Origin of the sequence: Lautropia mirabilis, from assembly GCF_900637555.1 — a bacterium.
In the GTDB taxonomy this organism is placed as follows: Bacteria; Pseudomonadota; Gammaproteobacteria; order Burkholderiales; family Burkholderiaceae_E; genus Lautropia; species Lautropia mirabilis.
This window is the reverse complement of record NZ_LR134378.1, coordinates 2,771,383-2,886,725: the sequence shown is the minus strand read 5'-3', so window position 1 is coordinate 2,886,725 and position 115,343 is coordinate 2,771,383. Positions and strand designations below refer to the sequence as shown.

92 protein-coding genes and 1 pseudogene (2 of these 93 only partly in view) are annotated in these 115,343 nt (G+C 65.9%); 43 read left to right on the top strand and 50 right to left on the bottom strand.

Translation table 11 applies throughout. From position 1 onward, the window contains the following. Positions 1-608: the 5' portion of an inorganic phosphate transporter gene (locus EL249_RS11855; protein WP_232002020.1), read on the bottom strand. 1,093 nt of this gene lie to the left of the window's left edge; only the first 608 of its 1,701 coding nucleotides appear in the window; it begins with the start codon at positions 606-608; the stop codon falls past the left edge of the window. Between the two features lie 326 nt (positions 609-934). Between EL249_RS11855 and EL249_RS11850 the strand changes: the two genes are divergently transcribed. Beyond that, positions 935-1,336, top strand: coding sequence for a YbaN family protein (locus tag EL249_RS11850; protein ID WP_005672052.1), 402 nt, complete (start codon positions 935-937; stop codon positions 1,334-1,336). A 9-nt stretch (positions 1,337-1,345) separates the two neighbouring features. Here EL249_RS11850 and EL249_RS11845 read toward each other — a convergent pair whose 3' ends face one another. Further along, on the bottom strand, positions 1,346-1,981 hold the full coding sequence (locus EL249_RS11845; RefSeq protein ID WP_083799597.1) for a DUF421 domain-containing protein: 636 nt from the start codon (positions 1,979-1,981) through the stop codon (positions 1,346-1,348). A gap of 302 nt (positions 1,982-2,283) precedes the next feature. On the opposite strand from EL249_RS11845, the gene EL249_RS11840 reads away from it, so the two are divergent. Next, on the top strand, positions 2,284-2,958 hold the full coding sequence (locus EL249_RS11840) for an MOSC domain-containing protein (protein ID WP_040530443.1): 675 nt from the start codon (positions 2,284-2,286) through the stop codon (positions 2,956-2,958). A gap of 185 nt (positions 2,959-3,143) precedes the next feature. On the opposite strand, the gene EL249_RS11835 is transcribed toward EL249_RS11840, so the two are convergent. Further along, entirely contained in the window at positions 3,144-4,775 is a 1,632-nt protein-coding gene (locus EL249_RS11835) for an ATP-binding domain-containing protein (RefSeq protein WP_005672058.1), read from the bottom strand. 257 nt (positions 4,776-5,032) lie between these two features. Beyond that, a complete protein-coding gene (locus EL249_RS11830; protein ID WP_005672061.1) occupies positions 5,033-5,803 on the bottom strand; it encodes a DUF481 domain-containing protein in 771 nt (256 codons plus the stop codon). A gap of 199 nt (positions 5,804-6,002) precedes the next feature. Here EL249_RS11830 and EL249_RS11825 point away from each other — a divergent pair, with 199 nt between their 5' ends. The 5 genes from EL249_RS11825 (at position 6,003) to EL249_RS11805 (ending at position 11,555) form a co-directional block, all read left to right on the top strand. After that, positions 6,003-6,893, top strand: coding sequence for a phosphoribosylaminoimidazolesuccinocarboxamide synthase (locus EL249_RS11825; protein WP_040530445.1), 891 nt, complete (start codon positions 6,003-6,005; stop codon positions 6,891-6,893). Between the two features lie 57 nt (positions 6,894-6,950). Further along, positions 6,951-7,436, top strand: a complete 486-nt coding sequence (gene purE, locus EL249_RS11820; protein ID WP_040530447.1) for a 5-(carboxyamino)imidazole ribonucleotide mutase — start codon at positions 6,951-6,953, stop codon at positions 7,434-7,436. Further along, complete coding sequence (locus EL249_RS11815; protein ID WP_005672068.1) at positions 7,433-8,704, top strand: 5-(carboxyamino)imidazole ribonucleotide synthase; 1,272 nt, start codon at positions 7,433-7,435, stop codon at positions 8,702-8,704. The genes purE and EL249_RS11815 overlap by 4 nt, the downstream gene beginning before the upstream one ends. A gap of 20 nt (positions 8,705-8,724) precedes the next feature. After that, positions 8,725-9,747, top strand: coding sequence for an L-threonylcarbamoyladenylate synthase (locus tag EL249_RS11810; RefSeq protein ID WP_040530450.1), 1,023 nt, complete (start codon positions 8,725-8,727; stop codon positions 9,745-9,747). Positions 9,748-9,812: 65 nt separating this feature from the next. Continuing rightward, positions 9,813-11,555 (top strand): benzoate-CoA ligase family protein, encoded by a 1,743-nt coding sequence (locus EL249_RS11805; RefSeq protein ID WP_005672072.1) that lies wholly within the window; start codon positions 9,813-9,815, stop codon positions 11,553-11,555. Between the two features lie 137 nt (positions 11,556-11,692). On the opposite strand, the gene EL249_RS11800 is transcribed toward EL249_RS11805, so the two are convergent. After that, complete coding sequence (locus EL249_RS11800) at positions 11,693-13,858, bottom strand: malate synthase G (RefSeq protein WP_005672074.1); 2,166 nt, start codon at positions 13,856-13,858, stop codon at positions 11,693-11,695. Positions 13,859-14,339: 481 nt separating this feature from the next. Between EL249_RS11800 and EL249_RS11795 the strand changes: the two genes are divergently transcribed. Both EL249_RS11795 and EL249_RS11790 read left to right on the top strand, forming a co-directional pair. Next, on the top strand, positions 14,340-14,864 hold the full coding sequence (locus EL249_RS11795; protein WP_005672078.1) for a DUF4298 domain-containing protein: 525 nt from the start codon (positions 14,340-14,342) through the stop codon (positions 14,862-14,864). 174 nt (positions 14,865-15,038) lie between these two features. Continuing rightward, a complete protein-coding gene (locus EL249_RS11790) occupies positions 15,039-17,003 on the top strand; it encodes a hypothetical protein (RefSeq protein ID WP_005672080.1) in 1,965 nt (654 codons plus the stop codon). Between the two features lie 96 nt (positions 17,004-17,099). Here the strand turns inward: EL249_RS11790 and EL249_RS11785 are convergent, their stop codons facing one another. The 9 genes from EL249_RS11785 to EL249_RS11745 form a co-directional block, all read right to left on the bottom strand. Then, complete coding sequence (locus EL249_RS11785; protein WP_005672082.1) at positions 17,100-17,888, bottom strand: type II toxin-antitoxin system death-on-curing family toxin; 789 nt, start codon at positions 17,886-17,888, stop codon at positions 17,100-17,102. A 58-nt stretch (positions 17,889-17,946) separates the two neighbouring features. Next, entirely contained in the window at positions 17,947-18,252 is a 306-nt protein-coding gene (gene nqrM / locus EL249_RS11780; RefSeq protein WP_197721588.1) for a (Na+)-NQR maturation NqrM, read from the bottom strand. 98 nt (positions 18,253-18,350) lie between these two features. Continuing rightward, positions 18,351-19,541: an FAD:protein FMN transferase gene (locus tag EL249_RS11775; RefSeq protein WP_170169608.1), complete on the bottom strand. Its 1,191-nt coding sequence runs from the start codon at positions 19,539-19,541 to the stop codon at positions 18,351-18,353. 33 nt (positions 19,542-19,574) lie between these two features. Next, a complete protein-coding gene (gene nqrF / locus EL249_RS11770) occupies positions 19,575-20,801 on the bottom strand; it encodes an NADH:ubiquinone reductase (Na(+)-transporting) subunit F (protein WP_005672090.1) in 1,227 nt (408 codons plus the stop codon). 43 nt (positions 20,802-20,844) lie between these two features. Next, on the bottom strand, positions 20,845-21,456 hold the full coding sequence (nqrE, locus tag EL249_RS11765) for an NADH:ubiquinone reductase (Na(+)-transporting) subunit E (RefSeq protein ID WP_005672092.1): 612 nt from the start codon (positions 21,454-21,456) through the stop codon (positions 20,845-20,847). 58 nt (positions 21,457-21,514) lie between these two features. Then, on the bottom strand, positions 21,515-22,183 hold the full coding sequence (locus EL249_RS11760) for an NADH:ubiquinone reductase (Na(+)-transporting) subunit D (protein ID WP_005672094.1): 669 nt from the start codon (positions 22,181-22,183) through the stop codon (positions 21,515-21,517). Positions 22,184-22,185: 2 nt separating this feature from the next. Continuing rightward, positions 22,186-23,010, bottom strand: coding sequence for a Na(+)-translocating NADH-quinone reductase subunit C (locus tag EL249_RS11755; RefSeq protein ID WP_005672096.1), 825 nt, complete (start codon positions 23,008-23,010; stop codon positions 22,186-22,188). Continuing rightward, complete coding sequence (locus EL249_RS11750) at positions 23,003-24,217, bottom strand: NADH:ubiquinone reductase (Na(+)-transporting) subunit B (RefSeq protein WP_005672097.1); 1,215 nt, start codon at positions 24,215-24,217, stop codon at positions 23,003-23,005. Before EL249_RS11750 ends, EL249_RS11755 begins: the two co-directional genes overlap by 8 nt. 3 nt (positions 24,218-24,220) lie before the next feature. Continuing rightward, a complete protein-coding gene (locus tag EL249_RS11745; RefSeq protein WP_005672099.1) occupies positions 24,221-25,570 on the bottom strand; it encodes a Na(+)-translocating NADH-quinone reductase subunit A in 1,350 nt (449 codons plus the stop codon). 269 nt (positions 25,571-25,839) lie between these two features. On the opposite strand from EL249_RS11745, the gene EL249_RS11740 reads away from it, so the two are divergent. Then, positions 25,840-28,767: a galactose oxidase-like domain-containing protein gene (locus EL249_RS11740; protein WP_005672102.1), complete on the top strand. Its 2,928-nt coding sequence runs from the start codon at positions 25,840-25,842 to the stop codon at positions 28,765-28,767. A 124-nt stretch (positions 28,768-28,891) separates the two neighbouring features. Here the strand turns inward: EL249_RS11740 and nhaC are convergent, their stop codons facing one another. Next, positions 28,892-30,358, bottom strand: a complete 1,467-nt coding sequence (nhaC, locus tag EL249_RS11735) for a Na+/H+ antiporter NhaC (protein WP_005672104.1) — start codon at positions 30,356-30,358, stop codon at positions 28,892-28,894. Between the two features lie 416 nt (positions 30,359-30,774). Between nhaC and EL249_RS11730 the strand changes: the two genes are divergently transcribed. After that, entirely contained in the window at positions 30,775-32,043 is a 1,269-nt protein-coding gene (locus EL249_RS11730) for an MFS transporter (protein WP_005672106.1), read from the top strand. Positions 32,044-32,131: 88 nt separating this feature from the next. Here EL249_RS11730 and EL249_RS11725 read toward each other — a convergent pair whose 3' ends face one another. From EL249_RS11725 to EL249_RS11715, 3 genes are all read right to left on the bottom strand, one after another. Next, positions 32,132-32,797, bottom strand: coding sequence for a glutathione S-transferase family protein (locus EL249_RS11725; protein ID WP_005672107.1), 666 nt, complete (start codon positions 32,795-32,797; stop codon positions 32,132-32,134). A 207-nt stretch (positions 32,798-33,004) separates the two neighbouring features. Then, on the bottom strand, positions 33,005-33,712 hold the full coding sequence (locus EL249_RS11720) for a helix-turn-helix transcriptional regulator (protein WP_005672108.1): 708 nt from the start codon (positions 33,710-33,712) through the stop codon (positions 33,005-33,007). 12 nt (positions 33,713-33,724) lie between these two features. After that, entirely contained in the window at positions 33,725-35,560 is a 1,836-nt protein-coding gene (locus EL249_RS11715; protein WP_005672110.1) for a monovalent cation:proton antiporter-2 (CPA2) family protein, read from the bottom strand. A 214-nt stretch (positions 35,561-35,774) separates the two neighbouring features. Between EL249_RS11715 and EL249_RS11710 the strand changes: the two genes are divergently transcribed. Next, a complete protein-coding gene (locus EL249_RS11710) occupies positions 35,775-36,383 on the top strand; it encodes an RBBP9/YdeN family alpha/beta hydrolase (protein ID WP_005672111.1) in 609 nt (202 codons plus the stop codon). Between the two features lie 31 nt (positions 36,384-36,414). Here EL249_RS11710 and EL249_RS11705 read toward each other — a convergent pair whose 3' ends face one another. Both EL249_RS11705 and EL249_RS11700 read right to left on the bottom strand, forming a co-directional pair. Beyond that, positions 36,415-36,795, bottom strand: a complete 381-nt coding sequence (locus EL249_RS11705; protein WP_005672112.1) for a type II toxin-antitoxin system VapC family toxin — start codon at positions 36,793-36,795, stop codon at positions 36,415-36,417. 65 nt (positions 36,796-36,860) lie between these two features. Next, positions 36,861-37,055 (bottom strand): annotated as a pseudogene (locus EL249_RS11700) (type II toxin-antitoxin system VapB family antitoxin); the annotation flags it as partial. Positions 37,056-37,290: 235 nt separating this feature from the next. Here EL249_RS11700 and EL249_RS11690 point away from each other — a divergent pair. Both EL249_RS11690 and EL249_RS11680 read left to right on the top strand, forming a co-directional pair. Continuing rightward, the gene (locus tag EL249_RS11690; RefSeq protein WP_005672116.1) at positions 37,291-37,581 is read left to right on the top strand and encodes a type II toxin-antitoxin system Phd/YefM family antitoxin; all 291 of its coding nucleotides are present in this window, start codon (positions 37,291-37,293) and stop codon (positions 37,579-37,581) included. Positions 37,582-37,720: 139 nt separating this feature from the next. After that, positions 37,721-38,299 (top strand): NUDIX hydrolase, encoded by a 579-nt coding sequence (locus tag EL249_RS11680; protein WP_005672118.1) that lies wholly within the window; start codon positions 37,721-37,723, stop codon positions 38,297-38,299. Between the two features lie 225 nt (positions 38,300-38,524). Here EL249_RS11680 and putA read toward each other — a convergent pair whose 3' ends face one another. Beyond that, positions 38,525-42,487, bottom strand: a complete 3,963-nt coding sequence (gene putA / locus EL249_RS11675) for a trifunctional transcriptional regulator/proline dehydrogenase/L-glutamate gamma-semialdehyde dehydrogenase (protein ID WP_005672120.1) — start codon at positions 42,485-42,487, stop codon at positions 38,525-38,527. 287 nt (positions 42,488-42,774) lie between these two features. Here putA and EL249_RS11670 point away from each other — a divergent pair, with 287 nt between their 5' ends. From EL249_RS11670 to EL249_RS11650, 5 genes are all read left to right on the top strand, one after another. After that, positions 42,775-44,196 carry a phospholipase A gene (locus tag EL249_RS11670; protein ID WP_005672122.1) on the top strand — a complete coding sequence of 474 codons (1,422 nt, stop codon included), beginning with the start codon at positions 42,775-42,777 and terminating at the stop codon, positions 44,194-44,196. A gap of 314 nt (positions 44,197-44,510) precedes the next feature. After that, complete coding sequence (locus tag EL249_RS11665; RefSeq protein WP_005672124.1) at positions 44,511-45,185, top strand: LemA family protein; 675 nt, start codon at positions 44,511-44,513, stop codon at positions 45,183-45,185. An 81-nt stretch (positions 45,186-45,266) separates the two neighbouring features. Beyond that, positions 45,267-46,295 carry a TPM domain-containing protein gene (locus EL249_RS11660; protein ID WP_005672126.1) on the top strand — a complete coding sequence of 343 codons (1,029 nt, stop codon included), beginning with the start codon at positions 45,267-45,269 and terminating at the stop codon, positions 46,293-46,295. Next, positions 46,285-46,851 (top strand): TPM domain-containing protein, encoded by a 567-nt coding sequence (locus EL249_RS11655; RefSeq protein ID WP_197721587.1) that lies wholly within the window; start codon positions 46,285-46,287, stop codon positions 46,849-46,851. The genes EL249_RS11660 and EL249_RS11655 overlap by 11 nt, the downstream gene beginning before the upstream one ends. A 30-nt stretch (positions 46,852-46,881) precedes the next feature. After that, the gene (locus EL249_RS11650; protein WP_005672129.1) at positions 46,882-47,748 is read left to right on the top strand and encodes a DUF3108 domain-containing protein; all 867 of its coding nucleotides are present in this window, start codon (positions 46,882-46,884) and stop codon (positions 47,746-47,748) included. 147 nt (positions 47,749-47,895) lie between these two features. Here EL249_RS11650 and EL249_RS11645 read toward each other — a convergent pair whose 3' ends face one another. The 4 genes from EL249_RS11645 to EL249_RS11630 form a co-directional block, all read right to left on the bottom strand. Next, positions 47,896-49,242 (bottom strand): DUF2325 domain-containing protein, encoded by a 1,347-nt coding sequence (locus EL249_RS11645; RefSeq protein ID WP_050781757.1) that lies wholly within the window; start codon positions 49,240-49,242, stop codon positions 47,896-47,898. Between the two features lie 439 nt (positions 49,243-49,681). Continuing rightward, entirely contained in the window at positions 49,682-51,523 is a 1,842-nt protein-coding gene (locus EL249_RS11640) for a glutamine--tRNA ligase/YqeY domain fusion protein (RefSeq protein WP_005672132.1), read from the bottom strand. Positions 51,524-51,545: 22 nt separating this feature from the next. Beyond that, positions 51,546-51,920, bottom strand: a complete 375-nt coding sequence (locus EL249_RS11635; protein ID WP_005672133.1) for an FKBP-type peptidyl-prolyl cis-trans isomerase — start codon at positions 51,918-51,920, stop codon at positions 51,546-51,548. 152 nt (positions 51,921-52,072) lie between these two features. Then, positions 52,073-52,492, bottom strand: a complete 420-nt coding sequence (locus EL249_RS11630) for a hypothetical protein (RefSeq protein WP_005672134.1) — start codon at positions 52,490-52,492, stop codon at positions 52,073-52,075. Between the two features lie 139 nt (positions 52,493-52,631). Between EL249_RS11630 and aroA the strand changes: the two genes are divergently transcribed. The 9 genes from aroA (at position 52,632) to ubiA (ending at position 62,870) form a co-directional block, all read left to right on the top strand. Then, complete coding sequence (gene aroA, locus EL249_RS11625) at positions 52,632-53,957, top strand: 3-phosphoshikimate 1-carboxyvinyltransferase (RefSeq protein WP_005672136.1); 1,326 nt, start codon at positions 52,632-52,634, stop codon at positions 53,955-53,957. 224 nt (positions 53,958-54,181) lie between these two features. Beyond that, the gene (gene cmk / locus EL249_RS11620; RefSeq protein WP_005672138.1) at positions 54,182-54,895 is read left to right on the top strand and encodes a (d)CMP kinase; all 714 of its coding nucleotides are present in this window, start codon (positions 54,182-54,184) and stop codon (positions 54,893-54,895) included. A 173-nt stretch (positions 54,896-55,068) separates the two neighbouring features. Then, the gene (gene rpsA / locus EL249_RS11615) at positions 55,069-56,781 is read left to right on the top strand and encodes a 30S ribosomal protein S1 (RefSeq protein ID WP_040529598.1); all 1,713 of its coding nucleotides are present in this window, start codon (positions 55,069-55,071) and stop codon (positions 56,779-56,781) included. Positions 56,782-57,172: 391 nt separating this feature from the next. Continuing rightward, entirely contained in the window at positions 57,173-57,472 is a 300-nt protein-coding gene (locus tag EL249_RS11610) for an integration host factor subunit beta (RefSeq protein WP_040530476.1), read from the top strand. Positions 57,473-57,490: 18 nt separating this feature from the next. Next, positions 57,491-57,811: a LapA family protein gene (locus EL249_RS11605; RefSeq protein ID WP_005672143.1), complete on the top strand. Its 321-nt coding sequence runs from the start codon at positions 57,491-57,493 to the stop codon at positions 57,809-57,811. A 3-nt stretch (positions 57,812-57,814) separates the two neighbouring features. Beyond that, entirely contained in the window at positions 57,815-58,999 is a 1,185-nt protein-coding gene (locus tag EL249_RS11600; RefSeq protein WP_005672145.1) for a lipopolysaccharide assembly protein LapB, read from the top strand. 79 nt (positions 59,000-59,078) lie between these two features. After that, positions 59,079-60,353, top strand: coding sequence for a DUF655 domain-containing protein (locus EL249_RS13870; RefSeq protein WP_083799433.1), 1,275 nt, complete (start codon positions 59,079-59,081; stop codon positions 60,351-60,353). A gap of 376 nt (positions 60,354-60,729) precedes the next feature. Then, positions 60,730-61,980, top strand: coding sequence for an acetate/propionate family kinase (locus EL249_RS11590; protein WP_005672147.1), 1,251 nt, complete (start codon positions 60,730-60,732; stop codon positions 61,978-61,980). Continuing rightward, positions 61,980-62,870, top strand: coding sequence for a 4-hydroxybenzoate octaprenyltransferase (ubiA, locus tag EL249_RS11585; RefSeq protein ID WP_005672149.1), 891 nt, complete (start codon positions 61,980-61,982; stop codon positions 62,868-62,870). The genes EL249_RS11590 and ubiA overlap by 1 nt, the downstream gene beginning before the upstream one ends. A 129-nt stretch (positions 62,871-62,999) precedes the next feature. On the opposite strand, the gene EL249_RS11580 is transcribed toward ubiA, so the two are convergent. Both EL249_RS11580 and murJ read right to left on the bottom strand, forming a co-directional pair. After that, the gene (locus tag EL249_RS11580) at positions 63,000-63,806 is read right to left on the bottom strand and encodes a TFIIB-type zinc ribbon-containing protein (RefSeq protein ID WP_040529603.1); all 807 of its coding nucleotides are present in this window, start codon (positions 63,804-63,806) and stop codon (positions 63,000-63,002) included. A 197-nt stretch (positions 63,807-64,003) separates the two neighbouring features. Next, positions 64,004-65,560 (bottom strand): murein biosynthesis integral membrane protein MurJ, encoded by a 1,557-nt coding sequence (gene murJ, locus EL249_RS11575; protein WP_005672153.1) that lies wholly within the window; start codon positions 65,558-65,560, stop codon positions 64,004-64,006. A gap of 225 nt (positions 65,561-65,785) precedes the next feature. On the opposite strand from murJ, the gene rpsT reads away from it, so the two are divergent. Further along, the gene (gene rpsT / locus EL249_RS11570) at positions 65,786-66,049 is read left to right on the top strand and encodes a 30S ribosomal protein S20 (protein WP_005672154.1); all 264 of its coding nucleotides are present in this window, start codon (positions 65,786-65,788) and stop codon (positions 66,047-66,049) included. Between the two features lie 149 nt (positions 66,050-66,198). Here the strand turns inward: rpsT and EL249_RS11565 are convergent, their stop codons facing one another. The 8 genes from EL249_RS11565 to EL249_RS11530 form a co-directional block, all read right to left on the bottom strand. Continuing rightward, a complete protein-coding gene (locus tag EL249_RS11565) occupies positions 66,199-66,867 on the bottom strand; it encodes an HAD family hydrolase (protein WP_005672156.1) in 669 nt (222 codons plus the stop codon). A gap of 29 nt (positions 66,868-66,896) precedes the next feature. Further along, positions 66,897-67,715 (bottom strand): alpha/beta fold hydrolase, encoded by an 819-nt coding sequence (locus EL249_RS11560; RefSeq protein ID WP_005672158.1) that lies wholly within the window; start codon positions 67,713-67,715, stop codon positions 66,897-66,899. A gap of 88 nt (positions 67,716-67,803) precedes the next feature. Next, positions 67,804-68,676 carry a metal ABC transporter permease gene (locus tag EL249_RS11555; RefSeq protein WP_005672160.1) on the bottom strand — a complete coding sequence of 291 codons (873 nt, stop codon included), beginning with the start codon at positions 68,674-68,676 and terminating at the stop codon, positions 67,804-67,806. Between the two features lie 92 nt (positions 68,677-68,768). Then, positions 68,769-69,626 carry a metal ABC transporter permease gene (locus tag EL249_RS11550; RefSeq protein ID WP_005672163.1) on the bottom strand — a complete coding sequence of 286 codons (858 nt, stop codon included), beginning with the start codon at positions 69,624-69,626 and terminating at the stop codon, positions 68,769-68,771. Next, positions 69,623-70,576: a manganese/iron ABC transporter ATP-binding protein gene (locus tag EL249_RS11545; protein ID WP_005672165.1), complete on the bottom strand. Its 954-nt coding sequence runs from the start codon at positions 70,574-70,576 to the stop codon at positions 69,623-69,625. The genes EL249_RS11550 and EL249_RS11545 overlap by 4 nt, the downstream gene beginning before the upstream one ends. After that, the gene (locus EL249_RS11540) at positions 70,573-71,586 is read right to left on the bottom strand and encodes a metal ABC transporter substrate-binding protein (protein WP_005672167.1); all 1,014 of its coding nucleotides are present in this window, start codon (positions 71,584-71,586) and stop codon (positions 70,573-70,575) included. Before EL249_RS11540 ends, EL249_RS11545 begins: the two co-directional genes overlap by 4 nt. Before the next feature lie 380 nt (positions 71,587-71,966). Further along, the gene (locus tag EL249_RS11535) at positions 71,967-72,680 is read right to left on the bottom strand and encodes an autoinducer binding domain-containing protein (RefSeq protein WP_005672168.1); all 714 of its coding nucleotides are present in this window, start codon (positions 72,678-72,680) and stop codon (positions 71,967-71,969) included. A gap of 276 nt (positions 72,681-72,956) precedes the next feature. Beyond that, entirely contained in the window at positions 72,957-73,667 is a 711-nt protein-coding gene (locus EL249_RS11530; protein ID WP_005672170.1) for an autoinducer binding domain-containing protein, read from the bottom strand. 600 nt (positions 73,668-74,267) lie between these two features. Here EL249_RS11530 and EL249_RS11525 point away from each other — a divergent pair. From EL249_RS11525 to pflA, 7 genes are all read left to right on the top strand, one after another. Then, positions 74,268-75,311, top strand: coding sequence for a type IV pilus twitching motility protein PilT (locus EL249_RS11525; protein ID WP_040529606.1), 1,044 nt, complete (start codon positions 74,268-74,270; stop codon positions 75,309-75,311). Positions 75,312-75,431: 120 nt separating this feature from the next. Beyond that, positions 75,432-76,565 carry a PilT/PilU family type 4a pilus ATPase gene (locus EL249_RS11520; protein WP_040530489.1) on the top strand — a complete coding sequence of 378 codons (1,134 nt, stop codon included), beginning with the start codon at positions 75,432-75,434 and terminating at the stop codon, positions 76,563-76,565. Between the two features lie 118 nt (positions 76,566-76,683). Beyond that, positions 76,684-77,499, top strand: a complete 816-nt coding sequence (locus EL249_RS11515; RefSeq protein ID WP_005672178.1) for a carbonic anhydrase — start codon at positions 76,684-76,686, stop codon at positions 77,497-77,499. Positions 77,500-77,795: 296 nt separating this feature from the next. Beyond that, a complete protein-coding gene (locus EL249_RS11510; protein ID WP_040530491.1) occupies positions 77,796-78,638 on the top strand; it encodes a carbonic anhydrase in 843 nt (280 codons plus the stop codon). Between the two features lie 123 nt (positions 78,639-78,761). Then, positions 78,762-80,126 carry a glycerophosphodiester phosphodiesterase gene (locus tag EL249_RS11505; protein WP_232002019.1) on the top strand — a complete coding sequence of 455 codons (1,365 nt, stop codon included), beginning with the start codon at positions 78,762-78,764 and terminating at the stop codon, positions 80,124-80,126. Between the two features lie 300 nt (positions 80,127-80,426). Further along, positions 80,427-82,709, top strand: coding sequence for a formate C-acetyltransferase (gene pflB / locus EL249_RS11500; RefSeq protein ID WP_005672185.1), 2,283 nt, complete (start codon positions 80,427-80,429; stop codon positions 82,707-82,709). 7 nt (positions 82,710-82,716) lie between these two features. Next, on the top strand, positions 82,717-83,604 hold the full coding sequence (gene pflA, locus EL249_RS11495) for a pyruvate formate lyase 1-activating protein (RefSeq protein ID WP_211208432.1): 888 nt from the start codon (positions 82,717-82,719) through the stop codon (positions 83,602-83,604). 183 nt (positions 83,605-83,787) lie between these two features. On the opposite strand, the gene EL249_RS11490 is transcribed toward pflA, so the two are convergent. From EL249_RS11490 to leuS, 6 genes are all read right to left on the bottom strand, one after another. Further along, complete coding sequence (locus EL249_RS11490; RefSeq protein WP_005672191.1) at positions 83,788-85,062, bottom strand: THUMP domain-containing class I SAM-dependent RNA methyltransferase; 1,275 nt, start codon at positions 85,060-85,062, stop codon at positions 83,788-83,790. Between the two features lie 57 nt (positions 85,063-85,119). Further along, positions 85,120-85,560: a CopD family protein gene (locus EL249_RS11485; protein WP_005672193.1), complete on the bottom strand. Its 441-nt coding sequence runs from the start codon at positions 85,558-85,560 to the stop codon at positions 85,120-85,122. 2 nt (positions 85,561-85,562) lie between these two features. Further along, positions 85,563-86,840: a glutamate-5-semialdehyde dehydrogenase gene (locus tag EL249_RS11480; RefSeq protein WP_005672195.1), complete on the bottom strand. Its 1,278-nt coding sequence runs from the start codon at positions 86,838-86,840 to the stop codon at positions 85,563-85,565. 135 nt (positions 86,841-86,975) lie between these two features. Then, entirely contained in the window at positions 86,976-88,046 is a 1,071-nt protein-coding gene (gene holA, locus EL249_RS11475) for a DNA polymerase III subunit delta (protein WP_005672197.1), read from the bottom strand. 11 nt (positions 88,047-88,057) lie between these two features. Beyond that, positions 88,058-88,609: an LPS-assembly lipoprotein LptE gene (locus EL249_RS11470; RefSeq protein WP_005672199.1), complete on the bottom strand. Its 552-nt coding sequence runs from the start codon at positions 88,607-88,609 to the stop codon at positions 88,058-88,060. 21 nt (positions 88,610-88,630) lie between these two features. Next, positions 88,631-91,294, bottom strand: a complete 2,664-nt coding sequence (gene leuS / locus EL249_RS11465) for a leucine--tRNA ligase (RefSeq protein ID WP_005672201.1) — start codon at positions 91,292-91,294, stop codon at positions 88,631-88,633. 192 nt (positions 91,295-91,486) lie between these two features. On the opposite strand from leuS, the gene EL249_RS11460 reads away from it, so the two are divergent. After that, the gene (locus EL249_RS11460) at positions 91,487-92,518 is read left to right on the top strand and encodes a cytochrome b561 domain-containing protein (RefSeq protein ID WP_005672203.1); all 1,032 of its coding nucleotides are present in this window, start codon (positions 91,487-91,489) and stop codon (positions 92,516-92,518) included. Positions 92,519-92,527: 9 nt separating this feature from the next. Then, complete coding sequence (locus tag EL249_RS11455; RefSeq protein ID WP_005672205.1) at positions 92,528-94,954, top strand: UvrD-helicase domain-containing protein; 2,427 nt, start codon at positions 92,528-92,530, stop codon at positions 94,952-94,954. A gap of 22 nt (positions 94,955-94,976) precedes the next feature. On the opposite strand, the gene EL249_RS11450 is transcribed toward EL249_RS11455, so the two are convergent. From EL249_RS11450 to EL249_RS11420, 7 genes are all read right to left on the bottom strand, one after another. Further along, positions 94,977-97,952 (bottom strand): hypothetical protein, encoded by a 2,976-nt coding sequence (locus EL249_RS11450; protein ID WP_040529609.1) that lies wholly within the window; start codon positions 97,950-97,952, stop codon positions 94,977-94,979. A 256-nt stretch (positions 97,953-98,208) separates the two neighbouring features. Next, positions 98,209-100,665, bottom strand: coding sequence for a hypothetical protein (locus EL249_RS11445; protein ID WP_005672209.1), 2,457 nt, complete (start codon positions 100,663-100,665; stop codon positions 98,209-98,211). Further along, on the bottom strand, positions 100,620-101,009 hold the full coding sequence (locus EL249_RS11440) for a hypothetical protein (RefSeq protein WP_126348229.1): 390 nt from the start codon (positions 101,007-101,009) through the stop codon (positions 100,620-100,622). Before EL249_RS11440 ends, EL249_RS11445 begins: the two co-directional genes overlap by 46 nt. 159 nt (positions 101,010-101,168) lie before the next feature. After that, positions 101,169-101,351, bottom strand: coding sequence for a hypothetical protein (locus EL249_RS11435; RefSeq protein WP_126348227.1), 183 nt, complete (start codon positions 101,349-101,351; stop codon positions 101,169-101,171). A gap of 621 nt (positions 101,352-101,972) precedes the next feature. Continuing rightward, on the bottom strand, positions 101,973-102,893 hold the full coding sequence (locus tag EL249_RS11430; RefSeq protein ID WP_005672214.1) for a hypothetical protein: 921 nt from the start codon (positions 102,891-102,893) through the stop codon (positions 101,973-101,975). 1 nt (position 102,894) lies between these two features. Then, positions 102,895-103,848, bottom strand: coding sequence for a homoserine kinase (locus EL249_RS11425; protein ID WP_005672216.1), 954 nt, complete (start codon positions 103,846-103,848; stop codon positions 102,895-102,897). A 97-nt stretch (positions 103,849-103,945) separates the two neighbouring features. Further along, a complete protein-coding gene (locus tag EL249_RS11420; RefSeq protein ID WP_005672217.1) occupies positions 103,946-104,695 on the bottom strand; it encodes an LOG family protein in 750 nt (249 codons plus the stop codon). Between the two features lie 157 nt (positions 104,696-104,852). Here EL249_RS11420 and polA point away from each other — a divergent pair, with 157 nt between their 5' ends. Genes polA through EL249_RS11405 form a run of 3 tightly spaced genes read left to right on the top strand, consistent with a single transcriptional unit; the run spans position 104,853 to position 110,218 of the window. Next, positions 104,853-107,786 carry a DNA polymerase I gene (gene polA / locus EL249_RS11415; protein ID WP_005672219.1) on the top strand — a complete coding sequence of 978 codons (2,934 nt, stop codon included), beginning with the start codon at positions 104,853-104,855 and terminating at the stop codon, positions 107,784-107,786. A 38-nt stretch (positions 107,787-107,824) separates the two neighbouring features. After that, the gene (locus EL249_RS11410; protein WP_126348225.1) at positions 107,825-108,682 is read left to right on the top strand and encodes a hypothetical protein; all 858 of its coding nucleotides are present in this window, start codon (positions 107,825-107,827) and stop codon (positions 108,680-108,682) included. Between the two features lie 6 nt (positions 108,683-108,688). Then, a complete protein-coding gene (locus EL249_RS11405) occupies positions 108,689-110,218 on the top strand; it encodes an ATP-binding protein (RefSeq protein WP_005672222.1) in 1,530 nt (509 codons plus the stop codon). Positions 110,219-110,345: 127 nt separating this feature from the next. Here the strand turns inward: EL249_RS11405 and EL249_RS11395 are convergent, their stop codons facing one another. Together EL249_RS11395 and EL249_RS11390 are read right to left on the bottom strand one after the other, a co-directional pair. Next, the gene (locus tag EL249_RS11395; RefSeq protein ID WP_040530506.1) at positions 110,346-111,947 is read right to left on the bottom strand and encodes a protein adenylyltransferase SelO; all 1,602 of its coding nucleotides are present in this window, start codon (positions 111,945-111,947) and stop codon (positions 110,346-110,348) included. Between the two features lie 62 nt (positions 111,948-112,009). Beyond that, positions 112,010-112,903 carry a LysR family transcriptional regulator gene (locus EL249_RS11390; protein ID WP_005672224.1) on the bottom strand — a complete coding sequence of 298 codons (894 nt, stop codon included), beginning with the start codon at positions 112,901-112,903 and terminating at the stop codon, positions 112,010-112,012. 138 nt (positions 112,904-113,041) lie between these two features. Here EL249_RS11390 and EL249_RS11385 point away from each other — a divergent pair, with 138 nt between their 5' ends. Together EL249_RS11385 and EL249_RS11380 are read left to right on the top strand one after the other, a co-directional pair. Next, positions 113,042-114,229 (top strand): acyl-CoA dehydrogenase, encoded by a 1,188-nt coding sequence (locus tag EL249_RS11385; protein WP_005672226.1) that lies wholly within the window; start codon positions 113,042-113,044, stop codon positions 114,227-114,229. A 104-nt stretch (positions 114,230-114,333) separates the two neighbouring features. After that, a protein-coding gene (locus tag EL249_RS11380) for a CaiB/BaiF CoA transferase family protein (protein ID WP_005672228.1) crosses the window boundary here: on the top strand, positions 114,334-115,343 show its 5' portion. 226 nt of this gene lie beyond the right edge of the window; the window shows 1,010 of its 1,236 coding nt (coding positions 1-1,010); it begins with the start codon at positions 114,334-114,336; its stop codon lies beyond the right edge, outside the window.

Sequence of the window (115,343 nt, the reverse complement as noted above, 5' to 3'; positions counted from 1 at the left end):
ATGCCGGAGGCGATGGTGTTGACCACTTCGCCGCCCGCCAGCATGGCGCCGGCGGTTTCGAAGATGGCCGCGATGAGCAGTGCGCTGCCCAGGGTGAGTGCATTGGAGCCCACCGCCGGGCCCATGTTGTTGGCCACGTCGTTGGCGCCGATATTGAGCGCCATGTAGGCCCCCACCACGGTGGCCACCACCACCATGAAGGTGCCGGGCTGGATGCCGGTGAGCCCCAGCGCGGCCGCGCCCACCAACACCACGAAGGCCAGCGCGATGCCCGGCGCCACCAGCGGCCGGGCCACGAAGGCGGTGGCCTGCTCCAGCAGCCCGATGCGCTTCAGGTCATTGTCGAGCGCTTTCCAGCGCCGGGGGCGCTTGGGGGGCGGGGGAGACGCGGTGGGCGTGACACCGGATGGCGGCATGGGCACGTCGGCATGGGCCGACGCGGCGACCGTGACGCGAGGTTTGCCTGCAACCGGTGAGGGGGCAGGGGTTGGAGTGGCCGGGGCCGCGCCTGCCTTGCCGCCAGCCGTTGCAGGAGCAGAGGAAACACCGCCGGTGGATGCCGGGCCGCTGGAAGGCCCTTGGGCCGTAGGCTCGTTGGACGAGGACATGCAGGAGGGTTCTCGTTGTGACTTGTATAACTATAGAACAACGGGCGAACGACGTGGGGCGATGGGGCACTTTCTTGATCGGCCCGGCCGGGTCGGCGCGGTGGCCAGCCTTGCGCGACCCGGATTCTGCCTGAATTCGGCAACTTTGGGCGCAGGATGGTGCGGCGGGACGCAGAATGACTGTATGGGAGCGTCAGAGGGGGCGACAGCCCGGGGGGAAGTGGCGTGGAAGCCATCGGTTGGCCTGTCGTTCAGCCCGTGTGTCAGGAGGCGGGCGCATGCAGTAGCATCTTCGGACCATTCCCGATCCATCCGGAGAGGCTTTCATGCGCTGGCTCTGGTTCGCGGCCGGCTGGCTGATGGTGGCGCTGGGCTTCATCGGCGCCATGCTGCCGGTCATGCCTACCACCATCTTCCTCATCATGGCTGTGGGGTGCTTTGCACGCAGCTCGCCGCGCTTCGAGCGCTGGCTGCTGGAGCATCCACGGTTCGGCCGGCCGCTGCGCCAGTGGCGCGAAGAGGGGGCCATCAGCCGCAAGGGGCGGCGCATGGCCTTTGCCGGCATGGCGGCAGGCTACGTCATCTTCTGGATCGGGGCGCGGCCGTCCTGGCTGCTGGCGCTGGGCGTGGCCCTTTTCTTTGTGCTGGGTGCGGCCTACGTGGGCACGCGGCCGCTGCCGAGGCAGGAGCGGGAGCCCGGCGACGCGGGCCCACGGATCGGGCGGTAGGCGATTTCCTTATTTCTCTTCATATTTCGTGATGGAAATCTTGCCGCTGTCGTATTCCGCAAGGAAGACGTCGCTGGCATCCTCGATTCCCAGCTTCTTGAGTTCGGCCTTCAGCCACTCTTCGTCCTTGTCGATCATTTCAAGCGTGCTTTTCTGAACGCTGCCGTCGGTGATCAGCGGATATTTCGGGTTCTCTTCTCCGAAGGACGTGATGATGAGCTGTCCATCCTGTTCGAGGATGGCCTGCTTGATGTCCTTGACGGAATAGATGCCCTGCATGCGCAGCTTGAAGGACAGGTCGTTTGCGGAAAGGCCTGCCTTGCGCGCCACTTTCACATCGATCTTGCCGCGCGAGATGAGCGTGACGGGCTTCCCGTCCACGAGCTGCTTGACCAGGTTGTTGTGCTTCTTGAGCCAGCGAAGCGACAGGACTGCTGCAAACCAGATGGTCAGAATGGCGATGAAGACGGGGATGGAAATGTCGCTGTTGTAGATGACTCCGCCGACGATTCCGCCAAGGACATAGTTCTGCACCTGGTCGCTGGCCGAGGCGGGCGCGAGATTGCCCTTGCCGGTCAGATTGATGACCAGTACAAGGGCCAGAAGGCCCAGGATAAGCTTGACGGCCACGATTGCATAAAACATCAGCATGTTCCTTCAGAAAGCGGACTGAGCTGGGGATCCTCTGAGCAAGTCCACGCGGCCGTCGCATCCCCGTAACGGGCGCATGACTGCGTTGCCATTTGCTGTCAATAGCGCCGCTATTGACAGCAAATGTCGCCTTGTCCTGCATCCCGTTCCGTGGCGCGCCGGTTCGCGGAACTTGTTCAGAGGATCCCTGGTTTCAGTCGGGAAAAGTTCGGCTTGAGCCGAGATTCAAGGTAGTCGGAAGTACCGGCGAGGCCTGTGATGATAGGACGGCCATGGAGAATATTGTGAGGAGATTGGTGAAATCGCAGAGATCAGGTGCTGCTTCGGCCGATGCGCTGTTCATCGGGGAAGGAAAGCCTCTAGGGGAGGACGGAGATCTTTCGGGCATCTTCAAGGCGCGCGTTCGCGCCATCGATGTGGGCGTGCAGGGCGTGGCCGGGGATGAGCAGGTGGACAGGCGCTATCACGGGGGGCCGGATCGGGCCTTGCATCAGTATCCGGCCGAACATTACGCTCGGCTGGCCGATGCCTTTCCTGCCTTGCGGGAGGACTTCGTGCCGGGCTGTCTGGGCGAGAACGTGTCCTCGTCCGGCTTGTGCGAGCAGGATGTCTTCGTGGGGGATGTGGTGCGGCTGGGGACCTGTCTTTTGCAGATCACGCAGCCGCGCACGGTCTGCTGGCGGATCGATCACCGTTTCGAGGTGAGCGGGCTGGCCAAGTTCATCCACGAGCACGGGCTGACCGGATGGCTCTATCGTGTCCTGGAGCCGGGGTGCGTGCGGGAAGGGGATGAGGTCGTGCTGGTCGAGCGGCCGAATGCCGCCATGTCATTGGCGGATCTGCTGGCGTTGCAGCGGGAGCATTGCCCCGATCCGGCGCGACTGCAGGCCGCTTCCGAGCTGCCCGGGCTGGCGCAGGTGATCAGGCAGCGCTTCGCGTCGCGGGCGGCCTGGTTGCGGGACAATCGCTGAAAGCGATCGTCTCTGGCCCCGGATCGGGCAGACTGCACAAGGCCCGGCTACCGGACGATGAGGGCCTCCAGCAAGCGCTGGAAGAGTCGGTCAGGAGGGGGCTGACGAGGGTGTCGGGACGGCATCCGTCAGGCGGAAATGCGCCCCCGGAGATGCTTCCTCAGCACGACCCCTTGGGACACCCCTCAGGACGCAGCCAGCTGCATGGCCAGGCAGCTTTCGGCGGCTGGTGACAGCACCAGCTCCACGGCCAGGTTCGAGCGGGTCATGCCCACGAAGAGGGCGCGGCGCTCGCGTTCGGTCAGCGTCTCGAAGTCCAGCTCGGTGATCACCACGCCGGCGGCGCTGCGGCCCTTGAAGCGGTGGATGGTCTCGACCAGCACGTCGCCGTGGGTCCAGATCGGGTCGCCGTCGGGGGTGTAGTCGCCACTGAAGCGGCGCGTCTCGAAGGGGCCCAGCCAGCGGGTGTTCAGGATGGTGGACGCAAAGCGGTCGCGGCCGCTCAGCACCACGATGTCCTTCATGGCGATGCCGCGATGCAGCAGGTTGCGCACGGCCTCGGCGGTCTCGCGCACCAGGCCCTTCTCGTTCTCGTAGACGCGGAATGACGGCAGCTCGCCGGCGTAGGGGCTGCGCGGGGTGATGGCCTGGTCGGAGAGGTGCAGGGCGTTGATCACCTCGCAGACCATGCGCGGGCTGCGGAAGTTGTCGTTGCAGGTCAGCGTCACGGCATCGGCCAGGTCGAAGCGGGCGCGGTCATACAGGCGCTGCGCGTCGTCTTCCAGCAGGTAGAGCCGTCCGGAGGCCTTCAGCTGCGGCAGCAGGCTCTCGACCCAGGCGGGCTGGAAGTCCTGACCCTCGTCGATGACGATCAGGTCGTAGGTGGGCTTCCATTCCTCGGCCGATTCGCAGTAGACGCGCGCCAGCAGGTCGAAGTTGTCGGGGGCGGCGAAGTCGGGCTCGCCGTAGTTGCGCCGGTAGTAGGTCACGCACAGCTCGGAATAGCTGGTCACGTCCGCCACGGGCGGGGCCAGCCGGCTGATGTGGTCGGCCAGCGAGCGGTTGAAGCACACGTACAGCGCGCGGCCGCCCTGGGTGACGGAATCGTTGAGCAGGCGCAGCGCCAGCTGGGTCTTGCCCGAGCCGGCCGTGGCCTGGATGCGGATCAGGCCATTGGGGGCCTGGATGCGCGGCACCCAGGTGGCCAGCCCCTCGGCCAGGCGCTGGGTGGTGCGTTGCAGCTGCTGGTCCAGGGCGGACAGATCCACCGAGACCTGGAATTCATTGGACAGGAAGCGGCGCAGCGCCTCGATGTCGCTTTGCGAGTCGCCATGGCGCATCAGTTCCTGCACGCGGGTGCCCAGGAAGGGGAAGTCGGCGGCGTCGATGATCCGGTCGCGCGACAGGGCCACGATGTCGCCGGTTTCCAGCCGGTAGTCGGGCAGCACCAGGCAGTGGCTCACGAAGGCATGCAGGCCGGCTTCCTTGAGGCGGTGCAGGAGCGCGGCGCGCTGCACGGCCAGCTGGCGGCGCACGTCGTGCTCGCGGCTGCTGTAGAGCTTGAAGAGTTCGCCGTCGCGCAGCTGCACGCCGCCGGACTTGATCTCCATCAGCAGCAGGTGGCCGGTGGGGCCCAGCACCACGATATCGATCTCGCCGTGGCGGTCCTGGCCGTTCTCCACCGAATGCCAAGCCACGCTGTGAAAGATGTCGTAGCCTGCCGGCAGCGATTCCTGCAGGCGTTCGAGCACGTCCAGTTCCCGGTAGAGACCCGTGTCCTGGCGGATGGCGTTGAGGCTGGGCGAGAGTGTGGCCATGAGCGGATGCGACCCTGGTGGCAGATGCCCCGGATTGTGCGCATCGCCCGCGCGACCCTTGAGGGTATGGCCCCGAATGGCCGGTGTCAGCTGCCGGGTGGGGAAGGGTGTGGGGCCCAAGCCACGGGTGGCCGGCTGGCGAACAGCGGGCCTTGGATGCCAGGGGGCCTTGGATGCAGGGGGGGGCTGATGCCAGCCAGAGGGGCCATGCGGCCATCGGCTTCGTGGGGGGCGCTCGTGCGCCCCTTCAGCGTGCCTCAGTCAAGCAGCTTCCAGCTCACGCCCGTGATGAAGCGCCGATCCATCTTGTAGATGTTGGTGCCGGGGTCGCTGTTGTAGCGCAGCTCGGCCGCGGCGGTCAGCGCCAGCTGGCGGGTGATGGACACGCTCAGGTCGGCCTGCAGCTCGGCGCGCCGGTCGCGATTGCGGTTGAGCGCGGGGTAGAACACCAGGCGCTGATGGGCGGTGGTGGTGTCGGTGAGTTGGTGGTGGGACTCGGTACCCAGTGTGAGTTCGGCGCGGCCGTAGCGGGTGCGCAGCTGGTCGGCCACGATGGTGGGCACCGTGTAGCGGTCTTCCGAGTAGCCCAGACCGGCAAACACGCTCCAGTCGTCGTTGGGGGTGGTGGTGACCTGGTAGCCCCGACCGAAGGCAGCGGCCAGCCGGTGCGACAGGTTGGCGATGCGGTCGCGGTACCAGCTGGTGTTGGCAAAGATGTAGTGGCGCTCGTCCAGGTTGCGCTTGCCGTTGAATTCCAGCGTGTTGTTGTGGGCGCTGGTCTTGTGGTTGCTGGTGTTGTAGAGCGCCTGGGCGCGCAGCGCCACGGTGTGGTGGCGGGTCTGGCGGGCCAGGTCGTAGTGCAGGTTGAAGCTGTTGATGTTGCTGTTGCCCGAGGCGAACGAGGCGCCAGCCCCCAGGATCTGGCGCCAGTGGCCATCAGGCTGGGTCTTGATCTGCGCCTGGGCCAGGCCAGGCAGAAGCAGCAGGGCCGCGAGGCCGAAGGTGATGGGACGGGTGTTCATGCTCATGGGAAGAAAGATATTCCGTGCTGGATCAGGGATCATTCGGTCAATGGGCTACTGTACCGGATCGCAGACTGTTATTCTTCGGAGTTGTCGGTTCCGAGGCCCAGGAAGGCTGCGGGCAGGCGTGGGTCCGTTGTTCCCGTCCTGTCCCTTGCACCGTGGCACCGGCCGGCACCCCATCCGCCCGAAGGAGTTTCGTTTCATGAGTTCTGCGCCGTCCCTGCGCCTGCATTCGCTGCCGCTTCTGGGCAGTGGCAAGGTGCGCGACAACTATGCGGTGGGCGAGGATCGCCTGCTGATGGTGACTTCCGACCGGCTCTCGGCTTTCGATGTGATCATGGCCGAGCCGATCCCCGACAAGGGCCGTGTGCTGAACACGCTGGCGCTGTTCTGGTTCGACAAGCTCAAGCATGTGGTGCCCAATCACCTCACGGGTGAGGCGCCTGAATCGGTGGTGCAGCCCGACGAGATTCCGCTGGTGCAGGGCCGCTCGATGCTGGTCAAGCGCCTGAAGCCCATCCTGGTGGAGGCCGTGGTGCGCGGCTACCTGGTCGGCTCGGGCTACAAGGAATATCTGGCCGAGGGCAGTGTCTCGGGCATTGCGCTGCCGCCGGGCATTGCCCAGGCCGAGCGGCTTGACGCCCCGATCTTCACGCCAGCGGCCAAGGCCGAGCTGGGGCAGCACGACGAGAACATCTCGTTCGACGAGATGGTGGCCCGCATCGGCGCCGACCTGGCCGAGCAGATCCGCGCCACCAGCCTGACGCTGTACCGTGAGGCCAGCGAGTATGCGGCCACGCGCGGCATCATCATCGCCGACACCAAGTTCGAGTTCGGTCTGGACGAAGAGGGCAAGCTGGTGCTGATGGACGAGATCCTCACGCCGGATTCCTCCCGCTTCTGGCCGGTGGATCAGTACCGCCCCGGCATCTCGCCGCCCAGCTTCGACAAGCAGTTCGTGCGCGACTATCTGGACACCATCAAGACCTGGAACCGCCAGGCGCCGCCGCCGCCGCTGCCGCTGGCCGTCATCGAGGCCACCAGCAACCGCTACCGCGAGGCCTATGAGCGGCTGACCGGCCAGTCGCTGTAAGCCGGGGAGACCATGAATCCGAACACTCAGACGCAGGTCACGCAGACCCTCACCGGCATGCCGCCCGTGGTGGGCGTGGTGATGGGCAGCAGTTCCGACTGGGACGTGATGCAGCACGCCGTGCATGTGCTCAAGCAGTTTGGCGTGCCGCACGAGGCCCGGGTGGTGTCGGCGCACCGCATGCCCGACGACATGTTCGCCTACGCCGAGGAAGCCGCCGGGCGCGGCCTGCAGGCCATCATCGCCGGGGCAGGGGGCGCGGCCCATCTGCCGGGCATGCTGGCGGCCAAGACCACGGTGCCGGTACTGGGTGTGCCGGTGCCCAGCCGTCACCTGCACGGGCAGGATTCGCTGCTGTCCATCGTGCAGATGCCGCGGGGCATTCCGGTGGCCACCTTTGCCATCGGCGAATCGGGGGCGGTGAATGCCGCCCTGTTTGCCGTGGCGCAGCTGGCCCTGTCGGATCCGGACCTTGCCACGGCGCTGAACGCCTATCGTCGCAGCCAGACCAAGGCCGCCCGCCAGATGGAGCTGCCGCGATGACCGATACCCCATCCCGTCGCCACGGCCGGCCTGCGAAGCTGGCATTCAATGAGCCGGCTCCTGCGCCGGCACCGCTGGACTGGAAGCCGTTGCCCCCGGGCAGCTGGCTGGGGGTGCTGGGCGGCGGCCAGCTGGGGCGGATGTTCTGCCAGGCCGCCCAGCGGCTGGGCTATCGCGTCTGCGTGCTGGACCCGGATGCCGATGGCATCGCCGCCCGGGTGGCCGATCATCACATTCGCGCCGACTATCTGGACGACGCTGCGCTGGTGGAGCTGGGCACGCTCTGCGACGCCGTCACCACCGAATTCGAGAACGTCCCGGCGGCTGCGCTGGAGCGGCTGGGCATGCTCACCCGGGTCGCGCCCACGGGCGCCTCGGTGGCCGTGGCCCAGGACCGGGTGGCCGAGAAGGCCTTCTTCACGGGGGCTGGCGTGCCGGTGGCCCCGTACCGGGTCATCGAGACCCTTGAAGACGTTGATGGCGTGCCCGACACGCTGTTCCCGGCCATCCTGAAGGTGGCGCGGCTGGGGTATGACGGCAAGGGCCAGGCCCGCGTGGCCACTCGTCAGGCCGCGCGTGACGCCTTTGAGCGCTTCACGGCCGCTGCTTCCGGCCGGGCGCCGGTCTGTGTGCTGGAGCAGCAGGTGCCGCTGGCGGCCGAGGTCTCGGTGCTGCTGGCACGCGGTGCCGACGGCCAGGTGGCCGTCTACCCGCTGGCTGCCAACGAGCACCGGCAGGGCATCCTGGCGGTCAGCACCGTGCCGGCTTCCGTCTCGCCGGCGCTGGCCGAGCAGGCCCGTGCCGCCGCCGTCAGCTTGGCCGAGCGGCTGGAATACCGCGGCATCCTGTGCATCGAGTTCTTCGTGCTGGAAGACGGCCGGCTGCTGGCCAACGAGATGGCGCCGCGCCCGCACAACTCGGGCCACTGGACGCTGGATGCGGCCGACTGCAGCCAGTTCGAGCAGCAGGCGCGTGTGATGGCAGGGCTGCCGCTGGGCAGTACCGCGCAGGTCCGGCCGGTCATCATGCTCAACATCCTGGGCAATGCGTGGTACCCGGTGGCACCGCCGCCGGCAGAGCCCACCGAGCCGGACTGGTCCGCCGTGCTGGCCCATCCGGGCGCCCACCTGCACCTGTACGGCAAGGATGAGGCCCGCATGGGGCGCAAGATGGGGCACGTCAACATCGTGGCCGACACCCTGGACGCCGCGCGTGAGCAGGCGGCCGCCATCGGTCATCAGGTGGCGCAGCCGCTGGTGGAAGGTTGAGCGGCGTGGCGGATGGCACGATGACCGACGCTCCGTTGGCCGAAGCGGCGGCTGTATTGCAGGCCGGTGGTGTCATCGGCCTGCCCACCGAGACCGTCTATGGGCTGGCGGCCAACGCCGCCGATGAACAGGCGGTGACCAGCATCTATCGTATCAAGGGGCGTCCGGCCGATCATCCGCTGATCGTGCATGTGGCGGACGCCCTGGCGGCGCAACAGTGGGCCGAGTGGACGCCAGCGGCACAGCGCCTGGCCGATGCCTTCTGGCCCGGGCCGCTCACGCTGGTGCTCAGGCGCCGGGCTGGTGCGCCGCCCTTTGCCAGCGCGGGGCAGGACACCATCGCGCTGCGCGTCTCGTCTCATCCGGTCTTTCAGCGCCTGATGCAGGCCCTGGCCCCGGTGGGCATCACCGGTCTGGCTGCACCTTCGGCCAACCGCTTCGGCCGCATCAGCCCCAGCCGTGCCGCTCATGTGCGCAGCGGGCTGGGCAGTGCCGTACCGCTGGTGCTGGATGGCGGCCCATCCGAAGTGGGCGTGGAATCCACCATCGTCGACCTGTCACGCGGTGCGCCCGTGCTGCTGCGCCCCGGTGGCATCAGCCTGCAGGCGCTGGCTGACTGCCTGGGGCAGCCGGTGCGCGCTGCGGATTCGCAGGCCACCCGGGAAGCGGATGCGCCGCGGGTGCCGGGGGCTCTGCCGTCCCACTATGCCCCGTCGGTGCCGCTGCGGCTGCTGTCGGCGGGAGCACTGGCTGCACTGCTCCAGCAGCGGGCAACAGCCCTTTCGGCCGCCCAGACGCCGGTCATCGACGGCCTGCCCATGGGGCGCATCGCGGTCTGGCGCCCGGAACCGCCCCCGGAGCAGCCGGGGCTCTTCTGGCGTTGCCAGCCCACCGAGGTGGCCCTGGCGGCCCGCCACCTGTATGACACCCTGCATCAGCTGGATGCGCTGGGCGTGGATGCCATTCTGGTGGAGCAGCCGCCTGCCGAGCCGGCCTGGCGCGCCGTGCAGGACCGTCTGCAGCGGGCCGCGGCAGCGGGCTGAGCCAGACTTTTCCTCGCTCTCGGCATACCATTTCCCTTTCTGCCGTTCGTTCCGGAGACCGCCCGATGGACAAGGAAGCGCCGCGTTCCGAAGACAGTACCGAAGTGGTGCTGTCCAGCATCCCGCGTGACTACAACGCTGCCCACGACCTGCTGCAGCGCAACCTGCAGGCGGGCCGCGCCGACCAGGTGGCCTTCGTCGATGAGCGGGTGGCCATGACCTATGGCGAGCTGGCCCGGCGGGTGGACCACTTCGCGCGTGGGCTGCACTCCATCGGGGTGGGGCGCGAAGACCGCATCATGCTGTGCCTGACCGACACGATCGACTGGCCGACCATCTTCCTGGGGGCCATCAAGGCGGGGGTCGTGCCGGTCTGCGTCAACACGGGGCTGTCCAAGCATGACTACGACTACATGCTGCGCGATTCGCGGGCCAAGGCGCTCTTCGTCTCGCGCTCGGTCTACCCGGCGCTGGATGGTCTGCACAACTCCATTCCCACGCTGTCGCGCCTGCTGGTCTCGGAAGCGCCGCTGGCCGATGGCGGCGACATCGGCGCCATCCTGGAGGCCGGTGCCGAGGACGATCACCTCGAGACCATCGACACCATCAGCGATGAGCCCTGCTTCTGGCTCTATTCCTCCGGCATCGACGGGCATCCCCGCGCCACCATCCACTGCCATTCCAGCCTGGTGCAGATGGGCGAGCTGTTCGGGCAGGGCGTGCTGGAGCTGACACCCCGGGACCGCTGCCTGTCGGTGGCGCCGCTCTACAGCGCCTACGGTCTGTGCAATTCCCTCATCTTTCCCATGGTGGCGGGGGCGATGGCCGTGCTCAAGTCCGGTCGCCGCACCGTGAGCGACCTCATCCATTATCTGACGGGGGCGGCACCCGCCAAGGTGGTGGGGGCTCGCCCGACCGTGCTGTTCGGGGTTCCGGCAGCGTTTTCGGCCCTGCTGGCTGATCCCGAGTGCCCCGATGACCATGAAGTGTCGCTGCGCCTGTGCGTTTCGGCCGGTGACTCGCTCTCGGCCAGCCTGCAGCGCCGCTTCGAGGAAAAGCTGGGTACGCCCGTGCTCAATGGCTTCAGCGCCACCGAGATGCTGCATATCTACCTGTCCAACACGCCGGCCGAAACGGCCGAAGGCACCGTGGGCAAGCCGGTGCCCGGCTTCCGCATCCGGCTGGTGGACGAGCTGAACGTCGATGTGCCCGACGGCAATGTCGGCACGCTGCTGGTCAATGGTCCCACCGCTGCCCTGGGCTACTGGAACCAGCGCCAGCAGAGCCGCGACGTGTTCCTGGGGCCCTGGGTGAAGACGGGTGACCGCTTCTGGCGCGATACGGAAGGTTTCTACCACTATGCCGGTCGTTCCGATGACCTGATCAAGATCTCCGGCCAGTTCGTCTCGCCGGCCGAGATTGCCAGCGCCCTGCAGGCCCACGAAGCCGTGGCCGAGGTGAGCGTGATCGGCGCGCCCGAGGAGGAAGGCCTGATCCGGCCCAAGGCCCTGGTGGTGCTCAAGCCCAACGAGACACCTGACCAGGCCATGGAGCAGCGCCTGATGGCCTATCTGGCCGACAACCTGGCCCAGTACAAGCTGCCCAAGTGGCTGGAGTTCGTGGACGTGCTGCCGGGTAATGAGCCCATCGCATCGCCAGAAGTCAGCGAAACCGATGGCAGCGCCATTGCCGAGACCGAAGGGCTCACGCAGGTACCGGCCAGCCGGGAAAGTCTGGTGGAAAGTGTGCTGCACCAAGCCGATGCGGCGCACCAGGCGCTGATGCAGGGGGATGACGAGGGGCGCTGAGCATTCGCGACGCGCAGGAACGAACAAGCCCCCGAAGGGGCTTGTTCAGCTCTGGAAGGGATGGCCTGCGGGACGCGGGCCTGCCCACCAGGTCCGGGCCAGCCCCTGCGGGGCCGGCTCGGGTCTTCTTCAGGCCATCACTTGGCCAGCGAGGCCTTCAGTTCCTGACGTCGTGCGTGCAGGATGGGCTCGGTGTAGCCGGCCGGCTGTTCGCAACCCTTGAGCACCAGGTCGGTGGCGGCCTGGTAGGCGATGCCGTTGCAGGCCGGGGCCATGTTGCGGTAGGCCGGGTCGCCGGCGTTCTGCTTGTCCACCACGGCGGCCATGCGCTTGAAGGTCTCTTCGACCTGCTGGCGGGTGACGACGCCATGGCGCAGCCAGTTGGCCATGTGCTGCGAGGAGATGCGGCAGGTGGCGCGGTCTTCCATCAGGGCCACGTCATTGATGTCGGGCACCTTGGAGCAGCCCACACCCTGATCCACCCAGCGGACCGCATACCCGAGGATGCCCTGGGCGTTGTTGTCCAGCTCGGCCTGCTTGTCGGCCTCGGACCAGTCAGCCTTGGCGGCGACGGGGATGGTGAGGATGTCTTCCAGTTTGGCGCGCTTGCCGCCCTTGGCGATCTCGGCCTGGCGGGCCAGCACGTCGACCTGGTGGTAGTGCGTGGCGTGCAGGGTGGCGGCGGTGGGGCTGGGCACCCAGGCGCAGTTGGCACCGGCCTTGGGATGGCCGATCTTCTGCTCCAGCATGGCCTTCATCAGATCAGGCATGGCCCACATGCCCTTGCCGATCTGGGCGATGCCGGACAGGCCGCAGGCCAGGCCCACGTCGACGTTGTTGTCTTCGTAGGCGAGGATCCACGGCTGGGTCTTCATGTCGCCCTTGCGCACCATCGGGCCGGCTTCCATCGAGGTGTGGATCTCGTCGCCGGTCCGGTCGAGGAAGCCCGTGTTGATGAAGGCGATGCGCGAACGGGCAGCGCGGATGGCTTCCTTCAGGTTGACGGTGGTGCGGCGCTCTTCGTCCATGATGCCGAGCTTGACGGTGTTGGCCGGCAGGCCCAGCACCTTCTCGACATGGTTGAAGATCTCGTTGGCGAAGGCCACTTCCTCGGGCCCGTGCATCTTGGGCTTGACGATGTAGATGGAGCCTTTGGCGGAGTTGCGGGCGCCACCGGTCTTCTTCAGGTCGTGCATGGCGATGAGCACCGTGCACATGGCGTCGATCATGCCTTCGGGCGCTTCCCGGCCTTCCTTGTCCAGGATGGCGGGGCTGGTCATGAGGTGGCCGACGTTGCGCACGAGCATGAGCGAGCGGCCCTGCAGCGACAACTCACCCTTGCCGTCGGGCGTGGTGTAGACGCGATCGGGGTTCAGGCGGCGGGTGAAGGTCTTGCCGCCCTTGCTGACTTCCTCGGTGAGGTCGCCCTTCATCAGGCCCAGCCAGTTGCGGTAGACATCGGCCTTGTCCTCACCGTCGACGGCCGCGATGGAGTCCTCGCAGTCCATGATGGTGGAGACGGCTGCTTCCATCACCACGTCGGCCACGCCGGCCGGGTCGGCCTTGCCGATGGGGTTGTTGCGGTCGATGCGCAGGTCGATGTGCAGCTGGTTCTGGCGCAGCAGCACGGAAGAGGGCGCACTGGCATCACCCTGGTAGCCCACGAAGAGGGACGGATCCTTCAGGCCCGTGGCGCCGTGGGCCGTCTGGGCCACCAGCTTGCCGTCGGCCACCTGGTAGGCGGTCACGTCCTTGTGGCTGCCCTGAGCCAGCGGAGCCACTTCGTCCAGGAAGCGCTTGGCCCAGGCGATGACCTGATCGCCGCGAGCCGGGTCGTAGCCGCCGCCCTTGGGCAGGCTGCCGATGGCGTCGGTGCCGTACAGGGCGTCATACAGGCTGCCCCAGCGGGCGTTGGCGGCGTTGAGCGCGTAGCGGGCGTTCATGACGGGCACGACCAGCTGCGGGCCGGGCACCTTGGCGATGGCGTCATCGACGTTGGGGGTGTCGATGGCAAAGTCGGGACCTTCGGGTACCAGATAGCCGATCTCGGTCAGGAAGGCCTTGTAGGCGGCCATGTCCTGGATGGGACCGGGATGGGCGCGGTACCAGTCGTCGAGCTTCTTCTGGATGTCGTCACGCTTGGCCAGCAGGGCGCGGTTCTTGGGGCCCAGGTCGTGGATGAGGCTGGACAGGCCTTGCCAGAAGGCGTCGGCGCTGACGCCGGTGCCGGGCAGAGCCTCCTCGATCAGGTCATGAAGGGGGGCGGACACCTGCAGGCCGAATCTTTCGACACGATGGGTCATGAGAGTCTCCGTGGAATTGACGAATCTTCCGGGAACGGGATCGTTCAGGTCTTATGGGGGGATAATACTTTGCTGGCAGTATACCCGTCCGTCCTGCCCGTCATGGCGGGGCCGGACGTTGTTACGGCAGGCTGGGGCATCGGTTGCGCTGCCCCCTGATCAGGCGGCGGGAAGATGGCGAAACCGTGTCGCAGCCCGGCATCACCCTGGCGCAGGGGCAGTGTTCGTTTTTGGGTATTTTGCCGTGCTTTCACGTCGGGTTGCGATGCGTTCGACTATAATTGAACGATGTTGCCATCAGTGCCAACGGTGTTTCGGGGCTGCTTCTCCGGGCGCCGCACACACGGTGGCACGCCGACAGTTCGCCCCGGGCCGGACGGGTGGACAGTCTGTCCGGCAGGGCATGCGCGGCAGGCGTGGCCCTGGAGGACGCCGTCGGTTGCCGGTCTTCTCTTCATATTGTGAAACGCGTTGAAGTCTTATGAAAAGCGGTCTTCCTGATGCAGGCCTCTCGGGCCTGGTCCATTCCGATGTCCTTGAAGAAGCTCTTGCCGAGGCTTCTGCCGATACGGCCGCCGATGCAGCGGACACCCCCGCTGCCGATGTCTCTCCGGCTGCGGCAGCCGATGCAGCCGTCGGTGAGCCTGCCCCTGTGCCGGCAAAGGCGGATGCCCAGGCTGGCGACACGTCCTTGCTGCCCTCGGAAGATCTGGCACGCATCCGCCGGCTGGAGGCACTCTATGAAGAATGGGCCGAGGTCCTGCCGCGCCTGCAGGCGGCCCAGCGGGAATGGCGGACGGCCCATGCCCGGCTGCAGGAGCTGCACCACTACTATTTCAATGGTGAATGGCGCCGCGACTATGAAGCCGATGAGGCCGGCCGGCTGCCCGAAGACATGCCGCGCGGCATCCTGTGCGAAGACACGCTGTACAACGCCTTCATTGCCGAGCGCGAGCTGGCGCTGGAATGGGTGCAGCTGGGCGCTCAGGCCCTGAAAGACGGCTGAAAGCTTTAAAGATCGCATCGCCGGCCACTTTTCGGGCCCTTTCCCGGTACAGGGCCCGGAGCGGCGCTTGCGCATTCGGATGGGGGCTGCAAGACTTCCATCATCGTGTGAATTCCTTCCTTTACTGTGGCGGCCCCGTGTGGGTCGCTGCCTGTTCTGTTCAACCCGGTGTCCATGAATTTCCCTGCCTTCCGACTGTCGCTGCTGACCCTTGCCCTGACGTGCGCCTGGGGCGCACAGGCTGCCACTGCACGTACCGATATCGCCCGGCCGACCGATTTCGCGGCACAGAGCGTGAGTCAGGGGCCGATCGTCTGTCAGAGCAGCAAGGTCAAGACCTGCGGCCGGCGGGTGGCGGGCAAGCTGGGCATGCCGGCGGGCAGCGCGCCGAAGTCGGCCTATCGCTTCGTCGAGGAGGAGTTCCTGTTTGACAGCGGCGTGGCCATCTTCCTGGAGACGGCGGTGCCGGAGAACCGCAACGCCCATGCCGGCTGGCGTCGCCGCCTGGCCTTCAGGAAGACGGCCGAGGGCTTCCAGCTGGTGCAGGTGGGCATTCAGTATCGTTGCCAGGGCGGCAGCTGGCAGAAGGAGGCCTGCGGCTCGGCCAGCCAGCTGGTCCGGCGCAAGACTGACGGCAAGGGGGTGCCCCAGGCTCAGGCCCAGGCCGGTGGCGCAGCAGGCCGGGCTTCGTCCGGCGCGGCCAGTGCGGCAACGCAGGCCGGCGCGGCAGGTGCCGCAGCAGTCACGGCCGCGCAGGCGGCTTCCGGGGCAGGGCAGGATGCACCGAACCGCATCGTGAGCGCCCGTGCCTCTGCCGGGCAGCCGGCCCAGGGGCAGGACACTGCCCGGACTACCGACGGTCAGGATCCGGCCGTGCGGGTGCTGCGCTCCGACCGCTCGGATGCCGGGGTGCGCTCGGCCACGCCTGTCGAGACCATCAGTCCCAACGAACAGGAGGCCGTGCCCGCGCTGGATGCCCGCTGGCGCCCGCGTCAGGATGCCATCGAGCAGGATGAGGCCGTGACGGCCGCCTATGACCAGAAGCAGCGGGTTGCCGAGGCAGAAAGCCAGCGCCATGCCGCGGAGCAGGCCGAGGCCGCCCGCAAGGCCGGGACCTCGGATCGCGCGGCCGATCTGGATGCGCTGCGCCGTGATGAAGCCATCGCCAACCGAGGCCTGTCCGAGGAAGATGCCCTGGTGGCCGCCCGTGAGCGCCAGAAAGGCGCGGCAGGTCAGGGCGCGTCGCAGACGGGTTCGAACCGGTCTGGCGCGTCGGTCTCCGGATCTGTCCAGGGCGACGCAGCAGGCCATGCAGATCGCAAGGGAGCCCAGTCGGCCCATGCGGCGGCCGACATCGTGGCGGCCAATCCGTCGATCTCGGCCGATCAGCTGAAACAGATGCACGCGGCCGAAGCATCGCTGGCACGGGCCACGGCCGGTTCTGCGCCGGGCGTGGTGGACGCCGGCGCTGCATCGTCCGATCAGGAAGGCGCGGACCAGGCGCAGACCGGGCCGGCCATGATCGACCACCGGACGGATGCCCGGGGCGCCGGGGCCGCCGACCAGGAGCCTGCAGGCGACGGAGCCGGACAGCGGACGGGCAAGGAGGGGCAGCCGGCCGCTCAGGCCGGTTCAGCCCAGGGAAGTGGCAAGGCCTCCAGCGACCCGGATGCCAGGCGCGGCTGGCAGACGGCCGTGATCGAGGCGGCGGGCAGCAACCACGGCACGCGGGTGCCGGCCACGCTGCCGGCCACCGTGCGCACGGCCGATGGCTTTGCGCCGATGGCGCTGTCCACCGAGAACGCTGCACAGCTGGGCAAGCCCTGCGAGCAGCCCATCGAGATGTGCGGCAAGCAGGTTTTCGAGACGCTCTTCCCGGTGCAGGCCAGCACGCTGGCTGCGCTGCCGGTCAACCAGAGCCGGCGCGAGAGCTTCATCTACGCGGACGGCCCGGTCACGAGCGCGGTCTATCTGGTGACGATGGCCAACCTGCCCGACGACAGCATCGCGTCGCAGCGCATCCGCATCGAGTTCGTGCGGCGTGGTGCGGGCTGGGTGGCCGCATCGGCTGGCCGCCAGTTCAAGTGCCGCGAAGGTGAGCTGGTGCGGCAGCAGTGGACGGATCGGTCCTGCCGGTAGTAGTAGATACGCAAAGATTATCTCGACAATCCGTTCATGGAAAACTCGCGTTTCTTGAATTTGCACTTAAAGCTGGGGTTTTAGGGTTGTCGAGATTTATACTTTCGCTAGACGTCGAAGGAGTCCGCGGTATTCTTGAATGAATCGATCCATAGGGCGTTCTTTTGCGTAGAATATTTTTGAATCAATACCGTTTTCTTCTGTGAGCTTGCATCGCTCCCTGAGGTCACGCAATAGACCTTTCCCCACACTTTTCCCGTCACCAGGGTAGGAGATTCTCACGACTCTCTCTCGATCGATATTTTTTCTTAGACCCAAAAAGCTTGATTTTTCGACGTACCGGACAACATCAACAGAGTTATTTTTGTGATTCTCTAGTTTAAACCCGTGTGCTTCGAGGATTGATTTTAATTCCCTGAAAGTTATCACTCTTTCCCCGTGTTCCACTCTTCTAAGTCTTTTTCTGATCCAGTGGGCCATCTCTTCAACTTCTTGGTCCGCCTGGTGGCCCTTTGTTGCTTTTTTCAAGAACCCGTGACTTGCGATTTTGATCATGAATTTATAAAGATCATCGCGTGTTAAGTTTTGGTCGAATGTGTGTTCGTTTTTGTCGAGGTGGCATAACATCGACACTAGTGCGGTGCGCTTGTTTCCGTTGTGAAATGGATGGTTCAAACACACTCCATAAGTTAAGGATGCTGCGTTAAGAGAAATGGTGTCATATTTCAGTTTTCCGTTGTATCCAGTGTATTGTCTGGAAACGGCAGATGATAGCAAATCTAGAGACCTGACTCCCGGCGGGCTTATTGGGTCATTCGATTTGTTGAAGTCTTGGGTGAGGGCTTCGTGTATAGCCAAAACTTCGTCTAGTGAAAGAGTTTCCATTTTTAAGTTTGGCTTGGTTTTAGGGTTCCGTTTGCATTTTTCTGATCAGCTATCTCTGTTATTGGTTGCGTCTTAGTTCTTTGGTTTGAATGTGATCATTACTAATAGTAGCACTATTTGTTTCTAGTTGTGACATTTTTGAGAAATTTTGTTCTGGAAAAGTTTCTTTTTTGCTACTATGCTGTTGGTTTTTATTCTCGCATTTGCTGAAGTCGTTGCCGCAGATGCCGCACGATTTCTCGATACCCAGGTTGGCAATGCCGCCGCAGGAACCGGCGATGGGCTTGCGGCCGGCCATCACGCCCACGGCCATGCCGGCCACGACCAGCAGCATCACGACAAAAACCAGAAGCCAGACAATCATCGGAATCTCCATTGGCCCGTCCATGGGCCTCGATCAGTATTGAACCATGACGGCACCTTGTGCCTGTGGTGCCGCCTCAGCAGCGCACGGATGTGGCGTCAGGGTGCAGTGGGTGCCGGAAAGCGGGCATCGAAGGCCGGCGTGGTGCGCGTCTGAAAGCCCTGGGGCGTGCGGCTGACCAGCAGTGCCGCCAGCTTGTGGCGCACGGCATAGTCGTAGCCGCGTTCGGGCCCCAGCACCATCAGCAGGGTGGACAGGCCGTCGGCCCGCATGGCTTCGGGGGTGACGACAGTGGCGGCTGCCAGCGTGTGCTCGATGGGGGAAAGCGTGCGCGGATCGATCAGGTGCGAGTAGCGCCGGCCGTTTTCCTCGCGGTAGTTGCGATAGTCGCCCGAGGTGGAGATGGCCTCATCCTTCAGCCGGATCAGGCGCTGCGCCTTGCGGTCATGGTCGAGCGGGGCCTCGATGGCGATCAGCCAGGGATGGCCGCCCGGTTTCTCGCCGGCGGCACGGATCTCGCCCGTGACCTCGATCAGATAGTCGTGGATGCCCTGGTTTGCAAAGCGCTCGGCCAGCCGGTCGATGATGTAGCCGGCGGCGATGCTGTTGAATTCGACGGTGATGGGAGCGTCCTTGCACAGCCGGTCACCGATGATCTTGAGGTGCCCCATGCCGGTGTGGGCGCGCAGGCTGGCCAGCGTGTCGGCGTCCAGGGAAGGGCGTGCAGGGGGCGGCGAAGGCTGCTTCGGCGCGCCGGATTGCGCCATCAGCTGGTCCACCGTCAGGGACTTGTCGCTGCCGGCAGCAGGAGCGTCGCTGGTTCCAGTCGCCTTTTGTTGGGCCTTTTCGCGTGCTGCCTTGGGCCCGAACTTCCAGGCGTCCAGCACGGGCAGCAGGGTCACGTCGTAAGCCCCCTCGCTGTCGGCAGCCAGCTGCTTGGCGCTGCGGGCCAGTTCCAGCGCCATGGGGGGCATCGGCTGGCAGGTGCCCGCCGGGGCGGCATTGAAGCGCGCCAAGTCGGAATCGTTGCGATAGGTGGAGACCGCGGCATCAAGCTGGTCGAGCTGACGCCGGATCTCGGCCTGGACGGCTTCGGGTTCGGGCGTGCCGCTGGCACGCACATAGCTGATGTGATAGCTGCTGCCCATCGTGGGGCCGGACAGCTGGACGACATCAGGCTGGCAGGCCGCCAGCAGGGGCAGGGCGGCTGCCAGAGCCAGCAGCCGGGATTTGGGGGCGGCGGGGGCGGCGGAGAGGCCACTGACCACAGAGCGAACCAGACGGCGCACACCGTCCCCTTTGCCTGCCTTGCCGGGCACGGCTCAGCCCCCGAAATCGTCCAGGAAGATGCTGTCGCGCTCGACGCCCAGGTCGGTCAGCATCTTGATGACGGCGGCGTTCATCACCGGGGGACCGCACATGTAGAACTCGCAGTCTTCCGGCGCCGGATGGTCCTTCAGATAGTTCTCGTACAGGACGTTGTGGATGAAGCCGGTCGGCCCCGTCCAGTTGTCCTCGGGCAGCGGATCGGAGAGCGCCAGCGTCCAGGTGAAGTTGGGGTTCTCCTTGGCCAGCTGGTCGAACTCATCCACATAGAAGGCCTCGCGCAGCGAGCGCGCACCGTACCAGAAGCTGATCTTGCGCTGGGACTTCAGGCGCTTGAGCTGGTCGAAGATGTGCGAGCGCATGGGCGCCATGCCGGCACCGCCGCCGATGAACACCATCTCGTTGTCGGTCTCCTTGGCGAAGAACTCGCCGAACGGACCATACACCGTGACCTTGTCGCCCGGCTTCAGGTTGAACACCCACGAGGACATCTTGCCCGGCGGAATGTTGTCGCCGCCCTTGGGCGGGGGCGAGGCCACCCGGATGTTGAACTTGACGATGCCTTTCTCGCCCGGATAGTTGGCCATGGAATAGGCCCGGACGACCGGCTCGTTCACCCGGGAGACGAAGCGCCACAGATTGAACTTGTCCCAGTCGGCACGGAACTCGTCCTGGATGTGGAAGTCCTTGTAGGCCACTTCGTGCGGCGGGCATTCCAGCTGCACGTAGCCGCCGGCGCGGAAGTCCACGCTCTCGCCCTCGGGCAGGCGCAGCGTCAGCTCCTTGATGAAGGTGGCGACGTTGAAGTTGGACTCGACCGTGCATTCCCACTTGCGCACGCCGAACACTTCTTCGGGCACGCGGATCTTCATGTCCTGCTTGACCGGGGTCTGGCAGGAAAGGCGCCAGCCTTCGGACGCGTCACGCCGCGTGAAGTGGGCTTCTTCGGTGGGCAGCATCTCGCCGCCGCCGGATTCGACGATGCACTTGCACTGGGCGCACGAGCCGCCGCCGCCGCAGGCCGAGGACAGGAAGATGTCCTGACCGGCCAGGGTCTGAAGCAGCTTGCCGCCGGCAGGCACCGTGATCTTGCGCTCGCCGTTGATCTCGATGGTGACGTCGCCGCTGGAGACCAGCCACGAGCGCGCCACCAGGATCAGCACCACCAGCGACAGCACGATCACCGTGAACATGCCGACCCCGAGCAGGATTTCCGAATTCATGAAAGGCTTCCTCCTGCAGGCTTGGTGAGGGTTGCGTCAGGCATCACAGCTGGACCCCCGAGAACGACATGAAGGCCAGCGCCATCAGGCCGATGGTGATGAAGGTGATGCCCAGGCCCTGCAGGCCGTCGGGCACGTCGCTGTACTTGAGCTTCTCGCGGATGCCGGCCAGCAGCACGATGGCCAGACCCCACGACAGGCCCGAGCCCACACCGTAGACGGCGCTCTCGGCGAAGGTGTAGTCACGCTCGACCATGAACAGCGTGCCGCCCATGATGGCGCAGTTGACGGTGATCAGCGGCAGGAACACGCCCAGTGCGTTGTAGAGGCTGGGCACGTACTTGTCCAGCAGCATCTCCAGGATCTGCACGATGGCGGCGATCACGCCGATGTACGACAGCAGCCCCAGGAAGCTCAGATCCACGTCGGGCAGCCCGGCCCAGGCCAGTGCACCGGGCTTGAGCAGCCAGGTGAACAGCAGGTTGTTGGCCGGCACCGTGATGGCCTGCACCACCACCACCGCCACGCCGAGGCCGATGGCCGTCTGCACCTTCTTCGAGATGGCGATGAAGGTGCACATCCCCAGGAAGAAGGCCAGCGCCATGTTCTCGATGAACACGGAGCGGAAGAAAAGACTCAGATAGTGCGCGGTCATCTGCGTTGTCCCTCGTAGTCAGTCATCCCGGACGTCCGGGTCAGCTGGATGTCCATGCTCAGTACTCCTCCTCGCGCGTGTGCGGGGCCAGCCGGAAGGCCGGCGTCTCGCACTGCTCCTTCTTCCAGGTACGCAGGGCCCAGATGATCATGCCGATCAGGAAGAAGGCCGACGGCGGCAGCAGCAGCAGGCCGTTGGGCACATACCAGCCGCCGTCGTTGACCACCGGCAGGATGGTGATGCCGAACAGCTTGCCGGCGCCCAGCAGCTCGCGGATGGTGCCCAAAAGCATCAGCATGGTGCTGTAGCCCAGGCCGTTGCCGATGCCGTCCATGAAGGAGAGCACGGGCGGGTTGGCCATGGCAAAGGCCTCGGCACGACCCATCACGATGCAGTTGGTGATGATCAGGCCGACGAACACCGACAGCTGCTTGGACAGCGAGAAGGCGTAGGCCTTGAGCAGCTGGTCGACGATGATGACCAGCGACGCGATGATGACCATCTGCACGATCATCCGGATCGAGCCCGGAATCTGCGTGCGCACCATCGAGATGAACATGCTGGAGAAGGCGGTGACGAGCGTCAGCGCGATCGACATCACCAGCGCGGTCTTCAGGTTGGAGGTGACGGCCAGTGCCGAACAGATGCCGAGGATCTGCAGCCCGATCGGGTTGTTCTTGATGATCGGGTCGAGGAGAACCTCGCGGATGGTGGGTTTGTCAGCCATGCTCAGCGTCCTCCCGTCGATGCCTGCGATGAACCCTGTGCGCTGTCACGCAGGTTCGCGATGAACGGCCCGAAGCCCTTGGGGCCCAGCCAGAAGTGCAGCAGGTTGTCCACGCCCTTGCTGGTGAGCGTGGCACCGGCCAGTCCGTCGACCTGATGGGCGGCCTGCGGGCTGGACGGATCGACCGAGCCCTTGATGATCCTGATGTCAGCCTTGCTGCCGTCGTCGCTGAAGACCTTCTTGCCCGGCCACAGCGCCTTCCAGCGGGGGTTGTCCACCTCGCCGCCCAGACCCGGGGTCTCGGCGTGCTGGTAGAAGCCCAGGCCCACGACCGTGTTCAGATCGTTCTTCAGGGCGATGAAGCCGTGCAGCGTGGACCAGAGTCCGTAGCCGCGGATCGGCAGGATCAGGGTTTGCAGCTGTTTCTGCGGGCCCTCGACCTGGTAGACCACGGTACGGTGCTCGCGCCGACGGATCGAGGCGATGTCGTCCTCGCCGGACAGGGCCGACGACTGCGCCGGGTCCTTGGCCGCCTGCAGCGGGTCGAAGGTCTCGGGCTTGCCGTCCTCGACGAAGCGGCCGCTGTCCAGGTCCACCAGACGCGGCTGGATCCGCTCGCGGAAGACGCGCTGAACTTCCTGCGCGCTGGCTTCCGGCTGGATCAGGCCGGCGATGACGAGGATGTTGCGCTGCTTGTCGAGCAGGCTGTTGGTGAGCTGCACGGGCTTGAGCATCACGGCCGCGCTGGCCACGATCACCGAGCACACCAGGCACATGACGAAGGCCACCAGCAGTGTCCGGCCGATGGATTCTTGCTGTTTAGACACGGCGCTTGGCCCTCCGCTTGATGTTGGCCTGGATCACGAAGTAGTCGATCAGGGGCGCACACAGGTTGCCGAACAGGATGGCCAGCATCATGCCCTCGGGATAGGCGGGGTTGATCACGCGGATCATCACCACCATCACCCCGATCACGATGCCGAAGGCCCACTTGCCGGCGTTGGTCATGGAAGCCGACACGGGGTCGGTGGCCATGAACATCATGCCGAAGGCGAAACCGCCCAGCACCAGGTGCCAGTACCAGGGCATGGCCAGCATCGGGTTGGTCGAGCCGGCAGCAAACAGGTTGAAGAGGGTGGAGAGCGCCACCATGCCGATCATCACGCCGGCGACGATGCGCCAGGCGGCGATCCGGGCCAGCAGCAGGACGCTGCCGCCCAGCAGGATGGCCAGCGTGCTGGTCTCGCCGATCGAGCCCGGCATGAAGCCGAGGAAGGCGTCGGTCCAGCTCAGGCCGTTCTGCGCCAGGGCGCCGACCCCGCTGCTTGCGGCCTGGCTCAGTGCCGTCGCGCCGGCATAGCCGTCCACGACGTTCCAGACGGATTCACCGGACAGGGAGGCCGGATAGGCGAAGAAGAGGAAGGCACGGCCCGCCAGTGCCGGGTTGATGAAGTTCTTGCCGGTACCGCCGAACACCTCCTTGCCCAGCACGACGCCGAAGCTGATGCCCAGCGCCACCTGCCACAGCGGGATGGTGGGGGGCAGCGTCAGCGAGAACAGCACCGAGGTGACGAAGAAGCCCTCGTTGATCTCGTGGCGGCGGATGGTGGCAAAGAGACCCTCCCAGAAGCCGCCAACCGCGAAGGTCACGGCATAGATGGGCAGGAAGTACACCGCCCCCTGGACGAAGTTGTCGTAGAAGCTGTTCGGGTCGAAGCCCGCCAGCATGCGCACGATCTCGATGTGCCAGCCGGTCTGCGCGGCCAGCAGCTCGGGCTGCTGGGCAAAGACCAGGTTGGCCTGATGGCCCACGTTCCACATGCCGAAGAACATGGCCGGGAAGGTGCACAGCCACACCAGGATCATGATCCGCTTCAGGTCGAGGCTGTCGCGGACGTGCGCCGTGGTGCGGGTGAGCAGCCGCGGCCGGTACAGGAAGGTGTCGGCGGCCTCGTACAGCGGATACAGCTTCTCGAATCGGCTGCCCTTGTGCACCAGCGGCTCGATCCGGTCAAGCAATGCTCTCAGTCCCATGGGTCAGCCCTCCTTCTCGATGCGGGTGAGGTTGTCCCGCAGAATCGGGCCATACTCGTACTTGCCGGCACAGGCATAGGTGCAGAGCGCGAGGTCTTCCTCGTCCAGCTCCAGGCACCCCAGCTTCTGGGCCATCTCGGTGTCGCCCACGATGAGCGAGCGCAGCAGCTGCGTGGGCAGGATGTCCAGCGGCATCACCGCCTCGTAGGTGCCGGTGGGCACCATGGCCCGGGGGCTGCCGTTGGTGGTGGTGGTCATGGCCAGCGGCTTGCGGCCGAACAGCTTCCAGACGAAGGCGCCGCTGACCGAATGCTTGTCGAAGCCCGGCCGCAGGAAGTGGAACATCTGCCGGTCGGTACCTTCACGCAGGCAGCTCACCTGCAGGTCGTAGCGACCCAGGAAGGCACAGGCGCCGCGCGCCGTGCGGCCGCCCAGCAGCGAGCCGGAAACCACGCGGTTCTCGCCCGGCTCCAGCTCGTTGGCCACCAGCTCGTCCAGGCTGGCGCCCAGTCGGGTACGCAGCAGCCGCGGCTTCTTCACCACCGGGCCGCCCAGGGCGATCACCCGTGTGGTGTCCAGCTCACCCGTGGTGAACAGGTGACCGATGGCGATCACGTCCTGATAGTTGATGGTCCAGACCGTGCGCGTGGCATCGACCGGATACAGGAAATGGATGTGCGTGCCGGCCAGACCTGCCGGGTGAGGTCCCTCGAAGGTCTCGGTCGTCACGCCCTTCACGTCCTCGCCGGGCAGGGCAGAGCCGGGCGCCCGGCACAGGAACACCGGCGCCAGCCGCGTGAGCACCGCCAGGCCATGGCGGAAGTCATCGGCCCGTTCGGCGATGATCGTGACGGGATTGGCCGCCAGCGGATGGGTGTCGATGGCGGTGACGAAGATGTGTGCCGGCGTGGCATCCACGGCCGGGATCTTGCTGAACGGCCGCGTGCGCAGCGCCGTCCAGAGCCCTGAGCGCTGCAGGTTCTCACGCACGGCCTCGCCGGACAGCGAGCCCAGCTTGTCGGGGCTACAGTGGGCAAAGCGCAGGGCGGCGTCCGGCGCCGATTCGTCGCCCACCTCGATCACGACCGACTGCAGCACCCGCCGCTCGCCGCGGTTGATGGCGCTGATCGTGCCGCTGGCCGGTGCCGTGACCTGCACGCCAGGGTTCTTCTTGTCGGAGAAGAGCGGCTGGCCCTTCTGTACCCGGTCCCCCACCTGCACCGCCATTGTCGGCTTCAGGCCGTGATAGTCGAAACCGATCACCGCCACGTGGTGCACCGCGCGGGCAGTCTCGATCCGCTGCTCGGGTGCACCTGTGATGGGGATGTCCAGGCCACGCTTGATTCTGACCATCTCGTTCCTATGGTTGCTGTGTTAAGTATTCAGTCGTCAGCCCGGATTCTACGAACAAACCGACCGTCTGTCGGTCCCGAACGGTACAAGAACCCCGACTCTGTCAAACATTCTAAAAAAACCTGGACGATCGTGCGTGCGCAACCGTCCGGACCACTCGATGGAGGCCCAGTGTGAAGCATCGCACGGCGTGAATCGGGGCCATCCCCTAGGATGCGGGTTTCCGATACGGGCTGCTTGCCGGCCCCTTCAACCCACAGGAAACCGCCGTGATCCGCTCCTTCCCGTCCGTTGCCGTGCCCGACCACCTGCGCCGCAAGGCGCTGGCCATTGCTTCCGTGACTGCGTTGCTGACCCTGGCCGCCTGCGGCGGAGGCGGCGGCGATGCGGGGGCTTCCGCCTCGTCCGGCGGCGCGATTGATGCCGGCCGCGGTCTGGCCAGTTCGCAGGCGCATGCCTCGCTGGATGTCGACGGCCCCCAGGATGGCCGGCCGGCCGTGCCCAACGAGGGCATCGACTTCAGTGCCGAGCAGAACGTCGGCACCCTCCCGGTGGCCGATGAAGCGGCCGACGTGAACGATTCTGTCGTGGCCCGCAAGGCCCTGCCCGTGGCCGCCAAGGCCGCCACCGAAGGTGCCTGGGGAGGCCAGATGAAGTGGGCCTTCATCCCCATCCACGCCGTGGTGCTGCCCGATGGCCGCGTGATGACCTATGGCTCGACCGACCGGGGCGAGCAGGGTGCCAAGTTCTACTACGACGTCTGGGATCCGACGCTGGGTGGTGACGAGGCCTCCCACCTCACGCTGCCCAACACCACCCAGACCGACATCTTCTGCTCGGCTCAGGTAGTGCTGCCGCTGACCGGCGACGTGTTCATCGCCGGTGGCGACATCTACAGCGATGCCCGCGGCCGCAGCATCAATCAGCCCATCAACGACACGACCATCTTCCGCCCGGGCAGCAACACCATCGAGGCCGCTGCCAAGATGCAGCGCAAGCGCTGGTACGCCACCGCCACCACGCTGCCCAACGGCGAAGTCTTCGTGCAGGGCGGCAAGGGTGGCAACGACCACCCCGAGATCCGTCGCAATGACGGCAGCAACTTCCTGCTGTCCGGCATCACCACCTCCGACCTGCGCGAGGACTATCCGCGCAACTGGGTGGCCCCCGACGGCAACATCTTCGGCTTCTCCAAGTCCCAGATGTACCGGATGAAGCTGGACGGCAACGGCACCCGTACCGACCTGGGCACGCTGAACTACAAGTCCGACTGGGAAGGTTCGGCCGTCATGTTCGAGCCGGGCCGCATCCTGCTGACCGAGGCACTGGGCAACCGTGCCGCCATCATCGACATCCGCGGCGACAAGCCCGTGGTGACCGATGCCGGCACGATGAGCAACACCCGTATGTGGCACAACAGTACCGTGCTGGCCGATGGTACGGTCGCCATCAGCGGGGGCGCCGAGTACTTCGACTTCCACAAGGCCACGGCGCGCAACCCCATCTACCACCTGGAATTCTGGAACCCGAAGACCGGTGTGTGGACGCGCGGCCCATCGCAGAAGCGCATGCGCCTCTACCACTCCACCGCCACGCTGCTGCCTGACGGTTCGCTGTTCACCGGCGGTGGCGGCGCCTATGGCCCGGAGAGCAACCTCAACGCCGAGGTCTACTACCCGGCCTATCTGTACAACGCTGACGGCACGCCGGCCCAGCGTCCCACGCTGGACAAGGCCCCGATGGTCGTGCAGCCCGGCGGCAGCATGGTGCTGGAATCCGCCCAGGCCGAGACCATCCGTCGCGTGACGATGGTGGCCACCGGCTCGGTCACGCACTCGTTCAACATGAACCAGCGCTTCATCGAGCTGTCGTTCCGCCGCGAAGGCAACCGCCTGGTGGCCAAGCTGCCGTCCAACGTGAACGACACGCCTCCCGGCTACTACATGGTGTTCATCCTGAACGAGGCCGGCACGCCCTCCATCTCGAAGATGGTGCGCGTGAACGTGGCTGGCCAGGCCACGGTCGACCCGGACGTGGTGCCCATCTACCGCTATGCGGCCAATGACGGTACCAGCCTGCGCTACCGCTACAGCCCGGACCCGGCCCTGGGTGGCGAGTGGGTTCGCCAGGGCGAGGCCTTCCTGGCCTACGCCAGCCAGAAGAACAACACGGTGCCCGTGTATCGCTATTCGGCCACCACGGGCGGCAAGGTGCGCTACAAGTACACCACCGACGGTTCGCTGCGCTCGGCAGGCTGGCTGCGTGAAGGCATCGCCTTCTACGCCTACAACCAGCCAGGCGAAGGCCGCACGGGCGTGGACGAGTACAAGCAGGTGCGTGGTGGCTGGTACCTGAACTACGCCACGGCCGGCAACAGCGCAGGCAGTGGCTGGGAGTTCGCCGGTCACATCTTCCACGTGCCCGCGAGCCGCGCTCAGAAGGAGCCGGAAGCACCGCGTGACACCGAGGCGCCTTCCGTGCCGGGCGGCGTGCATGCCCAGGCCCAGGGCAACGATGCCGTGCAGCTTTCCTGGGGCAAGTCCAGCGATGCGGGTGGCTCGGGTCTGGCCGGCTACCGTGTCCGCCGCGACGGCATGGACATCACGCCCAACCTGCTGCAGACCGAGAGCCTCATCGACCGCGACCTGAAACCCGGCGACTACAGCTACACGGTGGAAGCGGTGGATGGCGCCGGCAACACCTCGGCCGTCTCGGCTCGCGTGCAGGTGACGCTGCGTGATGCCCAGGCCGAACGGGATGCCGCGCTGGCAGCCGCCAACCTGGTGCGTGTGTATCGCTACGTGGCCCCCGGCGGTGATGGCGACCTGCGCTATGTGTACAGTGCCGATGCGTCGGTGAGCGGTGAATGGACCCGTCAGGAGCTGGCCTTCTACGCCTACGCCAAGCCGCAGCGCAACACCGTGCCCGTGTATCGCTACCTGGCCCGCGGCGCGGACGGCACTGCCCGCTACCTGTTCAGCATCAACCCCTGGCTGGGCAACGGCTGGACGCGCGAGCACGTCGTCTTCCATGTGCTGCGCTACCCGCAGCGCGGCGCCCAGGCGGTCAACGAGTTCTACCGCATGCGTGACGGCTGGTATCTGGGCTACAGCACCCAGTCCAGCTTCGGGGAATCCGGTAGCTGGCGTCGTTACGGTCGCGTGTTCTACGTGCCGACCTTCAACGAAAAGAACTGAGGGATGGGCAGGTGGATGCAAGTACGCCCCGATGAAGCGGGGCGTACCGTGGGGCGGGAAATCCCGCCTGCATGAATCCTGATCGATGCCGGACCTGTCGCAAGACGGGCCCGGCATTGTTCGTTCAGACCATGTAGTCTTGCACCTCGTCGGCGATGTCTTCCATCTCCTCTTCCTCGATCTTCTGCGGTCCTTTCGGATCGAGCGGGGTGAACCAGCCCAGGGCGGCATAGATCAGCCCGATGAGTGGCGAGAGCCAGCAGAACAGGGCAAACGGGGCGTAGAGGAAGGCGCTGATGCCCAGCGTGCTGGTGACGAAGGCGCCCCCGTTGTTCCAGGGGATGAGCGGCGAGACCAGCGTGCCCCAGTCCTCGATGGTGCGCGACAGGATGGAGCGGTCATAGCCCATCTCGGCGTACTTGGACTTCATGAGGCGGCCGGGCAGCACCAGCGAGGTGTAGACCTCACCGGCCACCATGCCCACGGTCAGCACCGAGCCGGCCGAGGTGAGCACCAGCGAGAAGCGCGAGGAGATGACCTTGTTGATCTTGAGCAGGATGGCGTGGAAGGTGCCATAGGCTTCCAGCACGCCCACGAAGGCCAGCGACAGGAACATCATGGTGATGACCCAGCCCATGTTGAGGATGCCGCCCTTGGTGAGCAGCTTGTCGACGTATTCCTGACCGGTGGTGGCGGTGTAGCCGTTCATCAGGATGCCGGAGATCTTGTCGAGGCTCACGCCCTGGTAGAACACCGCGATGAGCGCACCGATGAAGACGCCGGTGCACAGCGTGCCCATCACCGAGTACTTGCGAAAGCCCATGGTGATGACCACGACCGGCGGGATGAGGGTGACCCAGCCCAGCTGGAAGTTGCTCTGGACCGTGTTCTGGATGGCCTCGCGCATTTCCAGGCTGCCCATGCCGCCATCGGTGCCATAGTCCATGCCCACCCAGGTGTAGATGATGAGCGTGAGCGCGTAGGCGGGGATGGTGTTGGTGAGCATCGACCGGATGTGGCTCCAGAGGTCGGTGCCGGCCACGGCGGGGGTGAGGTTGGTGGTGTCCGAGAGCGGCGACATCTTGTCACCGAAGAAGGCGCCCGAGACCACGGCGCCGGCTGCCCAGTATTCAGGCACGCCCAGCGCCTGGGCAATGCCCATGATGGCCAGGCCGACGGTACCCACGGTACCCCACGAGGTGCCGGTGGCCAGCGACACGACCGTGGCCAGGATGCAGGTGGCGGGCAGGAAGATGCGCGGGCTGAGCATGCCCAGACCGAAGTCCAGGATGGTGGGCACCGTGCCGGCAGCGATCCAGCTGGCGATGACCATGCCCACGCACATGATGATGACCATGGTGGGTAGCGCCACCTTCATGACCCGGTACATGTTGTGCTCCATGTCGATCCACTTCCTGCCCTTGAGCGACATGAAGAGCCCGGTGATGCAGATGCCGATGATCAGCGGGACGTGCGGCGTGTAGTCCTTGAAGATGAAGAACTGCACCATCAGGATGGCAGTGGTCAGCAGAAGTGGTGCGACCTCGAACCAGAACGGATAGTCGCTCCGGTTCCTGAAGCTTTGCAGCATGGCGGGGGTCTCCTTGTACGAAGGCCCGGGAGAACCGGGACCTCGCTGTCATGTGAATGTTTATGTGACGCCATTGTCCGTGGGCTGGCATGAATTGTGCAAGTGACACCCGGCGGTCTTAGGGGAAGCCCTGAGTGGAGGCCATCCGGTCTTACCCGTCGCGGCACCCATGCCCGATCGGGCAGACAGAGATGCGCCAGACGCGCAGTTCCTGCGCCCGATCCCTAAACCATGGACGGAACGGAAGTCTTCGGGTTTTGCTTCCATTCTTCGGGCGTTGCTTCCGTTGCCGATATGGATTTGCCGGGCCGCTTTCAGGGGCGGGCTCATAATGCGCAAAGCGCCTGCCATGGCTGCGGACGATGTGCCGTCGGCCGGGCAGTGTCCTGCCGTCCCTTTCGAGCCAGCCCCCCGTCATGCCAGAAGCCGCGCCATCTTCCGTTTCCGAACGTACCCCGTCGCCAGCACCCGATTCGGGTGGTCCTCCGGCAGGGCAATCGGGCCGCGCCTTCACGCTGCGCCCGATCCTGTTTGCCTACATGTGCGGCACCATGGCGATGATGGCCTTTGTCTCCATCGTCGGCTCGCTGTCGCGTCAACTGGGGCTGGCACCGTGGCAGGCCGGGATGGCGGTGACGGTGAGTGGGGTGCTGTGGATGCTGATGGCCCCGATCTGGGGCCGGGCCAGTGACCGCCTGGGCCGCCGGGCCGTGATGCTCACCGGCTTTGCCGGCTTCTTCGTGAGCTACTGCGCCATGAGTGGCTGGCTGGTGGCGGCCATGCGCGTGCCGATGAGTGTCGGGCTGGTCTTTGCCGGGCTGGTGCTGACGCGCGGCGCCATCGGCGGCTTCTATGCGGCGGCGCCCACGGCCAGCCAGGCGCTGATCGCCGACAACCTGCCGCCCGAGCGGCGTGTGGCCGCGATGGCATCGCTGGGCGCGGCCAATGGAGCGGGTCTGGTGCTGGGGCCTGCACTGGCGGCGCAGCTCACGCACTTCGGGCTGGAGGCTCCGCTCTATCTGACGGCGCTGCTGCCGGCACTGGGACTGGCGGTGTTGTGGAAGTTCCTGCCGGCCACGCCGCCGGTCGGCGCACGTCCGGGACAGTCGCCGCGCCTGTTGGATCCGAGGTTGCGCCGCCCGATGGTGGCGGCCTTCACGGCGCTGTTCACGGTGGCCGTGGGTCAGATCGTCGTGGGCTTCTTTGCCATCGACCGATTGGGCATGACGCCCGGGGAAGGGGCGCAGGCGGCCGGCATGGCACTGACCACTGTGGGCGTGGCGCTGATCATCACGCAGATGGTCGTGCGGCGGGTCATGTTGCCACCGGGCCGGATGATCTGCATCGGCATGACCACGGCCGGCATCGGCTTCGGATCGGTGCTGCTGGCCACCGGCGTGCCGACGCTGATGCTGTCCTACTTCGTTGCAGCGGCGGGCATGGGCTTCGTGTTCCCGGCCTTCACGGCCATGGCGGCCAATGCGGTGCAGCCGCACGAGCAGGGTGCGGCGGCCGGTTCGGTAGGGGCGGCCCAAGGGCTGGGCAATGTGCTGGGGCCGCTGGCCGGTGCGCTGCTCTATGAGATTTCGCCCACCGTGCCGTACGCCCTGGCGGCCGTGCTGCTGCTGGGGGTGGCCGTCTGGGTGGGGCGCACGGGGAAACCGGACAGGGAAGGACAAGGCTGAGCCCGTCCTGTGCACCCGTCCGGGCCTTTTCCGGAAGGCCTGACCCATGATGTTTCCGCTCCTGGCCGTGGGCGGCACGGATATTTCATCAGGCCGACGCCATCCGGGCGGCCAGCTCATTGTCCAGCGCCGCGGCGCGGGCAAAGGCCGGGCGCGATATCTGACGCTTGGCGTAGGGGCCCAGGACCGGATCGTCGATGGACAGCACCGGACGGTTGCGCGGATTGTCGGTATCGGTGCCCCGCGGCTGCATGAACTGCATCAGCAGGCCCGCGTAGTAGAGGTCCAGCACCGTGGTGTGGTCACCCACCAGATACTCGCGCGTCTTCAGGTGTTCCCGCAGGGTGTTGAAGGCCGTGTCGAAGTCGCCATAGCCGACGGAAAAGCGGCGTTCCGGATCATTGTCCGGGTGCTGGAAGCGGCGGTCCATGGCGGCGTATTCCAGATGCAGCGCAAAGCACATCCAGCGGTAGAACTCGCCCCGTTCCACATGGCCTGCGGGAGGGATCAGGTTCTTTTCCGGGAACTGCTCGGCCAGCCAGGTGCAGATGCCCAGTGCCTCGGTCAGCACGGTGTCGTCCACCTTCAGCGCGGGCACCTTGCCCATCGGGTTCACGGCGAGGTAAGCGGCCGACTTCATCGGCTCGCCATAGGGTACCGGCACCACCTCATAGGTGGCTTCGCATTCTTCCAGCATCCAGCGCACCATGCGGCCGCGGGAACGGGGGTTGGTGTAGAGGGTGAAGTGGCTCATCGTGGGCTCCTGGGGTGGGGAAGGCCAAGCGCTTCCCTGACGTGAAGCCACTATACGCCGGGCTGCTGTCAGTTTTCGTCAGGAGGCGGCAGGTGACCGGACGGTCAGACGGACTCACGATTTTTTCAGGTGCTGGTGAAGCATCTGCGGGTGGCGTGAGCGCGTCGTTCGGCTGCGGGATCCGGTCCGGGGAATGCCCTTGCACGATCACGGGTCGTACCGGCTCAGATCGACGCCGGTGTGGCGCTGCCATTCGGCCAGCATGCGCAGGCGGGGTAGCGGGCAGGGGCCGACGGGCTGCGCCCGCTGCATGCGGTCGGTGCGAAAGTGGCGGAAGTCCTGGCGCAGCTCGCACCAGGCGGCCAGGACCGGGGTCTCGTCGAAGTAGCCCAGTGCCAGGGGCCAGACGATGCGCTGGCTGGTGTGGCCCTCGCCGTCGGTGTAGTCCAGACGCAGGCGCTGGTTCTCGCGCAGGGCGGCGCGCACGGTGGGCAGCACGCTGTTCTCGTCACTTTCGGTGTTCTGCCGGCGGCCGGCGGGGTAGAGCGCGTGCTCGTCGAAGATGGGAGCCAGCCGGGGTGGCAGGATGGCGCCGATCTTGGAGAGCGCCGAGCGGGCATCGTCGGCCAGGGCCGGGTCGGCATGGCGGCCCACCCAGCGCAGCCCCAGCACCAGGGCCTCGATCTCGCTTTCTCGGAACATGAGGGGCGGCAGGGTGGGACCGCCCTTTTTCAGCACATAGCCCACGCCGGCCTCGCCCTCGATGTCGGCGCCCTGGTGGCGCAGGGTCTCGATATCGCGGTAGAGGGTGCGGACGCTGATGTCCAGCTGCTCGGCCAGTGTGTGGGCCTGCAGCGGCTGCCGGCTACGGCGCAGCCGCTGCATCAGCTCCAGCAGGCGTTCGGCGCGGGTCATGGGGCAACCGGCTCAGTCGTCGCCATGCGGCCATTCCTCTTCTTCGCCCCGCAGGGCGGCCTGGACGGCCTCGCGGGTGCTTTCGCGCTGCGCCACGACCAGCTCGGCCATCTGCTTGTTATTGAAGGGGCCGAGCGTGGGGTCGTAGACGCGGGCCTGCTCGATCATGCCGTGGCGATCGTGGCGGTAGAAGATCTTGCCGACCTTCTCGGCGTCGTCGCGGCTCATGCCCAGCCTTTCCAGGGCACGCTTGCCGGCACGGATGGCGGCGTCGAAGGTCTCGCGCACGATCTCGTTGGCACCGGCTTGGTACAGGTCGAAGGTGTGCAGTCGATCGTAGGCACGGGCCACGATGTCGATGTTGGGGTTCACCTCGCGGGCGAAGTGGGCGATGGACAGTGCCTGTTCCCGGTTGTCGATGGCGATCACCAGCAGGCGGGCGTTCTCGATGCCGGCCGTCAGCAGCAGTTCAGGGCGGGAAGCGTCGCCGAAGTGGGTCTTGATGCCGTAGCGGTTGAGCCCGGCCACGGTGGTCGGATCCAGGTCGATGACGGTGGTGCTGTGGCTGCTCATCTGCAGCATGCTGTTGACGATCTGGCCGAAGCGTCCCATGCCCACCACCAGGATCGGATGCTGTTCGTCGAAGGTGTCGGCCTCGCGGGCCTCGCCGGCCGGGGCGGGGTTACCGAAGCGCTGGTAGAGTACCAGCACGAGCGGGGTGATGGCCATCGACAGCACCACGATGGCCGTCATGTTGGCGTTGACCCGCGCATCGATCACGCCGGCACTGGCTGCTGCCGAGTACAGCACGAAGGCGAACTCACCTCCCTGGGCCATCAGCAGTGCGCGGTCCATGGCATCCGTGTGGTTGCTGCCGGCAAAGCGGGCCACCCCATAGACGCAGAGGGCCTTGGTCACCATCAGCGCGATGACGCCCGAGACGATGATGCCCCAGTTCTCGGCCACCACCTTCAGGTCCAGCGCCATGCCGACGCCCAGGAAGAAGAGACCCAGCAGCAGCCCGCGGAACGGCTCGATGTCGGCTTCCAGCTGGTGCCGGAAGCTCGATTCGGACAGCAGCACGCCGGCCACGAAGGCGCCCATGGCTATCGAGAGGCCCCCCATTTCCATCAGCAGGCCGGCACCCAGCACCACCAGCAGCGCGGCAGCGGTCATGACCTCCCGGGCACGGCTGGCGGCCAGCACGCGGAACAGGGGGTTGAGCACCCAGAGGCCCGCGGCCACCAGGGCGGCCAGACTGAGCAGGGCAGTGCCGATGGTCTGCCACAGCGGTGTGGCATGCGCGGCACTCTCGGGTGTGGCAGGCGCGAGGAACGCGACGATGGCCAGCAGCGGGACGATCAGCAGGTCCTCGAACAGCAGGATGGAAACGATGCGCTGGCCACGCGGCGAGGCCAGTTCCTGCCGCTCGCCCAGCACCTGCATGACGATGGCGGTGGAGGTGAGCACGAAGCCGGTGGCACTGACAAAGGACACCGCCCACGAAAAGCCGAAGAGCACGCCGACGAAGGTCAGCAGGATCGAGCAGAGAATCACCTGCAGGCTGCCCAGGCCGAAGATCTGCCGACGCAGGCCCCACAGGTGCGAGGGCTTCATCTCCAGTCCGATGACGAACAGGAACATCACCACCCCGAATTCGGCAATGTGGATGATGGCGTGCGAATCGGTGACCAGGGCCAGGCCGTAGGGGCCGATGGCCAGGCCGGCGGCCAGATAGCCGAGTACCGAGCCCAGGCCCAGTCGCTTGAAGAGGGGCACGGCCACGACGGCGGCGCCCAGCAGGGAGACGACCTGGATGAGGTCGAACGAGGAACTTTCTGCTGCCATGAAACGGGAGTCGAGGAGAGGGGGGGAGAGGGGATGCGGTGGTCCCGGGGGACTTGCGCAGGGAAGAGTAGGGGCGATGATAACGCCATCGGTGGGGGGTGAAGCGGGCCCGCCGATTTCAGTGGGCCGGGGAAGCCCTGTCCAGTGGGGGGCCTGAGGTTCGGGAGTCCCTTGGGGACGGGGTATCCTGATTGGTCAACGAGGAGGAATCATCATGACGCAACGGAATCCCTGGCGAGTCTTCATCATCCACGGTTTCGACGCTTCGCCCGAGGAGCACTGGTTCCCCTGGCTGGAAGCGCAGTTGCGGGAACGGGGGATTCAGGTCACCCGCCTGCGGATGCCGGACAGCAGCTACCCGGACTTCGACCGCTGGCAGGCCACGATGCGCGAGGCCATCGGGCAGCCGGGTGAACACACCGTTCTGGTGGCACACAGCCTGGGCACCATCAGCGCACTGCATTTCGCCAGTCAGTCCGGCGCGAAGAGGCTGGGCGGCATCGTGCTGGTGTCGGGCTTTGCGGGGCGGATCCCGGGATTGTCCACGCTGGATGGCTTTGACGTGGATGCCTACGCCGATCGGGCGAAGATCGATACGGCCACGATTCACGCCATGTCGCCGGTCCTGCATCACGTCGTCAGCACCAACGACTATGCAGTGCCGCCGGCCGTGAGCGAGCAGCTGGCACAGCGCCTGGGCGGCACGGTGCACCGGGTGCCGGACGCCGGCCACTTCCTGGACCGCGAGGGTTTCACCGAGCTGCCGGTGGTGCTGCAGGCGGTGGAGGATGTCGTTCAGGGCGCCGGGGTGGCGGCGAGGTAGGGGGCAAAGGACGGGCCGTGCGTTGCGAGACTCAGCGGACAGTGTGGGCGATGCCAAATCGTTCTGCGAGGCTGTTCAGCCTTCTGTCGAGCGTCCAGAGCAGAGCGTTCTCCGTCATCAGGGTCGAGGCCAGCAGCATCAGATCGACGAGGCCGCAGCCCAGACCGTAGAGACGATGGCGCTCGATGAAGGCCATCAGTTCGTTCAGACTGCATATCTGGGTGCTGCGCAGCTCGGCCAGCCAGGCGAGGACCCGGGTGCGATCAGGCGGGGTGCCGCATGCGATTTCACCAATGACGAAGGGATGTACCAGCACACGGTCCTGATGAAGCAGCGTTGTCAGTGCTTCATTGCCATGCCTGAAATGATCAACCCAGACGCTGCTGTCTACAAGGATGGCGCGTGTCGTCATGGCAGCGACGGAAAACCATCTTCGTTTCGAGAAGTGGCAGGCTGGGCCTGGATGGATGCAGGATCGTCGGAATGGGAGCGCCGCGGCGGAAGCTGCATGTCAGGCATGCTGCCTCCCAAGGCGGCCAGACGCTTGGCTGACTGGATACGGACGAAGGTCTTGACGGCCTCCCGGAAGAGGTCGGCCTTGTCCATGTCGGGGTCGGCAACAGCGAGCGCTTGTTCGTAAAGTGCGTCATCCAGTGTGACCGTAGTGCGCATCGGAAGGCTCCATTCGATTTGATGTCATTTTGCATCAGGATTGATGATTCCTGCAATGCTCTATCAGGCTTCTCACCGAGCTGCCGGTGGTGCTGCAGGCGGTGGAGGATGTCGTTCAGGGCGCCGGGGTGGCGAGGAGGTAGGGGGGCAGGAGGACTCTCTGTCCCTTGATATTGTGGGATATCGGCCAGTTGTGTACACTGAGATACACATTTCGACATGACGGAATCAGGCCATGCAGATCGTCAAGGCAGGGATCAGAGAGTTTCGTGCGGGGCTGGCTGAGTACATTCAGGATGGCTCACCTGTGGCCGTGACCCGGCATGGCCAGACGGTGGGCGTGTTCATCCCGACGCAGACCGGGGAGACAGTCGATATGGCTGCTCTTGAGCAGGCCAGCAGTGCACTCGATGCGCTGTTGAGCATGCACCGGATCGACCCGGAAGAGCTGGTGGATGAGTTCAAGTCAGCGCGCAGGGAGGCTCGCACAGGCGCACGGAAGGGTGTGATGGAGGGGCCCAGGTGATTCGGTACGGCAAGCTTTTTTCGGAACCGGAGTGCCTACCTGGACGACTGATCGTGTCGAGCTTTATCTGAAAAATAAGGGATAATCCTCCACAGTCCCGGCCGGTTCCGCGGCCATCATCATCACTGAAGGAATCGTCATGACAGCGCAAGTCGTCCGGCCAGTGGCCATCTGTGTGTTCCGGCATGAGGGCAAGATCCTGGTGGCGCGGGGGCACGATCCGCACCGCAACGGGGCCTACCTGCGGCCGCTGGGGGGGGGCATCGAGTTCGGCGAGTCCGGCGCGCAGACGCTGGCCCGGGAGCTGAAGGAGGAGCTGGGCGCGGAGATCGCCGAGGTCCGCCTCATCGGCACGCTGGAGAACCGTTTCAAGATCGGCAATGAGCCGCGCCACGAGATCGTGCTGGTCTTTGATGCCCGCTTCGAGGACCCGTCCTTCTATACCCGGGAGGTGATCCGGGGCAAGGAAAGCGATGGCACGGACTTCTCGGCCATCTGGCACCGGCCCGAGGAGACCCGGGCCGACTGCCCGCTGTATCCGGAAGGGCTGAAGGAACTGCTGGCATCCATCCCGGCGCCGGCGGTGATGAAGGCGCCCGCCAAGCCGGCCCGCCGGAAGAAGTCGCTGGTCGATCTGCTGCACGCACACCGGGCCGACATCGAGCAGATCATTGTCCAGTTCGAGGAGGCCATGCCGCCGGCGCCGAAACGGCGCTGAGGCAGGGCGGCGAAGACATGACACTGAAGCCGTGACCGGCCCGGAAAACGGGCTGGTACTCAGGGGCTGGTACTCAGCCAGCATGAAAAAACCGGGCCTTGCGCCCGGTTTTTTGTTGGGACCGTGCCCGCCGCGGTCTGGCGGGCCGTCCGGCCTGGGCCCATCGGGTTTCCGGCCACGCCCCCGCAGGGGCGTGGCCTTCCGCCTTCAGGGCGATGACGGCGATCAGGCCATCGTCATCAGGCTGGCGTTGCCGCCGGCTGCGGCGGTGTTGATGCTGATGGACCGTTCGGCCAGCAGGATCTCGTTGCCGTAGTGCTGGCCGCTCTTGAGCTGCGCGGGCGTCAGGCCTTGCAGGTTGACGATCGGGCCGCTGCGCTTGACCAAGCGCTGGTTCAGGGCCTTGAGCTGCTCGGCCTCACCCTCGAAGAGCGCGCCCTCGAAGGCAGCGCTGTCGATCTCGGCATCGGTGATCTGCTTGACCTTGGCGCGCACCGAGGCGGGCAGGCCGTTCAGCACGTCGGCCGCGGCGCCCGAGGCCACGAACAGCGCCTGGTTGCCGGTGGCCAGGCAGGTGGCCAGCTGGGCCACGGCACCGGCCGGGCTGCTGGCCACGCACAGCACGCGACCACGACCTTCCTGGCGATAGGTGTTGCTCTCGCCGGTGGGGCCGGGCATGGTCTGCTCTTCGGTGCCGATCTGGGCGTCTTCCAGGGCCTTGAGGTACTGGCGGGCCAGGGCGGTGTCGGCCTCGACCAGACCGGCCTTGGGCAGCCACTCGGTCAGTGCTGCCAGGGCGGCGGCGCTGTCGGCCGTGCGCGGAATCACGGTCGGCGGGCGCTTCGACAGCAGGCGCTTCAGGTACAGCGGACCGCCGGCCTTGGGACCGGTGCCCGACAGGCCTTCGCCGCCGAAGGGCTGCACGCCCACCACGGCACCGACGGTGTTGCGGTTGACGTACAGGTTGCCGGCGTGGATCTGCGGCAGCACGCGGTCGATGGTCTCGTCGATGCGGGTGTGCACACCGAAGGTGAGGCCGTAGCCGGTGCCGTTGATGTCGCGGATCAGCGATTCGAGGTCGTCACGCTTGTAGCGCAGCACGTGCAGCACGGGACCGAAGACCTCGCGGCCCAGGTCCTTGATGCTCCTGATCTCGATGAGCGTGGGCGGCACGTAGGTGCCGGCGGCCATGGCCTGATGGTCGGCGCGTGCGCTGGCGGGCTGGCTGACGCGGTGGCCCTTGGCGCGCATCGTGTCGATGTGCTTGACGATGTTGTCGCGTGCCTCGGTGTCGATCACGGGGCCCACATCGGTGGCCAGCACGCCGGGGTTGCCCTGACGCAGCTCGCGGGTGGCGCCTTCCAGCATGGTCAGCACGCGGTCGGCGCTGTCTTCCTGCACGCACAGCACGCGCAGGGCCGAGCAGCGCTGGCCGGCCGAATCGAAGGCCGAGACCAGCACGTCCTGCACCACCTGCTCGGTCAGTGCGGAAGAGTCGACGATCATCGCGTTCTGGCCGCCGGTCTCGGCGATCAGCGGGATGGTGTGACCTTCGCTGTCCAGGCGCTGGGCCAGGGTGGCGGCAATGAGGCGAGCCACTTCGGTGGAGCCGGTGAACATGACGGCGGCAATGCGCGCGTCGGCCACCAGCGGGGCGCCCACCTTCACGCCGTCGCCCGGCAGCAGCTGCAGCACGTCGGCCGGGACGCCGGCCTCGTGCAGGATGCGCACGGCTTCGGCGGCAATCAGCGGCGTCTGCTCGGCCGGCTTGGCGATGACCGGGTTGCCGGCAGCCAGTGCGGCCGAAACCTGACCGGTGAAGATGGCCAGCGGGAAGTTCCAGGGGCTGATGCACAGCACCGGACCCAGCGGCCGGTGGGTGTCGTTCTGGAACTCGGCCGTCACCTGGTTGGCGTAGTAGCGCAGGAAGTCCACGGCCTCACGGATCTCGGCGATGGCGTTGGGCAGCGACTTGCCGGCCTCGCGGATCACCAGACCCATCAGGATCGCCATGCGGTCTTCCATCAGCTGGGCGGCGCGCTGCAGGCAGGCGGCGCGGTCAGCCGGGGACACGTCCTTCCAGGTCTTCGCGGCGGCTTCGGCCGTCTTCAGCGCAGCCTCGATGTCGGCCGGCGTGGCTTCCACCACGTGGCCCACCACGTCCTGGTGATCGGCCGGGTTCAGCACGGGCTTGGCATCCTCGGGCAGCTTGGCGCCCTTGCCGGTGGCGGGTGCCGGGCGGTTGCCGGGCTGGGCCAGCCAGGCCTGCTTCGTGCTGGCCAGCAGGCCTGCCGACAGGGTGGCCAGCTGCTGCTCGTTGGCCAGGTCGATGCCCGAGGAGTTGGTGCGCTTGCCGAAGACTTCGGTGGCGTACAGGTCGACCGGCAGCGGGATGCGGTCGTGCGGGGCGCCCACCGGCGAGATGGAGGCCGCTTCCTCGATCGGGTTGGTGATCAGCTGGTCGATCGGCAGCGACGGATCGCTGACGCGGTTGACGAAGGAGGTGTTGGCGCCGTTTTCCAGCAGGCGCCGCACCAGGTAGGCCAGGAGCGTCTCGTAGGTGCCCACCGGGGCGTAGACGCGGCACGGCCGGCCCAGACCGCCTTCGGAAACGGGCTTGGTGACCTGCTCGTAGAGCGGCTCGCCCATGCCGTGCAGGCACTGGAATTCGTACTGGCCCGGGTAGTAGTTCTGGCCGGCCAGCTCGTAGATGGTGGCCAGCGTCTGGGCGTTGTGGGTGGCGAACATCGGATAGATGGCGTCGGGCACTTCCAGCAGCTTGCGGGCGCAGACCTGATAGGACAGGTCGGTGTGCACCTTGCGGGTGTAGACCGGGTAGCCGTCCATGCCGTCGAGCTGGGCACGCTTGATCTCGCTGTCCCAGTAGGCGCCCTTGACCAGGCGGACCATGATCCGGTGGTGGCTGCGGCGGGCCAGGTCGATGATGTAGTCGAGCACGAACGGGCAGCGCTTCTGGTAGGCCTGCACCACGAAGCCGATGCCGTTCCAGCCGGCCAGCGCCGGGTCAAAGCACAGCGACTCCAGCAGGTCCAGCGAGATCTCCAGCCGGTCGGTCTCTTCGGCGTCGATGTTGAGCGGGATGTCGTACTGGCGGCAGAGCAGGGCCAGCTGGCGCACGCGCGGCAGCAGCTCGGCCTGAACGCGATCGACCTGGGCACGGCTGTAGCGCGGGTGCAGGGCCGAGAGCTTGATGGAGATGCCGGGGCCCTCGTAGATGCCGCGGCCGCCCGAGGCCTTGCCGATGGCGTGGATGGCCATCTCGTAGGAGGCCATGTAGGCCTGGGCGTCGGCTTCGGTGGTGGCCGCCTCGCCCAGCATGTCGTAGGAGTAGCGGAACCCCTTGGCTTCGTACTTGCGGGCGTTGGCCAGGGCTTCCTCGATGGTCTCGCCGGTGACGAACTGCTCGCCCATCATCCGCATGCCCAGGTCCACGCTCTTGCGCACCAGCGGCTCTCCGCCCTGCTTGAGGACGCGGGTGAGCGCCGAGGCCAGCTTGTTCTCGCTGTTGGTGCCCACCAGCCGGCCGGTGATGACCAGGCCCCAGGTGGCGGCATTGACGAAGATGGACGGGGACTGGCCCACGTGGGCCTTCCAGTCGCCGTGGCCGATCTTGTCACGGATGAGCGCATCGCGCGTCTGGCTGTCGGGAATGCGCAGCAGCGCCTCGGCCAGGCACATCAGCGCCACGCCTTCCTGGCTGGAGAGCGCGAACTCCTGGATCAGCGCCTCGACGCCGCCGGCGCGCGGCCGGGCACGCAGGCCCTCGCTCAGACGACGGGCCAGCTTGTGGACGCGCGCCTGGAAGCCAGGGTCGGTCAGCGGGGAGTCCTTGGCCTGTGCCAGCAGCCAGGTGACACATTCGGGCTCGGGGCGGCGCCAGGCGGCCGTGATGGCGGCACGGCGCGGAGTCTGCGGAGACACCTGCTGGGCAAAGGCCACGAAGGGGGCCGAGGGCTCGCCCTTGACGCCCTCGGGCAGCTCCGGCGCATCGGCGCGGGGCGAGGGCAGCTGGTCGGGCGGCTCCTGTCCACGTTCGATGGCTTCCAGATAGCTGACCAGCGCCTGTCGGGTCAGCCATTGAAGACTGCGGTTGTTGCGGTCGGCAATGTTCTTCAGGCGATTGTGCAGTGCTTCATCGACCTTGATGTCGAGGGGGGGCGTGCTCACGTTTCTTGTCTCCGATGTGCCGGCATCCAGGTTGGGCGCCCACCGGCGGGTGTCGGCAGGCTTGCCGACACCCGGGGGGCTGCCCGGTCCCCTCCGGACCCGGTACAGCCAGTGCTTGGGGTCCGGACTGCGAACCCCGCCAGTAAAAATGGCAGCGTATCATTTTTTTTTAGAAATATCCTGGTGTCTCATATTCCGTAGAATCGGGGTCCCTCCGCGCGCCATGGTCAGCCATTCGTCGCGCCCGTTTTACGACCGCCCGATCCTTATTCAAGACCCTCTCGAGCATGAAGATCACCACGATCGTGTCGCTGGCCGTCGGGCTGGCAGGCTGGCAGGCCACCGTGCAGGCACGCGATGTCGTGTCGCAGGCCCGGAAGGGGGCTTCGCCGTCCGTGGCCCAGGCCTCGCCCGACACGAACATGGTGCTGATCCCGGCCAGCCAGGCCCGGGACATCCAGCGCGCCACGCGCGAGGTCTCGGACTGCGTGCGCATCGAGGACGACATGAGCCGGCTGGGGTGCTACGACGAAGTGATGGCCCGGCGACTGCCGCAGCCGGACCGGGAGCTTCCGAAGCTGAAGGCCTGGGGGCTGAGGATGCCGGCTGCCGCCGGGCAGGGCGGCCAGCAGGCAACCGACCGGGCCGCACAGCCCGTCGGCTCGGGACAGGGCGAGCGTCAGTCCGCGACAGCCAGCGGCCAGCCGGCCGGGAAGGGCATGGGCGCATCCGGCGTGCCAGGGGGCGTGCAGCTCATCCGTCTGCCCAACCTGGGGGCCAGCGATGACACCCGTGCCGACGAGAACAACGACAGTCCTCGCGGCAAGCTGCTGCTGGACGGCTCGCATGTCTCGCGGGCCGTGCAGGACGTGCGGCGCTCGCTGGGTACTGACCTGACCGACCATTGGGAACTCGACGACGACGCCAACCGCGGGCGCTTCCTGCTGCGTCCCTACAAGCCGATGTACATCTCGTTCGTGGACTGGACGACCAGCCTGAACGGGGCGCCGGGCACGCCCAACCCGCTCAACACGACCGATGCCGGCAATGCCTCGCTGGCCAACCAGGGGCGCCGCGCCGAGACCACGTTCCAGATCAGCTTCAAGTCGAAGGTGGCCGAGAACCTGTTCGGCGACAACGGTGACCTGTGGGTGGGCTACACGCAGCGCTCGATGTGGCAGATCTATACCCAGAAGCTGTCGCGCCCGTTCCGTGAGACCAACTACGAGCCCGAGGTGATGGCGGTCTTCCGCACCAACTACCGGCTGGGCGGCTGGCATGGCCGACTGGCCTCGGTCTCGCTCAACCACCATTCCAACGGCCGCTCGCTGCCCCTGTCGCGCAGCTGGAACCGCATCATCTTCCAGGCGGGCCTGGAGCGCGAGCGCTGGACCCTGCTGCTGCGGCCGTGGTGGCGCATTCCCGAAAATGCCAAGGACGACGACAACCCCGACATCAGCAATTTCTACGGACGGGGCGAAGCCGTGGCCATCTACCGTCATGGCGGCTACGAATGGGCGCTCACCGTGCGCCATTCGCTGCGGCTCAACCCTTCGCGCGGCTCGGTGGGCCTGGAACATGCCTTCCCGATCAGCAGCTACCTGAAGGCGCACGTCAACCTTTTCCATGGCTATGGCGCCAGCCTGATCGATTACAACCATCGCCAGACGCGGATCGGCATCGGGGTCTCGCTGACGCAGTGGCTCTAAGGGATCCTCTGAACAAGTCCTCGCGGCCGTCGCATTCCCGGAACGGGCGCATGACTACGTTGCCATTTATCGTCAATAGCCTTTCTATTGACGATAGCTATCGCATTGTCCTGCGTCCCGTTCTGTGTGTGACGCGCCTGCGCCTGGAACTTGTTCAGAGGAGATGCATGGGCGCGGGAACGACGTTTCCGACATGACATTTCCCTGCCAATGGCAGGGGCTATTCCGACATCGGCTGCCGACACGGGCCGCAGCAGGTACCATCGGGTCGAGAACCTTTTCCTCATTCCTTCTTTCTGGAGCGTAGCGGATACATGGTGGAATCGACGAAGAAGCAGGGAACGGCACGCCAGCTGGCCCGCTGGGTGGCCGCCGCCGCCGTGGTCGGCTTCCTGGCCGGTGGCATGGCCGGTTGCGGCTACAACGACATCCAGCGTGGCGACGAGGCCACCAAGAGCGCTTGGGCCGAGGTGCTGAGCCAGTACCAGCGTCGGGCCGACCTCATTCCCAACCTGGTCAACACGGTCAAGGGCTACGCCGCCCAGGAAAAAGAGGTGCTGCTGGGCGTGACCGAGGCGCGCTCGCGCGTGGGCCAGGTGCAGCAGCAGGCCAACCCGACCGATCCCGGTTCGCTCAAGCAGTTCGAGAGCGCCCAGGCCCAGATGAGCAGTGCGCTGTCGCGGCTGCTGGTGGTGGCCGAGCGCTATCCGGAGCTGAAGTCCGATCAGAACTTCCGTGAGCTGCAGGCCGAACTGGCTGGCACCGAGAACCGCATCACGGTGGCCCGCAAGCGCTACATCGACTCCATCAACGCCTACAACGTGCTGGTGCGTGAGTTTCCGGTCAACCTGACGGCCAAGGTGCTGGGCTATGCACCCAAGCCGCAGTTCTCGGTCGAGAACGAAGCCGCCATCAGCAAGCCGCCCACCGTCGATTTCGGCGGTGGCCAGTCAGCACCGGCCGCCCAGCCGGCGCCTGCGGCCCAGTAAGACCCGGGCTGTTGCCGGTCGGCGCCCGCCTGGCGGTGCGGCGCTGCCGGTCCCTTCCGCCGGGCGAACGCCTTCAATCCCATGAAGATGCCGAACCGTTCCGAATGCTCCGTCACCGTGCCTGACCGACCGGTGCGTGCTGGCGTGGGCGGGCGCGGCCTGCGCGCCTTCCTGCTGGCCGTGGTGCTGGTGCTCGGGATGCTGTCGATGGTGCTTCCTGCCGGGGCACAGCAGCTGCAGGCCGTGCCGAAGCTGTCCGGCCCGGTGGTCGATACCGTGGGGCTGCTGAGCCCCGACACGCGCGAAGCCCTGACCCAGCAGCTGCTGGCCCTACAGGAACGCAAGGGTAGCCAGCTGGCCGTGCTGGTGGTGGCGACCACGCAGCCCGAGCCCATCGAGGCCTATTCGATACGGGTGGCCGAGGCCTGGAAGCTGGGGCGCGGCAAGGCGGGACCTTCCGGTCAGGACGTCGATGACGGCGTGCTGCTTCTGGTGGCGCGCGATGACCGCCGCGCCCGCATCGAGGTCGGTTACGGCCTGGAAGGCGCCATTTCCGATGGCATCGCCAAGCGGATCATCGACCAGCAGCTGCTGCCGCATTTCCGGCAGCAGGACTGGGACGGGGGCGTGCAGGCAGCGGTCGACGCACTGCAGGCGCGCATCGACGGCGAGGCGCTGCCTGAACCTTCCAGGGCGGTCGATCCCTTCGACACCTGGGCCGAGGACGTGCTGCCGCTGATGTTCTTCCTGGGCATCGGCGGGGTCATCGCCTCAGGCATCATCGGGCGGTGGCTGGCCTCCATCGGTGCTGGCGGCGTCATGGGCTTCTCGGCCTTCGGCATCCTGGGTTCACCGATCGTGGCGGCCATCTGCGGCGCCGTGGTGCTGGGCTTCGTGCTGCTGGTCACGCTGGGCACGTCGCCCGGCCTGCAGCAGGTGGGTCGTCACACGTATCGCAACAACCGTCGCGGTGGCGGCTGGGGTGGCGGCCTGGGCGGTGGCGGTGGTTTCGGCGGCGGATTCGGTGGGGGTGGCGGATTCGGCGGAGGCGGCGGCTTCAGTGGCGGCGGCGGTGGTTTCGGTGGAGGAGGGGCATCCGGTGGCTGGTGATTCTGTCGACGGGTACACGCCGGGCAAGCCGGCATCCATGAAGGCCGGGCGGCGCAGTCTGGCCTGCTTCTGGCGTCACAGCGGCCTGGCCCCTGATCCGGTCGGCCGTGCCTTCGACGATGCGGCCTTCGATCGCATCGAGGCCGCCATCGTGGCCGGTGAAAGCCGTCATCGGGGCGAGGTCCGCTTTGCGCTGGAGTCCCGACTGGCCTGGCATGCGCTGCGCCGCGGGCTGACGGCCCGCGAGCGGGCGCTGCAGGTGTTCGGTGAACAGCGCATCTGGGATACCGAAGAGAACACGGGCATCCTCATCTACCTGTTGACGGCCGACCGTGCTGTCGAGATCATCGCGGATCGGCTGGTGCATCAGCGTCTGCCGGCCGGTATCTGGCATGAGACCTGCCAGCAGATTGTCAGCACCATCAGCCACGGCAACCCGGTCGATGGCGTGGTGTCCGCCATTGAACGACTGGGCCAGGCACTGGCCGAGGCGCTGCCGGCCGTGCCGGGCCGCGCCAATCCCAACGAACTGGACGACCGTCCGATCCGCCTCTGAGGCGGTGGTGGCGTCCTCTCCCGGAGCGTCATGATTTCCGATCGTCGCCGACAGCTTTCTTCATTCCTGCTGGGGAGTGCGCTGGCCCTGCCGCTGGGCCGGATGGTCCGGGCTGCCGAGGCAGCTTCGGGGACGGCCGGTGCCGCAACATCCGGTGCGAAGCCGGCGACCGACAACGGTGCGCCCGTGCTCACCCGGCTGTCGGTGCCCGGTCTGCCAGCTGCGGCCTTCACGCTGGATTTCGATGTCTACTACGGTGACTACTCCGGCAGCGGGGTGGAGGTGGCCAGCGCCACCTATCGCTTCCAGAAGCAGGGCAATCGCTATCGGCTCGATACCGAAGCCCGCGCCAGCGGGGTGCTGGCCGTGTTCTATTCCGGCACGCTCGTGCAGGTCAGTGAAGGGGTGATGAGCGCGCAAGGTTTCGTGCCCGCGCGCTATTCCGAGAAACGGGGCCGTCGGCCCGAGCGTCGCTACCGCTTCGACAGCCCGTCACGGCATGTCCGCCAGGAAGGCGACCCGGCCATTGATTTCGCCTATCCGGATGGCACGCAGGACCGCCTCACCATCTTCTTCCAGCTGGGCCTGCTGGCCCGAGCCGATGCCCAGCGCTTCAAGCCCGGTCAGAAGTTCGTGCTGCCGCTGGCCGGCTCACGCCGCATCGATGAACCCTTCTTCCGGGTGGTGAGCCAGGAACGGATGCGCACCAACGCCGGCGAATTCGACGCGCTGCACATCTCCGTCGAGAAGCCCGGCGACCAGGACGCGCCGCGCTTCGACATCTGGCTGGCCCCGGAGCTGAAGATGCTGCCGGTGCGCATCCGCGTGTTCGACCATGGTGGCGGCGGCAAGATCGTCGATCAGGTGCTCAGGCGCCGCCCGCAGGAGATCCGCTGAATCAGGGATCCCCAAGGGGCTGAGCGTTCTCGGCCGAGCGTCGTCAGGCGCCCGTATTGGTGATCGGCACCAGCAGCCAGATGGAGCCCACCAGCAGGGCAAAGCCGATCAGTTCAAGGCGGGCACGGATTCGGGGGGAGAGCTGCATCATGCTTCTGTTTCCTCCGGGATGGGTGTCGCGTCTTCCTGGACGCTCTGGGCCAGACCGCGCGCAAAGGCGCTGGCGCTGGGCTTGTCCACGTACACGCAGCGCTTGCCGGTGCGCTTGCAGTGATCCTTCACCAGCCAGTAGGCACTGTGGCTGATGCAGCCCGCCTGGCAGATCACCAGGTCGGCGGCGGCCAGGCTGGCATCCAGCCGGTGCACGCTGTCTTCACGGCCACCGTCGTGGTGGATGAAGCGACCGCCTTTCTTCTCGACGATGCGGCGGTAGATGGAGATCGCCGCATGGCGCCCGCCCACGCACAGCACCGCGCGTGAATCCAGCTGCTCGGCCGTCACCTCGCCCCGGGCCACAGCGGCCTGACGCGGGCAGCCGGTGGAAGCCGGTGCTGCCGGGGCGCCGTCTGCGGACCCGGATTCGGTCGCCTCGTCCAGTACCGGGGCTGGCTGTTCGGGGGCGGCCAGGTTGCGGCGCATGTCGACGATGCGCTGCATCAGTTCCTGGTTGCGCTCGCTCAGCCAGCGCACCTGTTCGGACAGTTCGATGCGGCTGTCCAGGTCCTCGGCGTTGCGGCGCAGGGTTTCCAGCTCTTCCTGCAGCTGGCGGATGGTGTTTTCCTTGCCGGCGTTGTCGGCGCGCAGCCGCTGCAGCTCGCCATTGAGCGCCTCGGTCTCGGCCGCTTTCTCCACCTGCAGCTGCTGATAGCGCTGGCGGGCCTTCTCGATGTCCTGCTGGCAGCGTGCGTGTTCCTCGGCCAGCGACTGGTAGCGCTCGTCCTTGTCGCGCGAGGCGGCGCTGGCGTGGTGCTGCAGCATGTGCACCTCGCGGTAGATCCGCTCCAGCGTGGCGGCATCGCAGCGCGGGTGCGTCATGCAGGCCCAGAGGCCGGCCGTGGCTTCGTTTCTGGCCACAAACTGCTTCCACTGCGCATGCAGCGCCTCGGCCGTCTTGACCGAGGCCAGCTTGCGGATGGTCATGGCATAGCGCTGGTCCAGCTCCTTCTGCAGCAGCTCCGACAGCTCGCCGCGTCGGCGGCACTCGTTGACCGCGTTGACGTGCAGCTCGTAATCGTCCTCGGGCAGAGGGGCGTCCATCGTGCGGGCAGCCAGCTTGCGCAGCGTGTTCATTGACAGGCACAAGCCGACGATCGGACAGTGACAGTGTGCGGCCAGATCCCACAGCTTGCGACGACGTGATCCGTTGTCGGCCGGCAGCTTGGCGGGCTGGCGCATTGTCGGCTCGAAGTTGCTGATGTCCAGCGCGCCTTCGGTCGGATTCTTCAGGATGGCCAGGGTCGGCCGATCGCCCAGATAAAGTTCACGGTCCTGCATGGTGTGGTTCTTCTGGAAGGAAACGGGGGACCAGGGGGGCCGGTGACGGGGAAGGGCGCGGTGAGCGGAAGTGCCCGATGAGACGTCCCCTGAGACGGGGATGGGCCCGTCCTGCATGGCCGGCCCCATGCTTCGTGGTCAAGTCGTCATAGTCTACTGCTACTCATTATCATTAGCAAACTTAATCCCTTCACGGCGCCCAGGGACGCCAGGACGGTGAAAGGTGTGTGGGAGGGCTGGCGGGAAGGGGTACGGGATGGCTCGGCTGTTGGCGTGGGCGGCGTGCCGGCAGCTGGGAGAGGGCGTGCGAAAGCTGCCCACGGGCGAGGCGAGTGCGGGGAGGTGGATGGGCGAAGGGGCCAAAAGGAAAGAGCCGCCTCGCACGTGGCGATGGCGGCCCTTGTTGTGACGTTCACGGTCAGGGGATGCCCCCGTCGTTTCAGCCCTTTTTCTTGCCGAACGAGTCCTTCAGCGTCGTCACCCGGTTGAACACGGGCTTGTCGGCCGTGTGGTCGAAGCGGTCGGCCACGTAGTAGCCCTGGCGCTCGAACTGGAACTGCTGCTCAGGCTTCGCTTCGCGGATCAGCGGTTCGGCATAGCCGGTGCGCACCGTCTTGGACTCGGGGTTGATGTTCTCCAGCGGATCACGTCCACCCGCATCCGGCTGGGCGTCCAGGAAGAGCGGCGCGAAGATGCGCAGCTCGACCGGCACGGCATCGCTGGCCGACACCCAGTGGATGTTGCCCTTGACCTTCACGCTGTCGGCGCCAGGCGTGCCCGAGCGGGTATCGGGCAGATACTCGCAGCGCACCTGCAGGATCTCGCCGTTGGCGTCGCGGTCCACGCCGGTGCAGCGCACCACGAAGCCATGGCGCAGACGCACCATCTGGCCCGGGGTCATCCGGAAGAAGCCCTTGGGCGGGTTCTCGGCGAAGTCCTCGCGCTCGATCCACAGCTCGCGGCTCAGCTCGAAGCGGCGCACGCCCCGTTCGGGGTGATGCGGATGGCGGGGTGCCTCGCAGATGATCCGCTCGGCCGGGTCCATGTTCTCGATCACCAGGCGGATGGGATCCGTGATGACGTGCAGGCGGTCGACCTCGGGGTCGAGCACCTCGCGCACCGTCTGCTCCAGCACCGCCATCTCGATCAGCTGGCTGGCCTTGGAGATGCCGGCGCGTTCGCAGAACAGCCGGATGGCAGCCGGCGGAAAACCGCGTCGGCGCAGACCAGCGATCGTCGTCATCCGCGGATCGTCCCAGCCCGACACGATGCCCTCGTCCACCAGCGCCTTCAGCTTGCGCTTGCTGGTGATGGTGTAGGTCAGGTTCATCCGGGCGAACTCGATCTGCCGCGGCAGCGGCTCGTCCAGCATCCCCGTCTCCGCCACGCGGGCCAGCAGCCAGTCGTACAGCGGCCGGTGGTCCTCGAACTCCAGCGTGCACAGCGAATGCGTGATCCGCTCCAGCGCATCTTCCAGCGGATGTGCGTAGTCGTACATCGGGTAGATGGGCCAGGCGTCGCCGGTGCGGTGGTGGTGCGCCTTGCGGACCCGATACAGGATCGGGTCGCGCATGTTGATGTTGGGCGAGGCCATGTCGATCCGCGCCCGCAGCACCATCGAGCCATCGGGGTGCTGTCCCGCACGCATTTCCCGGAACAGGCGCAGGTTCTCTTCCACGGAGCGGTCACGGAACGGCGAGTTGCGGCCCGGCTCGGTCAGCGTGCCCCGGTTCTCGCGGATCTCGTCACCGGTCTGGCTGTCCACGTAGGCGTGGCCGGCCTCGATCAGCTTCAGCGCGATCTGGTAGAAGGTCTCGAAGTAGTCGCTGGCGTAGTAGAGGTTGCTCTCGCCATCGGGAAAGGTCCAGTCGAAGCCCAGCCAGCGCACCGAATCGATGATCGCGTCGACGTACTCCTGGTTTTCCTTCTCGGGATTGGTGTCGTCGAAGCGCAGGTGGCAGCGTCCGCCGTAGTCGGCCGCCAGCTCGAAGTTCAGGCAGATCGACTTGGCGTGCCCGATGTGCAGGAAGCCGTTGGGCTCGGGCGGAAAGCGCGTGCGGATGCGCGCCGGATCCGCCTGGCCTGCACGCTGGACGTCAGCCGTGCCGGGCTTGCCCGCCCAGGTGCGGCCCGCCAGCTTCTGGCTGGCCAGGTCGGCATCGATGGCCTGGCGGATGAAGTTGCTGACCGTGGCGGTGTTGGCCTCGGCCGGGCGGCCGCTGGCTGCGCCGGTGTCGGCAGGGCGGCCGGCGGCCGCCCCGGAAGCATCGGATGTCTTCATTGAGTGCGTGCGCCGATCTTTCTCAGACACCCAGCAGTTCGACATCGAACAGCAGCGTGGCGTTGGGCGGAATCACGCCGCCCGCGCCGCGGGCACCGTAGCCCATGGCCGCCGGGATCAGCAGCCGGCGCTTGCCGCCGACCTTCATGCCAGCCACGCCCTCGTCCCAGCCACGGATCACTTCGCCTGCGCCCAGCGCAAAGACGAACGGCTGGTTGCGGTCACGGCTGGAGTCGAACTTGCGGCCGGCGCGACCGCCTTCGGCGGAGGCGGAATCTGCTTCCCACAGCCAGCCGGTGTAGTGCACCTTCACGCGCTTGCCGGGGACGGCCTCGTCGCCCGTGCCGACTTCGATGTCCTGGATGCCCAGGCCGTTTGCCTTGATGTCGAAACTCATTGTTCTGGCCCCTGTTCTGACTGATAAAGGGAGGGCCAGCACGGCCTTCCCGAAGGCCCAGAAGATAGCACGCCGGGCGCCGCCCCGGAGGTGTTCCGTGGGCGGCGCCCGGCGTGGTGTGCGTGCTGCTCGACTCTGGCAGGCGCGGAGACTCAGCGCGGATCGACCGTGGCCCAGCCGTGTTCAGTCCGCGGGCTCACGTAGGTGTCGTAATAATCACCCAGTGCGCTCAGTTCGGTCAGTGCGTCGAAGCTGAAGCCCTGACGGTTGCCGCGGGTGTCGATCAGCAGCTCTGAGAGCTGGCGGCGGAAGGTGGCGGGGCTGTCCCAGCTGGCCAGCAGCCGGTCCAGCATCCAGGGGTGTTCCTTGGCGCAGTGCAGCGGACGGGTCTCGGCGGGCATGCGCAGCAGAATGCGCTGGGCCTGCAGGCTGAGCTGGGCCAGCACGTCGGCCGGTACGTTCAGGGGGGCAGGGGTCAGCGGCTTGGCCTCGGGCACCACGGCCTGGAAGGCGACGGCGCGAGGGACGATGCGGGGAGCCGATTTGCTCGATTGACGAAACCAGTTGAACATAGCCGTTTGACCAGGTTGATGCCAGTCGTCGGGCGCCATCGGGCGCTTGTTCCGGGACCGGCTGTTGCGGGAGCCGCTCTTCATGCCGAATCGACCGTCAGTCTAGAAAAAGTCCAAGTGCTTCGGGAGGAATTTATTCATGTTTCAGGCGTATGACGTGGCACCGGGTGGGCAGGTGCGGGGCGACATCCGGGTGCCGGGTGACAAGTCCATCTCGCACCGCGCCATCATGCTGGGCGCGCTGGCCGAAGGCGTGACGGAAGTCCATGGCTTCCTGGAAGGGGCCGATGCCCTGGCCACGGCCCAGATCTTCCGGGCGATGGGCGTGCGCATCGACGGACCGGAGCAGGGGCAGGTGAAGGTGCATGGCGTGGGGCTGCATGGCCTGCAGGCGCCGGCCGGCGACCTGGACTGTGGCAACTCGGGCACCTCGATGCGGCTCTTGTGCGGCATTCTGGCCGGTCAGCGCTTCGCCACCCGGATGGTGGGCGATGCCAGCCTGTCGCGCCGCCCCATGCGGCGGGTGATCGATCCGCTCTCGCGGATGGGCGCACGCATCGACAGCCAGGACGGCAAGCCGCCGCTGCAGGTGCAGCCGGTGGACGGGCTCACGGCCGTGGATCTGAAGCTGGCGGTGGCCAGCGCCCAGGTGAAGTCGGCGCTGCTGCTGGCCGGGCTGTATGCCGACGGCGAGACGCGCGTCACGGAACCGGCGCCCACGCGTGACCATACCGAACGGATGCTGACGGCCTTCGGCGTCAAGGTGGGGCGTGAGGGCGCCACGGCGTCGGTGCAGGGCGGGCAGGTGCTGCGCGCGGCGCGGGTGGACGTGCCGGCCGACATTTCGTCGGCGGCCTTCTTCCTGGTGGCGGCGGCCATCTGCCCCGGATCGGATCTCGTCCTGCGTCATGTGGGCATGAACCCCACGCGCACCGGCGTGCTGCACGTGCTGCGGGCCATGGGCGCCGACATCACCGAATCCAACCCGCAGCTGGTGGGGGGCGAGCCGGTGGCCGACCTGCACGTGCGCGGCGGGCGTCTCAAGGGCATCACCATCGATCCGGCCTGGGTGCCGCTGGCCATCGACGAGTTCCCGGCGCTCTTCATCGCCGCGGCCTGCGCCGAGGGCGTGACCGAGCTGCGCGGGGCCGAAGAGCTGCGCGTGAAGGAGTCCGACCGCATCCAGGTGATGGCCGACGGTCTGGCCGCCGTGGGCCTGCCCGTCACGGTGCTGCCCGACGGCATGCGCATCGAGGGCAGGGGCGGCGAGGCGCATCCCTTTGCCGGTGGCACGGTCGAGGCCCATGGCGACCATCGCATCGCCATGTCCTTCACGGTGGCGGCGCTGCGCAGCCGCGGGCCCATCCACGTCCGCGACACGGCCAACGTCGGCACCTCTTTCCCGGGCTTCGTGGCGCTGGCCCGCTCGGTGGGGCTGGACGTGAGCGTGGCGGAAGGGGACTGAGCGGACGGCCCGGCACCGGGGAGGCCGGGGTGGGCGCCGGGCCCCTGGATCGCATCGCAGGCTCCAGCGTGTCCCGGGCGCCTGCTTGGCCCGAACCGGCCTGGCTCGTGGCGGCTGGGCACGTCACGGCACGGCGCGTGGATGCGCCCGGCAGGTGTATCCGGAGGCGGACGGTGAGACAATGAGATCTTCCCACCAAGAGGATCCACAAGGAGATCGTCATCATGTCTTCGTCGCATGCCCATTCCCATGGCCACAAGGACGCCGCGCACCATGGCATTCCCGTCATCACCATTGACGGCCCCACCGCCTCGGGTAAGGGCACGGTGGCTGCACGGGTGGCCCAGCGGTTGGGCTTTCATTATCTGGACAGCGGCGTGCTGTACCGGCTGGTGGCGATGAAGCTGGTGCAGGAGGGCGAGGATGGCGCCAACGAGGACGCCGCGGTGCGGGCGGCCCAGACGCTGGAGCCCGAGTTCCTGTCCGATGGCCGCATCATGCTGTCGGGCGAGGACGTGTCGGCCGCCATCCGCGCCGACGGCATCGGCCTGCAGGCATCGCGGCTGGCCGTGCATCCGGCCGTGCGCGAGGCCCTCAACGTGCTGCAGCACCGTGCCCGCAAGGAACCGGGCCTGGTGGCCGACGGGCGCGACATGGGCACCGTGGTCTTTCCGGATGCCCCGCTCAAGGTCTTTCTCACGGCCAGCGTGCAGGCACGCGCCGAGCGCCGCCACAAACAGCTGTTGGAGAAGGGATTCTCTGCTACACTTGAAAAGATTTTGCATGATCTGAAGGAGCGTGACCACCGCGACGCAGGCCGCACCGTGGCGCCGCTCAAGCCCGCCGAAGACGCCTTCTGGCTCGATTCGGGCAACCTCACCGTCGACGAGACCGTCGACCGCGTGCTGGCTGCCTGGCAGGAGCGCCAGAAGGCCTAGCCCGGCGGGTCTTCATTTCTGCGTCTTCGTCTTGTCGGCCGTCGTGTCCATGACGGCGGCCGCTGTCCCCGGGCTGGCGTTGCGCTCCGTCGTCCCGGGATTTTCCCCAACACCGCTGGTTTGCCGCTGTCCACATGGATGCAGCGCGGCTGGCGAGAATCTTTTGGATATCAATGAGCACTGAAGTTACCCAGAATCCGGCATCGGAAGACAGCTTTGCCGCCCTCTTCGAGGAATCCCTCAAGCGCCAGGAGATGCGGCAGGGTGAGGTGATCACCGCCGAAGTCATCCGGGTCGACCACAACTACGTGGTCGTCAACGCCGGCCTGAAATCCGAGAGCTACGTGCCGGTCGAGGAGTTCTACAACGACCGCGGCGAGCTGGAAGTTCAGGAAGGTGATTTTGTATCGGTTGCCATCGACTCGCTCGAGGACGGCTTTGGCGAAACCCGCCTGTCGCGTGATCGCGCCAAGCGTCTGGCTGCCTGGGTGCAGCTGGAACTCGCCCTGGAGTCCGGCGATCTGGTCACCGGTACGGTCACCGGCAAGGTCAAGGGCGGCCTGACCGTCATGACCAACGGTATCCGTGCTTTCCTGCCGGGTTCGCTCATCGACACCCGTCCGGTCAAGGACACCACCCCCTACGAGGGCAAGACCCTCGAGTTCAAGGTCATCAAGCTCGACCGTCGTCGCAACAACGTCGTGCTGTCGCGTCGTGCCGTCATCGAGCTGTCGCAGGGCGAGGAACGCGCCAAGCTGCTCGAGACGCTGACCGAAGGCGCCGTGGTCCAGGGCGTGGTCAAGAACATCACCGACTACGGTGCGTTCGTTGACCTGGGCGGCATCGATGGTCTGCTGCACATCACCGACATGGCATGGCGCCGTGTCCGTCACCCGACGGAAGTGCTGCAGGTCGGTCAGGAAATCACCGCCAAGGTGCTCAAGTTCGACCAGGAGAAGAACCGCGTCTCGCTGGGCATCAAGCAGCTGGGTGAAGATCCGTGGGTCGGCATCAGCCGTCGCTACCCGCAGAACACCCGCATGTTCGGCAAGGTCACCAACATCACCGACTACGGCGCGTTCGTCGAGATCGAGCCGGGCATCGAGGGTCTGGTGCACGTCTCCGAAATGGACTGGACCAACAAGAACGTCAACCCCAGCAAGGTGGTCAGCCTGGGCGACGAGGTCGAGGTCATGGTTCTGGAGATCGACGAGGATCGTCGCCGCATCTCGCTGGGCATGAAGCAGACGCACGCCAACCCGTGGCAGGAGTTTTCCGAGAACCACCGCCGCAACGACCGCGTGAAGGGCTCCATCAAGTCCATCACCGACTTCGGCGTGTTCATCGGCCTGCCGGGCGGCATCGACGGTCTGGTGCACCTGTCCGACCTGTCCTGGAACAAGTCCGGCGAAGAAGCCGTCCGCGACTTCAAGAAGGGCGACGAGGTCGAGGCCGTGGTGCTGGGCATCGATGTCGAGCGCGAGCGCATCTCGCTGGGCATCAAGCAGCTGGAAGGCGACCCGTTCACCAACTTCGCCTCCACGCATGACAAGGGCTCGGTCGTCACCGGTACCGTCACCAGCGTGGATGCCCGCGGCGCCACCATCCAGATTGAGCCGGAAGTCGAAGGTTACCTGCGTGCCTCCGAAATCTCGCGCGATCGCGTGGAAGACGCCCGCACCCACCTGAGCGAAGGCGCCACGGTCGAGTCGATGATCATCAACATCGACCGCAAGAACCGTTCGATCGCCCTGTCGATCAAGGCGCGCGAGAACGCCGATACGGCCGACGCCATGCAGCGCATGGCCGAAAGCTCGGCGGTCAGCGGCACCACCAACCTGGGTGCCCTGCTGCGCGCCAAGCTGGACAACCAGGACCGCTCCTGATCGTCCCGCACTGCCGCCCGCATCCGTCGGGCGGCAGGGAAGCCGCCAAGGATCGGCCCGCATGGCCAGCGTCCTCGCGGTTTCCCCCCTCGGCCGGTTCTGCTGGCGGGTGACCCTCCGCCTTCCAGCAGAACCGGCCGATCTGCGCCCAGGCTCCTGAGCGCTCGCCCTGTGCGCCCGTGTGGCGTTGGGGCAGGGGTTTACCCCGTCATCCGGACAGGTGGGCCGTTGTCCACTATCATAGGCAGGTGGCATCCCCGTTCCCGGGCGAAGCTTTCACACCTCCTTCCGTTCCGGTTTCTTCCGGCAGGTTCCTTTCGGACTTTCCCGACGGCAAAAGATGGCAGTGACCGATACCCTCGACGCGGATGACCAGTCAGCTCCCGGCACGATGACCAAGTCGGAGCTGATCGCCAAGCTGGCGGAGCGCTTTCCGCAGCTGGTGGCCAAGGATGCCGAGTACGCCGTGCGCACCATCCTGGATGCCATGGCACGTTCCCTGGCCGACCGGCATCGCATCGAGATCCGCGGCTTCGGCACCTTCGCTCTGTCGCACCGCCATTCCCGGATGGGGCGCAACCCCAAGTCCGGAGAACCCGTGCCGGTGCCCGAGAAACTGGTTCCCCATTTCAAACCCGGCAAGCAGTTGCGGGAAAGCGTCGACCGGGCGCTGCATGCGACCGCTTCCTGACACTTCGGTCCTTTGCCCATGCACCTCATCGCCTGGCTGATCAAAATCGTCATCTTCATCGCCCTGCTGGGGTTTGCGCTGGGCAACACCGAGGTCGTGCACCTTGGCGTGTTCGGCAAGCAGGAAGTCGGCTTCGATGCCCCGCTGGTGATCTTCCTGCTGGGCTTCTTCGCGCTGGGCATGATCGTGGGCCTGCTCACGCTGCTGCCGCGCGTCATGCGCCAGCGTCGCCAGGTCAAGCGCCTGCGCCGTGACGTGGAGCGCCTGCAGGAAAAACTCGGCCACGTCTCTGACGACGCCACGCTCATCGGTTCTTCCAGCCGCCTGCCGGCCCCCTGATCCATGGAGTTCGAATACTGGTGGCTGCTGGCCATTCCGCTGGCGTTCGGTCTGGGCTGGGTGGCCTCGCGCCGTGAAGGGCGCCTGGATGAGCGCCCCGCAACCATGGGCAACGCCTACTTCCGGGGCGTCAACCTGCTGCTGAACGAACAGTCCGACAAGGCCATCGACGCCTTCGTCGACGTGGTGCGCATCGAGCCCGAGGCCAGCGAACTGCACTTCGCCCTGGGTTCGCTGTTCCGCCGCCGTGGCGAGACCGACCGTGCCATCCGCGTGCACCAGAACCTGGTGGATCGTCCCGACCTGGACGACCGCACCCGTGCCCACGCCCTCTATGAGCTGGGCCTCGACTTCCTGAAGGCCGGTCTTGTTGACCGCGCCGAAGACAGCTTCAACCGGCTGCAGGGTACCGAATACGCTGAAGCCGCCTCGCGGCAGCGGCTGGAAATCGCCCAGCGCAGCCACGACTGGGAGCGCGTCGTCGACCTGGCGCGCGCCACGCCGGCCGAGCCCGGCTTCGATCCGAAACTCATCATCGCCCAGGCTTCCTGCGAGCTGGCCATGGCGGCACTGCGTGCCCGCCAGTTCGACAAGGCGCACCAGTTCGTCGAGCAGGCCCAGCAGGCGCTGCCCGATCATCCGCGTCCGCTCGTCGTCGAAGGTGAGATCGCGCTGGCTGAAGGTCAGCCGGCCGCAGCCATCGAAGCGTGGACCAGGCTGGCCGACAAGCACCCCGAGCAGGTCGAGCGCGTGGTCGACCATTGGCTCAAGGCCGCCGATGCCGTGGGCGGCGACGAAGGCGTTCGCCTGGCCATTGCGCGGCTGCAGCAGCTGGATGTTGCCCAGGCACCGGAAATGCTGCGCGCCATGTCCGAGGCCATCAGCCGCCTGGATGGCAAGGCCGCTGCCGCCCAGTGGGTGCGCCAGCTGGTCAACAAGCATCCCACCCTCAGTGGCCTGCAGGTGCTGCTGTCGCTCTCACGTCGCGGCGACAAGAACGGCCCCGCCACGGTGGAAGACCTGGACGAGGACGCGCTGGCGGCCACGCTGCGCAAGCTCACCCAGCGCATGAGCCACTATGGCTGCCGTGTCTGCGGTTTCCGCGGCCAGCAGTACTACTGGCAGTGCCCGGGCTGCGGCCGCTGGGACAGCTACGGTCCGCGGCCAGGCGAGGAAAGCGTCTCCTGACCCTTCCTGCTGTTCCACACCCCTTCGCACCTTTTCGCACCTTTTCGCACCTCCTGTTGGCCGAGCATGACTCGGCCGCATGGCTGATGCGCCGGCCCCCGCCCGCGCGCTAGGCTCTCTCCCTTTGGCGTGCCTTATCCGCTCGGACGGCACGGCAGACGGGGAGTTCGCCATGCAGACCATCTTCCGGGCAGGGGCTCCCCTGTCGCTACCCACGAGCCGTCTTGCCTGGCTCGTTGCCGTCCTCCGGACGTTTCTGTTGCCGTTTCTGCTGTTTCCGTGGCTGCTGGCAGGCGGTGCTTCTGCATGGGCGGCGGACCTGTCCACGGATGGAGCGCCAGCCCCCGTGGTGGTGGCCGCTAACGTTCCGGATGCCGTCCAAACGGGCATTCCTGGCCACGTGGAGGTTCTCGCTCAAGGCAACACTTCCGACTTGGAGGGTCTCCCCGACACATCCCCCGCTGTCGACACGGCCATCGACGCCAACCGTGCCACGGCCGAGCAGCTGCAGGCCCTGCGCGGCATCGGGCCAGCCATGGCGACGCGCATCATCGCCGAGCGCGAACGTCAGCCCTTTGCCAGTCTTGACGACCTGGCTCGCCGGGTACGCGGCGTGGGCGCGCGTCGCCTTCGGCAGTGGCAGGAAGCGGGTCTTCTCGTGTCGCCCCGGCAGCCTGGAGGCGTGCAGGATCGGGCCGTGCACGAGCGTCGGGGTCATGCCCGGAGCGTCGGTGTACGGGTGGCTGATACTCAAGGAACCGAGGTCAGTGGCGCCAATGCCCAAAGTACCCATGTCATGGGTGCCAATGCCCTTGGTGCCAGGGGCCAGGGCACCCAGGCTCCGGGTGCCCCTGTTCCGATGGGCACCACAACTGCTCGTCCCGGCCGCATATCGATCCCTCCGCCGCGCCATGCGGGGGCTACAGATCACCCCATCGAGGTCATCCGGGGCAACCCGCGTCTGCCCTCCAGAGCCACTACGGCGCGCCCGGGGCGCGCGACCAGGGGGCGGTCCGGGGCAGGGCGTTCCGCAGCGGGGCGATCCTCGGCAGAGAGGTATGCGGCCGGGCGCGAAGCAGCAGAGCGATCCTCAGTAGCGCAACGCCCAGGGGATGCCACTCAGGCCCTATCCCGCAGTGCCTCGGCCACGGGGGCGCACACGGCTTCCCGCGCCCGAGGCCCTCGTGCGGATGATCCCTCCTGCCGCACGCAGCGCCGGATCCATCAGCGCAGCCGCAGCGGGAAGGGTGCCCAGGTCCGGCGCAGCAAGGCTCCGTCGCTATTCGAGGACCGTCCGCTCTTCGATTGCCACTCGATATTCGATGAGCGTTCCAGGCTGCTGCCACGGGGGTGATTCGGTGTCTCATTATTAATGGCCCCCTTTGGCGGGCCATAATGTCGTCATGACCCGTGGTTCCCGAGGGGGCCGGCGTTTTCCCTAGGGATCCTCTGAACAAGTCCCTGCGGCCGTCGCATCCCCGTAACGGGCGCATGACTGCGTTGTCATTTGCTGTCAATAGCACTGCTATTGACAGCAAATATCGCCTTGTCCTGCATCCCGTTCCGTGGCGCGCCGGTTCGCGCGACTTATCCAGAGGATCCCTGGAATCCGGCGTTTTCCCTAATGCCGTCCCGGGCATTTTTTCCGACAGCGCCGCTATACTCTGATCACGCTTTCCCTTTGAACCCCCGCTGTCGTTCATCGACACAGGACCTTTCCATTACCCCCCATGAGCACAAGAACCGAATCGAACATTTCCGAATCCGGCCTCGACGAAGGGCTGGTCCTGGTCCTGAACTGTGGCTCGTCCAGCATCAAGTTCGCCCTGTACGATGCCGCTGAACATCCGCTGCCCAAGCGCCCGATGTGGAGCGGCAAGGCGGTGGACATTGGCGGCCCCAATGTCACCTACGAGGACTCCGATACCCCCTGTGGCCCGCTGCGTACCGAAGATGACGGCCGCCGCCCCTATGTCGCCGCGATCGACTACATCCGTGCGCGGGTCCGCAAGCGCGTGGGCCAGCGCCGGCTCATCGGTGTGGCACACCGCGTCGTGCATGGCGGCCCCAAGTATTCGCATCCGGTGCGCATGGATGCCGAGGTGCTGGCAGACCTGAAGAGCTACATCCCGCTGGCCCCGCTGCATCAGCCCTACGCGCTGGAAGCCATTGCTGCACTGATGGATGGCGTGCCCGACCTGCCGCAGGTGGCCTGTTTCGACACCTCCTTCCACTACACCATGCCCAAGGTGGAGAAGCAGCTGGGGCTGCCGCATGAGGTCTGGGACAAGGGCCTGCGCCGCTATGGTTTCCATGGCCTGTCGTACGAGTACATGGCGCTGTCACTGCCCGAGCTCTATGGCGACATCTCCAAGGGCAAGGTCATCGTGGCCCACCTGGGCAGCGGCGCGAGCCTCTGCGCCATGGAGGACCTGAAGAGCCAGTCCACCACCATGGGCTTCTCGGTGCTCGACGGCCTGATGATGGGCACCCGTCCCGGCACCCTCGATCCCGGCGCCATCCTCTTCCTGATGGAATCGGAAAAGCTCAGCCTGAAGGACATGACCCGCATGCTGTATCACAAGTCGGGCCTGCTGGGCGTCTCCGGCCTGTCGCCCGAGCCCCGGGTGCTGCTGGCCCGCGAGAACGAGGAAGGCGAGGTCGGCGAGCGCATCCGTGACGCCATGCGCCTCTACGTGCGTCGGGTCATCCGCCAGATCGGTTCGCTCATTGCCATGATGAATGGTATCGACATGCTGGTATTCACCGCAGGTGTAGGTGAGAACAGTGCCGAGATCCGCCGTCGCATCCTGGAAGGGATGACCTACTTCGGCATCAAGGTGGATCAGGAAGCCAACAAGGCCAATGCTCCGGTCATCTCCACGCCTGACAGTGCCGTCAAGGTCGTGATCCAGCCCACCAACGAGGAATGGATCGCCGCGCGTCACGCCGTGCAACTCCTGCTGGGCAAGGAACAGTAGTGATCGACACCCCCGCATCGGGCGGGCATCCCTGGTTGCACCGGCTGGGCCTGTACGTCCGGCTGGTGCGCCTGCACAAGCCCATCGGTATCCTGCTGCTGGTCTGGCCCACGCTGTGGGCGCTGTTCGTGGCCAGCCATGGCTGGCCGCCAGCTTATCCCCTGTTCGCTTTCTGTCTGGGCACCGTGCTGATGCGTTCGGCCGGCTGCGCCATCAACGACTTCGCCGACCGCGACTTCGACGGCGAGGTGGCTCGCACCGTCGACCGGCCGCTGGCCCGCAAGGCCATTGCGCCGTGGGAGGCCGTGGCCGTCTTCGTGGTGCTCAGCCTGCTGGCTCTGCCCCTGGTCTTTCCCTTCGGGCCGCTGGTCTGGGGGTTGGCCGTAGTGGCAGCCGTGCTGGCCGGCAGCTACCCGTTCTTCAAGCGCTTCTTCGCCATCCCGCAGGCCTATCTGGGCATTGCCTTCGGATTCGGCATCCCGATGGGCTTTGCCGCACTGACCGATACCGTCCCGCTGTCGGCCTGGATCATGCTGCTGGCCAACATCTTCTGGACAGTGGCCTATGACACCGAATACGCGATGGTCGACCGCGACGACGACCTGAAGATCGGCATCCGCACCTCGGCCATCACCTTTGGCCGCCACGACGTGCTGGCGGTCATGAGCTGCTACGCCATCAGCCTGCTGCTGCTGGTCTGGGCCTTTGCCCGCGAGGGGCTGTCATCCTGGTACTGGGTCGGCATCGTGCTGGCGGCCGGCGTGGCCATCTACCACTACTTCCTCATCCGTCACCGCACCCGCGAAGGGTGCTTTGCCGCTTTCAACCACAACAACTGGTTTGGCGCCGCTGTCTTCCTGGGCGTGCTGCTGGGGGTCTTCTTCAAGTAGCCACACGCCGGCCGTCCGCCAGTTTGCCGCTCTGTCTGTCCCCCGTCGGAGCCAATGGCGGGAGGATAAGGCCATCGGCGTTGGCGTCGACGGGCGGACCAAGCAGCATCGGCTGGCAGACCAACCTCCTCACCACAGCCGCCGGAGGGTGCGCCACAGCAGCGATAGTCCCCAGCTCCACAGCTCGTCCATGAAGGGCGGGCTTCCGGGCAAGCTGCTCTCACGCCAGCGCTCCATCTGTTCTCGCTGGCGGTGCTTTTCCTGCAGATAGCCGGCCTGGTGCCGGGCCAGCGTCAGACTGGCGCGGGCCTCGGCAGGCAGGGCTTTCTCGCCCTGCGTGCCAACCTGGGCGGCCTGGGCCTGCTGCTCGCTGCGTTCCTGGTAGCGCTGCATGGCCTGCGTCACCGCGTCCGGATCCAGCAGCGAGAAGGCCGAGCGGCAGTAGGGGCACGCGTGGTGCTGACGCAGATCCACCGGGGCGCCGCAGCTGCTGCAATGGATGACCCGCAGCGTGCGGGCCAGTGCCTGAACCTCGGCCGGCGCCAGCGGGCGCACGAAGCCTTTTTCCACCATGAAGGCCGGGAAGGTGCTGAAATGCCCGTGCTGGCGGGGGCAGCGATGAACCGTATAGGCGCCGCTGATGGTGCGGTCGGTGCCGCGCACCAGCGCCTGCCGGCAGCGCGGGCAGGCCATGCGTTCCTTCAACGGAAGCTGCGGATCATCACGGTGGGCGTGCAGGGTGCGAAAGAGCGTCAGCACGCCGTCGGGTGACAGCAGCAGGTTCTCGCGCCGGTCGAACCAGATGCCATGACAGGCAAAGCACAGGTCCAGCACGATCTCGGTGTCATGCTGGCCGCCCAGCCGCAGCGTCCGCATCGGGGCGCGGCAGGAGGGGCAGGAAAGGGCTGACGGGGTCTCGGGCTGGGCTGCTTGCATGGCGGATGGGGATGCGCGGCGCCGGAAAGAGCCGGCCGGTCGTCAGGCGCACCCGTCTTTCGGGAGTTCCGGTCCCGCATGGTGTACCCGGCCCCCTATCCGCGGTGCAGCCGTCCGATGCATGGACGGCCGGCACCGTTGGGCTGCACCCGGCTCAGAACTGATAGTTCGCCGTCATCAGCACCGTGCACCGCCCCTCAACCGTTCTCCGCCGGCGGCCGCATCACCTGCCGGATGTTCAGTCCCATGGCCATCAGCAGCCCGAAGTAGAGCAGGGCGCCGCCGGCCACCATGCCCAGCACCATGGCAATGCGCAGCCAGGGCGTGGCCTGCAGCGCAGCCCAGTCGAAGGACTCGGCACCCCAGCCCAGCAGGGCCGACATCACGGCCAGCGCCAGCGCCACTTTCAGCATGAAGGGCCGCCAGCCCGGACGGGGCGTGTAGCTGCCGCGCTTCTTCAGGCCGCGCAGCAGCCAGCCGGCGTTCAGCCAGGCGCCCAGCGAGATGGACAGCGCCAGCCCGGCATGGGCCAGCCACGGCACCAGTGCCAGGTTCATCAGCTGCGTGCAGATCAGCACCGTCACGGCGATCTTCACCGGCGTGCGCACGTCCTGCTTGGCAAAGAAGCCCGGCGCCAGGATGCGCACGGCCGTCAGCGCAAACAGCCCGGCCCCGTAGGCACGCACGGTGTGCGAGGTCATCAGCAGGTCATGCTCGCTGAAGGCGCCATAGTGAAAGAGCAGCGCCGTCAGCGGCTTGGCCATCAGCGCCAGACCCACCATGGCCGGCGTGGCCAGCAGTAGTGCCAGCCGCAGCCCCCAGTCCAGCAGGTCGCTGTAGCGCTGCGTGTTGCCCGACGCATTGGCCTGCGAGAGGCTGGGCAGCAGCAGCGTGCCCATGGCGATGCCCAGCAGCGAGGTGGGGAACTCCATCAGCCGGTCGCCGTAGCTGACCCACGACACGCTGCCCGGCGCCAGCCACGAGGCAATCTGCGTGTTGATGATGAGGCTGAACTGCGCCACCGACACGGCCAGCAGTGTGGGGGCCATGTTCTTCATCACCCGTTGCACGGCCGGATCTTTCAGCGCGTGCCAGAACGACAGCCGGATGCGCGGCAGCATGCCGATGCGAACCAGCGACGGCACCTGCCACAGCAGCTGCAGCACGCCGCCGATCATCACGCCGGCCGCCAGGGCCAGCACCGGCGGATCGAAGTACGGGCTGAGAAAGAGCGCCGCCAGAATGATGGAGATGTTCAGCAGCACGGGGGCGAACGCCGGCACCGCAAAGCGCTTCCACAGGTTCAGCACCGCAGCGGCCAGCGCCACCAGCGAGATCAGCAGGATGTACGGGAACATCCAGCGCGTCATCAGCACGGCGATGGAGAAGGTCTGCGGATCCTGCCGCAGGCCGCTGGCCACCATCCACACCAGCCACGGTGCAGCCAGCACGCCCACGGCCACCACGGCCGTCAGCACCCAGAACAGCATCGTCGCCACCGCATCCAGCACCCGGCGTGTTTCCTCGGGCGAATGCTGCTGGCTCTGCGCCAGCACCGGCACGAAGGCCTGCGTGAAAGCCCCTTCGGCAAACAGCCGCCGCAGCATGTTGGGCAGGCGGAAGGCCACGAAGAAGGCGTCCGTCAGCGCCCCCGCGCCGTAGACCGAGGCCACCAGCGTCTCCCGGACCAGACCAAGAATGCGGGAAACGAGGGTCAGGCCACTGATGGTGGCGGCAGCGCGGAGGAGGTTCACGATGGAAAGCGGGGTGAAGGTAATGGGAAGGGATGCCTGGGGCGCTCATGGAGGCCCGGACGCATCATGTCCTGTCGCAGACTTGAAGGCACCGAAGATCGGACGCTATAATGATAAGCTTAGTTTTCGGGCAGTGTTGCCCGATCGTGAACATACGCAACCGGGCGGCCCGCAGTCGTTCCCGTTGTCTACCAGAGCCCTCGGGCTCCTAGAGGAAACCGCTCCATGGCAAACATCGCGTCGGCGCGCAAACGTGCTCGCCAGGCAGTCCAACTGAACGCCCACAACAGCAGCCTGCGTTCGCGCCTGCGTACCGCCATCAAGAAGGTGCGCAAGGCCGTTGCCGCTGGCGACAAGGAAGCCGCCGCGGCCCAGTTCCGGGCTTCGATGAGCGTCATCGACTCCATCGCCGACAAGAAGATCATCCACAAGAACGCCGCTGCCCGCCACAAGAGCCGGCTGTCGGCTGCCATCAAGGCCATGGCCTGATGGTGCCTTGTCGGCCGGCTTCGCCCGGCCGATGATCCGCACACCCGGTTGAGTGCAGCGGGGTCTGTTCCCTCTGCACCCGTACTTGGAAAGCCGATTCCCGTAGCGCGCGGGTGTCGGCTTTTTGTCTTTTCGCTCTGTCGAGTTTCTCAGGCGTGCTGCAGTAACCCCAGCGCCTGCAGCCCGTTGCGCAGCGAATCCGTCCCGGTGAAGTGGATGCCCCGAAAGCCCAGTGCCCGGGCAGCCTCCACGTTGCGCAACGAGTCATCGATGAACACCGTGCGCTCCGGCATCAGCCCATGGCGTTGCACCAGCAGCCCGAAGATCTCGGCCTCCGGCTTGATCACCTTCTCCTCGCCGGACACGATGATGTCCTCGAACCACTGCAGGAAGGCAAAGCGTTCGCGCGCCACCGGGAAGGTCTCGGCCGACCAGTTGGTCAGTGCCAGCAGCCGCACTGGCTCGCTGCGCAGCTGCTCCAGCAGCGCCACCGATTCGGGCAGCTCGCCATTCAGTGTCTCGGGCCAGCGCAGGTGGTAGGCGGCAATCTCGTCGGCATACTGCGGAAACTGCGCCTGCAGCAGCTTCACCGCCTCGGCCCAGGGGCGGCCCCTGTCCTGCTCCTGGTTCCATTCCGCCGTACAGACCCGGGCCAGGAAGTCTTCCACCTCGGCCTCGGTGCTGAAGATCTTGCGGTACAGGTAGCGCGGGTTCCAGTCCACCAGCACTCCGCCCAGGTCGAAGACCACCGCGTCGACCGTGGGCGCAGTGTCGGTCGCCGTCGTGCTGCCGGATGGAACCGTCGTGTATTCAGACATCGTGAGCCCTCCTGTGCGTGGATCGTCTCCTATTCTTTCACAGGCTCTTCAAGGGTGTCTGAAACCCCCAGGAATTCCCGAATCACCGGCAGCACCCAGTCCACCCGCTCTTCGTGGGCCGAATGTTCCGTGAACGGCAGGTGCAGCAGCTTCGCGTGCGGCACCCGGTCCAGCAGGGCCTGGGTGTGGGGGCGACTGACGAAGGGATCCTCCTCGCCGTGGATGATCAGCGTCCGGGCCTGGATGTTACGGATGCGTTCGCCCGGATAGGCATCCTCGCCGTCGCTCAGCCACATGGCCAGCACGGCCCGGGCAAAGGTATCGAAGTCCGGTTCGGGGTTCAGTGCCTCGTAGGTGCCCACGCCATAGGTCTGGCGGGTTCCCGGGAAGAGCTTCCGCCAGAAGTCGGGTGTGGCCTGCGCCAGCTCGTCGCGGGCCGGATCGTCGGGCGGCAGTTCCCACTGGGCCCCGATGGGGATGATGTGCGTGACCGGATTGGCCGGATCGGACGCCAGCCGCAGCGCCACGATGCCGCCATCGCTGTGGCCGATGACGCCATAGCGCGTCAGTCCCAGATGCCGCACGACGGCCTTCACGTCCTCTTCCAGGCGGCGGTAGGACAGCGGCCGCGGGCCCAGCGTGGAGCGGCCGTGCCCACGGCTGTCGATGCCGATGAGGCGGTGCGTGGCGGCCAGCCCCGGCGTGAGCAGGTTCCAGGTCTCGATCTGGTCGAAGCCGCCCGGCAGGAACAGCAGCGCCGGCCCGTCCGGGTTGCCCTGTTCCTCCACATAGATGCGTGCGCCGTCGATGTCCAGTTGCTGGCCATCCCGATGATTGAAGGTGTGCATGTCCGGGCTCCGGAGGGAATGAGCGATCAGACCATGATAGCCACGCCCGCTGCCAGTTTCCGTCAGCAGGCCGACGCCGAGCGCATCCCTAAGGTAGCTCCTGGGCTGGAAGCCTGTCTGGAAGGCTGAGCGAGGCCTGCGCCCGACGCTCCCGCTGCGTGCCGATGCCCAGCGCCACGATGAACTGCAGGGCCAGCAGCAGCACGATGGTGGGGGCCGGCGCACTGTCCAGGAAGAAGGCCAGGTAGACGCCCACCAGCGAGGTCACGACCGTCAGCAGCACCGCCACTACCAGCATGCGGCCAAAGGTGCGGGTGAGCAGCCGGGCGATGGCCCCCGGAGCAATCAGCAGCGAGATGGTCAGCACGATGCCCACCGACTTCAGCGCTCCCACCACGGCCAGCGACACCGCCGCCAGCAGCGCATAGTGCAGCAGGCGTACCGGTAGCCCCGCCGTGCGCGCCTGGACCGGGTCGAAGCTCTGCAGCATCAGGTCGCGCCATTTCAGGCTGATCCAGCCGGCCACCACCAGGGCAATGCTGCCGCTTTCCAGCAGATCCTGCGGGCTGGTGCCCAGCACGTCGCCAAACAGGATGTGCTCCAGATGCACTTCGCTGCGCGCCCAGACATACAGCAGCAACCCCAGGGCGAACATGCTGGAGAACACCACGCCCATCACCGTGTCCTGCTTGATGCGGCTGTGCTCGTTCACGTAGCCCGTGAGCAGCGCGCAGCCCATGCCGGCCACGAAGGCCCCCACCGCCAGCGGGATGCCGATCATGTAGGCGATCACCACGCCCGGGAAGACGGCATGCGAAATGGCGTCACCCATCAGCGCCCAGCCCTTCAGCACCAGAAAGCACGACAGCAGCGCACAGGGCACGGCTACCACCGCTGCCATCAGCAGTGCGTCCCGCATGAAGTCGAATTGCAGGGGAAGCAGCAGGGTGTCGAGGTCCATGGTGGAAAAGGGAATCGGAAAGGGGCAGGAAGTGGCGGGTGGATGAGGAAAACGGGAAGGGCGACAGCGGGCCGCTGGATGCGGCCCCGGTGTCAGCCGCTCACGGCCTGACGCCGCCGACGCCGGGCGGCCAGCAGGCCATGGGTGGGGGCGAACAGGAAGGCCAGCGCGAAGAGGGCTGCCTGCACCAGCACCACCACGGCCCCGGTGGCGCCATCAAGGAAGTAGCTGGCATAGACGCCGATGAAGCTGCTGACGGCGCCAATGACGGTGGCCATGATGATGACGTGGCCGAAGCGGTCCGACAGCAGGTAGGCGGTGGCCCCAGGCGTGACGATCAGCGCAATGACCAGGAAGGCCCCCACCGTCTGCATGGCGGCCACGGTACAGGCGGCCAGCAGCGCGAAGAAGATCAGCTTCATCGGCCCCGGATGCAGGCCCACACTGCGTGCATGGGCCTCGTCGAAGAAGATGACCAGCAGATCCTTCCACTTCAGCAGCAGCACCGCCAGCGTGACGGCGCCGATGATGACCAGCTGCAGCATGTCGCCTGGCGTGACGGCCAGGATGTTGCCCAGCACGATGGTCTGGATGTTGACGCTCGTGGGCGAGACCGACACCATGAAGAGCCCCAGCCCGAAGAAGGTGCTGAAGATCAGACCGATGATCACATCGGGCTTCAGACGGGTGTGGCGGTTGAGAAAGCCGATGGCGCCGGCGGCCATCAGCCCGGCAAAGAACGCGCCGGCCGAGAAGGGCAGTCCCAGCATGTAGGCACCGGCCACCCCGGGCACGATCGAATGCGATAGCGCGTCACCGATCAGCGACCATCCCTTCAGCATCAGGAAGCACGACAGGAAGGCGCAGACGGCGCCCACCAGCGTCGCCACCCACATGGCGTTGGTCATGTAGGCATAGCCGAAGGGTTCCAGCAGCAGCGCCCAGCTCATGCGGGATCTCTCCTGCCGGACGACGGTACGGCCGTGATGCTGTCCGGGTTGCCGCGCACGGCGGAACGCCCGCCCACCAGCACCAGTGGGCGCTCGTCATCGGTCATGATGCCCACGGGCAGGGGGCCGCCCGCGTCATCGTGCGAATGCGGCAGGTCGAAGTGGCGCAGCACGCCGCCAAAGGCCAGCTCCAGATTGGGGCGGGTAAAGACCTGCTCGGTGGGGCCGTAGGTGAGCACCGTGTTCTTCACCAGCACCGTGCGGTCGCAGAACTCGGGCACGCTGCCCAGGTTGTGGGTGGAGACGAGAATCACGCAGCCTTCGTCGCGCAGCGCCTTCAGCAGCTCGATGATGGCGTCCTCGGTCTTCACGTCCACCCCGGTGAAGGGTTCGTCCAGCAGGATCACCTTCGCCTGCTGGGCCAGCGCACGGGCCAGGAACACGCGCTTCTTCTGGCCGCCCGACAGCTCACCGATCTGGCGATGGCGCAGCTCGTCCATCTGCACGCGCTGCAGCGCCTGGTCGACCGCCTCGCGGTCGGCCGGGCGCGGGCGGCGGAAGAAGCCCATGTGGCCATAGCGGCCCATCATCACCACGTCCTGCACCAGCACCGGGAAGTCCCAGTCCACCTCCTCGTTCTGCGGTACGTAGGCCACCAGGTTCCGGCCGATGGCGGCCGAAACCGACTGGCCCAGCACCTGGATGGTGCCGGCCGCCGGTTTCAGGAAACCCATGATGGCCTTGAAGAGCGTGGACTTGCCGCTGCCGTTGACGCCTACCAGGGCAGTGATGCTGCCCAGGGGCGTGCAGAAGCCGGCGTCCCTCAGCGCCGTATGGCCGTTGTTGTAGGTGATGGTGACCCCGCGCACGTCCAGTCCGGCACGGCACGCGGGGTCGTCATCGGCCGTTGCTGGCCGCAGGCGGGAGGGATCGGAAGCGTCCTTGTTCAATGAGACAGGCCTTTGGCAAGGGTTTCGGAAGTGACGCGCAGCAGGTCCAGATAGGTGGGCACCGGACCGTCCGGTTCGCTCAGCGAATCCACGTAGAGGACACCCCCGTAGTGTGCCCCGGTTTCGCGGGCCACCTGCTGGGCGGGCGCGGCCGACACGGTGCTTTCGCTGAAGACGGCCGGAATGTGATGCTTGCGCACCTCATCGATGACATGGCGCACCTGCTGCGGCGTGCCCTGCTGGTCGGCGTTGATCGGCCACAGATACAGCTCGCGCAGCCCGAAGTCGCGCGCCAGGTAGCTGAAGGCGCCCTCGCTGCTCACCAGCCAGCGCTTCTGCGCCGGCAGGGCCTCGACCTGCTGGCGGATGGGGTCGATGGTGGCCCGGATCTGCTGCTTGTAGCGTTCGGCGTTGGTGCGGTACGTGTCCGCATGGGCCGGGTCATGCTGGATGAGGGCGTCGCGGATGTTGTCCACGTAGATGATGCCGTTTTCCGGCGACATCCAGGCATGCGGGTTGGGCTTGCCGGAATAGGGGCCCTCGGTGATCGACATGGGCTTGATGCCCTCGGTCACGACCACACCCGGCACCTTCTTCAGCCGATGGAAGAAGCGCTCGAACCAGCGCTCCAGGTTCAGCCCGTTCCACAGCACCAGCTGCGCACCCTGGGCCCGCACCAGGTCTCCCGGCGTGGGCTGGTAGTCGTGGATCTCGGCGCCAGGCTTGGTGATCGACTGCACGTCGGCGGCATCACCGGCCACGTTGCGCGCCATGTCGGCGATGATGGTGAAGGTGGTGACGACCTTGAATTTCGGGGCCGACGAGGCGGCATCGGCGGCGTGTGCCGGCTGGCTGCCCAGCATCAGGCCCGCAGTGGCCATGCTGGCCAGGGCCAGCGACAGGGCGCCCAGCAGGGTGCGGCGCGACGTTCCGCGCGATGCGGAGCGGGTGCATGCAATGGCAGGGGAAGTGGCGCGGTGGTTCGCACCTGCGAATGTGTCTCTGTTCATATTGTGCAATCAAGGTATTGATCTTGATATTCTACATCTATCAAAAGAGATGCGCCACCCGATCCGCGAAGGGCGGGATGGCGCCCCGTAAAACGAGAGTGAGAATATATATCACTATTATTTGTCGAGTAAAGCCGTCGGGATAGATCCTGTCAGGCAGCTGGAAGAAGGCAGGTGCCCATCCGGAAAGCAGGGCAGGCCGGGAAGGGCGAGGGCAGACAGAAGCAGGAGGGGATCAGAAGGGGCTGGAGGTGGGGGGCCCGCCGGGCATCCACGGTGCTACGCCAGCGACGGCCGCGGAGGAAGGAAGATCAGCTGGCGGCGGGGGACAGTGTCCGGCCACACGTCGGGCCACGGGCCTGCGTGGTCCTGCCGAAGACTCAGTGAATCAGGCCCAGCAGCACGGCCTGCACCACGGCCGCGGTCTTGTTGGGCACGTTCAGCTTCTGGACGGTGTTCTTGATGTGGAAGTCCACCGTGTTCTTCGAGAGCGTGAGGATGTCCGCAATGTCCTGGGAGGACTTGCCGTCGGCCGTCCACTTCAGCACCTCGATCTCGCGGCTGGTCAGATGACGCACGCGGGCGGCATTCTGGCTGCGGATGATCCGCGACAGCAGCGTGTGCGTCATCTGGGCCAGCCACTGCATGCGGTCGTACTTCTCGTTCAGCTCGTGGGCAGACAGGGCAGGGAGCGTGCGTGACAGCGACGTCATGCCCATCCCGCCGGGACCGTCCTGCACGGACTGGCTCCAGCCATGGCACAGGCCATGCTCGTGCGAATCTCGCCACAGTGCGGGCACTTCGGAAAACAGCTCGTCGGTCCACATGATCGGCCGCTGCGAGCGTGCGCCGCACTGAAGACGCGGATCCTGCTCCAGATAACCCGCTTCCAGATACCGGGCCCGCCAGGCCTTCGGGTAATTGTCGATCAGCGTGATGCGCGGCTTGCTGGCCGGCAATGATGCCTGGTAACAATAGGCCACGTGATCGAACGCCAGTGCATGCGCAGCTTTCTCGATCGTGCTGAATACCGTGCGCATGTCTGTCGATTCGTCGGCGTGATGACGAATCAGCTCCTCCTGCCACTTGTCCATGTCTGTGTGTCTGTCGTTCTGTGCCCACCGAAAGCCCGGACCTTCCCGTCCGGAGAGCGCTCCGTGGCCAGCTTCCACAGCCCCTGCGGGGCGGGAGACACGAAACACCGGAGCTTTATGCTGTTAAAAATGGGAGGAAAAGAAAACTACCAAAATTCGGCCTGACCATTGGCATGATTCATGGGTGCGTGTTCCGCACGGAACCATGCGTGCATGGGCATGCGTCGTGCAGGGCAGGACTGGGGCCCAGTGGGGCACGACACGCCGTCGGCCGCGCTACTGGAAAAGCCCCAGCAGCACGGCACGAACCACCGCGGCGGTCTTGTTGGGAACATCCAGCTTGTTGATGGAATTCCGGATATGGAAATCCACCGTGTTCTTGGACAGCAGCAGTATCTCGGCAATGTCCTGCGCCGATTTGCCGTCGGCCGTCCAGCGCAGCACCTCCAGCTCGCGTTCCGTCAGCGACGGTGCATTGCTGGCGATCCGGGCGCGAATGAGCTTTGAAAATGCCTTGTGGGCTAGCAGCGCCAGCCACTGCATGTGCTGCAGGCGGGTCTGAAGGTCCTGTTCGGTAATGGGCGTGCTGCGACACAGCGACAGCATGCCGATGCCGCCGGGTTCATGCAGCGTCGATTGCGACCAGCCATGCTGGATGCCGCGTGCCTGCAGGTCGGCCCACAGTTCCGGCACCTCGGAAAATAGCGTCTCGTTCCAGATGAACGGCTCGGAAGATTGCCGCGCCCGGATGATGCGCGGATCCACGGCCGGATAACCCGCATCCATATAATGCGTCTGCCAGTCGCCCGGGTAATCGTTCAGCCAAGTGAACTTGGGGCGGCTGAGGGGCAGGGGGGCCTGAAAACCATACGAGACATGCTGAAAGCCCAGGGCACGGCTGGCGCGCTGAATGCACTCGAACACCTCACGCTCGCTGGCGCTGTCGCCCGAAACGGCGCCGATCAGGTCATCCTGCCAGCGGTCCATGGCGGGGTCCGGCCGCCAGTGGTTTCTGGGATCGGTCGGAGAAGCCGGGGATACTGTCGAGGGCTGACCGGGCCATGGATGTCCGGGACCCTTCTTCGAGGACGCATCTTCGTGCACGATCAGAATCTCATGGGTTTTCAATCATTCCAGTATATCGATCGCGTGCCGCGACTGTCGGATGATTTTCCATGAGTCCTGAACTTGGTGTAACAAAGCGTTTTTGAAGTGTATTTTTGCGGGTCGGGTGATCCTGCTTCCGTCCGCACCGTGCTTGCCGGATCCTGTGCCGGAACGTTTTCCGGCCTGGAGTCAGACGCAGGAACGCCATCGATCCCCGTCCTTCACCGCAAAGCCTTTTACGTCCTGACCGCCGGCCTGCGAGGAACTGTGTCACTCGGGATGGCCGTCTGTCGCCCCCCGCTGCAAGTTCGCCAGCCCGATGTCGGGGCAGGGCGCCTTTCCCCCTAGTATGGCCGCTGGAAAGCCACGGGTTTGCCGTGGACACAATGCAGGCCAGGGATCGGCCGGCAGGGGCGCACCATGCGGGTCGCGCACCCTGCGGGGGCTGCCGCGCCATCCTGGCCCTTCGGGATTCTGGGCATGGACATCACAGAGCTGTTGGCGTTTTCGGTCAAGAACAAGGCGTCGGACCTGCACCTGTCGGCGGGGCTGCCGCCGATGATCCGGGTGCATGGCGACGTGCGGCGGATCAACCTGCCGGCGATGGATCATGAAGAGGTGCACAACCTCATCTACGACATCATGAACGACTCGCAGCGCAAGGAATACGAAGAGCGCCTGGAGTGCGACTTCTCGTTCTCGATTCCCGGCCTGGCACGTTTCCGTGTGAACGCCTTCGTGCAGGAGCGGGGCGCCGGCGCGGTGATGCGTACGATTCCGTCCAAGATCCTCACGCTGGAGCAGCTCAACTGCCCCAAATCCTTCACCGACATCGCCATGCAGCCGCGCGGCATCGTGCTGGTGACCGGTCCGACCGGCTCCGGTAAGTCGACCACGCTGGCGGCGATGATCAACCACATCAACGAGAACGTCTACGGTCACATCCTCACCGTCGAGGACCCGATCGAATTCGTGCACGAGTCCAAGCGCTGCCTGATCAACCAGCGCGAAGTGGGGCCGCACACCCAGTCGTTCAACAACGCGCTCAAGAGCGCGCTGCGTGAAGACCCGGACATCATCCTGGTGGGTGAGCTTCGTGACCTGGAAACCATCCGCCTGGCGCTGACGGCGGCCGAGACCGGCCACCTGGTGTTCGGCACGCTGCACACCTCGTCCGCAGCCAAGACCATCGACCGTATCGTGGACGTGTTCCCGGCAGCCGAGAAGGACATGGTGCGCGCCATGCTGTCCGAATCGCTGAAGGCCGTCATCTCGCAGACGCTGCTGAAGACCAAGGACGGCAACGGCCGTGTGGCGGCGCACGAGATCATGATCGGCACGCCCGCCATCCGGAACCTGATCCGCGAGGCGAAGGTGTCGCAGATGAACGCTGCCATCCAGACCGGCGGTTCGCAGGGCATGCAGACGCTGGATCAGTGTCTGACCGACCTGGTCCGCAAGAACGTCATCTCGATGGCCGAGGCACGCGCCGCGGCTGCCGTGAAAGAGAACTTCCCGCTGTAAGCCTGATGCCGGCATGACGATCCGTTTGCGCATGCCGGCCGTTTCCGAGACATTGACATGAGCTCTGCCGCCCAACCCGCCGCCGCACGTCCCGCCGCTGGTGCCCAGAAGACTGCCCTGATGGAACGTGAGCAGGCGTCGGCCTTCCTGTACGACCTGCTGCGGCTGATGATCGCCAAGGACGGTTCGGACCTGTTCCTGACCGTGGACTTCCCGCCGGCCTTCAAGATCAGCGGCAAGATGGTGCCGGTCTCGGACAAGCCGCTGACCACCCAGCACACCATCGAGCTGGCGCGGGCGCTGATGAACGACCGCCAGGCGGCCGAGTTCGAGGCCAACAAGGAACTGAACTTCGCCATCAGCCCGGGCGGCATCGGCCGCTTCCGGGTCAATGCCTTCACGCAGATGGGGCGCACGGGCCTGGTGCTGCGGGTGATCAAGAGCGAGATTCCCGATCTGGCCACCCTGAACCTGCCGCCGGTGATGAGCGAGCTGTCGATGACGCAGCGCGGCCTGATCCTGATGGTGGGCGCCACCGGCTCGGGCAAGTCCACCACGCTGGCCGCGATGATCGGCCACCGCAACGAGCACAGCCACGGCCACATCATCACCATCGAGGACCCGGTGGAATTCGTGCACGTGCACAAGAACTGCATCGTCACACACCGCGAGGTGGGTGTCGACACGCTGGACTGGCACGTCGCACTGAAGAACACGCTGCGTCAGGCGCCCGACGTGATCATGCTGGGCGAGATCCGTGACCGCGAGACGATGGAACATGCGGTGGCCTTTGCCGAGACCGGCCACCTGTGCATGGGCACGCTGCACGCCAACAGCGCCAACCAGGCACTGGACCGCATCATCAACTTCTTCCCCGACGAGCGCCGCCAGCAGCTGCTGATGGATCTGTCGCTGAACCTGAAGGCGGTGATCTCGCAGCGCCTGGTGCCGGCCGAAGGGCGCAAGGGGCGCGTGGCTGCGGTGGAGATCATGATCAACTCGCCGCTGATCTCGGACCTGATCTTCAAGGGCAGCGTCAGCGAGATCAAGGAGATCATGAAGAAGTCGCGCGAGCTGGGCATGCAGACCTTCGACCAGCACCTCTTCGACCTGTTCGAGGCCGGGCAGATCAGCTACGAGAACGCACTGCGCAACGCCGACTCGGTCAACGACCTGCGCCTGAACATCAAGCTCAACAGCAAGCGCCGGAGCGAGGATCCCACCGCGGCCAGCAGCAAGCTGGGCATCGTCTGAGCCCGGGCGGCGCCGCGGCATTGGCAGCGAAACCACGGCGCCGCACGTTCTTCGGGCATGCCCTCGGCAGGGCGGGGGGAACCGTGTAAAGTGGTGTGAAACCCATCAGGAGGCACTCATGGCTTTCACGCGCCTGTCGATCTCCCTGCTGCTGTCCGGCCTGATCCTGTCTGCGGGCATGCCCGCACAGGCCGCGCCCGAGACCGTCATGGTCTCGGAAGTCACCGCCATGGCCCTGGAGGGCAAATGGCCGGCCGACTGGTCCTACCAGGGCGAGAATGGCCCGGCCCACTGGGGCGAGCTGCATCCGTCCTACAGCAAGTGCGCCCGGGGGTGGGTCCAGTCACCGGTGGATCTGGGCAAGGCCACCACGCGCTCGCGCCGCAGCACCGTGCGCGTGGCCTTTCACCCCATCCGCTACGAGATCTTCAACGACGGGCGGGGCATCCGCGCCGTGCCGCTCGAGACCCAGCATCCGATCCGGATCGACCGGCATGACTACACGCTGAAGCACATCGTCTTCCGTGCCCCCAGCGAGCATACCTTCAAGGGGCGGCACTACCCGCTGGAAGCGCAGCTGGTGTACGAAGCCGACGACGGCGCCCTGGCCGTGCTGGCCACGGTGTTCACGCCAGGGCATTCAAATCCGTCGCTGGCGGCGCTCACGCGCCAGCCCCTGGCCGAAGGGCAACGGCGCGTGCTGGACAAGCCCCTGGGCACTCGGGTGCTGCTGCCGCGCCGGCTGCCGCACCTGCGGCTGAATGGCTCGCTCACCACGCCCCCCTGCACCGAGGGGGTCAACTGGGTCGTCTTCACCCAGCCCGTGCAGGCCACCCGGGCGCAGATCGACGCGATGACCCGCCTGATCGGCCAGCCCAACAACCGCCCGGTGCAGCCTGCCCATCGGCGCCTGATGGTCGAAGAGATGCGCTGAGTCGGCGGCTGCCGCCCTGCGCTGTCTGTGCTGCTTCCGTCTTCCCTTGAGCCACGCGCCGGCAACGGCCGTGGTCGCTGGTGCCCTGGTTTCCGGGCAGGGCACATGGTTCGCACCGGGGCGGAACCTCGTCTGTCAGGGCTGTAACTGCCCGGGTCGCGAACAACGCGACGAAACATTCGTAAACATTAGTTGTATCGTGTAAAGTGCTGATTGCCCGAACGGAATCTGCCCGGAACCGAATGGCATGAATCCGGCGGCAAATGATTCACATCCCCAATTTGAGGAAGGCAATCATGCACGTCAAGCAACTGTTGGTACCCCTGCTGCTGTCGGGACTGTTCCTGTCTTCTGCCGCCATGGCAGAGACGGCTCAGCCCGCGGCGGATGCGGCTGGAGCATCACCGGGACAGGTTCCGGCCGCATCGTCCGATTCGAAACCGGCTGACAAGCCGGCGCACTGGTCCTACGGGGGCAGCGAAGGCCCGGCCTACTGGGGCGAGCTGAGCGCCGACTATTCCCAATGTTCGATCGGGCGCAACCAGTCGCCCGTGGACCTGAATCAGGATGACGCCATCCGGTCGAACAAGGACGCGGTGCAGGTCGACTATCAGCCCATGGGCTATGAGCTGGTCAACAACGGCCACACCCTCCAGGCAACGCCAGCGGGCAGCCAGCCGCCCCTGCAGATCGGCAGCCGCACGTTCACGCTGAAGCAGTTCCATTTCCACGATCCCAGCGAGCACACCTTCAAGGGACGGCATTTCCCGCTGGAGCTGCACCTGGTGCATGGCGCTGAAGATGGAGCGCTGGCCGTGCTGGCCGTGGTCTTCCAGGAAGGGGAAGAGAACCCGGCACTGGCGCCGCTGGTCGCCGAGTCGCTGTCCAAGGGCCAGACCCGCAAGCTGGCCGAGCCGCTGGACATCCGTCCCTTGCTGCCGAAGAAGCTGTCGTACTTCCGGCTCAACGGATCGCTCACCACGCCCCCATGCAGCGAAGGCGTGACCTGGGTGGTGTTCTCCAGTCCGGTCAAGGCCAGCAAGGCCCAGATCGAGGCCCTGGGACAGATCATGGGCGGCCCGAACAACCGGCCGGTGCAGCCGCTCAACGCCCGGATTCTGGTTGATGACGACCGCTGAAGCCGGGGGCTTCATGGGCCGGCCTTCGTGCCGGCCTTTTTTGAGGCCGTTCTGGGGTTTGGACGGCCTCGAAAGTCGGGTTTAGATAAAATGCTTCTGTTTTTCATCCGGGAGCAAACAGTCATGAATTCACGCGTTCTTCGGCCACGGGTCGTGGCGATTTCGGTAGCCTCCGTGCTGGCGCTGGCCGGTTGCGCCAGCAGCAGCGGCTATCAGATGGACGACCAGGCCGCACGTACCGGTGCCGGCCAGACCCAGGCCATGGCGTCGGGGGCTTCGGCTGGCGGCCAGACGGCGGCTGAATCGGCGCAGGGTGCTGTCGAGGACGGCTCAGCCCAGGCAGGCGTGGCGGTGGCCAGCGCCGGGGCACTGACCGGTGTTGCGGGTGCTTCGGCGAGCGCAGGGCGCTTTCCGACGCTGAATGGACAGAAGCCTCTGGTGCTGGGGCACCGCGGTGCGGCGGGCTACCTGCCGGACCACACGCTGGCGGGCTATCAGCGGGCCATCGACAGCGGGGCCGACTTCATCGAGCCGGACCTGGTCTCCACCAAGGATGGCGTGCTGGTGGTACGGCATGAGCCCAACATCACGGCCACCACCAACGTGAAGGACCATCCCGAGTTTGCCAAGCGCAAGCGCAAGCGCACGGTCGATGGTGTCGAGGAAGAGGGCTGGTTCGTCAGCGACTTCACGCTGGCCGAGCTGCGCACGCTGCGTGCCGTGCAGCCCCTGGAAGAACGGGATCAGAGCCACAACGGCAAGTACAAGGTGCCCACCTTCGAGGAAGTGCTGAAGCTGGCCCGCGACCAGAGCCGTCGCACCGGGCGTACCATCAGCATCTATCCCGAGATCAAGCACAGCACCTACCATCGCTCGCTGGGCCTGCCCATCGAGGACAAGCTGCTGGCTGCGCTGGCCCGCTACGGTTACACCAAAAAGGATTCCCCGGTCATCATCCAGTCCTTCGAGGTGGGCAACCTGAAGGCGCTGCGTCCGCGCACCCAGGTGCGGCTCGTGCAGCTCATCGACGGCTCCGGCCAGAACCCGGATGGTTCGGTGGACCAGTCGCTGCCGCTGGGCCAGCCCTACGACTTCACCCTGGCCAAGGACAGCCGGACCTATCAGGACCTGCTCACGCCGAAGGGCCTGGCCGAGATCCGCACCTATGCCGACGGCATCGGTCCGTGGAAGGCCTACATCATTCCGTCGCGGCTCACGATCGGGCCTGATGGCAAGCCGGTGGACCTGAACCGTGACGGGCTGATCGACGAACGCGACCGTGTGGCGCTGCCGGCCACCCGGGTGGTGAAGGATGCCCACGCGGCCGGTCTCTTCGTGCATCCGTACACCTTCCGCAGCGAGCCGCGCCGGCTGCTGTCCGATTATCAGGGTGATCCGAAGGCCGAATATCGGCGCTTCTATCAGCTGGGGGTCGATGGCCTGTTCAGCGACTTCCCGGACGTGGCGCGTCAGGCGCGTGATGAGTGATCCTTTCCCGGGGGCATCCGGCCTGGCATGGATGTGATCCCGGCAGGAAGGGGCGGCGCTCGGGGGGGAGGCCGCCAGATGGCATGACGGCTCCTTGGTGGGCCGTTTCCGACGAACGGGCCCTGATGGGTCCGTTTGCATTTTCCGGGGTGATGGGTGTCGTTTTTCGGGGTGATGAGTGCTCAATATCCCACGTCATGAAACCAATAAATAATTTATGCAATTGCATAAGTGCTATGCTGTTCATATAACAAGAATTCAAAGATCGGTTCAAAGAAAACACGGAAACAGGAGTTCGATATGTTGGCCCCCAAAAATGCACACCCCGAAGCCTGGGCCGATTTCAAGGCCGGTCCTTGGGAAGAGACGATCGACGTTCGTGATTTCATCCAGCGCAACTACACCCCCTATACCGGGGATGGCAGTTTCCTGGCGCCTGCGACCGAGGCCACCACACAGCTATGGGCTGAGGTGATGGAGGGCATCAAGGTCGAGAACAAGACCCACGCCCCCTACAAGATCGACGCCCAGACGGTCTCCGGCATCACCAGCCACGCGCCCGGCTACATCGACAAGTCGCTGGAAAAGGTGGTGGGGCTGCAGACCGACGAACCGCTCAAGCGCGCCATCATGCCCTTTGGCGGCCTGAAGATGGTGCAGGACTCCTGCCGCATCTATGAGACCCCGCTGTCCGAGACGGTGGTCGAGACCTTCACCAAGTACCGCAAGACCCACAACCAGGGCGTCTTCGACGTGTACACGCCCGACATCCGTCGCTGCCGCAAGTCCGGCGTGCTGACCGGTCTGCCCGACGCCTATGGCCGGGGCCGCATCATTGGCGACTATCGTCGCGTGGCACTCTACGGCATCGACCGCCTGATGGAAGACAAGGTCGAGCAGTTCAACTCGCTGCAGGCCGATCTGGAAGCTGGCCGCAACCTGGAAGAGACCATCCGCCGCCGCGAGGAAATCAACGAGCAGCACAAGGCGCTGGGCCAGATGAAGGAAATGGCCGCCAGCTACGGCTTCGACATCTCCGGCCCGGCCCGCAATGCCCGCGAGGCCGTGCAGTGGACCTATTTCGCCTACCTGGCTGCCGTGAAGTCGCAGAACGGCGCGGCCATGTCGTTCGGCCGGGTGGCCACCTTCCTGGACATCTACATCGAGCGTGACCTGCACAACGGCACGCTGACCGAAGTGGAAGCGCAGGAACTCATCGACCACCTGGTCATGAAACTGCGGATGGTGCGCTTCCTGCGCACGCCGGAATACGACCAGCTCTTCTCGGGCGACCCGATCTGGGCCACCGAATCGATCGGCGGCATGGGTCTGGACGGCCGCACGCTGGTCACGAAGAACTGCTTCCGCTTCCTGCACACGCTCTACAACATGGGTCCGTCGCCGGAGCCCAACATCACGGTGCTGTGGTCCGAGCAGCTGCCCGAGGCGTTCAAGCACTTCTGCGCCAAGGTCTCCATCGACACCTCGTCCATCCAGTACGAGAACGACGACCTGATGCGCCCGGACTTCAACAGCGACGACTATGCCATCGCCTGCTGCGTCAGCCCGATGGTCATCGGCAAGCAGATGCAGTTCTTCGGTGCCCGCGCCAACCTGGCCAAGACGCTGCTGTACGCCATCAACGGCGGCGTGGACGAGACCAGCGGCATGCAGGTCGGCCCCAAGGTCGAGCCGATCGCCGACGAGGTGCTGGACTACGACACCGTCATGGCACGGATGGACAGCTTCATGGACTGGCTGGCCACCCAGTACGTCACGGCGCTCAACATCATCCACTACATGCACGACAAGTACTCGTACGAGGCTGCGCTGATGGCGCTGCATGATCGTGACGTGAAGCGGACGATGGCCTGCGGCGTGGCGGGCCTGTCGGTGGCGGCGGATTCGCTGTCGGCCATCAAGTACGCCAAGGTCCGTCCCATCCGCAACGAGCAGGGCATTGCCGTCGACTTCCAGATTGAGGGCGAATACCCGCAGTTCGGCAACAACGACGACCGTGTCGACGACATCGCCTGTGACCTGGTGCGCCGCTTCATGACCAAGGTGGCCTCGCATCCGATGTACCGCGACGCCATGCCCACCCAGTCGGTGCTCACCATCACCTCCAACGTGGTCTACGGCAAGAAGACCGGCAACACGCCGGATGGTCGCCGCGCCGGTGCACCGTTCGGTCCGGGTGCCAACCCGATGCACGGCCGTGATGTCTGCGGCGCGGTGGCCTCGCTGTGCTCGGTGGCCAAGCTGCCCTTTGCCTTCGCCAAGGACGGCATCTCCTACACCTTCTCCATCGTGCCCGGCGCGCTGGGCAAGGATGAGGGCTCGCGTGAGCGCAACCTGTCGGGCATGATGGATGGCTACTTCCATCACGAGGACGGCGTGGAGGGCGGTCAGCACCTGAACGTCAACGTGCTCAACCGCGAGACGCTGCTGGACGCCATGGAGCATCCCGAGAAATATCCGCAGCTCACCATCCGCGTCTCGGGCTATGCGGTGCGCTTCAACTCGCTGACCCGCGAGCAGCAGCAGGACGTGGTCACGCGCACCTTCACGGCCTCGATGTGAGGACCGCGTGACGATACCGGCCGACGTGCCTTCGGGCACGGCCGCCCCCTCCGGGCGGGCGGCGCCCCCGCCTGTGGTGCCCCTGGTGCCGCAGGCGGATCTCGAAGCGGCTGCCCACGCGCCGAAGCATCCGCATCTTCACCGGGGCTACCACGGAACCGGACTCGTCCATTCCATCGAGTCCTGCGGTACCGTCGATGGCCCCGGGCTTCGCTATGTCCTGTTCCTGCAGGGCTGCCTGATGCGCTGCCTGTACTGTCACAACCGCGACACCTGGGACCTGCAGAGCGACAAGGCCCGCGAGATGACGGTGCCCGAGGTGATGAAGCAGGTGATGTCTTACCGTCATTACCTGAAGGCCACGGGAGGCGGCGTGACGGCCACCGGGGGTGAGCCGCTGCTGCAGTACGAGTTCGTGCGGGACTGGTTCGTGGCCTGTCACCAGAACGGCATCCATACCTGTCTGGACACCAACGGCTACGCGCTGCACTACGACGAAGTGCTGGAGACGCTGCTGGACCACACCGACCTGGTGATGCTCGATCTCAAGCAGATCGATCCGGACATCCACCGCGTGCTGGTGGGCATTCCCAACACGCGCACGCTGGCCTTTGCCCAGCACCTGGCCAGGCGCAAGCAGAAGACACGCGTGCGCTATGTGGTCGTGCCGGGCTATACCGACGACGATCGTTCAGCCCATCTGCTGGGCCGCTTCATCGCCCCCATGGACAACGTGGATACGGTGGAGATCCTGCCCTACCACGAGCTGGGCGCCCACAAGTGGGCCCTGTGCGGCGACGACTACAAGCTCAAGGGCGTGCATCCCCCGCCCAAGGAAACCGTGCAGCGCGTCCGCAGCATCCTGGAAGGCTACGGCAAGGCCGTGATTGTCTAGGGATCCTCCGAACAAGTCCCCGCGGCCGTCGCATCCCCGTAACGGGCGCATGACTGCGTTGCCATTTGCTGTCAATAGCGCCGCTATTGACAGCAAATGTCGCCTTGTCCTGCATCCCGTTCCGTGGCGCGCCGGTTCGCGGGACTTATTCAGAGGACCTCAAGGGATCCCTGGGTAGCCCTGTTAGCCCCGCTGGCGCATTGCAAACTCGAACAGCCGGCATTCGATGGCGCCGTTGAAGAGCGGCGTCTTGCGATCCTCGCGCAGGCCCAGCTGGCCGGGCAGGCCCCGGTCGCTGGTCAGCAGAAAGACCTTCCAGCCCCCGAAGCGCTCGCGCAGCGTGGCGCCGATGGCGCGCCAGTGCTCCACCGGAATGCTCACCCGCTCGTTGTAGGGCGGGTTGGCCAGCAGCACGCCCGGCGTGTCGCCGCCTGGCTGGGCATCCACGGCATCGAGTGTCTGCATGGCCACCAGGTCATCGGGCAGGCCGAGCGTCTGCAGGTTCTCGGCCGTCAGGCGCATGGCGTGCGGATCCAGGTCGCTGGCGCGGATCAGGCCGCGCGGTGCCTTCCCGATCCCCTGGCGGGCACGCTCGCGCAGTGCCGTCACCAGCCCGTCGTACAGCGCGGCATCGTGGAGGCGCAGCTGCTCGATGCCGAAGCGGCGATTGAGCCCCGGTGCGTGATCGCAGAGGATCTGCGCAGCCTCGATGACCAGCGTGCCAGAGCCGCAGAAGGGGTCCAGCAGCGGCTGGCGGGCGTCCCAGCCCGACAGTGCCAGCAGGCCGGCGGCCAGGTTCTCCTTCAGGGGCGCCGCCACTCGGTTCTCGGCACTGTGGCGCCAGCCGCGCTTGAAGAGCGGCTCGCCTGACAGGTCCAGGTACAGCTGCAGGCGGTCTGCCGTCAGGAAGGCACTGATGCGCACGTCCGGATGATGGGTGTCCACCGAGGGACGCTCACCGCCATGGTCGCGGAAGCGGTCGACAATGGCGTCCTTGATGCGCAGCGTGGCGAAGTTCAGGCTTCGGAGCGGCGAGCGCTGCGCCACCACGTCCACGCGGATCGTCTGCCGGGCATCGAACCAGTCTTCCCAGGCCAGGGCGTTGCACAGCCGGTAGAGCGTGTGCTCGTTGCGGCAGGCTGCGTCCAGCAGGCGCAGCAGCACGCGGCTGGGCAGCCGTGCTTCCAGGTTGATGCGGTAGGCCAGCTTCAGGTCGCCCCGGCAGCCGACCCCGCCCGGCCGGGTGTCGATGTCGTGGGCACCCAGGGCGCGCAGCTCGTCGGCCAGCGCCGCTTCCAGCCCGCGCGGGCACGGACAGAAATAATGGAACGTGCCGGCCGAAGGAGAGGTGGGGGCCTCGTCGCGCGGGGGGGCGTCTCGTCGTGGGGCGTCTCGTCGGTCAGCCCTGTTGCGGGCGGGTTCGGCCGCATGGCGGCTGGCAGGGCGAAGGGCGATCATGAAAGGAGGGGGCTGGGAGGAGTCCGGGCTGGCAGCGCAGAGGAGGGCAGCAGAGGATCAGAACGGCTTGATGATCACCATCGCCACCACGATCAGCAGCAGGATGACCGGGCCTTCGTTGAAGACGCGGAACCAGCGTTCGGAGTGCGAACGCTGTTCGGCCGCGAACTTTTTCAGCAGGCGGCCGCAGCCGTGGTGGTAGCCGATCAGCAGCAGCACGCAGGCAAGCTTGACGTGCATCCAGCCCGCCCCCATGCCGATGCCGAAGCCCACGTACAGCACCAGGCCGGTGAGCACGGCCAGCGTGGCCAGCGGCAGCATGAAGCGGTAGAGTCGTTGCGACATGCCCACCAGCCGCTGGTATTCGGCGGTCGACCCTTTCGGATCGACCTGCGCCAGGTTGACGTAGATGCGTGGCAGGTAGAAGAGCCCGGCAAACCAGCTCGTCACCATCACGATGTGCAGGACCTTGGTCCAGAGATAGAGGTTCGTGCCCATGTTCAGGTCCGGATCTCGCCGTGGCCGAACACGACGTATTTCTGGGAGGTGAGACCCTCCAGACCCACGGGACCCCGGGCGTGCAGCTTGTCGGTGGAGATGCCGATCTCGGCACCCAGCCCGTACTCGAAGCCGTCGGCAAAGCGGGTGGAGGCATTGATCATCACCGAGGCGGAATCCACTTCCCGCAGGAAGCGCATGCCGTGTGCATGGTTCTGCGTGATGATCGAATCGGTGTGGTGCGAACCGTATTCGTTGATGTGTGCAATGGCCTCATCCAGGCTCTTCACCACGCGGATGGCGAGGATCGGCGCCAGGTACTCGGTGCGCCAGTCGTCCTCGGTGGCGGGCACCGAATCGATCTGCGCTTCCTGCAGCAGCCGGGCGCCGTGTTCGTCGACGCGCAGCTCCACCTGCTTCATCCGGTAGATGCTGCCCAGGCGCGGCAGCACCTCGGGCGCGATCGCCTCATGCACCAGCAGCGTCTCCAGCGTGTTGCAGGGAGCGTAGCGCTGCGTCTTGGCGTTGTCGGCCACGCGCACCGCCATGTCCACGTCGGCCGAATCATCAATGTAGACGTGACAGATGCCGTCCAGATGCTTGATGACGGGAACGCGCGCCTCGGCGCTGATGTGCTCGATCAGCGAGCGTCCGCCGCGCGGGATGATCACGTCGACGGATTCGCGGTCGCGGATCAGGTAGTCGACGGCTGCGCGGTCGGTCATGCTCACCAGCTGCACGGCCGAGGGTGGCAGCCCCGTGCGGGCCAGGCTCTCGCTCATCAGTGCGGCCAGCGTGCGGTTGGAGTGGATGGCTTCCGAGCCACCGCGCAGGATGGCGGCGTTGCCCGCCTTCAGGCACAGGGCTGCGGCATCGACGGTGACGTTGGGGCGCGACTCGTAGATGATGCCGATCACGCCCAGCGGCACGCGCATCCGGCCCACCTGGATACCGCTGGGACGCTGGCGCAGCTCGCTGATCTCGCCCACCGGGTCGGGCAGGGCGATGATCTGTGCCAGCCCCTCCACCATGGCGTCGATGCGTTCGGGGGTGAGCGTCAGCCGGTCGATGAAGGCACTGTCAAGGCCGGCGCTGTGCGCGCTGGCCAGATCCTGGCCGTTGGCTGTCAGCACCAGGCTGCGGTTGCGATCGATCTCATGGGCCAGCTGCTGCAGCGCGCGGTTCTTGATGGCCGTGCTGGCCCGGGCCATGTCGTGGCTGGCGTGCCGGGCGGCACGCCCCAGGTTGGCCATGTAGGTGGCCATGTCGGGTGTGTTCATGGATCGGAAAGCTCCAGAAGCCAGAGGGAAGGTCCATGCGCCGCAGCAGCCACATGCGACCCGTGGGGCAGCTGTGCCGGGCGCCGCTGACCGAAAGGTCGTGGCCGGGACGTGACCGCCGGCATCCAGGACGTTTCAGTCATCGGCCAGCGCGGCGGACAGTTCGACCGGGCCGGGCAGGTGCCCCCCGGCCAGCGCGACCAGCAGGGTCTCGGCGTGGAACCAGGGATCGGCGGCCGGACCGGTTCCGCCCACACCCTTGGTCATTCTATCGAGCCGGGCCACTTGCTGCAGCAGGTGTCCGAGTGTCTGGATATCCAGGCGACGAAGGGCCTGGCGCATGATGGCCTCGCGCTTGCCGAACACGCCGGCGGCACGCATGGCCTGGGCGGGAGCGACGCGCTCGATCTGCAGGGCCTGCTGGATGCGCAGCAGCTTGCGGATCGCGTCGGCCAGTGCCCAGCAGAGCAGGGGCATGGCGGCATCCTCGGCGGCCAGCGAGCGGGCCATGCGCACGGCACGGGCCGGGTCGCCGGCCAGCGCCGCATCCACCAGGCCGAACAGTTCAAAGCGGGCGCTGTCCAGCACGATCTCGGCCACGGCTTCGGCCGGTAGCTCGCCCGGAGGCAGCAGCAGGCCCAGCCGCTGGATGGCCTGGTGGGCGGCCAGCAGGTTGCCTTCGGTGCGTTCGGTGATCAGCGCCAGCACGGCAGGTGTTGCCTGCTGCTTCTGTGCGGCCAGCCGCTCGGTCACCCACTTGCCCAGGGCGCCCGCGTCGATGCGCGGCGTCTCCACCCACAGCATCTGTTTGGCCAGAGCCTCGAACCAGGCCGTGCTGGTGGTGGCGCGCTCCAGATGGGCGCTGGAGACCAGCACGCGGGTGCCGTCGTCCAGCCGCGGCAGCAGTTCGCGCAGCGCATCGCCCAGTTCACGGGTGGGCTTGGTGTTCAGGCGCAGGTCGATCAGCCGCTGGCTGGCAAAGAGCGACGTGGACTGGGTAGCTTCGACAAGACGGCTGCGATCGAAGCGCGCGTCGATGTCCAGCACCTCGCGCTCCTCGAAGCCCAGCTTGCGGGCCCTGGCACGTACCAGGTCGGCCGCCTCGATGACCAGCAGCAGTTCGTCGCCGCTGACCCAGGTGAGCGGTGGCAGCCCCTGGCCGATGGCCTGACGCAGCTGCGCCGGCGTGCTGATGCGCTGGCCCATGGGACGGGCGCTTACTCTGCCGGCCGGATGGCCGCCAGCCGCCACAGCAGCTGATGGGCCATGTCGTTGCTCATGTCCCGAAAGAGCATGGCTTCCTCGTCGGCCCGGGCCGTGAGCTGGTTGTCCGCGTTGGAGATCTCGCGGCGCAGCGTGATCTCGCTCTCGGGAATCAGGTCGTTGCCCTTGGCATCCTCGACACGGAAGCGCAGCCGCAATCGCAGCTCGTACTCGCGGGCGCGCCCCTCGGACGAGTAGGCGACGACCTCGCGCTCGGGCACTTCCTGCAGGATCATCAACCGGACCTCGGCCTTCTTCGGGTCGGTCACCAGCTCGGTGCCCTCGCTGTGCGACAGCTCGCGGCGCAGCGCCAGGCCGATGCTGCCGTTGGGCGCCAGGTTGGTGTAGAGCGTGCTGAACGGCAGCTGCGTGGCGCGGCGCATGTGAAAGCCGCAGGCCGCCAGCGGCCCGGCCAGGCCGACCAGCAGCGCGCTGCGGGAAAGTCCCCGCAGCCATCCGCGCCGGGTGGTGCCGGCCAGGGGGCGAGTGTCGGGAAGGCGGGACATGCGGCTTTCTCCTTGAGGCCTTTACAGCACCACGTTCACCAGACGGCCCGGCACCACGATGATGCGCTTGGGCGTCTTGCCTTCGCCGATGCGGGCCACCTCGGGCGAGGCGGCTGCCACCTGCTCGATGGCGGCCTTGTCGGCATCGGCCGGCACGCGGATGGAACCGCGCAGCTTGCCGTTGACCTGCAGCATCAGCTCCAGCTCGCTCTTGACCAGTGCCGCCTCGTCCACCACCGGCAGCGGGGCGTCGATGATCTCGCGACCCTCGAAGCCGCGTCCCAGCTCCAGCGCCTGCCACAGGGCATGGCCGATGTGCGGCACGATCGGGTAGAGGCTGCGCACCAGGATCGACATCCCCTCGCGCAGCGCGGCGGCATCGGCGGCGGCCGTGGGGGCCTGCTTCTGTGCAGCGGCTTCCAGGGCGTTCAGCAGCTTCATGGCACCCGAGACGATGGTGTTGTACTGCTGGCGCTCGTAGTCGTACTGGATCTGCTTCAGCACCGTGTGCACCTCGTAGCGCAGGTCACGCCACGCCTCGGACAGGCCGGCTGCATCCACGGTGTCGGCAGCGCCACGCACCACGTCGCGCTGGGCATGGCCGAAGGCCCAGAAGCGGCGCAGGAAGCGGCTGGCGCCTTCCACCCCACTGTCGGACCATTCCAGCGTCTGCTCGGGCGGGCTGGCGAACATCACGAACAGGCGCGCCGTGTCGGCCCCGAAGCGCTCGATCAGCGAGGTGGGATCCACCCCGTTGTTCTTGCTCTTGGACATCGTGCCGATGCCGGCGTAGTCGATCTCGGAGCCGTCGCTCTTGAGGCGTGCGCCCACGACCCGACCCTGCGCGTCGGTGACGTTCTCCACATCCTTCGGCCAGAAGTACTCGATGCCGCCCTTGGCCGTGCGCCGCTGGTAGATGTGGTTGAGCACCATGCCCTGCGTGAGCAGCCGCTTGAAGGGCTCGTCGAACTTCACCAGCCCCATGTCGCGCATGACCTTGGTCCAGAAGCGCGCATACAGCAGGTGCAGCACGGCGTGCTCGATGCCGCCGATGTACTGGTCCATCGGCATCCAGTAATCGTTGCGGGCATCGACCATCGCCTCGTTGTTGTCATGCGAGCAGTAGCGCATGTAGTACCACGACGAATCGATGAAGGTGTCCATCGTGTCGGTCTCGCGCCGGGCCGGCTTGCCGCAGCACGGGCAGTCCACCTTCAGGAAGGCTTCCGACTTGTTCAGCGGGTTGCCGCTGCCATCGGGCACCAGATCTTCCGGCAGCACCACCGGCAGGTCCTTGTCGGGTACCGGCACCTCGCCGCAGCTCTCGCAGTGGATGATGGGAATGGGGGTGCCCCAGTAGCGCTGGCGCGAGATGCCCCAGTCACGCAGACGGTACTGGACGTGCTTGCCGCCCAGACCCTTGTCGGCCAGCTGGGCAGCCACCGTGTCCACCGCGTCCTGGTGACCCTTGCCGTCCAGCAGCGGGCCGGAATTCACGCAGACGCCGTTCTGCTTGTCGGCATACCACTCCTGCCACTGGTTCGTGTCGTAGGGCTGGTTGTCCACACTGATGACCTGACGGATGGGCAGGCCGTACTTGTGGGCAAAGACGAAATCGCGGTCATCGTGCGCAGGCACGCCCATCACCGCGCCGTCGCCGTAGCTCATCAGCACGTAGTTGCCCACCCACACCGGCACGTCAGCGCCGGTGAGCGGATGGCGGACCACCAGGCCCGTGTCCACGCCCTGTTTCTCCATCGTGGCCAGGTCGGCTTCCATCGCCGAGCCGGTGCGCGCCTCTTCCACGAAGGCAGCCACCGCGGGACGGGAGGCTGCGGCCACGCGGGCGATCGGGTGCTCGGGGGCCACGGCCACGAAGGTGACACCCATGATCGTGTCGGCGCGCGTGGTGAACACGTACAGCCGGCCCTCGTCGATGGGCTGACCCTGCTCGTCACGGATGTCGTGCTCGAAGGCAAAGCGCACGCCTTCCGAGCGGCCGATCCAGTTGGCCTGCATCATCCGCACCCGCTCGGGCCATCCCTCCAGGTGCTCGGTCACTTCTTTCAGCAGCTCGCCGGCGTAGTCGGTGATGCGCAGGTAGTACATCGGGATGTCGCGCTTTTCCACCGGCGCGCCCGAGCGCCAGCCCTTGCCGTCGACCACCTGCTCGTTGGCCAGCACGGTCTGGTCGACCGGGTCCCAGTTGACGGTGCCATGCTTGCGGTAGGCGATGCCCTTCTCGCGCATGCGCAGGAACAGCCACTGGTTCCACTTGTAGTAGTCGGGGCTGCAGGTGGCCACTTCGCGCGACCAGTCGATGGACAGGCCCAGCGGCTGCATCTGCTGCTTCATGTAGGCGATGTTGTCCCACGTCCACTTGGCCGGGGCCACGCCGTTCTTGAGCGCCGCGTTCTCGGCCGGCAGGCCGAAGGCGTCCCAGCCCATGGGCATCAGCACGTTGTAGCCGCTCATGCGCAGGTGGCGGTACATCACGTCGTTGATGGTGTAGTTGCGCACATGCCCCATGTGCAGGATGCCCGAGGGGTAGGGCAGCATCGAGCAGGCATAGAACTTGCCCTTGGGAAAGCGCGGGTCGTGCTCGACGGCGCGGTAGGCGTTGGTCTGCTGCCAGTGGGCGCGGGCCTCGGATTCGATGCTTCGTGGGTCGTAACGCTCGTCCATGGGGGGCGTGGCTCTTTGGCCAGGAGAAGAAGGTGAGTACGGTAAACCCCTGATTCTATCGCGTCCCCGGAGCACAGCCGGCATGCGTGGCGGATGCGGCACCGGCATCGACGCCACAACCCGGGCTGCGGCAGGCTGGTTTTTCCCGGATTTTCCGCATTCCGATACCCGGGGTTCAGTATCATCCGCCCCATGCTGGATTTCCTTCATCTGCCCCCCTGGTTGCTGGCGCAGCTCACCCGCTGGCTGGACTGGCTGCGCGCGCCCCTGCACACCGGGCCGCTTGACGACGTCAACCCGGTGGATTTCTGGCACGGCGTGCTGATGGGCACGGCCGGTGCCGTGCTGGTGCCGGTGGCCGTGCTGGCGGCACGCTACTGGAAGATCGTGCCCGGCCAGGACTGGCCCCGGATCATCAACCACCGCGGCTGGCAGCGCGTGCATGGCCTGTGTGGCGTGGCCGCCGTGCTGTGCCTGGTGGCGGGCGTGGCCATGGCCTTTCAGGGCATGTCGCTGGCCAGCCATCTGGCGCATCCCCATGCCTGGATGGGCTGGGGCGTCATGGCCGTGCTGCTCCTGCTGGTGGTCAACATCGCCCTGCGGGGCAGCATCGGGGGCCCCGGGCGGCATCAGCCGCGTACGCTGGTGCATCTGCACGACGTGCCGGGCGATCACTACGACATGACACGGCGCCGGCGCATCTTCGAGCATGGCCACCGCTGGCTGGGCTACGGGCTGATGCTGGCGCTGTTTGCCAACGTGATGACCGGCTACTGGCATGTGAACGTGCCCCGGGGTCTGGCCCTGGCCACCCTGGCCTGGTGGGCGTGCCTGGCGCTGATGGCCTGGCGCTGGGAGCGCCAGGGGCGGGCTGTCGATGGCTACCAGGCGCGCTGGGGCCCCAGCATGGCGCATCCGGGCAACCGCATTCCCCGCCTGGGCGGCGGCCTGCATCGCTATACCGAAGAGGAATACCGCCGCCTCTCCTGGGGCGGCCAGGTCATGCGCCGCCGGCAGAAACGCACCACCCGCCGCCGGCGTTCCGATCGGCAGGAGGCAGCACGACGAAAGCTCGAAGCGTCGGAACGACAGGAAATGTTCACGGCGACGCAGGTGTCCGTGCCTGAGCCGACGACCGAGACCCTTCCGGAGGCGCCCGAGCAGGTGTCCGGGCACGATCGGGCGGCCGCCGAGACCGGGCCAGGGCAGGACACGGCCCGTTAGAATGGCGGCATGGCCGATCTACTTGCCCATCTCAACCCACAGCAACGGGCTGCTGTCACCGTCCCCAGCGGACACGCACTGATCCTCGCGGGCGCCGGCAGCGGCAAGACCCGCGTGCTCACCACCCGCATCGCCTGGCTGGTCGGTACCGGCCAGTGCTCGCCGGCCGAAATCATGGCCGTCACCTTCACCAACAAGGCCGCACGCGAGATGATGGCGCGCCTGAGCACCATGCTGGTGGGGGCCAATCCGCGCGCCATGTGGGTGGGCACCTTCCACGGGCTGTGCAACCGGCTGCTGCGCGCACACCATCGTGACGCCGGCCTGCCGGCCAGCTTCCAGATCATGGACAGCGCCGACCAGCTGGGTGCCATCAAGCGGCTGCTGCGCGGGCTCAACGTCGATGACCAGCAGTTCCAGCCCAAGGCGGTGCAGCACTTCATCAACGGCAGCAAGGAGGCCGGCCTGCGCGCCGCCGACGTGTCCGGTCATGACAGCCACAGCCGTCGGCTGGCCGAGCTGTACGGTGCCTACGACGAGCAGTGCCAGCGCGAGGGCGTGGTGGACTTTGCCGAGCTGCTGCTGCGTGCCTACGAGCTGCTGCAGCGCAACCAGCCGCTGCGCCAGCACTACCAGCAGCGCTTCCGTCACATCCTCATCGACGAGTTCCAGGACACCAACGACCTGCAGTACCGCTGGCTGACGCTGCTGGCCGGTGGTGGGGCCTCGCTGTTCGCGGTGGGCGACGACGACCAGTCCATCTATGCCTTCCGTGGCGCCAACGTGGGCAACATGGCCGCCTTCGAGCGTGACTATGCCGGCCCGCAGCTGATCCGGCTGGAGCAGAACTATCGCTCGCATGCCCACATCCTGGATTCGGCCAACCATCTCATCCGCCAGAACGCGCACCGTCTGGGCAAGGACCTGTGGACCGACGCGGGCGAGGGCGAGCCGGTGCGCATCTTTGCAGCGTTTTCCGACCGCGACGAGGCCCAGTGGCTGCTGGAGGAGATTCGCGCGCTGGTGGCCGATGGCATGTCGCGTTCCGAGATCGCCATCCTGTACCGCTCCAACGCCCAGTCGCGCATCCTGGAACACACGCTGTTCTCGGCCGGGGTGCCCTACAAGGTCTACGGCGGGCTGCGCTTCTTCGAGCGGGCCGAGATCAAGCACGCCCTGGCCTACCTGCGGCTGATCGAGAACCCTGACGACGACGGCGCCTTCCTGCGGGTGGTGAACTTCCCGGCGCGCGGCATCGGCGCCCGCACGCTCGAAAACCTGCAGGACACGGCGCGCACCCATGGCATCAGCCTCTACCGTGCCGTGCCGATGACGAGCGGCGCGGGTGGCTCGCGGCTGCTGCAGTTCGTCATGCTCATCGAGCTCATGCGCCAGAACAGCGCCCGCCTGCCGCTGTCGGAGAGCATCGACGACGTGATCGGCCGCAGCGGTCTCATGACCCACTACGAGCAGGAACGCGAGGGGCAGGAGCGCATCGAGAACCTGAAGGAACTGGTCAACGCAGCGCTGGCCTTCCAGGCCGAAGGCGGCATTGATGCCGCCACGCCGGCCAGCGTGGGCCTGGCGGGCACCACGGCCGGCACCGCGCTGCCCGCTGCTTCGGATGGCGCCGTGCTGCCTGCCGATGCCGCGCCCGTGGTGCAGGTCTCGCCGCTGGCGGCCTTCCTGGCTCATGCCTCGCTGGAATCCGGCGATGGCCAGGCCGAGGAGGGCGTGGATGCCGTGCAGCTGATGACCGTCCACGCGGCCAAGGGCCTGGAATTCGAGACGGTGTTTGTCACCGGGCTGGAGGAAGGGCTCTTCCCGCACGAGAACTCGGCTTCCGATCCTGGCGGGCTGGAAGAGGAGCGCCGGCTGATGTACGTGGCGATGACCCGTGCACGTCGGCGTCTGTACCTGTCACTGGCCCAGACCCGGATGCTGCACGGCCAGACCCGCTACAACATGCAGTCCCGCTTCCTGTCCGAGCTGCCCGAGCGTTCGCTGAAATGGCTGAGCGAAATGCCCTCGGCCAGTGCCCAGGGCAGCCTGGGGCTGGGGGCGGATCGTGGTAGCCGGGGCTACTACGGCGGTGGCGGCTACGGCGGAGGTGGCTACGGCAGCGGCAGTGGCAACGGCGGCGGCAACTGGCGCCCGCGTCTGGACAGTGCCGTGCACGAGCGCAACCGCCAGTCCGGCTGGGTGCGCCCGGCCGATCCGGGCATCCCGGCCAGTGGCGATGCCAGCGGCAAGGCCCGAGCCGGGCGCGACAGCCGCTACCACATCGGCCAGTCGCTGCGTCATGCGCGCTTTGGTGAAGGCGTGGTCACGGGCATCGAAGGCAATGGTGACGATGCCCGCATCCAGATCCGCTTCAAGGCGCCGCACGGCGTCAAATGGCTCGCCCTGGCCGTGGCCAAGCTGGAGCCGGTCTGACGACACACGTGGACTGCGGCGTTCAGAGCAGGCCGGTGGTGCCCGGGTGCTGTTCCAGCAGGCTGTCCAGCAGGGCGGTGCTGCTCATGGCAAGGGGCGTCATGCCCGGGTGCTGCGCCTGAGCCCCCAGCGGCATGGCGCCATTCATGGCCGGCTGTGCCACACCCACCAGCTCGGGTGACGCATCCGTGGCCTCCTGCTCGTGGTGAGGCGCGGGCAGCGACTTCTGGGCTAGAGTTTTAGGTGTCAACGTCATCGGGTACGGTCCCGGATCAATCATCCGGTCGTTGGCGTTGTAGGGGGTGACTATGGCAGAGCCGCCATCGTTCGACGCATGGTTCCAGTACACCCGTCCGAAGTCCTCTGCCCTGATGATGTCGCCATTTTTCAGCACGGTGCCGCCGTCTTCACCGAGGACCAGGGCATCAAGGATGCCATTGGTGTCGTTTGTTTCGACGATGTTGGTCACCTTGACGTAGGCTGGGTGTTCGTCTGCCAGATGAGGGTACCTTTCTACCAGATCAAAGTTCTCGGCAGGGATGTGGAAGATGGGTCTGCCCTCGTTGATACTGACGGTCTGCTCGATGGCGCCCTGTAGGACCGTACCCTGGGCATCCTGCACCGGGATGAACTTGAACGAACCACCCTCGTTCTTCGAAGCGTCCCAGACCACCTTGTCGAAATCGGCGCGGGAAACCACGCTGCCAACCGTGAGGGCGTCACCGTCCTTCAGGCTCATCGTGTTGGCGGCAGCGTCGCCGTCCTTGCCCTGAATGGCCGTGATGCGCACAAAGGCGGGGGCAGTTGCACTGTCCGTTCCGTTGAAGATGTCAGCACCCACCGCCTTGTTCTGGTTATACGTATAGGCCACGGACATGTCGGCCTGGTAGGTGGGCAGTGCAGGCGCCTCGTGAATGGTGACGGTCTGCTCGACGGCGCCTGGCAAGGCCGTACCCTGGGCATCCTGTACCGGAATGAACTTGAACGAGCCGCCCTCGTTCTTCGAGGCGTCCCAGACCACCTTGTCGAAATCGGCGCGAGCAACCACGCTGCCGGCCGTGAGGGCGTCACCACCTTGCAGGCTCATCGTGTGGGCGGCAGCCTCGCCATCCTTGCCCTGGATGGCCGTGATGCGCACGAAGGCGGGCGCGGTTTTACTGTCCGTCCCGTTGAAGATCCCGTCACCTACGACCTTGCTCTCGTTGAAGGCGTAGTCCAGGGAGACGTCGGCCTTGTAGGTGGGCAGCGCGGGGGCCTCGGCTGGTGTTTTCCACGAAGGCTCCAGCTCCATGAAGTACCGTCCCGGATCGATCAGTCGTCCTTCGGCGTTGTAGGTGGCGAGAAAGACCTTCCCGCCGTCGTTTGACGCATAGTTCCAGTACACCCGGCCGAAGTCCTCTGCTCGGATGATGTCGCCCACTTTCAGCACGGTGCCGCCGTCTTCTCCGAGGACCAGGGCATCAAGGATGCCATTGGTGTCGTTTGCTTCGACGATATTGGTCACCTGGACGTAGGCTGGGTGCTCGTTTACCAGATGAGGGTACGCGTCCAACAGATCAAAGTTCTCGGCAGCGATGTGGTACAGCGGCCTAGCCTCGTTGATGCTGACGGTCTGCTCGACAGCACCCGGCAGGGCCGTGCCCTGGGCATCCTGCACCGGAATGAACTTGAATGAGCCGCCCTCGTTCTTAGAAGCGTCCCAGACCACCTTGTCGAAATCGGCACGGGAAACCACGCTGCCGGCCGTGAGGGCGTCACCGTCCTTCAGGCTCATCGTGTTGGCAGCAGCCTCGCCGTCCTTGCCCTGAATGGCCGTGATGCGCACGAAAGATGGTGCGGTGGCGCTGTCCGTGCCGTTGAAGATGTCAGCGCCGACCGCCTTGCTCTGGTTATACGTATAGGCCACGGACATGTCGGCCTCGTAGGTGGGCAGCGCAGGGGCCTCGTGAATGGTGACGGTCTGCTCGAGCGCGCCCGGCAGAGCCGTACCCTGCGCATCCTGAACCGGGACGAAGCTGAACGAACCACCCTCGCTCTTCGAGGCGTCCCACACCACCTTGTCAAAATCGGCGCGGGAGATGACCTGATTGGGGACGATGGCGTTGCCGCCCAGCAGGCTCATCGTGCCGGCGGCAGCCTCGCCATCCTTGCCCTGGATGGCCGTGATGCGCACGAAGGCGGGAGCCGTCTCATCGTTGGAGCCGCTGAAGACAGTCGCTCCCAGGGCCTTGTTTTCACCGTGCGCGTAGGAAACCGATGCATTTTCGCTGTAGGCGGGCAGCGGCTTGACCTGTGGCAACGCGTTTCCGTCACTCCCTTCCGCAGGTTTCGACGCATCCGCGGTGGGGGTGTCTGGCGCGGATGGTGCGGCGGGTTCCGTGGAGGCTGCAGCTGCTGCGTCGGCTACAGCGGGCGTTCTGGATGCCTCAGCCTGCGTGCCTTCGTTCGTGGGCCGGGAAGGGGCTGTCGGTGCGGTTCCGGTTGCCAGCGGGGCCGTGTCCGTAGAGGGGGCAGCGACCGATGATTGTCCTTCGGTACCTGCGTTCGCGTCCTCACGGCTGCTGTCGTGCCCGGTGGAGAGGCGGTTGCGTGCCGAGATATTGTGCAGGGGGCCATTGTCCTGCAGGTTGGCACCGGCGGCCACGGCGAAAGCACCCAGAATGTTGGGGCCAAGCAGCGCCGACCCGGTTGCAGCCGTCGTGCCGATGGCGCCAGCCGTGCTGGCAGCTGCGCCGGCTTCAGTCATGGCAGCAGCTTCAGTCGCAGCACCAGCGCCAGTACCGGATGGCAGCCAGAGTGCCGCCTTGTCATCGTCGTCATCCTCCTGGGCTTCGGGTGTCGATGCCTGCGCAAGCTTCAGATGTTCCGGCGTCTCGTCGGCAGGAACACTCTCCTTGGCGTGACGGTAGGCTGCACGTGCATGCCGCAGGACTTCGCGCCGCAGGATATTGTGAGGGGTGAGGGCGTTGCCAGGATGGCTACCGGTCTGGGGAGTCATCGATCGATCTCAGGAGAAAAAGGGACGAAGGGCGGCCATGCGTGAGAGGCGTACAAGGGCGCATTCTTCATTGATACTTATATAGATGATTTGTAGTCGAAAGAAAAACTGGCAGATACGCGGCCGGATGGCGTGACTGGACGGGCGGCCGTTGTGTTCTTTCTGGGAAGCCCATTCAAGGCACTGATAAGAAAAGGGTGCCGGGGACGTGTCCCTCGGCACCCTTGGCAGCTTTCACGGCATGTGTGGCGCTGAATCAGAGTATTCCGTGGCTCACCTGATGTTCAAGCAGGTTGTCCAGCGTGCTCTGGCCATTGACCGAGAGGTGAGAGGACCCGTGGAAGGCCGACGCTGCATCCGTGAAGGACTCGGGGTGCAGGGCTGCCGAGTGACCAGCGATGTCATTGCTGTCTTCGCTGTCTTCAACGTCGGTCTCTTCACCACCGGGCTCGTCGGGAGGCAATCTTCCGGTTCGGGTCTTGGCAACCTCCTCCAGGACCATGTTTTGATTTTTCTCATCGGTTAGGTCTCGTCCTGAAGCATCCACTCCGACAAGCGTGAATCGTCCGCCGTTGTTGGACGAATAGTCCCAGTACAGCTTGTCGAAATCCTCGGGCCGGATCAGGTCACCCAACTTGAGCGTCGTACGCTCGCCGCCGTCCAGCTTGAACATGCCGTCCAGTGTGCCGTTGGTGTCCTGGTGTTCCGTGAGACTGTGGATCCTGTAGTACGAGAATCTATCTTCACCCTCGTACCCCTCCCGGAAAGGCTCACTCTGGAAGTGGTGCACGTAGTCGAAGCCGATGGAGACGGTCTGTTCGGTGGCCCCTGGCATCTCCGTGCCCTCGCTGTCCATCACCGGAATGAACTTGAACGAACCACCCGGCGCTTTCAGCGCATCCAGGAAAACGTTGTCGAACTGCTCCTTGCTGATCACCTGGTCGGTGGTGATGGCCTCGCCCTCTTTGCCCAGGGTCATGGCATCCGAGACTTCTCCGCCATCCTTGTCCAGAACTGCCGTGATCTTCACGAAGGAAGGTGCGTGCGCCGGGTTGGTACCGTTGAAGATGCTCGCGCCGACAGGCTTGTTGTTGGCGTGGATGGCCTGCTGGACCGACTGGTTCGGGGCGTAGTCCGGCGGAGTGGGGGGCGGCGTAGTAGCCGGCGGATTGCTCGGAGATACCGTATCCTCGCCGTTCTTGCCCTGCTCGCCGTCTTCGCCCTTGGTGCCGTCACCCTTGGTGCCGTCACCTTCGTGCTTGGCATCACCATCAGCGGCACCATTCTGCCCGCCGTCGCTGGTTTGCTTGCCATCGCTGGTTTGCTTGCCGTTGTCGCCGGTACCGCTGCTTTCGGTCTCGCTGGTACCGGTTTGGGCACCGCCAGTTTGGGCGCCCCCCGTTTGTGTGCTCTCGCCCGCGCCCGGGGTGCCCGTGTCCGAGCCGCCGCCCGCATTCTGGGGAGGCGTCTGCTCACCGCTCGAGCTGCCCTGAGTCGGGGAGGTCGTCTGCTCGCTGCTGCCCTGGCTGCCCGGAGTCTGAGCGGGTGGCTGGCTTTCGCTGCCCTGGCCAGCGGTATTTTGAGCAGGCGTCTGCTCACCGCTCGGGCTGCCCTGAGTCGGGGAAGTCGTCTGCTCGCTGCTGCCCTGGCCGCTCGGAGTCTGAGCGGGTGGCTGGCTTTCGCTGCCTTGGCCAGCAGTATTCTGAGCAGGCGTCTGCTCACCGCTCGGGCTGCCCTGAGTCGGGGAAGTCGTCTGGTCGCTGCTGCCCTGGCTGCCCTGGCTGCCCGGAGTCTGAGCGGGTGGCTGGCTTTCGCTGCCTTGGCCACCTGCATTCTGAGAAGGCGCCTGGCCGTTGCTGGCCTGGCTACTCTGTCCTTCGCTGGGGGTGGAACCACCTTTATCGGAGCCGCTCCCTTTATTGCGGTCCGAGCCTGAGGTCGAGTCGGAGCCGCCGGCCGAGCCGGAGTCCGAAGCAGAACCCGAGGTCGAGTCATTGCCCGAGCCCGTCACGGGCTTGTTCTCCGAGCCTGAACCCTCTGCGCCCGGTTTGCCGCCTGCGGGCGTGGTGCCGTCGCCGCTGCTGGCGCTTTGGTTGGACGTTTCACCCGCACCGGAAGGCGAACCCGTGTTCTGGGCGGTACCGTCACCCTTGTCGTTTCCGGACTGCTGGCCGGTCGTGTTGTTCGGATCCGTACCGTTATTTGCCGTGCCGGTGCCTGCGTTGGCGCCCGTGTTGGCACCGTTACCCGTGCTGGAACCCGTGCCAGAGCCTGCACCTGTCTGGGAACTTGCCTCATGGCCAGTGTTACCGCCTTCACCGGAAGAGGTGCCCGGGTTGCTGCCGGGGGCAAGGGGGTCGGGGGTCTTGATGACGACAGTCTGCTCGACAGTATTCGGTGCAGTGGTGCCCTGGGCATCCTGCACGGGAACGAAGCTGAAGGAGCCGTCGCTCTTGGAGGCATTCCAGAAGATCCGCTCGAAATCGGCGCGGGAGATGACCTGGCCGACGACGATCTCCTCACCGTTTTCCAGGGTCATCAGGCCGTGGGAACTGCCAGCGTTCTTGCCGCGGATGGCGGTGATGCGGATGAACGCCGGAGTTTCATTGGTGTTGTTGCTATTGAAGACGTTAGCGCCGATGGCCTTGTTCTCGTTGGCGCCATAGTTCAGAGAGCGGGTATTGGCCGGATCGGCAGCGCCAGCGCCCCCCACATTGCCGGAGCCACCCGCGCCACCTGCATTGCCGGAAGCACCAGCACCACCGATACCTCCAGTCGCCCCAGAGCCGCCCGCGTTGCCAGAACCCGCGGCACCACCAGCGGCATTGGAACCACCTGCAGCACCGGTGCCACCCGCAGCGTCGGCACCACTTGCGGCACCGGAGCCGCCTGCAGCGTTGGAACCTCCCGCAGCACCAGAACCGTTCGCGGCGCCCGCATTACTACCAGCGCCGATGCCGCCAGCGCCTGCACCCGAGCCCGAAGCAGAGCCGGAAGCTGCACCAGCATCAGCGCCCGAACCTGCGCCTGCACCGCTGGCTGTTTGTTCGCTGCCACGGTTTCCTTGTGCGTTACCGTCAGCAACCGATCCTTGCTGCCGCCCAGCGCCAGAGGCGAGGGGGGCCGATCCAGTCGAATTCGAAGAGCCGCCACCACTACCACCGCCGCCACCCAGGGCGGCAGCAAGGGCCACGGTGCCCAGGACGGCACCTGCCGTCAGCAGGGTGCCTGAGGCCATACCAGCAGCTCCCGCACCTGCCGCAGCGCCTGCGCCCGCAGCTCCAACACCAGCAGCCCCTGCACCGGCAACTCCCACGCCCGCGGCGCCTGCGCCGGCAGCGCCAGTACCAGCACCAGCAAAACCAGCGCCAGCAACGCCTGCACCGGCCACGCTTGCACCGCCGGTCCCGGCGCCAGCAGCGGTGACAGACGATGCGCCTGCCGCAGCTTCGGCTGCTGCGCCCGTCATGGAAGATCCGCCGGTGACGGATGCCGTGCCGCCCAGGGCATCGGTGGCTGTGGCTGCTTCATCGCCGGTGGGCAGCCATGCGGCATCGTCGTCATCGTCTTCGTTGCGCTCATGGCGCCGGGCAATCTCAGCCACGCCAGCGGCAGCCAGCTGCTTGCCGTCGGCAGCCTCGTCGCCCGTCAGCGCCAGCATGCCGTGGGCATGGTGCTTGGCCGCTGTCGGGTGTGCCTGTACCGACGCGGTGCGCGTCGGCACGGGTTGGGTCATGTCGGTCGATTGCTTGGTCATCGGGGCGGTCTTTCAGGAAAGGAAGTCCGTTGACCGGCGCGATGGCGACATCGGGCATCGTGCCGGAGTTATCTGCACGCTGCATGATGTGTGTCTTCAGGAATCGGCGGTAGGGGCTGTCGGCCGATTGGCCGAGGGGGCGCGATGGGCGGCCTCGCGACCGGATGTGGCCGTGACGCGTCGCACACGACGCCCGCGGCCTGTCCGGCCGGGCGTCGGGGCGCTGTTTCAGGCAGGGATGATGACGCGGGGCCGAAGGCGGTTCAGCTCCGGTCGGTCTCGTCCTGAAGCCGTGGGGGAAGGCTGTTTTGCCCGACCACTTCCACGGTGTCCAGGTAGCAGGCCCACAGGGCACAGGCAATGACGGAAAACACCACCGGCAGGACCAGCAGGAAGATGGGCGAGGCAAAGGGCAGGGCCGGGGCACCGCTCAGTACCTGCGTCACCAGGGCCACGCTGATCAGGAAGACCAGCAGGCAGAGCGCGTGGCAGACGAAGGCCAGGGCGTTGCGCCCCACGGCCACGGCCGAGAACACCACCGACTTGAGCAGCGGAAGCCCGTGCAGGCCGGCAAAGATGGGCGCATACCACAGCAGCAGGTAGCAGGGCACGGTGATGACGGCCATCGTCATCATCGACTGGAACACCGGCATGATGAGGTTGCTCATGGTCTCGGCGTCGGGAACCTTGTTGGCCGGCATCTGGCTCAGCGTCTCGAACATGGCCGCCACGGCATCCTGGTAGCCCGACAGCCAGGCAGCACCCGTGTCGATGGCCAGGCTGAGCAGGCCCAGCTGGGCCACGGTCAGCAGCGCCCGGCGGTTGCCCTGCGCCCAGCCGAAGAAGACGCGGGCGTTGAAGATCTGCGTGAAGGGACGCGTGCCGGGTTCTGGCATGGCGGCGCTCTGCGCGGCCAAGGGCGTGTCGCTGCCGGGCGGTGCCAGCTCCCGCAGGGTGGCCAGGTAGCCCACCAGCAGCACCGGCACCACCAGCTTGGCCAGCACCAGGCCGAGAATGCCCAGGATTCCGAACAGGTTGCTGGCCGTGATCAGCATCAGCATGAGCAGCAGCAGGGGCAGGGGGGCCCGCCCCAGCAGGCCGAAGCCGCGCTTGAGCCAGTACCAGCCATGGCTGGCGGGTACGCGGTGGACCTGGATGCCGCTGGATGTCGTCTGTCCGGCCATGTCAGTGCAGCGCTCCCGAAAGCGTGCGGCGATCGGTCAGGATCCGCTCGAAATGGGTGGGATCCTTGGGCTGCAGCATGGCGGCCTCCCGGGGCAGCAGCAGGTCGTAGAGGCGCGACAGCCAGAAACGCAGGGCTGCGGCCCGCAGGGCCATGGTCCAGCCCCGGCGCTCGATGTCCTGCAGGGGGCGCACGCTGCGGTAGCCGGCCAGCAGGGCCTCGGTGCGCGCCGGGTCCAGATGGGCGTCGTCGGCCGACAGGCACCAGTCATTGCAGACCACGGCCAGGTCGAACAGCCAGGTGCCGTGGCAGGCGAAGTAGAAGTCGATGACGCCGGGGTTGGACGGCGTGGTGAAGAGCACGTTGTCGCGGAAGCAGTCGGCATGAACAGCCGAGGCGGGCAGATCCTGCCATTCGGACGTGGCCATCCAGGCCTGCTGGGCAGCCAGCTCGTCCTCGGCCAGGGCCAGCTGGGCGGGCGCAAGCTTCGGACGCAGTTCCTTGATGGCCTGGGGCCACCAGCCCGGGCCGCGCACGTTGGCCGGGGCCGGTCCGAAGTCGGCAGCCGCCAGGTGCATGCGGGCCAGCAGTGCGCCCATGGCCTGACAGTGTTCCGGTGTGGTGTCCACCACCGACTTGCCGGTCAGCCGCGTGACCAGCGTGGCGGGCTTGCCGTTGAGCATGCTGAACAGCTGCCCCTGGCGGTTGGCCAGTGGGGCCGGGCAGGGAATGCCGCGGCGGGCCAGATGTTGCATCAGTTCCAGGTGGAAGGGCAGCTGCTCGACAGGCAGCCGCTCGACCAGGGTGAGGACCCAGCGGCCCTTGGCCGTGTCGACGAAGTAGTTGGTGTTCTCGATGCCCGAGGCGATGGGTTCGATGGCCAGCAGCTCGCCGGCATCGTACTGGGCCAGCCAGTCCTTGAGCTGCTGATCGGAGACGACGGTGAAGACGGCCATGGGGCGGATCCGGGGTGGGGTGGGGATGCGCCGATTCTAACCGTGTGACGGAATGCCCCGTCGGTTCGGTCGGGCGGTGTCGGTCGGGTCCGACGGGTCAGAGCTGCAGGTTCAGCTGGCGTTCCTCGCTGGTGGCATAGAAGCCGCGCTGCTGGTAGAAGTCGAAGATGGCGTTGACCACCTCGTCCGGGTCGTCGATGACGCGGATCAGCTCCATGTCGGCGGCCGAGACGGTGCCATGGGCCACCAGCGTGTCGTTCATCCAGTCCAGCAGGCCCTTCCAGAAGGTCGAGCCCACCAGAATGACCGGAATGCGCCGTCCCACCCGGGTCTGGATCAGCGTGAGCACTTCCATCAGCTCGTCCAGCGTGCCCCAGCCGCCGGGCGCGGCCACGAAGGCAGCGGCGTACTTGGCAAAGGCCACCTTGCGCGGGAAGAAGTGCCGGAAGTGCAGGGACACGTCCTGATAGGGGTTGTCGTGCTGTTCGTTGGGCAGCTCCATGTTGAGGCCCACCGATGCCGAGGCGCCGGCAAAGGCCCCCTTGTTGGCGGCTTCCATCAGCCCCGGGCCGCCGCCCGAGATGACGGCGAAGCCCGCGTCGGAGAGCTTGCGCGCCAGCGTCTCGGTTTCCTTGTACCAGCGGTGGTCGGGCTTGATGCGGGCGCTGCCGAAGATCGAGACGGCCGGGCGGATGTCCGCGAGCGCCTCGGTGGCCTCGACGAACTCTGCGATAATGCCCAGCACGTGCCAGGACTCTCTTGCCTTGATGGCGGTCGCTCGCTCGCTGGGCATCATGTTGCTCAGCTTGGGGGTATTGGGGATTGCTTTCAGGATGTTCTTGACCATGGGTCCCGGGTTCTTTTTGCTGCTTTTCTCTCCGTACCGGGCGGTTCCGGAGGCAGGCGTGGCTGTCTTTGCTGGTTCCGAGCGTATCAGACTCCGGCCGAGCGGCCGGCTTTGACCCCCGGGTGCGGCCCTGTTTCCGTCAGACCGACGTTTCCCGATGACCGACACCCAGACCCTGCTGCTGGTCGATGGCTCCAGCTACCTGTTTCGCGCCTATCATGCCCTGCCGGACCTGCGCAACAAGGCGGGCGAGCCGACCGGCGCCATCCATGGGATGGTCGGCATGCTGCGTCGGTTGCGCGACGACACCCGGCTGCACGGCGGTGCCACGCTGGGCGCTGTGATCTTCGATGCGCCGGGGCGCACCTTCCGCGACGACCTGTACGAGTACTACAAGGCCAATCGCAGCCAGACGCCCGAGGCGCTGGTGGCGCAGATCGCGCCCATCCATGAACTGACGCAGGCGCTGGGCTGGCCGCTGCTGGTGGTGCCGGGCATCGAGGCCGATGACGTGATCGGCACGCTGGCCACCCGCGCGCGTGCCGCCGGCATGCGCACCGTCATCTCCACCGGCGACAAGGACCTGGCGCAGCTGGTCGATGACGAGACCCTGCTGGTCAACACGATGACCCGCGACGGCGTGCCGCCCACGGTGATGGACGCCGCCGGCGTGCGCGACAAGTTCGGCGTCGATCCGGGGCAGATCATCGATTTCCTGACGCTGACCGGCGATGCGGTGGACAACGTGCCGGGCGTGGACAAGGTGGGGCCCAAGACGGCCGCCAAGTGGCTGAATGAATACGGCTCGCTGGATGCCATCCTGCAGCATGCCGACGAGATCAAGGGCAAGGTGGGCGAGAACCTGCGCGCAGCGCGCGACTGGCTGCCGCGCGGCCGCGAGCTGGTGACGGTGCTGCGTGACGCCGACTTGAGCGCCTGGGTGGGCGGCGTGGAGACGCTCAAGCTGCGTCCCGAGGACGAGGAGGCGCTGCTGGGACTGTTCGATCGCTGGGAGCTGCGCACCTTCGCACGCCGGCTGGTGGCCGATCGGCAGCGACGCGAGGCGGGGGCTGGCATGGGCCACGGTGCGGATACGACAGGCGCTGCTGCGGGTGAGGGGGCTTCGGCCGGGCAGGGCACGTCGGGACAGGTATCGGCCGGCGCGGCAGGCGGCCGGGCAGGGCGTGGTGCGGCCGGTGATGGTACTGCGGGGCTGGAAGCGCTGCCCGGCGGCATTGGCCACTTCACACGTGACGGCATCGTGCTGGAAGCGCCGCCGGCAGGCGAGCTGCAGGCCGAGACGGTGACCACGTGCGCGGCGCTGGATGCGTGGCTGGCGCGCGTGCAGGCGGCCGACCGGGTGGCCATCGACACCGAGACCACATCGAAGGATCCGCATGCGGCGCGACTGGTGGGCATCTCGCTGGCCGTCACGCCCTGGCAGGGCTGCTACATCCCGGTGGGGCACAACTATGCGGGCGTGCCCGAACAGCTGCCGCTGGACGAGGTGTTGGCGGTGCTGAAGCCCTGGCTGGAAAGCGATGCGCAGCAGAAGGTGGGCCAGAACATCAAGTACGACATGCACGTGCTGGCCAACCACGGCATCACGCTGCGCGGCGTGGTCGATGACACGATGCTGGAGTCCTACGTGCTGGAGGCGCACCGCACCCACGGCATGGACGCGCTGGCCGGACGCCACCTGAATCGCACCACCATCACCTACGAGGAAGTGGCGGGCAAGGGCGCCAAGGCCATCGGCTTTGACCAGGTGGCGCTGGACGTGGCCACCCCCTATGCGGCCGAGGACGCTGACGTGACGCTGCAGCTGCACCGCACGCTGTGGCCGGCCATCGAGGCCAGCGAACGGCTGCGCCACATCTACCGCAACATCGAGATGCCCACGCTGCAGGTGCTCTATGACATGGAGCGCCACGGCGTGCTGCTGGACCGTGACCGGCTGCGTGCCCAGTCGCAGCAGCTGGCCGAACAGCTGCAGGAGCTGGAAAGGCAGGCGCACGAACTGGCGGGCCAGCCCTTCAACCTGGGCTCCACCAAGCAGCTGGGCGAGATCCTCTTCGAGCGGCTGGGGCTGCCGGTGGTGAAGAAGACCCCGGCCGGCAAGCCGTCCACCGACGAGAGCGTGCTGGAGAAGCTGGCGCTGGACTACCCGCTGCCCAAGGTGCTGCTGCAGTGGCGAGGCCTTGCCAAGTTGAAGTCCACCTACACCGACAAGCTGCCGGAGATGGTCGACCCGAAGACCGGGCGTGTGCACACCACCTATTCACAGGCCGTGGCCATCACCGGCCGGCTGGCCTCCAGCGACCCGAACCTGCAGAACATCCCGGTGCGCACCCCGGAAGGGCGACGCATCCGCGAAGCCTTCATTGCGCCGCCCGGTCACCAGATGATGTCGGCCGACTACTCGCAGATCGAGCTGCGCATCATGGCCCACATCTCGCAGGATGCCGGGCTGCTGAAGGCCTTCGCCGACGGCGAGGACGTGCACCGCGCCACCGCATCCGAAGTCTTCGGCGTGCCGATTGCGGAAGTCAACAGCGAGCAGCGCCGCTATGCCAAGGTGATCAACTTCGGCCTCATCTACGGCATGAGCGCCTTCGGCCTGGCGGCCAACCTGGGCATCGAGCGTGGTGCGGCACAGGCCTACATCGACCGCTACTTCGCGCGTTATCCTGGCGTGGCCGCCTACATGGAGCGTACCCGCGCCCAGGCCCGCGAGCAGGGCTACGTCGAGACCGTGTTCGGTCGCCGGCTGTGGCTGCCCGAGATCGGATCATCCAACATGGGCCGCCGCCAGATGGCCGAGCGCGCCGCCATCAACGCCCCCATGCAGGGCACGGCCGCCGACCTCATCAAGCTGGCAATGATCGACGTGCACGCCTGGCTGCGACGCGAGAACCTGGGCGCCCGCCTGGTGATGCAGGTGCACGACGAACTGGTGCTGGAAGTGCCCGACGCCGAGGTGGAACGCCTGAAGACCGACCTGCCGGCCCGCATGGCCGGCGTGGCCCAGCTTTCGGTGCCGCTGCTGGCCGAAGTGGGCGTGGGAGAGAACTGGGAGCAGGCGCATTGAGCGTCTGATCGTTTGATTTCGGGCGGGGATCGTAGATCATGGGTAAGCATAAATTCTATTCCGAAAGGGCGTCTGGAAGAGCGCGAAGTATTGGGTTTGATGAACTAAAGGAGCTGTTCAGCTACGAGGTTCAAGAGCTGAAGCGTTGTGGCTACCTAGATCAGTATTTCGGGGGTGATTCAAACGATGGCGTGGGGGAGCATGGTCTTGATCCGTCATTTCGTGTTTTTGCCAGTCTTGGAAAGAAGGGACTTTGGCCGCTTGGTGACATGAGCGGTTATGTGTCTGATGGTGACTTATTCGACATTATTGAATACTTGTTCAATCATGTTTCTAGGCCGGTTTACGACTCAAATGGTTTTTTTTGTGGTGATTATGACGGAGAGGCCGGAAGAGAGTATTTTATATCGAGAATGAGAGAAGTTTTGCGTCGGTATTGCGATGGGTTTGAGCTATCCGAGACTGGCGATGTTTTGTCCTTGGTTCCCGAGGGTTTGGAGTCGTTATTTGATGCTGACATCAATCATCCGGATAAAAATAATGTTGGGAAGAGGGTTTTGGCGGCAAAATTGCTTTTCAGGATGCGCGACAAGGAGGCGGGTTCTTTTCAAAACAGAAAGAATGCGGTTAGGGAGTTGGCGGATGTCTTGGAGTTCTTGATTAAAAAATCTCAAGAAAAGATTCTTCATAAAGAAGATGAGAGGGATCTTTTCGAGATTGCGAACAGATTTGGTATTAGACATCATAATATAGATCAGAAAACAGATTATGACAAGGATGTTTTCTTAAGTTGGATTTTTTATTACTATCTGGCAAGTATTCACGCCTGTGTTCATCTCTTGAAGCGAAAGGGCGTTTTTCAGTCTTGTGAGCAGGGGCGTGAAGAAAAGAGGTGACAAGGCATGAATTCCTTTATCGAACATCTGCTGACACAGCCGGAAGGCAAGACGCTGGAGTTCAAGCGTGACCTTTCATCACCCCGGAACCTGCTGAAGACATTGGTGGCCTTTGCCAACTCGGCCGGAGGAGTCGTGCTGATCGGTGTGGCAGATGACCGGACGGTGATCGGTCTGGAGCAGCCGCTGGATGATGAGGAGCGGCTGGACAATCTGATCGGTGATGCCATCGCCCCCCGGCTGGTGCCCAATGTGGAAATACTGAGCTGGCAGGACAGGAGCATCCTGGCCGTGGAGGTCTTTCCGGGTAGCAATCGGCCTTATTACCTCAAGTCGGAAGGGCAGCCAGACGGCGTTTATGTTCGCCTAGGGTCCAGCAATCGACAGGCGGGATCAGCGCTGGCAGCCGAGTTGCGGCGTACCTCCGAAGGCATCGTGTTCGACGAAATGCCGATGCCGGACCTGGGGCCGGATGATCTGGACATCCAGGCAGCACAGCGTCTGTTCAGTGATCGGCGAAAGCTGGATGAGCAGGCGTTGCTGAGCCTGCGTGTCCTGGTGCGTGACCAAGGCAGGTTGGTACCCAGCAAGGGCGGCATGCTGCTGTTCGGGAAGGATCGAGGCGCCTATTTCCCAGATGCCTGGGTGCAGTGTGGCCGGTTCATCGGTGTCGACAAGGCGCATATATTCGATCATGCCGAGATCCATGCAAGCCTGCCTGATTGTGTCGAGCAGGTCATGCTGTTTCTGAAAAAGCATGCCATACGCGGTGCGGATTTCTCGAACGTCCGGCGTCAGGATGTCTGGAGCATCCCGTTGCTGATACTGCGTGAAGCCGTCACCAACGCCTTGGTTCATGCCGATTATTCGCACCCTGGTGCACCGATACGGGTGGCCTTCTTCGATGATCGGATCGAAGTTGAGAGTCCGGGCATCCTGGTGCCGGGTATGACCATCGAGGAAATGCGCCAGGGGGTTTCCAACCTGCGCAATCGCGTCATTGCCCGGGTATTTCGTGAGTTGGGCCTCATCGAACAATGGGGCAGTGGCGTGCGTCGGATGTTCCGGGAGGCCAGCGAGCTTGGCTTGCCCGAGCCGGTGATCGAAGAGATCGGCATGCACTTGCGGATCACCGTGTTCATTGGCCAGAATCGACTGATGAAGACCCCAGCGAAGTCAGGGGTAGAGTCAGGGGTAGAGTCAGGGGTAGAGTCAGGGGTAGAGTCAGGGGTAGAGTCAGGGGTAGAGTCAGGGGTAGAGTCAGGGGTAGAGTCAGGGGTAGAGTCAGAAGATGGGCCTTCTGTGAGCTGGCGGGTTCTACATGTCCTGAAGGAAGGTGCCCCGCTGTCCAAGATCGAGATCGCCAAGGCCTTGGGGCGTACCCGACCCAATCGATACCTGGATGAGTCGATGCGCCGACTGATTGCTGCCGACGAGGTGGCCTATACCTTGCCGGAAAAACCGAACAGTCGCCTGCAGAAGTATCGACTGACCGAGAAAGGCAAGGCACGTCTGTCCAGAATGGGCAATGAATGACGCCATCCTGGCCGGCTTCAGCGCCGGGCTCAGTCTCGTTCTGGCTATTGGCTCGCAGAATGCGTTTGTGCTGCGGCCGCGTTTTGCTGCGCCCCGTGTCTGACGTCAGCGCCGTTCGTGCGTGGCCTCAGGTTCCGCAGAAAGTCATGTATTCCCGGCTGTCCTTCGGAACCTTCTGATAGGCCCGAATATTTGATTCGGGGTCGAATGGGCGCTGCAGGACGGATAGCAGTGCGTTGAAGGGCTGCATGTCGCGTGCTTCGGCGGCTTCCAGGGCGGCTTCGACAAGGGCGTTGCGGGGGATGACGAACGGGTTGGCTGATTTCATCCGTGCGGCGGTTTCCTGTTGGCTCTGTGCCTGCTCATCAAGCCGCGCATGCCAGCGGGTTTTCCAGGCGGCAAAGGCCTCGCTGGAAAACAGGGGGTCGGTGCCATCCAGATCGTGGCCCTCCTGGCCGTCCATGGCCAGCGTGAGGCGCACGAAGGTGTTGGTGTAGTCGGCTTCGTGATTCAGCATCAGCTGCAGCAGGTCGACGGCCAGCAGCTGGTCGCTGGCGGGCACTTCTGCATCCTGCGGGGTGAAGAGACCCAGCTTCTGGCACATGTGTCGGGTGTAGCAGGCCTCGAACTGGCTGGCGAAGGCGTTCAGTTCCTCCTTGGCCATGTCGACGGCTTCGTCCTGATCGTCACTGAAGAGCGGCAGCAGGGTCTCGGCCAGCCGGGTCAGGTTCCAGTGTGCGATAGGGGGCTGGTTGCTGTAGCGGTAGCGGCCTTGATGGTCGATCGAGCTGAACACGGTATCTGGATCATAGGTGTCCATGAAGGCGCAGGGGCCGTAGTCGATCGTCTCACCGGTAATGGCCATGTTGTCGGTGTTCATCACGCCGTGGATGAAGCTCACTGATTGCCACTGCGCCACCAGGGCGACCTGGCGTGCGATGACCCGGCGCAGCATCAGCCGGTAGGGGGTGAGCTTCGGATCCGCAGCGGTTTCGGTGCGGATGTCCGGAAAGTGCCGTTCGATGGTGTAGTCGGCAAGCGCCTTCAGTGCGGCGACGTCGCGCAGGGCCGCAGCATACTGGAAGGTGGCGACCCGGATATGGCTCTGGGCGGTTCGGGTCAGCACGGCCCCGGTTTTTGGGCCGCGGCGATGGACGCGGTCACCCGTGGTGACGACCGCCAGACTGCGCGTCGTCGGGATGTGCAGCGCGTGCATCGCTTCGCTGATCAGGTATTCGCGCAACATTGGTCCCAGCGCCGCCTTGCCGTCACCCTGGCGTGAATAGGGCGTTTGCCCGTTGCCTTTCAGCTGGATGTCGATGCGTTGCCCATCCGGCGTGATCTGCTCGCCGATCAGGGTGGCCCGCCCGTCACCCAGCATCGCAAAATGCCCGAACTGATGGCCCGCATAGGCTTGCGACAGTGGCAAGGACCCCTCGGGGAATCGGTTGCCCGAGAAAAAGTCGGCGGCCTCCGCCATCAAGGGGCTGCCATCCGACCATGGTGTCGGCGTTGCCGGATGGGCGGCTGCACTGGCATCGGCACCGGCGCCGGCATCGGTCGCAGTGGCGTCTTCTGTGGGCAGCAGCCCCAGCTCGCGGGCCAGGGACTGGTTGAAGAGCAGAACCTGGGGCTTGGGGAAGCGGGCGGGCTGAGCGTCCGAGAAGAAGGCCTGGGGCAGCGAGCGATAGCTGTGGGACAGGTTCCAGTGCAGGGTCGTGGGTTTCATGCGGGCGGAGATCTTCATTCGGACAGAGGTTGAATCTTCAAAGGGTCCTGAGCGCTTGCTGTTCATGCGTTTTCTTTGGCCTCACCCACCAGCCACTCCCGAAAGCACGTCAGGGCCGGCCGTTCGGCCTTGTGTTCGGGCACGATCAGATAATAGGCGCGTGAGCTGGGCATGCTCTGGGGGCAGGGGCTGATCAGGCTGCCGTTGGCCAGCTCCTGCTGGATCAGGAAGGGCGGGATCAGTGCCACGCCCAGCCGTTCGATGGCGGCCTGGGCCAGCATCGAGAACAGCTCCAGCCGCATGCCGGTCATGGCGCGGGGGGTGGTCACGCCGGCGGCGGCAAACCACTGTCGCCAGGCGTAGGGACGGGTGCTTTGCTGCAGCAGCGGCAGCTCGGCAATGGCCTCGGGCGTCATGTGCAGCTGCACGCCGGGCAGGGTGGGGCTGCATACCGGCACCGGGTATTCGTGCATCAGGAAATGTGCCTCGGTGCCCGGCCAGCCGGCATCGCCGAAGTAGATGGCGGCGTCGAAGCCGGTCTGGTCGAACAGGAAGGGACGTGTCTGGGTGTGCAGGTTCACGATCACCTCGGGCTGGCGGGCCTGGAAACGGCCCAGGCGTGGCAGCAGCCAGCGGGTGGCGAAGGTAGGCACGACAGCCAGGTCCAGCGTGCTGCCGGTGCCGTGCTGCGACATCACGGCCAGGGTGTCCTGCTCCAGGGCGTCCAGCCGGGGGCCGATCTGCCGGCTGTAGTCCTGTCCGGCCTCGGTCAGCTGTACACCCCGCCGGGTGCGCCGAAAGAGCGGCACGCCCAGGTAGTCCTCCAGCGCGTTGATCTGTCGGCAGACGGCGCTCTGGGTCAGCGCCAGTTCCTCGGCCGCCCGCGTGAAGCTTTCGTGGCGGGCCGCGGACTCGAAGGCAAGCAGGGCGTGGGTGCTGGGGATCTTCTTGCGCATGATGGGGTTGGGGGCTTGAGGCTGGGGCGAACGATCTCGGAGTTCCTGAATCGCACAGGTTACTGCATAAATGTCGTTTGAGGTGGCTTTTGTGGGTCGCTAGAATGCGCGCAAGGAATAATGAAAAGGAGACGACCCATGGCTTCCCATCGCGCCCCCTTCAACTGGGCTGACCCGCTGCTGCTGGATGCGCAGCTTTCCGATACCGAGCGCATGGTGCAGGACAGCGCCCGTGCCTACTGCCAGGACAAGCTGCTGCCGCGTGTGCAGGAGGCTTTCCGCCATGAGAAGACCGATGTGAGCATCTTCCGCGAGATGGGGGAGCTGGGCCTGCTGGGCCCCACCATCGCCGAGGAATACGGTGGCGCTGGGCTCAACTATGTCTGTTACGGGCTGATCGCCCGCGAGGTCGAGCGGGTCGATTCCGGCTACCGCTCGATGATGAGCGTGCAGGGCTCGCTGGTGATGGTGCCCATCGAGGCTTTCGGCACCGAAGAGCAGAAGCAGAAGTATCTGCCCAAGCTGGCCACGGGTGAGCTGATCGGCTGCTTTGGTCTGACCGAGCCCAACCATGGCTCCGACCCGGGCAGCATGGTGACGCGCGCCCGCAAGGTCGAGGGTGGCTACAGCCTGTCGGGGGCCAAGACCTGGATCACCAACAGTCCCATCGCCGATGTCTTTGTGGTCTGGGCCAAGGATGACGAAGGCCAGATCCGCGGCTTCATCCTGGAGAAGGGCTGGAAGGGGCTGTCGGCACCGGCCATCCACGGCAAGGTGGGTCTGCGTGCCTCCATCACCGGCGAGATCGTGATGGACGAGGTGTTCGTGCCTGAAGAGAATGCCTTCCCCGAGGTGCGTGGCCTGAAAGGTCCGTTCACCTGCCTGAACTCCGCCCGCTATGGCATTGCCTGGGGCGCGCTGGGGGCTGCCGAGGCCTGCTATGAGGCCGCCCGCCAGTACACGCTGGACCGCAAGCAGTTCAACCGGCCGCTGGCGGCCAACCAGCTCATCCAGAAGAAGCTGGCCGACATGGCGACCGAGATCTCGCTGGGCCTTCAGGCCGTGCTGCGTGTGGGCCGCATGAAGGATGAGGGCATTGCGCCGGTGGAAGTCACCTCCATCGTCAAGCGCAATTCCTGCGGCAAGGCGCTGGACATTGCCCGGATGGCGCGCGACATGCTGGGGGGCAACGGCATCTCCGACGAATACCCGGTGGCGCGTCATCTGGTGAACCTCGAGGTGGTCAACACCTACGAGGGCACGCATGACATCCATGCGCTGATCCTGGGCAGGGCCATCACCGGCATTGCAGCGTTTGCCAACTGATCGACCCTGGCATGCCAGAGGCGACTCGGTCCGGATGACGGGTCGTCGGTTCTTTCGGCCGGCCGCACGGCCTTGTTGGGAGTGTGCGGCAAGAACCAAAAAACATGAGGAGACTGATCATGGCGGGCGCGCTGTCACACATTCGCGTGCTGGACCTGTCGCGCATTCTGGCTGGTCCGTGGGCGGGGCAGATTCTGGCTGACCTGGGGGCGGATGTCATCAAGGTCGAGCGCCCGGGGCCCGGCGACGATACCCGAGGCTGGGGGCCGCCATGGATCAAGGATGATCAGGGGCAAGATACTTCGGTGGCTGCCTATTATCTGTGCGCCAACCGGAACAAGCGCTCCATTACGGTCGATATCACCCAGCCGGAAGGCCAGGACATCGTGCGTCGGCTGGCGGCGAAGTCCGACGTGGTGCTGGAGAACTTCAAGCTGGGCGGCCTGAAACAGTACGGACTGGACTACGACAGCCTGAAGGCCGTCAATCCGCGGCTGGTGTATTGCTCCATCACCGGCTTCGGGCAGGATGGTCCCTATGCGCCACGCGCTGGCTATGATTTCCTGATCCAGGGCCTGGGCGGGTTGATGAGCATCACCGGCCGGCCGGATGGAGAACCGGGCGCCGGTCCCATGAAAGTGGGCGTGGCGTTGACCGACATCCTGACCGGCCTGTATGCCACCAATGCCGTGCTGGCGGCGCTGGCCTGGCGCGAGCAAAGCGGTGAGGGACAGTACATCGACATGGCGCTGCTGGACGTGCAGGTGGCCTGTCTGGCCAACCAGGCCATGAACTATCTGGCGACCGGCAACAGCCCGCGCCGGATGGGCAATGCGCACCCCAGCATCGTTCCGTATCAGGATTTCCCCACGGCGGATGGCCACATGATCCTGGCCATCGGCAACGACGGTCAGTTTGCCCGCTTCTGCGAGGTGGCTGGAAGGCCTGAACTGGCGGCCGATGTGCGCTTTGCCACCAACCGTGCGCGGGTGGAAAACCGCGCCGAACTCATCCCGCTGTTGAACGAGATCACGGCAACCCGCACCACGGCTGAGTGGATTGGGCAGCTGGAGGCCCGTGCCGTGCCCTGCGGTCCCATCAATGGTCTGGCCGA

What these genes read in the sequence shown, in the direction of transcription:
- EL249_RS11805 (WP_005672072.1), top strand. Translation starts at nt 9,813, where the DNA reads ATGGACAAGGAAGCGCCGCGTTCCGAAGACAGTACCGAAGTGGTGCTG.
- EL249_RS11715 (WP_005672110.1), bottom strand. Translation starts at nt 35,560, where the DNA reads ATGGCAGCAGAAAGTTCCTCGTTCGACCTCATCCAGGTCGTCTCCCTG.
- EL249_RS11650 (WP_005672129.1), top strand. Translation starts at nt 46,882, where the DNA reads ATGATTTCCGATCGTCGCCGACAGCTTTCTTCATTCCTGCTGGGGAGT.
- EL249_RS11815 (WP_005672068.1), top strand. Translation starts at nt 7,433, where the DNA reads ATGACCGATACCCCATCCCGTCGCCACGGCCGGCCTGCGAAGCTGGCA.
- EL249_RS11425 (WP_005672216.1), bottom strand. Translation starts at nt 103,848, where the DNA reads ATGGCCGTCTTCACCGTCGTCTCCGATCAGCAGCTCAAGGACTGGCTG.
- EL249_RS11690 (WP_005672116.1), top strand. Translation starts at nt 37,291, where the DNA reads ATGCAGATCGTCAAGGCAGGGATCAGAGAGTTTCGTGCGGGGCTGGCT.
- EL249_RS11520 (WP_040530489.1), top strand. Translation starts at nt 75,432, where the DNA reads ATGGAACGTGAGCAGGCGTCGGCCTTCCTGTACGACCTGCTGCGGCTG.
- EL249_RS11795 (WP_005672078.1), top strand. Translation starts at nt 14,340, where the DNA reads ATGAAAAGCGGTCTTCCTGATGCAGGCCTCTCGGGCCTGGTCCATTCC.
- EL249_RS11490 (WP_005672191.1), bottom strand. Translation starts at nt 85,062, where the DNA reads ATGATCGCCCTTCGCCCTGCCAGCCGCCATGCGGCCGAACCCGCCCGC.
- EL249_RS11660 (WP_005672126.1), top strand. Translation starts at nt 45,267, where the DNA reads ATGAAGATGCCGAACCGTTCCGAATGCTCCGTCACCGTGCCTGACCGA.
- EL249_RS11560 (WP_005672158.1), bottom strand. Translation starts at nt 67,715, where the DNA reads ATGCACACCTTCAATCATCGGGATGGCCAGCAACTGGACATCGACGGC.
- EL249_RS11510 (WP_040530491.1), top strand. Translation starts at nt 77,796, where the DNA reads ATGCACGTCAAGCAACTGTTGGTACCCCTGCTGCTGTCGGGACTGTTC.
- nhaC (WP_005672104.1), bottom strand. Translation starts at nt 30,358, where the DNA reads ATGCTGCAAAGCTTCAGGAACCGGAGCGACTATCCGTTCTGGTTCGAG.
- EL249_RS11665 (WP_005672124.1), top strand. Translation starts at nt 44,511, where the DNA reads ATGGTGGAATCGACGAAGAAGCAGGGAACGGCACGCCAGCTGGCCCGC.
- EL249_RS11845 (WP_083799597.1), bottom strand. Translation starts at nt 1,981, where the DNA reads ATGTTTTATGCAATCGTGGCCGTCAAGCTTATCCTGGGCCTTCTGGCC.
- pflB (WP_005672185.1), top strand. Translation starts at nt 80,427, where the DNA reads ATGTTGGCCCCCAAAAATGCACACCCCGAAGCCTGGGCCGATTTCAAG.
- EL249_RS11580 (WP_040529603.1), bottom strand. Translation starts at nt 63,806, where the DNA reads ATGCAAGCAGCCCAGCCCGAGACCCCGTCAGCCCTTTCCTGCCCCTCC.
- EL249_RS11550 (WP_005672163.1), bottom strand. Translation starts at nt 69,626, where the DNA reads ATGAGCTGGGCGCTGCTGCTGGAACCCTTCGGCTATGCCTACATGACC.
- EL249_RS11540 (WP_005672167.1), bottom strand. Translation starts at nt 71,586, where the DNA reads ATGAACAGAGACACATTCGCAGGTGCGAACCACCGCGCCACTTCCCCT.
- EL249_RS11725 (WP_005672107.1), bottom strand. Translation starts at nt 32,797, where the DNA reads ATGAGCCACTTCACCCTCTACACCAACCCCCGTTCCCGCGGCCGCATG.
- EL249_RS11630 (WP_005672134.1), bottom strand. Translation starts at nt 52,492, where the DNA reads ATGTTCAACTGGTTTCGTCAATCGAGCAAATCGGCTCCCCGCATCGTC.
- EL249_RS11680 (WP_005672118.1), top strand. Translation starts at nt 37,721, where the DNA reads ATGACAGCGCAAGTCGTCCGGCCAGTGGCCATCTGTGTGTTCCGGCAT.
- EL249_RS11485 (WP_005672193.1), bottom strand. Translation starts at nt 85,560, where the DNA reads ATGGGCACGAACCTCTATCTCTGGACCAAGGTCCTGCACATCGTGATG.
- EL249_RS11530 (WP_005672170.1), bottom strand. Translation starts at nt 73,667, where the DNA reads ATGGACCGCTGGCAGGATGACCTGATCGGCGCCGTTTCGGGCGACAGC.
- EL249_RS11385 (WP_005672226.1), top strand. Translation starts at nt 113,042, where the DNA reads ATGGCTTCCCATCGCGCCCCCTTCAACTGGGCTGACCCGCTGCTGCTG.
- EL249_RS11590 (WP_005672147.1), top strand. Translation starts at nt 60,730, where the DNA reads ATGAGCACAAGAACCGAATCGAACATTTCCGAATCCGGCCTCGACGAA.
- EL249_RS11405 (WP_005672222.1), top strand. Translation starts at nt 108,689, where the DNA reads ATGAATTCCTTTATCGAACATCTGCTGACACAGCCGGAAGGCAAGACG.
- EL249_RS11710 (WP_005672111.1), top strand. Translation starts at nt 35,775, where the DNA reads ATGACGCAACGGAATCCCTGGCGAGTCTTCATCATCCACGGTTTCGAC.
- EL249_RS11825 (WP_040530445.1), top strand. Translation starts at nt 6,003, where the DNA reads ATGAGTTCTGCGCCGTCCCTGCGCCTGCATTCGCTGCCGCTTCTGGGC.
- EL249_RS11515 (WP_005672178.1), top strand. Translation starts at nt 76,684, where the DNA reads ATGGCTTTCACGCGCCTGTCGATCTCCCTGCTGCTGTCCGGCCTGATC.
- EL249_RS11525 (WP_040529606.1), top strand. Translation starts at nt 74,268, where the DNA reads ATGGACATCACAGAGCTGTTGGCGTTTTCGGTCAAGAACAAGGCGTCG.
- polA (WP_005672219.1), top strand. Translation starts at nt 104,853, where the DNA reads ATGACCGACACCCAGACCCTGCTGCTGGTCGATGGCTCCAGCTACCTG.
- EL249_RS11460 (WP_005672203.1), top strand. Translation starts at nt 91,487, where the DNA reads ATGCTGGATTTCCTTCATCTGCCCCCCTGGTTGCTGGCGCAGCTCACC.
- EL249_RS11480 (WP_005672195.1), bottom strand. Translation starts at nt 86,840, where the DNA reads ATGAACACACCCGACATGGCCACCTACATGGCCAACCTGGGGCGTGCC.
- rpsT (WP_005672154.1), top strand. Translation starts at nt 65,786, where the DNA reads ATGGCAAACATCGCGTCGGCGCGCAAACGTGCTCGCCAGGCAGTCCAA.
- purE (WP_040530447.1), top strand. Translation starts at nt 6,951, where the DNA reads ATGCCGCCCGTGGTGGGCGTGGTGATGGGCAGCAGTTCCGACTGGGAC.
- EL249_RS11730 (WP_005672106.1), top strand. Translation starts at nt 30,775, where the DNA reads ATGCCAGAAGCCGCGCCATCTTCCGTTTCCGAACGTACCCCGTCGCCA.
- EL249_RS13870 (WP_083799433.1), top strand. Translation starts at nt 59,079, where the DNA reads ATGGCTGATGCGCCGGCCCCCGCCCGCGCGCTAGGCTCTCTCCCTTTG.
- EL249_RS11600 (WP_005672145.1), top strand. Translation starts at nt 57,815, where the DNA reads ATGGAGTTCGAATACTGGTGGCTGCTGGCCATTCCGCTGGCGTTCGGT.
- EL249_RS11395 (WP_040530506.1), bottom strand. Translation starts at nt 111,947, where the DNA reads ATGAAACCCACGACCCTGCACTGGAACCTGTCCCACAGCTATCGCTCG.
- EL249_RS11745 (WP_005672099.1), bottom strand. Translation starts at nt 25,570, where the DNA reads ATGGTCAGAATCAAGCGTGGCCTGGACATCCCCATCACAGGTGCACCC.
- holA (WP_005672197.1), bottom strand. Translation starts at nt 88,046, where the DNA reads ATGGGCCAGCGCATCAGCACGCCGGCGCAGCTGCGTCAGGCCATCGGC.
- EL249_RS11430 (WP_005672214.1), bottom strand. Translation starts at nt 102,893, where the DNA reads ATGGCCGGACAGACGACATCCAGCGGCATCCAGGTCCACCGCGTACCC.
- EL249_RS11790 (WP_005672080.1), top strand. Translation starts at nt 15,039, where the DNA reads ATGAATTTCCCTGCCTTCCGACTGTCGCTGCTGACCCTTGCCCTGACG.
- EL249_RS11810 (WP_040530450.1), top strand. Translation starts at nt 8,725, where the DNA reads ATGACCGACGCTCCGTTGGCCGAAGCGGCGGCTGTATTGCAGGCCGGT.
- aroA (WP_005672136.1), top strand. Translation starts at nt 52,632, where the DNA reads ATGTTTCAGGCGTATGACGTGGCACCGGGTGGGCAGGTGCGGGGCGAC.
- EL249_RS11565 (WP_005672156.1), bottom strand. Translation starts at nt 66,867, where the DNA reads ATGTCTGAATACACGACGGTTCCATCCGGCAGCACGACGGCGACCGAC.
- EL249_RS11830 (WP_005672061.1), bottom strand. Translation starts at nt 5,803, where the DNA reads ATGAGCATGAACACCCGTCCCATCACCTTCGGCCTCGCGGCCCTGCTG.
- nqrE (WP_005672092.1), bottom strand. Translation starts at nt 21,456, where the DNA reads ATGACCGCGCACTATCTGAGTCTTTTCTTCCGCTCCGTGTTCATCGAG.
- EL249_RS11610 (WP_040530476.1), top strand. Translation starts at nt 57,173, where the DNA reads ATGACCAAGTCGGAGCTGATCGCCAAGCTGGCGGAGCGCTTTCCGCAG.
- EL249_RS11470 (WP_005672199.1), bottom strand. Translation starts at nt 88,609, where the DNA reads ATGTCCCGCCTTCCCGACACTCGCCCCCTGGCCGGCACCACCCGGCGC.
- EL249_RS11670 (WP_005672122.1), top strand. Translation starts at nt 42,775, where the DNA reads ATGAAGATCACCACGATCGTGTCGCTGGCCGTCGGGCTGGCAGGCTGG.
- EL249_RS11420 (WP_005672217.1), bottom strand. Translation starts at nt 104,695, where the DNA reads ATGGTCAAGAACATCCTGAAAGCAATCCCCAATACCCCCAAGCTGAGC.
- EL249_RS11835 (WP_005672058.1), bottom strand. Translation starts at nt 4,775, where the DNA reads ATGGCCACACTCTCGCCCAGCCTCAACGCCATCCGCCAGGACACGGGT.
- EL249_RS11785 (WP_005672082.1), bottom strand. Translation starts at nt 17,888, where the DNA reads ATGGAAACTCTTTCACTAGACGAAGTTTTGGCTATACACGAAGCCCTC.
- EL249_RS11705 (WP_005672112.1), bottom strand. Translation starts at nt 36,795, where the DNA reads ATGACGACACGCGCCATCCTTGTAGACAGCAGCGTCTGGGTTGATCAT.
- EL249_RS11640 (WP_005672132.1), bottom strand. Translation starts at nt 51,523, where the DNA reads ATGAAGACATCCGATGCTTCCGGGGCGGCCGCCGGCCGCCCTGCCGAC.
- EL249_RS11535 (WP_005672168.1), bottom strand. Translation starts at nt 72,680, where the DNA reads ATGGACAAGTGGCAGGAGGAGCTGATTCGTCATCACGCCGACGAATCG.
- EL249_RS11605 (WP_005672143.1), top strand. Translation starts at nt 57,491, where the DNA reads ATGCACCTCATCGCCTGGCTGATCAAAATCGTCATCTTCATCGCCCTG.
- EL249_RS11645 (WP_050781757.1), bottom strand. Translation starts at nt 49,242, where the DNA reads ATGCAGGACCGTGAACTTTATCTGGGCGATCGGCCGACCCTGGCCATC.
- EL249_RS11410 (WP_126348225.1), top strand. Translation starts at nt 107,825, where the DNA reads ATGGGTAAGCATAAATTCTATTCCGAAAGGGCGTCTGGAAGAGCGCGA.
- EL249_RS11450 (WP_040529609.1), bottom strand. Translation starts at nt 97,952, where the DNA reads ATGACTCCCCAGACCGGTAGCCATCCTGGCAACGCCCTCACCCCTCAC.
- rpsA (WP_040529598.1), top strand. Translation starts at nt 55,069, where the DNA reads ATGAGCACTGAAGTTACCCAGAATCCGGCATCGGAAGACAGCTTTGCC.
- cmk (WP_005672138.1), top strand. Translation starts at nt 54,182, where the DNA reads ATGTCTTCGTCGCATGCCCATTCCCATGGCCACAAGGACGCCGCGCAC.
- EL249_RS11720 (WP_005672108.1), bottom strand. Translation starts at nt 33,712, where the DNA reads ATGACCCGCGCCGAACGCCTGCTGGAGCTGATGCAGCGGCTGCGCCGT.
- EL249_RS11555 (WP_005672160.1), bottom strand. Translation starts at nt 68,676, where the DNA reads ATGGACCTCGACACCCTGCTGCTTCCCCTGCAATTCGACTTCATGCGG.
- leuS (WP_005672201.1), bottom strand. Translation starts at nt 91,294, where the DNA reads ATGGACGAGCGTTACGACCCACGAAGCATCGAATCCGAGGCCCGCGCC.
- EL249_RS11850 (WP_005672052.1), top strand. Translation starts at nt 935, where the DNA reads ATGCGCTGGCTCTGGTTCGCGGCCGGCTGGCTGATGGTGGCGCTGGGC.
- nqrM (WP_197721588.1), bottom strand. Translation starts at nt 18,252, where the DNA reads ATGATTGTCTGGCTTCTGGTTTTTGTCGTGATGCTGCTGGTCGTGGCC.
- EL249_RS11635 (WP_005672133.1), bottom strand. Translation starts at nt 51,920, where the DNA reads ATGAGTTTCGACATCAAGGCAAACGGCCTGGGCATCCAGGACATCGAA.
- EL249_RS11800 (WP_005672074.1), bottom strand. Translation starts at nt 13,858, where the DNA reads ATGACCCATCGTGTCGAAAGATTCGGCCTGCAGGTGTCCGCCCCCCTT.
- nqrF (WP_005672090.1), bottom strand. Translation starts at nt 20,801, where the DNA reads ATGAATTCGGAAATCCTGCTCGGGGTCGGCATGTTCACGGTGATCGTG.
- EL249_RS11750 (WP_005672097.1), bottom strand. Translation starts at nt 24,217, where the DNA reads ATGGGACTGAGAGCATTGCTTGACCGGATCGAGCCGCTGGTGCACAAG.
- EL249_RS11455 (WP_005672205.1), top strand. Translation starts at nt 92,528, where the DNA reads ATGGCCGATCTACTTGCCCATCTCAACCCACAGCAACGGGCTGCTGTC.
- EL249_RS11760 (WP_005672094.1), bottom strand. Translation starts at nt 22,183, where the DNA reads ATGGCTGACAAACCCACCATCCGCGAGGTTCTCCTCGACCCGATCATC.
- EL249_RS11505 (WP_232002019.1), top strand. Translation starts at nt 78,762, where the DNA reads ATGAATTCACGCGTTCTTCGGCCACGGGTCGTGGCGATTTCGGTAGCC.
- EL249_RS11390 (WP_005672224.1), bottom strand. Translation starts at nt 112,903, where the DNA reads ATGCGCAAGAAGATCCCCAGCACCCACGCCCTGCTTGCCTTCGAGTCC.